At 62.4% G+C, this 112,940-nt stretch carries 109 protein-coding genes and 1 tRNA gene (1 of these 110 cut by a window edge); 52 read left to right on the top strand and 58 right to left on the bottom strand.

Annotated features, from left to right (window positions below; all coding sequences use genetic code 11):
- Nucleotides 1-21: 21 nt before the first annotated feature.
- Nucleotides 22-420 (top strand): DUF2306 domain-containing protein, encoded by a 399-nt coding sequence (locus So717_RS04090; RefSeq protein WP_159974947.1) that lies wholly within the window; start codon nucleotides 22-24, stop codon nucleotides 418-420.
- On the opposite strand, the gene msrP is transcribed toward So717_RS04090, so the two are convergent.
- Both msrP and So717_RS04100 read right to left on the bottom strand, forming a co-directional pair.
- Nucleotides 414-1,313, bottom strand: coding sequence for a protein-methionine-sulfoxide reductase catalytic subunit MsrP (msrP, locus tag So717_RS04095; protein WP_159974948.1), 900 nt, complete (start codon nucleotides 1,311-1,313; stop codon nucleotides 414-416). The two genes, So717_RS04090 and msrP, sit on opposite strands and share 7 nt — an antisense overlap.
- Before the next feature lie 111 nt (nucleotides 1,314-1,424).
- The gene (locus So717_RS04100; RefSeq protein WP_159974949.1) at nucleotides 1,425-2,075 is read right to left on the bottom strand and encodes an HAD family hydrolase; all 651 of its coding nucleotides are present in this window, start codon (nucleotides 2,073-2,075) and stop codon (nucleotides 1,425-1,427) included.
- A gap of 317 nt (nucleotides 2,076-2,392) precedes the next feature.
- Here So717_RS04100 and So717_RS04105 point away from each other — a divergent pair, with 317 nt between their 5' ends.
- Entirely contained in the window at nucleotides 2,393-2,884 is a 492-nt protein-coding gene (locus So717_RS04105; protein ID WP_159974950.1) for a fasciclin domain-containing protein, read from the top strand.
- Between the two features lie 61 nt (nucleotides 2,885-2,945).
- Here the strand turns inward: So717_RS04105 and clpB are convergent, their stop codons facing one another.
- Nucleotides 2,946-5,564 carry an ATP-dependent chaperone ClpB gene (gene clpB, locus So717_RS04110; protein ID WP_159974951.1) on the bottom strand — a complete coding sequence of 873 codons (2,619 nt, stop codon included), beginning with the start codon at nucleotides 5,562-5,564 and terminating at the stop codon, nucleotides 2,946-2,948.
- A 553-nt stretch (nucleotides 5,565-6,117) separates the two neighbouring features.
- On the opposite strand from clpB, the gene pyrF reads away from it, so the two are divergent.
- On the top strand, nucleotides 6,118-6,834 hold the full coding sequence (gene pyrF, locus So717_RS04115; RefSeq protein ID WP_159974952.1) for an orotidine-5'-phosphate decarboxylase: 717 nt from the start codon (nucleotides 6,118-6,120) through the stop codon (nucleotides 6,832-6,834).
- Nucleotides 6,835-7,064: 230 nt separating this feature from the next.
- Here the strand turns inward: pyrF and So717_RS04120 are convergent, their stop codons facing one another.
- Nucleotides 7,065-7,502, bottom strand: a complete 438-nt coding sequence (locus tag So717_RS04120; protein WP_238840666.1) for an NUDIX domain-containing protein — start codon at nucleotides 7,500-7,502, stop codon at nucleotides 7,065-7,067.
- 28 nt (nucleotides 7,503-7,530) lie between these two features.
- On the opposite strand from So717_RS04120, the gene So717_RS04125 reads away from it, so the two are divergent.
- Entirely contained in the window at nucleotides 7,531-8,784 is a 1,254-nt protein-coding gene (locus So717_RS04125; RefSeq protein WP_159974953.1) for a DNA polymerase IV, read from the top strand.
- Nucleotides 8,785-8,841: 57 nt separating this feature from the next.
- Here the strand turns inward: So717_RS04125 and So717_RS04130 are convergent, their stop codons facing one another.
- A complete protein-coding gene (locus So717_RS04130) occupies nucleotides 8,842-9,702 on the bottom strand; it encodes an N-formylglutamate amidohydrolase (RefSeq protein ID WP_159974954.1) in 861 nt (286 codons plus the stop codon).
- 146 nt (nucleotides 9,703-9,848) lie between these two features.
- Here So717_RS04130 and So717_RS04135 point away from each other — a divergent pair.
- The 3 genes from So717_RS04135 to So717_RS04145 all read left to right on the top strand — a co-directional run bounded on the left by So717_RS04135 (nucleotide 9,849) and on the right by So717_RS04145 (nucleotide 10,986).
- Nucleotides 9,849-9,923 (top strand) — tRNA-Val (locus So717_RS04135).
- An 84-nt stretch (nucleotides 9,924-10,007) separates the two neighbouring features.
- A complete protein-coding gene (ykgO, locus tag So717_RS04140; RefSeq protein WP_005850168.1) occupies nucleotides 10,008-10,133 on the top strand; it encodes a type B 50S ribosomal protein L36 in 126 nt (41 codons plus the stop codon).
- Between the two features lie 184 nt (nucleotides 10,134-10,317).
- On the top strand, nucleotides 10,318-10,986 hold the full coding sequence (locus So717_RS04145) for a L,D-transpeptidase (RefSeq protein WP_159974955.1): 669 nt from the start codon (nucleotides 10,318-10,320) through the stop codon (nucleotides 10,984-10,986).
- 458 nt (nucleotides 10,987-11,444) lie between these two features.
- On the opposite strand, the gene So717_RS22120 is transcribed toward So717_RS04145, so the two are convergent.
- The 3 genes from So717_RS22120 to So717_RS04160 all read right to left on the bottom strand — a co-directional run bounded on the left by So717_RS22120 (nucleotide 11,445) and on the right by So717_RS04160 (nucleotide 13,928).
- The gene (locus So717_RS22120; protein WP_202981891.1) at nucleotides 11,445-12,344 is read right to left on the bottom strand and encodes a VPLPA-CTERM sorting domain-containing protein; all 900 of its coding nucleotides are present in this window, start codon (nucleotides 12,342-12,344) and stop codon (nucleotides 11,445-11,447) included.
- Nucleotides 12,345-12,642: 298 nt separating this feature from the next.
- A complete protein-coding gene (locus tag So717_RS04155; protein ID WP_159974956.1) occupies nucleotides 12,643-13,419 on the bottom strand; it encodes an anti-sigma factor family protein in 777 nt (258 codons plus the stop codon).
- Nucleotides 13,416-13,928 (bottom strand): RNA polymerase sigma factor, encoded by a 513-nt coding sequence (locus So717_RS04160; RefSeq protein ID WP_238840668.1) that lies wholly within the window; start codon nucleotides 13,926-13,928, stop codon nucleotides 13,416-13,418. The genes So717_RS04155 and So717_RS04160 overlap by 4 nt, the downstream gene beginning before the upstream one ends.
- Nucleotides 13,929-14,240: 312 nt before the next feature.
- Between So717_RS04160 and So717_RS04165 the strand changes: the two genes are divergently transcribed.
- The 3 genes from So717_RS04165 (at nucleotide 14,241) to yghU (ending at nucleotide 17,251) form a co-directional block, all read left to right on the top strand.
- On the top strand, nucleotides 14,241-15,641 hold the full coding sequence (locus So717_RS04165; protein ID WP_159974957.1) for a selenium-binding protein SBP56-related protein: 1,401 nt from the start codon (nucleotides 14,241-14,243) through the stop codon (nucleotides 15,639-15,641).
- A gap of 4 nt (nucleotides 15,642-15,645) precedes the next feature.
- Nucleotides 15,646-16,305, top strand: coding sequence for a hypothetical protein (locus So717_RS04170; RefSeq protein ID WP_159974958.1), 660 nt, complete (start codon nucleotides 15,646-15,648; stop codon nucleotides 16,303-16,305).
- 76 nt (nucleotides 16,306-16,381) lie between these two features.
- Nucleotides 16,382-17,251, top strand: a complete 870-nt coding sequence (yghU, locus tag So717_RS04175; RefSeq protein WP_159974959.1) for a glutathione-dependent disulfide-bond oxidoreductase — start codon at nucleotides 16,382-16,384, stop codon at nucleotides 17,249-17,251.
- A 274-nt stretch (nucleotides 17,252-17,525) separates the two neighbouring features.
- Here the strand turns inward: yghU and So717_RS04180 are convergent, their stop codons facing one another.
- The 7 genes from So717_RS04180 to So717_RS04210 all read right to left on the bottom strand — a co-directional run bounded on the left by So717_RS04180 (nucleotide 17,526) and on the right by So717_RS04210 (nucleotide 25,032).
- Nucleotides 17,526-19,202, bottom strand: coding sequence for an ABC transporter permease (locus So717_RS04180; RefSeq protein ID WP_159974960.1), 1,677 nt, complete (start codon nucleotides 19,200-19,202; stop codon nucleotides 17,526-17,528).
- Nucleotides 19,203-19,222: 20 nt separating this feature from the next.
- Entirely contained in the window at nucleotides 19,223-20,074 is an 852-nt protein-coding gene (locus So717_RS04185; protein WP_159974961.1) for an alpha/beta fold hydrolase, read from the bottom strand.
- Nucleotides 20,071-21,270 (bottom strand): phenylacetate--CoA ligase family protein, encoded by a 1,200-nt coding sequence (locus tag So717_RS04190; protein ID WP_159974962.1) that lies wholly within the window; start codon nucleotides 21,268-21,270, stop codon nucleotides 20,071-20,073. The genes So717_RS04185 and So717_RS04190 overlap by 4 nt, the downstream gene beginning before the upstream one ends.
- Before the next feature lies 1 nt (nucleotide 21,271).
- A complete protein-coding gene (locus tag So717_RS04195; protein ID WP_159974963.1) occupies nucleotides 21,272-21,655 on the bottom strand; it encodes a cupin domain-containing protein in 384 nt (127 codons plus the stop codon).
- Nucleotides 21,656-21,667: 12 nt separating this feature from the next.
- Complete coding sequence (locus So717_RS04200; protein ID WP_159974964.1) at nucleotides 21,668-22,504, bottom strand: ABC transporter ATP-binding protein; 837 nt, start codon at nucleotides 22,502-22,504, stop codon at nucleotides 21,668-21,670.
- Between the two features lie 70 nt (nucleotides 22,505-22,574).
- The gene (locus So717_RS04205; protein WP_159974965.1) at nucleotides 22,575-23,858 is read right to left on the bottom strand and encodes an ABC transporter substrate-binding protein; all 1,284 of its coding nucleotides are present in this window, start codon (nucleotides 23,856-23,858) and stop codon (nucleotides 22,575-22,577) included.
- 97 nt (nucleotides 23,859-23,955) lie between these two features.
- A complete protein-coding gene (locus So717_RS04210) occupies nucleotides 23,956-25,032 on the bottom strand; it encodes a branched-chain amino acid ABC transporter permease (protein ID WP_159974966.1) in 1,077 nt (358 codons plus the stop codon).
- Between the two features lie 203 nt (nucleotides 25,033-25,235).
- Here So717_RS04210 and So717_RS04215 point away from each other — a divergent pair, with 203 nt between their 5' ends.
- The gene (locus tag So717_RS04215) at nucleotides 25,236-25,574 is read left to right on the top strand and encodes an SHOCT domain-containing protein (RefSeq protein WP_159974967.1); all 339 of its coding nucleotides are present in this window, start codon (nucleotides 25,236-25,238) and stop codon (nucleotides 25,572-25,574) included.
- Between the two features lie 6 nt (nucleotides 25,575-25,580).
- On the opposite strand, the gene So717_RS04220 is transcribed toward So717_RS04215, so the two are convergent.
- The 3 genes from So717_RS04220 to So717_RS04230 form a co-directional block, all read right to left on the bottom strand.
- Complete coding sequence (locus tag So717_RS04220) at nucleotides 25,581-26,570, bottom strand: branched-chain amino acid ABC transporter permease (protein WP_159974968.1); 990 nt, start codon at nucleotides 26,568-26,570, stop codon at nucleotides 25,581-25,583.
- The gene (locus So717_RS04225; RefSeq protein WP_159974969.1) at nucleotides 26,570-27,172 is read right to left on the bottom strand and encodes a hypothetical protein; all 603 of its coding nucleotides are present in this window, start codon (nucleotides 27,170-27,172) and stop codon (nucleotides 26,570-26,572) included. The genes So717_RS04220 and So717_RS04225 overlap by 1 nt, the downstream gene beginning before the upstream one ends.
- Nucleotides 27,173-27,486: 314 nt before the next feature.
- Nucleotides 27,487-28,305: an ABC transporter ATP-binding protein gene (locus So717_RS04230; RefSeq protein WP_159974970.1), complete on the bottom strand. Its 819-nt coding sequence runs from the start codon at nucleotides 28,303-28,305 to the stop codon at nucleotides 27,487-27,489.
- Nucleotides 28,306-28,393: 88 nt separating this feature from the next.
- Between So717_RS04230 and So717_RS04235 the strand changes: the two genes are divergently transcribed.
- Nucleotides 28,394-28,573: a hypothetical protein gene (locus So717_RS04235; protein ID WP_159974971.1), complete on the top strand. Its 180-nt coding sequence runs from the start codon at nucleotides 28,394-28,396 to the stop codon at nucleotides 28,571-28,573.
- A gap of 48 nt (nucleotides 28,574-28,621) precedes the next feature.
- Here the strand turns inward: So717_RS04235 and So717_RS04240 are convergent, their stop codons facing one another.
- On the bottom strand, nucleotides 28,622-29,002 hold the full coding sequence (locus tag So717_RS04240; protein WP_238840670.1) for a hypothetical protein: 381 nt from the start codon (nucleotides 29,000-29,002) through the stop codon (nucleotides 28,622-28,624).
- A complete protein-coding gene (locus tag So717_RS04245; protein WP_159974973.1) occupies nucleotides 28,999-30,969 on the bottom strand; it encodes an AMP-binding protein in 1,971 nt (656 codons plus the stop codon). Before So717_RS04245 ends, So717_RS04240 begins: the two co-directional genes overlap by 4 nt.
- A 227-nt stretch (nucleotides 30,970-31,196) precedes the next feature.
- Between So717_RS04245 and So717_RS04250 the strand changes: the two genes are divergently transcribed.
- A complete protein-coding gene (locus tag So717_RS04250) occupies nucleotides 31,197-33,110 on the top strand; it encodes a PAS-domain containing protein (RefSeq protein ID WP_159974974.1) in 1,914 nt (637 codons plus the stop codon).
- On the top strand, nucleotides 33,107-33,808 hold the full coding sequence (locus So717_RS04255; RefSeq protein WP_159974975.1) for a response regulator transcription factor: 702 nt from the start codon (nucleotides 33,107-33,109) through the stop codon (nucleotides 33,806-33,808). The genes So717_RS04250 and So717_RS04255 overlap by 4 nt, the downstream gene beginning before the upstream one ends.
- A 40-nt stretch (nucleotides 33,809-33,848) precedes the next feature.
- On the opposite strand, the gene So717_RS04260 is transcribed toward So717_RS04255, so the two are convergent.
- Together So717_RS04260 and fdhF are read right to left on the bottom strand one after the other, a co-directional pair.
- Nucleotides 33,849-35,048: a Zn-dependent hydrolase gene (locus tag So717_RS04260; RefSeq protein ID WP_159974976.1), complete on the bottom strand. Its 1,200-nt coding sequence runs from the start codon at nucleotides 35,046-35,048 to the stop codon at nucleotides 33,849-33,851.
- A gap of 52 nt (nucleotides 35,049-35,100) precedes the next feature.
- The gene (gene fdhF / locus So717_RS04265) at nucleotides 35,101-37,866 is read right to left on the bottom strand and encodes a formate dehydrogenase subunit alpha (RefSeq protein ID WP_159974977.1); all 2,766 of its coding nucleotides are present in this window, start codon (nucleotides 37,864-37,866) and stop codon (nucleotides 35,101-35,103) included.
- A gap of 198 nt (nucleotides 37,867-38,064) precedes the next feature.
- Between fdhF and So717_RS04270 the strand changes: the two genes are divergently transcribed.
- Genes So717_RS04270 through So717_RS04280 form a run of 3 tightly spaced genes read left to right on the top strand, consistent with a single transcriptional unit; the run spans nucleotide 38,065 to nucleotide 39,526 of the window.
- Nucleotides 38,065-38,718, top strand: a complete 654-nt coding sequence (locus tag So717_RS04270; RefSeq protein ID WP_159974978.1) for a histidine phosphatase family protein — start codon at nucleotides 38,065-38,067, stop codon at nucleotides 38,716-38,718.
- Between the two features lie 11 nt (nucleotides 38,719-38,729).
- Nucleotides 38,730-39,347, top strand: coding sequence for a glutathione S-transferase family protein (locus So717_RS04275; RefSeq protein ID WP_159974979.1), 618 nt, complete (start codon nucleotides 38,730-38,732; stop codon nucleotides 39,345-39,347).
- Nucleotides 39,347-39,526, top strand: coding sequence for a hypothetical protein (locus tag So717_RS04280; protein ID WP_159974980.1), 180 nt, complete (start codon nucleotides 39,347-39,349; stop codon nucleotides 39,524-39,526). Before So717_RS04275 ends, So717_RS04280 begins: the two co-directional genes overlap by 1 nt.
- 259 nt (nucleotides 39,527-39,785) lie before the next feature.
- Here So717_RS04280 and So717_RS04285 read toward each other — a convergent pair whose 3' ends face one another.
- The 5 genes from So717_RS04285 to So717_RS04305 are packed head-to-tail and all read right to left on the bottom strand — an operon-like array spanning nucleotide 39,786 to nucleotide 44,397.
- On the bottom strand, nucleotides 39,786-40,517 hold the full coding sequence (locus So717_RS04285; protein WP_159974981.1) for an SDR family NAD(P)-dependent oxidoreductase: 732 nt from the start codon (nucleotides 40,515-40,517) through the stop codon (nucleotides 39,786-39,788).
- On the bottom strand, nucleotides 40,514-41,077 hold the full coding sequence (locus So717_RS04290) for a DUF3833 domain-containing protein (RefSeq protein WP_159974982.1): 564 nt from the start codon (nucleotides 41,075-41,077) through the stop codon (nucleotides 40,514-40,516). Before So717_RS04290 ends, So717_RS04285 begins: the two co-directional genes overlap by 4 nt.
- Nucleotides 41,078-41,081: 4 nt before the next feature.
- Nucleotides 41,082-42,317: an MFS transporter gene (locus tag So717_RS04295; protein WP_159974983.1), complete on the bottom strand. Its 1,236-nt coding sequence runs from the start codon at nucleotides 42,315-42,317 to the stop codon at nucleotides 41,082-41,084.
- On the bottom strand, nucleotides 42,314-43,072 hold the full coding sequence (locus So717_RS04300) for a DUF1365 domain-containing protein (protein ID WP_159974984.1): 759 nt from the start codon (nucleotides 43,070-43,072) through the stop codon (nucleotides 42,314-42,316). Before So717_RS04300 ends, So717_RS04295 begins: the two co-directional genes overlap by 4 nt.
- Nucleotides 43,069-44,397 (bottom strand): NAD(P)/FAD-dependent oxidoreductase, encoded by a 1,329-nt coding sequence (locus So717_RS04305; protein WP_159974985.1) that lies wholly within the window; start codon nucleotides 44,395-44,397, stop codon nucleotides 43,069-43,071. Before So717_RS04305 ends, So717_RS04300 begins: the two co-directional genes overlap by 4 nt.
- A gap of 241 nt (nucleotides 44,398-44,638) precedes the next feature.
- Here So717_RS04305 and So717_RS04310 point away from each other — a divergent pair, with 241 nt between their 5' ends.
- Complete coding sequence (locus So717_RS04310) at nucleotides 44,639-45,163, top strand: sigma-70 family RNA polymerase sigma factor (protein WP_202981899.1); 525 nt, start codon at nucleotides 44,639-44,641, stop codon at nucleotides 45,161-45,163.
- Between the two features lie 5 nt (nucleotides 45,164-45,168).
- Complete coding sequence (locus So717_RS04315) at nucleotides 45,169-45,828, top strand: ChrR family anti-sigma-E factor (RefSeq protein ID WP_159974986.1); 660 nt, start codon at nucleotides 45,169-45,171, stop codon at nucleotides 45,826-45,828.
- Nucleotides 45,829-45,887: 59 nt separating this feature from the next.
- Here So717_RS04315 and So717_RS04320 read toward each other — a convergent pair whose 3' ends face one another.
- From So717_RS04320 to So717_RS04340, 5 genes are read right to left on the bottom strand one after another with little or no spacing between them, the layout of a single operon-like run.
- Nucleotides 45,888-46,982, bottom strand: coding sequence for a mandelate racemase/muconate lactonizing enzyme family protein (locus tag So717_RS04320; protein ID WP_159974987.1), 1,095 nt, complete (start codon nucleotides 46,980-46,982; stop codon nucleotides 45,888-45,890).
- Between the two features lie 4 nt (nucleotides 46,983-46,986).
- A complete protein-coding gene (locus So717_RS04325) occupies nucleotides 46,987-47,937 on the bottom strand; it encodes a 2-hydroxyacid dehydrogenase (RefSeq protein WP_159974988.1) in 951 nt (316 codons plus the stop codon).
- A complete protein-coding gene (locus So717_RS04330; RefSeq protein ID WP_159974989.1) occupies nucleotides 47,938-48,786 on the bottom strand; it encodes a fumarylacetoacetate hydrolase family protein in 849 nt (282 codons plus the stop codon).
- Nucleotides 48,787-48,838: 52 nt separating this feature from the next.
- On the bottom strand, nucleotides 48,839-50,650 hold the full coding sequence (locus tag So717_RS04335; protein ID WP_159974990.1) for an IlvD/Edd family dehydratase: 1,812 nt from the start codon (nucleotides 50,648-50,650) through the stop codon (nucleotides 48,839-48,841).
- Nucleotides 50,647-51,408: an SDR family oxidoreductase gene (locus So717_RS04340; RefSeq protein ID WP_159974991.1), complete on the bottom strand. Its 762-nt coding sequence runs from the start codon at nucleotides 51,406-51,408 to the stop codon at nucleotides 50,647-50,649. Before So717_RS04340 ends, So717_RS04335 begins: the two co-directional genes overlap by 4 nt.
- Before the next feature lie 198 nt (nucleotides 51,409-51,606).
- Between So717_RS04340 and So717_RS04345 the strand changes: the two genes are divergently transcribed.
- Both So717_RS04345 and denD read left to right on the top strand, forming a co-directional pair.
- On the top strand, nucleotides 51,607-52,494 hold the full coding sequence (locus So717_RS04345) for an NAD(P)-dependent oxidoreductase (RefSeq protein ID WP_159974992.1): 888 nt from the start codon (nucleotides 51,607-51,609) through the stop codon (nucleotides 52,492-52,494).
- The gene (gene denD / locus So717_RS04350; protein ID WP_159974993.1) at nucleotides 52,491-53,474 is read left to right on the top strand and encodes a D-erythronate dehydrogenase; all 984 of its coding nucleotides are present in this window, start codon (nucleotides 52,491-52,493) and stop codon (nucleotides 53,472-53,474) included. The genes So717_RS04345 and denD overlap by 4 nt, the downstream gene beginning before the upstream one ends.
- On the opposite strand, the gene So717_RS04355 is transcribed toward denD, so the two are convergent.
- Nucleotides 53,438-54,127, bottom strand: coding sequence for a GntR family transcriptional regulator (locus So717_RS04355; RefSeq protein ID WP_159974994.1), 690 nt, complete (start codon nucleotides 54,125-54,127; stop codon nucleotides 53,438-53,440). The genes denD and So717_RS04355 overlap by 37 nt on opposite strands.
- Nucleotides 54,128-54,317: 190 nt before the next feature.
- Between So717_RS04355 and So717_RS04360 the strand changes: the two genes are divergently transcribed.
- The 8 genes from So717_RS04360 to So717_RS04395 all read left to right on the top strand — a co-directional run bounded on the left by So717_RS04360 (nucleotide 54,318) and on the right by So717_RS04395 (nucleotide 63,255).
- A complete protein-coding gene (locus tag So717_RS04360; RefSeq protein WP_159974995.1) occupies nucleotides 54,318-55,340 on the top strand; it encodes a TRAP transporter substrate-binding protein in 1,023 nt (340 codons plus the stop codon).
- Nucleotides 55,341-55,430: 90 nt separating this feature from the next.
- Nucleotides 55,431-56,336 (top strand): TRAP transporter small permease subunit, encoded by a 906-nt coding sequence (locus tag So717_RS04365; protein WP_159974996.1) that lies wholly within the window; start codon nucleotides 55,431-55,433, stop codon nucleotides 56,334-56,336.
- Complete coding sequence (locus So717_RS04370) at nucleotides 56,336-57,961, top strand: TRAP transporter large permease (RefSeq protein WP_159974997.1); 1,626 nt, start codon at nucleotides 56,336-56,338, stop codon at nucleotides 57,959-57,961. Before So717_RS04365 ends, So717_RS04370 begins: the two co-directional genes overlap by 1 nt.
- Before the next feature lie 9 nt (nucleotides 57,962-57,970).
- Nucleotides 57,971-59,479 carry a UxaA family hydrolase gene (locus So717_RS04375; protein ID WP_159974998.1) on the top strand — a complete coding sequence of 503 codons (1,509 nt, stop codon included), beginning with the start codon at nucleotides 57,971-57,973 and terminating at the stop codon, nucleotides 59,477-59,479.
- Nucleotides 59,476-60,480, top strand: coding sequence for a Gfo/Idh/MocA family protein (locus tag So717_RS04380; RefSeq protein ID WP_159974999.1), 1,005 nt, complete (start codon nucleotides 59,476-59,478; stop codon nucleotides 60,478-60,480). The genes So717_RS04375 and So717_RS04380 overlap by 4 nt, the downstream gene beginning before the upstream one ends.
- Nucleotides 60,481-60,492: 12 nt before the next feature.
- Nucleotides 60,493-61,380, top strand: a complete 888-nt coding sequence (locus So717_RS04385) for an NAD(P)-dependent oxidoreductase (protein ID WP_159975000.1) — start codon at nucleotides 60,493-60,495, stop codon at nucleotides 61,378-61,380.
- A gap of 1 nt (nucleotide 61,381) precedes the next feature.
- Nucleotides 61,382-62,263, top strand: a complete 882-nt coding sequence (locus tag So717_RS04390; RefSeq protein WP_159975001.1) for a DMT family transporter — start codon at nucleotides 61,382-61,384, stop codon at nucleotides 62,261-62,263.
- A 29-nt stretch (nucleotides 62,264-62,292) separates the two neighbouring features.
- A complete protein-coding gene (locus tag So717_RS04395) occupies nucleotides 62,293-63,255 on the top strand; it encodes a sugar kinase (RefSeq protein WP_159975604.1) in 963 nt (320 codons plus the stop codon).
- On the opposite strand, the gene So717_RS04400 is transcribed toward So717_RS04395, so the two are convergent.
- Both So717_RS04400 and uxaC read right to left on the bottom strand, forming a co-directional pair.
- Nucleotides 63,242-64,453 (bottom strand): mannitol dehydrogenase family protein, encoded by a 1,212-nt coding sequence (locus So717_RS04400; protein ID WP_159975002.1) that lies wholly within the window; start codon nucleotides 64,451-64,453, stop codon nucleotides 63,242-63,244. The two genes, So717_RS04395 and So717_RS04400, sit on opposite strands and share 14 nt — an antisense overlap.
- Nucleotides 64,450-65,811, bottom strand: coding sequence for a glucuronate isomerase (gene uxaC / locus So717_RS04405; RefSeq protein ID WP_159975003.1), 1,362 nt, complete (start codon nucleotides 65,809-65,811; stop codon nucleotides 64,450-64,452). The genes So717_RS04400 and uxaC overlap by 4 nt, the downstream gene beginning before the upstream one ends.
- A gap of 68 nt (nucleotides 65,812-65,879) precedes the next feature.
- Here uxaC and So717_RS04410 point away from each other — a divergent pair, with 68 nt between their 5' ends.
- Genes So717_RS04410 through uxuA form a run of 4 tightly spaced genes read left to right on the top strand, consistent with a single transcriptional unit; the run spans nucleotide 65,880 to nucleotide 70,139 of the window.
- Nucleotides 65,880-66,914, top strand: a complete 1,035-nt coding sequence (locus So717_RS04410) for a Gfo/Idh/MocA family protein (RefSeq protein WP_159975004.1) — start codon at nucleotides 65,880-65,882, stop codon at nucleotides 66,912-66,914.
- Entirely contained in the window at nucleotides 66,911-67,915 is a 1,005-nt protein-coding gene (locus So717_RS04415) for a Gfo/Idh/MocA family protein (protein ID WP_159975005.1), read from the top strand. Before So717_RS04410 ends, So717_RS04415 begins: the two co-directional genes overlap by 4 nt.
- The gene (locus So717_RS04420) at nucleotides 67,912-68,964 is read left to right on the top strand and encodes a Gfo/Idh/MocA family protein (protein ID WP_159975006.1); all 1,053 of its coding nucleotides are present in this window, start codon (nucleotides 67,912-67,914) and stop codon (nucleotides 68,962-68,964) included. Before So717_RS04415 ends, So717_RS04420 begins: the two co-directional genes overlap by 4 nt.
- Entirely contained in the window at nucleotides 68,961-70,139 is a 1,179-nt protein-coding gene (uxuA, locus tag So717_RS04425) for a mannonate dehydratase (RefSeq protein WP_159975007.1), read from the top strand. The genes So717_RS04420 and uxuA overlap by 4 nt, the downstream gene beginning before the upstream one ends.
- Nucleotides 70,140-70,379: 240 nt before the next feature.
- Here uxuA and So717_RS04430 read toward each other — a convergent pair whose 3' ends face one another.
- From So717_RS04430 to puuE, 7 genes are all read right to left on the bottom strand, one after another.
- Nucleotides 70,380-71,615 (bottom strand): DNA recombination protein RmuC, encoded by a 1,236-nt coding sequence (locus tag So717_RS04430; protein ID WP_159975008.1) that lies wholly within the window; start codon nucleotides 71,613-71,615, stop codon nucleotides 70,380-70,382.
- Complete coding sequence (gene mutL / locus So717_RS04435; protein ID WP_159975009.1) at nucleotides 71,612-73,432, bottom strand: DNA mismatch repair endonuclease MutL; 1,821 nt, start codon at nucleotides 73,430-73,432, stop codon at nucleotides 71,612-71,614. The genes So717_RS04430 and mutL overlap by 4 nt, the downstream gene beginning before the upstream one ends.
- Nucleotides 73,433-73,566: 134 nt before the next feature.
- Nucleotides 73,567-74,790: a urate hydroxylase PuuD gene (locus So717_RS04440; protein ID WP_159975010.1), complete on the bottom strand. Its 1,224-nt coding sequence runs from the start codon at nucleotides 74,788-74,790 to the stop codon at nucleotides 73,567-73,569.
- A gap of 87 nt (nucleotides 74,791-74,877) precedes the next feature.
- Nucleotides 74,878-76,197, bottom strand: coding sequence for a uracil-xanthine permease family protein (locus tag So717_RS04445; RefSeq protein WP_159975011.1), 1,320 nt, complete (start codon nucleotides 76,195-76,197; stop codon nucleotides 74,878-74,880).
- Between the two features lie 47 nt (nucleotides 76,198-76,244).
- The gene (locus tag So717_RS04450; RefSeq protein ID WP_159975012.1) at nucleotides 76,245-76,730 is read right to left on the bottom strand and encodes an ureidoglycolate lyase; all 486 of its coding nucleotides are present in this window, start codon (nucleotides 76,728-76,730) and stop codon (nucleotides 76,245-76,247) included.
- Nucleotides 76,727-77,536, bottom strand: a complete 810-nt coding sequence (locus tag So717_RS04455; RefSeq protein WP_159975013.1) for a bifunctional allantoicase/(S)-ureidoglycine aminohydrolase — start codon at nucleotides 77,534-77,536, stop codon at nucleotides 76,727-76,729. Before So717_RS04455 ends, So717_RS04450 begins: the two co-directional genes overlap by 4 nt.
- Nucleotides 77,533-78,948, bottom strand: a complete 1,416-nt coding sequence (gene puuE / locus So717_RS04460; protein ID WP_159975014.1) for an allantoinase PuuE — start codon at nucleotides 78,946-78,948, stop codon at nucleotides 77,533-77,535. Before puuE ends, So717_RS04455 begins: the two co-directional genes overlap by 4 nt.
- Nucleotides 78,949-79,053: 105 nt before the next feature.
- Here puuE and uraH point away from each other — a divergent pair, with 105 nt between their 5' ends.
- The 3 genes from uraH (at nucleotide 79,054) to So717_RS04475 (ending at nucleotide 82,893) form a co-directional block, all read left to right on the top strand.
- Nucleotides 79,054-79,413, top strand: a complete 360-nt coding sequence (gene uraH / locus So717_RS04465; protein WP_159975015.1) for a hydroxyisourate hydrolase — start codon at nucleotides 79,054-79,056, stop codon at nucleotides 79,411-79,413.
- A 90-nt stretch (nucleotides 79,414-79,503) separates the two neighbouring features.
- A complete protein-coding gene (gene deoC / locus So717_RS04470; RefSeq protein ID WP_159975016.1) occupies nucleotides 79,504-80,508 on the top strand; it encodes a deoxyribose-phosphate aldolase in 1,005 nt (334 codons plus the stop codon).
- A gap of 42 nt (nucleotides 80,509-80,550) precedes the next feature.
- A complete protein-coding gene (locus tag So717_RS04475; protein WP_159975017.1) occupies nucleotides 80,551-82,893 on the top strand; it encodes an aldehyde dehydrogenase family protein in 2,343 nt (780 codons plus the stop codon).
- 84 nt (nucleotides 82,894-82,977) lie between these two features.
- Here So717_RS04475 and So717_RS04480 read toward each other — a convergent pair whose 3' ends face one another.
- The 7 genes from So717_RS04480 to So717_RS04510 all read right to left on the bottom strand — a co-directional run bounded on the left by So717_RS04480 (nucleotide 82,978) and on the right by So717_RS04510 (nucleotide 91,480).
- Nucleotides 82,978-84,297, bottom strand: a complete 1,320-nt coding sequence (locus So717_RS04480; protein WP_159975018.1) for a M16 family metallopeptidase — start codon at nucleotides 84,295-84,297, stop codon at nucleotides 82,978-82,980.
- Entirely contained in the window at nucleotides 84,294-85,628 is a 1,335-nt protein-coding gene (locus So717_RS04485) for a M16 family metallopeptidase (protein ID WP_159975019.1), read from the bottom strand. The genes So717_RS04480 and So717_RS04485 overlap by 4 nt, the downstream gene beginning before the upstream one ends.
- A 98-nt stretch (nucleotides 85,629-85,726) precedes the next feature.
- The gene (locus tag So717_RS04490) at nucleotides 85,727-86,224 is read right to left on the bottom strand and encodes a DUF3035 domain-containing protein (RefSeq protein WP_159975020.1); all 498 of its coding nucleotides are present in this window, start codon (nucleotides 86,222-86,224) and stop codon (nucleotides 85,727-85,729) included.
- A 50-nt stretch (nucleotides 86,225-86,274) separates the two neighbouring features.
- On the bottom strand, nucleotides 86,275-86,760 hold the full coding sequence (gene lspA, locus So717_RS04495) for a signal peptidase II (protein WP_159975021.1): 486 nt from the start codon (nucleotides 86,758-86,760) through the stop codon (nucleotides 86,275-86,277).
- Nucleotides 86,761-86,769: 9 nt separating this feature from the next.
- Nucleotides 86,770-88,356, bottom strand: coding sequence for a bifunctional phosphoribosylaminoimidazolecarboxamide formyltransferase/IMP cyclohydrolase (gene purH / locus So717_RS04500; RefSeq protein ID WP_159975022.1), 1,587 nt, complete (start codon nucleotides 88,354-88,356; stop codon nucleotides 86,770-86,772).
- Between the two features lie 12 nt (nucleotides 88,357-88,368).
- Nucleotides 88,369-90,120 (bottom strand): heparinase II/III family protein, encoded by a 1,752-nt coding sequence (locus So717_RS04505; protein ID WP_159975023.1) that lies wholly within the window; start codon nucleotides 90,118-90,120, stop codon nucleotides 88,369-88,371.
- Between the two features lie 88 nt (nucleotides 90,121-90,208).
- Nucleotides 90,209-91,480, bottom strand: a complete 1,272-nt coding sequence (locus So717_RS04510; protein WP_159975024.1) for an RsmB/NOP family class I SAM-dependent RNA methyltransferase — start codon at nucleotides 91,478-91,480, stop codon at nucleotides 90,209-90,211.
- Nucleotides 91,481-91,564: 84 nt separating this feature from the next.
- On the opposite strand from So717_RS04510, the gene So717_RS04515 reads away from it, so the two are divergent.
- Complete coding sequence (locus tag So717_RS04515) at nucleotides 91,565-91,759, top strand: DUF1674 domain-containing protein (RefSeq protein ID WP_159975025.1); 195 nt, start codon at nucleotides 91,565-91,567, stop codon at nucleotides 91,757-91,759.
- 71 nt (nucleotides 91,760-91,830) lie between these two features.
- Here So717_RS04515 and So717_RS04520 read toward each other — a convergent pair whose 3' ends face one another.
- Nucleotides 91,831-92,190 (bottom strand): dihydrodipicolinate reductase, encoded by a 360-nt coding sequence (locus So717_RS04520; RefSeq protein ID WP_238840675.1) that lies wholly within the window; start codon nucleotides 92,188-92,190, stop codon nucleotides 91,831-91,833.
- Nucleotides 92,191-92,270: 80 nt separating this feature from the next.
- Entirely contained in the window at nucleotides 92,271-93,089 is an 819-nt protein-coding gene (gene dapB, locus So717_RS04525; protein ID WP_159975026.1) for a 4-hydroxy-tetrahydrodipicolinate reductase, read from the bottom strand.
- 88 nt (nucleotides 93,090-93,177) lie between these two features.
- Here dapB and rbfA point away from each other — a divergent pair, with 88 nt between their 5' ends.
- The 13 genes from rbfA (at nucleotide 93,178) to So717_RS04590 (ending at nucleotide 103,992) form a co-directional block, all read left to right on the top strand.
- The gene (gene rbfA / locus So717_RS04530) at nucleotides 93,178-93,600 is read left to right on the top strand and encodes a 30S ribosome-binding factor RbfA (RefSeq protein ID WP_159975608.1); all 423 of its coding nucleotides are present in this window, start codon (nucleotides 93,178-93,180) and stop codon (nucleotides 93,598-93,600) included.
- Nucleotides 93,597-94,337: a phosphodiester glycosidase family protein gene (locus So717_RS04535; protein WP_159975027.1), complete on the top strand. Its 741-nt coding sequence runs from the start codon at nucleotides 93,597-93,599 to the stop codon at nucleotides 94,335-94,337. The genes rbfA and So717_RS04535 overlap by 4 nt, the downstream gene beginning before the upstream one ends.
- 108 nt (nucleotides 94,338-94,445) lie before the next feature.
- On the top strand, nucleotides 94,446-95,357 hold the full coding sequence (gene truB, locus So717_RS04540) for a tRNA pseudouridine(55) synthase TruB (RefSeq protein WP_159975028.1): 912 nt from the start codon (nucleotides 94,446-94,448) through the stop codon (nucleotides 95,355-95,357).
- A gap of 187 nt (nucleotides 95,358-95,544) precedes the next feature.
- A complete protein-coding gene (locus tag So717_RS04545; protein ID WP_159975029.1) occupies nucleotides 95,545-96,033 on the top strand; it encodes a hypothetical protein in 489 nt (162 codons plus the stop codon).
- A gap of 90 nt (nucleotides 96,034-96,123) precedes the next feature.
- Entirely contained in the window at nucleotides 96,124-96,645 is a 522-nt protein-coding gene (locus So717_RS04550) for a DUF1643 domain-containing protein (protein WP_159975030.1), read from the top strand.
- Nucleotides 96,646-96,727: 82 nt separating this feature from the next.
- On the top strand, nucleotides 96,728-97,405 hold the full coding sequence (locus So717_RS04555) for a hypothetical protein (RefSeq protein WP_159975031.1): 678 nt from the start codon (nucleotides 96,728-96,730) through the stop codon (nucleotides 97,403-97,405).
- A gap of 159 nt (nucleotides 97,406-97,564) precedes the next feature.
- Nucleotides 97,565-97,834 (top strand): 30S ribosomal protein S15, encoded by a 270-nt coding sequence (rpsO, locus tag So717_RS04560; protein WP_159975032.1) that lies wholly within the window; start codon nucleotides 97,565-97,567, stop codon nucleotides 97,832-97,834.
- Nucleotides 97,835-97,992: 158 nt separating this feature from the next.
- Entirely contained in the window at nucleotides 97,993-98,583 is a 591-nt protein-coding gene (locus So717_RS04565) for a LysE family translocator (RefSeq protein ID WP_159975033.1), read from the top strand.
- 62 nt (nucleotides 98,584-98,645) lie between these two features.
- Nucleotides 98,646-99,074 carry a potassium channel family protein gene (locus So717_RS04570; protein WP_159975034.1) on the top strand — a complete coding sequence of 143 codons (429 nt, stop codon included), beginning with the start codon at nucleotides 98,646-98,648 and terminating at the stop codon, nucleotides 99,072-99,074.
- A 249-nt stretch (nucleotides 99,075-99,323) separates the two neighbouring features.
- Entirely contained in the window at nucleotides 99,324-99,842 is a 519-nt protein-coding gene (locus tag So717_RS04575; protein WP_202981892.1) for an ASCH domain-containing protein, read from the top strand.
- Nucleotides 99,843-100,009: 167 nt separating this feature from the next.
- Nucleotides 100,010-102,148 (top strand): polyribonucleotide nucleotidyltransferase, encoded by a 2,139-nt coding sequence (gene pnp / locus So717_RS04580; RefSeq protein WP_159975035.1) that lies wholly within the window; start codon nucleotides 100,010-100,012, stop codon nucleotides 102,146-102,148.
- A 147-nt stretch (nucleotides 102,149-102,295) separates the two neighbouring features.
- Nucleotides 102,296-103,429: an SGNH/GDSL hydrolase family protein gene (locus So717_RS04585; protein ID WP_159975036.1), complete on the top strand. Its 1,134-nt coding sequence runs from the start codon at nucleotides 102,296-102,298 to the stop codon at nucleotides 103,427-103,429.
- Nucleotides 103,430-103,533: 104 nt separating this feature from the next.
- Nucleotides 103,534-103,992 (top strand): Lrp/AsnC family transcriptional regulator, encoded by a 459-nt coding sequence (locus So717_RS04590; RefSeq protein ID WP_159975037.1) that lies wholly within the window; start codon nucleotides 103,534-103,536, stop codon nucleotides 103,990-103,992.
- Nucleotides 103,993-104,119: 127 nt separating this feature from the next.
- Here So717_RS04590 and So717_RS04595 read toward each other — a convergent pair whose 3' ends face one another.
- A complete protein-coding gene (locus So717_RS04595; protein ID WP_159975038.1) occupies nucleotides 104,120-104,773 on the bottom strand; it encodes a peroxiredoxin in 654 nt (217 codons plus the stop codon).
- Nucleotides 104,774-104,910: 137 nt separating this feature from the next.
- On the opposite strand from So717_RS04595, the gene So717_RS04600 reads away from it, so the two are divergent.
- Nucleotides 104,911-106,338 carry an aldehyde dehydrogenase family protein gene (locus So717_RS04600; RefSeq protein WP_159975039.1) on the top strand — a complete coding sequence of 476 codons (1,428 nt, stop codon included), beginning with the start codon at nucleotides 104,911-104,913 and terminating at the stop codon, nucleotides 106,336-106,338.
- A 144-nt stretch (nucleotides 106,339-106,482) separates the two neighbouring features.
- Complete coding sequence (locus So717_RS04605; protein WP_159975040.1) at nucleotides 106,483-107,691, top strand: EAL domain-containing protein; 1,209 nt, start codon at nucleotides 106,483-106,485, stop codon at nucleotides 107,689-107,691.
- A gap of 164 nt (nucleotides 107,692-107,855) precedes the next feature.
- Here the strand turns inward: So717_RS04605 and So717_RS04610 are convergent, their stop codons facing one another.
- From So717_RS04610 to So717_RS04635, 6 genes are all read right to left on the bottom strand, one after another.
- On the bottom strand, nucleotides 107,856-108,281 hold the full coding sequence (locus So717_RS04610; RefSeq protein WP_159975041.1) for an SRPBCC family protein: 426 nt from the start codon (nucleotides 108,279-108,281) through the stop codon (nucleotides 107,856-107,858).
- Nucleotides 108,278-108,595, bottom strand: a complete 318-nt coding sequence (locus tag So717_RS04615; RefSeq protein ID WP_159975042.1) for an ArsR/SmtB family transcription factor — start codon at nucleotides 108,593-108,595, stop codon at nucleotides 108,278-108,280. The genes So717_RS04610 and So717_RS04615 overlap by 4 nt, the downstream gene beginning before the upstream one ends.
- Nucleotides 108,596-108,688: 93 nt before the next feature.
- Entirely contained in the window at nucleotides 108,689-109,336 is a 648-nt protein-coding gene (locus tag So717_RS04620; RefSeq protein ID WP_159975043.1) for an RluA family pseudouridine synthase, read from the bottom strand.
- Nucleotides 109,337-109,473: 137 nt separating this feature from the next.
- Nucleotides 109,474-111,918, bottom strand: coding sequence for a GcvT family protein (locus So717_RS04625; protein ID WP_159975044.1), 2,445 nt, complete (start codon nucleotides 111,916-111,918; stop codon nucleotides 109,474-109,476).
- Nucleotides 111,919-111,931: 13 nt separating this feature from the next.
- Nucleotides 111,932-112,822, bottom strand: coding sequence for a homocysteine S-methyltransferase family protein (locus So717_RS04630; protein WP_159975045.1), 891 nt, complete (start codon nucleotides 112,820-112,822; stop codon nucleotides 111,932-111,934).
- On the bottom strand, nucleotides 112,819-112,940 hold the 3' end of the coding sequence (locus So717_RS04635) for a GcvT family protein (RefSeq protein ID WP_159975046.1). It continues 2,329 nt past the right edge of the window; only the last 122 of its 2,451 coding nucleotides appear in the window; its start codon lies beyond the right edge, outside the window — the gene reads right to left on this strand; the stop codon is at nucleotides 112,819-112,821. Before So717_RS04635 ends, So717_RS04630 begins: the two co-directional genes overlap by 4 nt.

Below are 112,940 nucleotides of genomic sequence, written 5' to 3' on the forward strand. Positions count from 1 at the left end.
GTCACTTGCCGGATTGCGCATATGTCACTCACACCGCTCTTTCAGTCGAGCGTCATCATAGTCATCCATGCGCTCGGGGCCTTCGCCGCGTTGATGCTCGGCACCGTGCAACTGATGTTGCCCAAGGGCAGCGACACGCACCGGATCTGCGGCTACATCTGGGTCGGCCTGATGGCGTTGGTCGCCCTGTCCAGCTTCTGGATACATGACATCCGCCATTTCGGTCCCTTTAGCGCCATCCATCTTCTGTCGATCTATACGATCTTTGGCATAGCCTCCGGTATCCTGAACGCACGCCGCGGCAACATTATGGCACATAGGAAAACAATGCGTGAATTGTTCTGGATCGCGCTTGTCGGCGCCGGGGCCTTCACACTGCTGCCCGGGCGCGTCATGCATCAGGTGGTCTTCGGTCAGTAGAACCGGGTGAGATCCATACCTTCGTAAAGGCTGGCGACCTCCTCTTCGTACCCATTGAACTTGAGTGTCGGGATACGCTTGGAAAACAGCCCGCCGCCGATCTGACGTTCAGTCGCCTGGCTCCAACGTGGGTGATCCACCTCGGGGTTCACATTGGCATAGAATCCATACTCGTTCGCCTGCAAGGCCTGCCACGTGTTGATCGGCTGCTCATCAGTCAGTGTGATCTTCACAATCGATTTGATCGATTTGAACCCATACTTCCACGGCACCACCAGCCGGATCGGCGCACCATTCTGGTTCGGGATCGTGCGTCCGTAGATGCCGGTTGCCATGATCGTCAGCGGATGAAGGGCTTCGTCGAGACGCAGCCCTTCGACATACGGCCAGTCGATAAACCGGCTGGATTGTCCCCGCATCTCTTCCGGGCGGTAAAGTGTTTCAAAGCGCACGTATTTGGCCTGCTCCTGCACACCCGCCATGCCGAGCAGATCAGCAAGTTCAAACCCGTTCCACGGGATCACCATCGACCACGCCTCAACACAGCGGAAGCGGTAAATCCGCTCCTCCACCGTCATCTCAGCCATGATGTCCTCGAAGTCATACTCACCGGGGCGGTCGACGAGACCATCGATGGTCACGCTCCACGGCTCGGTCGTCAGCGCCGAAGCATAGGTGGCCGGGTCGCTCTTGCCTGTGCCGAACTCATAGAAATTATTGTACTCGGTGATGTCTTCCCAGGAGTTCGGTTCCAACACCTCTTCTGCCCGCGCGCCTGTGCCCGCCAGCGCAACACCGGCTGCGGCCCCCGCCATCAGTTGACGCCGGTTGAGAAACAGCGCCTCGGGTGTTGCGTCTTTGCGGGTGAGCGTATTGGTCCAACGATAGGCCATGGGACCCTCCTGAGCTTCGTGATCACCCGTGATGTAGGGGGTTCCGGTCCATGCGCCAAACCATTTCGAGTCACGAATGTGACAGGCGGTTGTAACCTTTTCCGATGCGCTTCAGAGGCCAAGCAGTCCGGGCAGCACCTGCATCCGGTCAAACACCGCCTCACAAAAAGGTGTCATCCGCGCCGGATCGGTATCGGCCACATAGCCGAAACACCGGATGCCCGCAGCTTGTGCGGCCCGCGCGCCGGTCGGGCTGTCTTCGATCACAACCGCCCGTTCCGGTGGCACTCCTGCCCGCGCGGCAGCTTGTAAGTAGAGGTCAGGTGCGGGTTTGGGGTTGGCCACATCCTCGCGGGAGTAGACCCGGCCTTGCAGGCGATCACTCAGGCCGGTGCGTCCGAGTGTGATCTCCATCTTCCGGTGCGGACCATTGGAGCCCACGGCATACGGAATAGATGCCTGATCCAGAGCGTCCAGCACACCCACAATCCCAGGGACGATCTCGACCTTTTCGGCCAGCACGACGAACATCTCTTCATAGATGCGACCCACCCAATCATCGGGAAGCTGCGCCCCCATGGCGCGCGCTTCCCGCATCACACCAGCCATGGTCCCGCCCACGAAAGTTCCCAGGATCTCCTGTAAGGACAGGTCCAACCCATGGCGGGCGAGATTGTCGCGGATCACCACATTGGTCAGCGGTTCGCTGTCCACCAGCACGCCGTCGCAATCGAAAATCACCAGATCAGGAGGGAGTGTCATGAGATGTGCCAGCTTGTTCTGCCCGCCCTTCTTGGCGCCATTTCAGGACGGAGGTCAATGCATCACCAACCTCGGCCCAAGGCCCGAGGTGACGGCACTCAGCGGCCACGCCGGTTCAAGTCCGGCAATCTGAGACAGTCGTATCAGGGCGTGCTCTGACATTATTGTTATTGGAAGTCTGGCACCCCCTGCGCTTAGCGCGCTGCGATTTTTGGTCAAACCACATCGGCGGGAATCCCCGGTGATCCAACCCGCTCCCCCCAGCGTCTCCCTCGCAGATGCCATGGTGGCATGCACCTTTCATAAAGGAGACATCTATGTTTCGTCGGAACTTTCTGAGCCTGACCGCAGGCTTTGCGTTGCTCGGCACAACGGCTTTTGCAGGCAGCTACGCCAAAGACATTGTGGACACCGCCGCAAATGCAGGCAGTTTCAGCACTCTGGTCGCGGCCGTCGAGGCCGCTGATCTGGTCGACACGCTGAAGGGGGACGGCCCGTTCACCGTCTTCGCGCCCACGGATGAGGCCTTTGCCGCATTGCCTGAGGGCACTGTTGAGTCGCTGCTGCTCCCCGAAAACAAGGATCAGTTGATCGCGATCCTCACCTATCACGTGGTGCCAGGTAAGGTGATGTCCGCCGACCTCAGCGACGGCATGAGCGCCACAACCGTGCAGGGCGGTGATCTGACCGTTGATCTGTCGGACGGTGTGAAGATCAACGAGGCCTCGGTCACCTCGGCGGATGTCGAAGCTTCCAATGGCGTGATCCATGTGGTCGACACCGTGATCCTGCCCGACGAGAACAGCTGAGCCAAATGAAAGGCCCGGCGGATTGCTCCGCCGGGCCTTACTCCATTGTTTGTGGTCCACGTCAGTGAACGACGGCGTCATCCGGCTTGGGCCGGTTCGAGGCGGCCACACGGTCCCCGATGATCAGCCCCTCGCTGCCCGCAGTCACTGTTACACTGTCGCCATCCTTCACATCTCCGGCCAGCAGCATCTCTGCCAAGGGATCTTGTAGCGCCCGCTGGATCACCCGCTTCAAGGGCCGCGCGCCGAACACGGGGTCATAGCCTTCATCGGCCAGCCATTTCCGCGCACCGGCGTCGAGATCGAGCATGATCTTGCGCCCCGCCAACCGCTTCAGCAGCCGGGCCATCTGGATATCAACGATGCCATCCATATTGTCGCGGTTCAGCCGGTCGAAGATGATGGTCTCGTCCAGCCGGTTCAGGAACTCGGGCCGGAAGTGCGCCCGCACCGCGTCCATCACATCGCGCCGCGCTTGCGAGGAATCCGCCCCCTCCGGCAGCTGGCTCAGCGCTTGCGATCCCAGGTTTGACGTCAGCACGATCAGCGTCTGCTTAAAGTCCACCGTGCGGCCCTGTCCATCGGTCAGCACCCCGTCATCGAGCACTTGCAGCAGCACGTTGAACACATCTGGGTGCGCCTTTTCGACCTCGTCGAACAGCACCACCTGATACGGACGTCTGCGGACCGCTTCGGTCAGCACGCCGCCCTCATCGTAGCCCACGTACCCGGGAGGGGCCCCGATCAGACGCGCAACCGCATGCTTTTCCATGAACTCGGACATGTCGATGCGCACCATCGCATTGTCATCGTCAAAGAGGAACTCGGCCACTGCCTTGGTCAGCTCGGTTTTGCCAACACCGGTCGGCCCGAGGAAGAGGAACGAGCCCAAAGGCCGGTTCTCGTCGTTCAGGCCAGCGCGCGCGCGCCGTACCGCATTGGCCACCGCGCCCACGGCGGCATTCTGGCCGATGACCCGCGCGTGCAACTGATCTTCCATGCGCAAGAGCTTGTCGCGCTCGCCTTCCAGCATCTTGCCGGCGGGAATGCCCGTCCAGCGCTCGACGACGCTCGCGATCTGATCCGGGCGCACCGCCTCTTCGACCAGCACGTCGCCTTCGTCGCGACCCTCGGCGGCCTCCAGCTGTTTCTCAAGTTGCGGGATCACGCCGTAGCTGAGCTCCCCGGCCTTCGCCAGATTGCCCTCGCGCTTGGCGATCTCCAGATCAGCGCGGGCCCGATCAAGCAACTCCTTGATGTCGCGCGCACCGGCCATCTTGTCTCGCTCGGCCTGCCATTGAGCTGTCAGTTCATCGCTGCGCTCCTGCAGTTCGGCGAGATCCTTCTCCAAGGTCTCCAGCCGGTCCTTGCTGGCCGCGTCATCTTCCAGTCGCAGCGCCTCGGCCTCGATCTGCTTCTGCAGAATCTCGCGATCCAAAGCGTCAAGTTCTTCGGGTTTGCTGTCCACTTCCATGCGCAAGCGGCTCGCCGCCTCGTCCACAAGGTCGATGGCTTTGTCCGGCAAAAAGCGGTCAGTAATATAGCGGTGGCTGAGTGTCGCCGCCGCGACCAAGGACGAGTCCGAAATCCGCACCCCATGGTGCAGCTCGTATTTCTCCTTGATGCCGCGCAGAATCGAGACGGTGTCCTCCACCGTCGGCTCCTGCACCATAACCGGCTGGAACCGCCGCGCCAGCGCCGCGTCCTTCTCCACATATTTGCGGTATTCATCGAGCGTGGTCGCACCAACACAGTGCAGCTCACCCCGTGCCAATGCGGGTTTGATCAGGTTGGCCGCGTCCATCGCGCCATCCGCCTTGCCCGCACCGACCAGCGTGTGCATCTCGTCGATGAAAAGGATAATCTCGCCTGCGGCCTCGGTCACTTCGGTCAGCACGGCCTTCAGGCGCTCCTCGAATTCGCCGCGATACTTTGCACCTGCGATCAGCGCACCCATGTCCAGCGCCAGAAGCTTCTTGTTCTTCAAGCTCTCGGGCACATCGCCATTCACGATGCGCAAGGCAAGCCCTTCGGCAATCGCCGTCTTACCGACACCGGGTTCCCCAATGAGCACCGGGTTGTTCTTGGTCCGGCGGCTGAGCACCTGCATCGCGCGGCGGATTTCCTCGTCGCGCCCGATGATCGGGTCGATCTTACCCGCCTCCGCCCGCTCGGTCAGATCCATCGCGTATTTCTTCAGCGCGTCGTAGCCGTCCTCAGCGCTGGCGCTGTCCGCTGTGCGGCCTTTTCGGATGTCATTGATGGCCCCATTCAGGGCCTGAGCGGTGACTCCGCCAGCATCCAAAGCCTCCTTAGCAGCTGATTTGACCATACAGAGCGCCATTAGAATACGCTCTACCGGCACGAAGCTGTCGCCTGCCTTCTTGGCCAAGGTCTCCGCCTCGGCCAGCACCTTCTGGGTTCCGTTGTCCAGATAGATCTGCGCGGCATCGCCGCTCACTTTCGGCGTCTTCGACAGTGCCGTCTCGACTCCTTCGACCACGCGCGCGGGCTGCCCGCCCGAAGCGGAAATCAGGTTGCTTGCCAGCCCCTGATCGTCATCCATCAGCGCTTTGAGGATATGTTCCGGCGCCAGCCTCTGGTGACTGTCCCGGGTTGCGATGGTCTGTGCGGCCTGAATGAAACCGCGCGACCGCTCCGTGAACTTGCTCAAGTCCATGGGTCTCTCCTTTATGTTAAGCGTCCCCTCGTGGCTGCGCCCGGCTCAGCGGCACGTCAGCGGTCAGGACCTCATTGCATTATCTGGGGCGCTGCTCGGCCTCCTTCAAGGCCGACCATGTCCCAAAATCAACCATAGGTGTAGCCCCCACCTCTTGCCGTGATGTGAATCAAACCGCCCCCATGGGAAAGCAGGCGCGCCTTTCCCCGTTAACACATGGCCCCAAAACGTCATCTCTCAGTTCAGACAACGGCACCGGATCGGCTTCGCCCCGTGTCCTGCCAGCTTTGTCGATGTGTAACGATTTGGCTTTGTGCGCCGTCCGCTGCGCGGCCCGACCTCACACACCACTTGCCGAGGCGGGCGGCGGGACGTGGATATGAAAGAGGCTGGGGGCGTCGATCCTTCCCCAGGTGTCGCCATGCAGACCCCATCCAGGACCACAAACACCTGCTCGAACCGGGCCCATGGCGCCGGGCATTTTTTTGTTACGCGCGTGGACAGACCCTCGCGGAATGCCTAAGGAACCTTCGGGCAAAAGAGAGAGCGCACAATGGCTGATGACAGGTTGATCGTGGCATTGGATGTGCCGCATGCAGTGGCAGGGGCAGAACTGGCACAAAAGCTGGGTGACGCGGTGAGCTTCTACAAGATCGGCCTGGGCATGCTCACCGGGGGCGGGCTGGCGCTGGCCAATGAGCTCAAGCAAGAACACGGCAAGCGCATCTTCCTCGACATGAAGCTCTTCGACATCGGCGCCACTATCGAGGCTGCCGTGCGCGGGTTGGCGCAATTTGATCTCGACTTTCTCACCGTGCACGGTGACCCTCACGTGGTGGCCGCTGCCAAGGAAGGCGCTGCGGGGTCCGAGATGAAAATCCTGGCCGTGACCATCCTCACCTCGCTCGACCGCACCGATCTCGACGCCTGCCAGATCCGCGCGGGCGACCTGCCTGAGCTGGTGACAACACGGGCCGCCCGCGCCTTCGAGGCCGGTGCCGATGGCGTGATCGCGTCCCCGCAGGAAGCCGCGCTGATCCGCGCCCTGCCCGAGGCCGAAGGCCGACTCATCGTGACCCCCGGCGTGCGCCCCATGGGCAGCGATCTGGGAGACCAAAAGCGAGTCGCCACCCCCGCAAATGCCGTCGCAGACGGCGCTGATCATATCGTTGTCGGGCGTCCGGTATGGCAATCGCCTAGTCCTAAGGCAGCTGCCGAAGCAATTCTGGCCGAGATGAACAGCCCACAAGCACTGCAGCCAAACCACTGATCTCAGACTACATTTCAAAGTTACCCACAAGCACCGTCACGTCAGACGACTCAAGACACTGTGTCTATCGCACAACAGACCACAGGATGTGGCCGCGCCAAGCCATTCCCGGTTAGGGGAATTCGCCTTTAGGTGGTAAGTTGACGTAAGGTGATACTCCCCAACGAACCGCGTCTTCCTGAGGTTCGTTACCTCCCCCCGCTCAGAACAGCGGGGGGTTTTTCTGTTAACTACAGCTCATCAAGACACAGACGAAGCCGGTCCTGGAAGTGCGCGATGACCTTGGGGTGATGCAAAAACTGTTTGGGCGTCATAACGGCCCACCCCTGCCCTTCATCGCCAAAGCGAATGTCGCGCAGCAGGTCGTCGTCGACATTCGCAGCGAAAAACCAAAACCCAAGCCCCCGGCGCTCGAACCGCCGCCCCCAGACCACATCGCGGGTCAGCAGCGCCAGACCGAGCTCCTCCCGCGTCTCACGCAGAACACACTCCAGGGGGTCTTCCGTCCCTTCGCGCCCACCGCCCGGCAGGTCCCAGCGAGCCGCATGGTCGATATCGGAACGATCATCTCGCAGCAAGGTGACCACATGACGCTCGGTCAAAAGCGCCAGCTTCGCCCCGTGGAAGGGCATGTTCATTTCCGGCGCCGTGGCGTAAGATCGGGACATGCTGCGATCATAACTGACCCTTGCGAAAATGCCCGCCCTTTGCCGTGATTGCCTGACAGAATTTAAGAGCGGTCGGCGCTGCCCCGCCTGCGCCAGCCCGCGCGTCGTGGCGCATGACGAGTTGAACACCCTCTCCATCGCCCATATGGATTGCGACGCCTTTTATGCCTCGGTGGAAAAGCGCGACAACCCCAGCCTCGAAGGCAAGCCGGTCATCATCGGCGGCGGGCGGCGCGGTGTGGTCTCAACTGCCTGCTATGTGGCGCGCATCCGCGGCGTGCGCTCGGCCATGCCGATGTTCCAGGCCCTGAAACTCTGCCCCGACGCGGTGATCATCAAACCCCGCATGCAGGCCTATGTGGATGCCTCTCGCGCCATCCGTGCGATGATGCAGGACCTGACCCCCGACATCGAACCCCTCTCGCTGGACGAGGCCTTCATGGATCTCTCCGGCACCGCGCGGTTGCACGGCCACCCGCCCGCAACCATGCTCGCCCAATTGGTCAAACGTATGCGCGGCGAGTTGGGCCTCACCGGCTCCATCGGCCTTAGCCACAACAAATTCTTGGCCAAAGTCGCCTCCGATCTCGACAAACCGCACGGCTTCTCAATCATCGGCAAGGCCGAAACCGTCAATTTCCTGCATGACAAACCTGTGCGCCTGATCTGGGGGGTCGGCGCCTCATCGCAAGCCGCACTCGACAAGGCAGGCATCCGCACCTTCGCCGACCTGTTGCGCTGGGATCAGACCGACCTGATCGCCCGCTTCGGCTCCATGGGGGACCGGCTGTGGCACCTGGCACGCGGCCAAGACCGCCGCCGCGTCTCCGCCCATGCGCCGATGAAATCGATCTCGAACGAAACCACCTTTCACGATGACACCTCCGACCCCGACCTGCTCGATGGCCACCTCTGGCGCATGGCCGAGAAAGTCTCGGACCGGGCCAAGGCCAAGGACCTCGCAGGGCGCGTAGTCACACTGAAACTCAAACGTGCCGATCACTCGCTGCTGTCCCGCAGGGTGAGCTTGCGCGACGCCACGCAGATGGCCGACACGATCTATCGCACCGCCCGTGACCTCTTCGATCAAGTGGGGGATGAAGGCCCCTACCGGTTGCTGGGCTGCGGCCTCTCCGATCTAACCAGCGCCGAAGGCGCGGACCGTTCAGGCGATCTGCTGGACCCCCAGGCCATCCGCCGCAGCAAGGCCGAACGCGCCACCGATGAAATCCGCGCCCGCTTCGGCGCAGACGCTATCCTGAAAGGCCGCGCTCTCCGCTAACGCGACCGTGCTTCATTTTTCCAGAAGTACTCTCGCCGAAGGCGAAATTAACCGGGGCTATTCGGCCGCCAGCGGCATCTGCTCCTGCCCGATCTGCGCAATCTCAGCAATAACACCCTGCAACGTCCGCTGCACATCAGCGAACCGCTCGCTGGGCTCGATCCGGCCTTCATCCATATAAATCGCGCGGTCAATCTCAACCTGCACCGCGTGCTGGCTCCGGGTCGGGCGGCCATAGGCCTGCGCCACGTAGGCCCCTGCAAAGGGTGCATTGCGCGTGACCGTGAATCCCGCTGAGATAAAGGCCGCTTCCACCCGATCAACAACCTCAGCGGCCGCAGCGGCACCAAACCGATCCCCCAGCACAATCTCGGGGCTGCGCGCGCCGGAGCGGGCCACACCCTGCACGGCCTCATGTGGCATGGAATGGCAATCAATGAGCACGGCCTGCCCGTGCCGCTGCACGGCATCATCCAGCAGGCCCTGCAGCATATTGTGATAGGGATGCCAGTAGGTGTTCAACCGCGTCGTTGCTTCAAGCATACTGATCTTGCCCCGATAGATCGCACGCCCATTGGCAACCACACGCGGAATCACACCCAGACCAGACGCGACCCGAGGGTTGTGTCCGCGCCGCCGCACACCGTCGATCAACGCAGGATCAAGCTCGTCGCAGCTGCGATTAAGATCGACAAAGGCCCTTGGCGCACCGGCCTTCAACAAGGGCGCGCCATACTGCGGCGCACAGTCGAAAAGCTGATCGACAAAGGCATCCTCGGAAGACCGGATCGTCAGTTCATCCAACACACTGCTGCGCAGCATTGCCCATGGGTAGTTCCGCCCACTGTGCGGGGAGGCAAACACCACGCAAGACCGCGGTGTCTCAGGATAACTGACTTCGAACGCTGACTCGGACATAGAACTACCTTTAAGGGCAAGCATAGCGCAGAAAAAGGGGAATCCAAAAGCTCTTGATCTTATCTGCGTTACCTTTTAAAGACCCGCTACCGGCGCGACCCCTCGCGCCCCATTTTATTTGGGGCCAGGGTATTTGAGCCGGTCGTGGGTGATTAGCTCAGCGGTAGAGCACTTCGTTGACATCGAAGGGGTCACTGGTTCGATCCCAGTATCGCCCACCACCTGAACACCCGGTCCGGCTTGCCGGACTGCCCGCAACCCCGGCGCTGGCACGCGCGCCGACAGAGAGACCAAAGGAGAGGACCATGAAGGTTCGCAATTCGCTCCGCTCGCTCAAGAATCGGCACCGTGACTGCCGTGTTGTGCGTCGCAAAGGCCGCGTCTACGTGATCAACAAGACACAACGCCGGTTCAAAGCCCGCCAAGGCTGAAACATCGACCAGAATTTTGAGAAAGCCGCTCCCCTGGGGCGGCTTTTTTGTTTTGTAAGAGGGACCCGTGATCTTGCACAATTGCGTGAGCAACAGCCTCTTAACCTCGAATCTCGCGTAAAGTTGGTGGAAACCATCCGGCGCTAGACAGCGTTGAGTGGGTAGTAATTGAGGATTGGGACCAATGTTAACGAGACGATACTTTATTCAGACCAGTACGGCGCTGTTTTCTGCAGCTCTTCCGGCCACGCTTGTGGCAAGCCAGGCGGAGGCGGCGCAGGGCAAATGGGCGACATGGGATGCACGGGTGACACCGGCGAATTATGACCCATCCACGTCCAACCCCTGGGGCCTGCATCCGCGCTTCCTGCCGACGCGGGTCGAGGCCAACGCAAGCCTGCAACCGGGTGATATTCACGTCGATGCCGTTGCGCGCTATCTCTACCATGTCGATGGCAACGGCACAGCCATGCGTTACGGCGTCGCCATCGCACGCGGCAACCTATACGAGCCGGGCGTCTATACGATCCGACGCAAGGCCAAGTGGCCGAAATGGACACCAACCGCTGCCATGATCAAGCGCGAGCCGCATGTCTACGAAGAATTCGCCGATGGCGTGCCCGGCGGGCCAACCAACCCGCTTGGGTCTCGCGCGCTCTATCTCTTTGAAGGCAATCGCGACACCTATCTGCGCATTCACGGCACACCGAGCCCGCGCTCGATCGGCGGGCGGGCCAGCTCTGGTTGCGTGCGTATGGTCATGGCGCATATCAACGGGCTCTACGACAATGTCTCAACCGGGGTCACAGCCCATCTTTACCCGGCAGAGACCTATGTCGCCGCCCGCAGCTGACGCATTGTAACAGGCGCCAAGCCCCGATCACTCAGACGGGGGCTTGGTGCAAATTGGGCTTCCGGCCTTGTTCCGCAACGGCAGCAGCGTGGTCTCAACCGGCCCCGAATGCCGATACCAATAGCAGCCATCTTCCTCTTTGATGCGCACCGATGACAGATCTTGATTCGGCGCGGCCATGGCAACAACCTCTTCAGGCAGGTTTCGGATCGGCGTCCCGGTCCCTGACTCCACACAAGCACCAAGCGTCAAGAGGGCGGCCATTGGCCAAATGATCTGAGTTTTCATCGTTGCGTCCACCAAAAGTGTTTCCGATTGCTGACCCATCGACAGATGGGCTGTCAACGCGCAACCTACGCAACTCTGATTTGAAAGTGGTTAATGACCGCGAGGTCACACCCGAACACGGGCCTCCGAGGGGGCACCGGCCTCCGATGGCGAAGGCCGGCCTTCCTGTCTTACGCGTTCCGCCCGCGACGGCGCAGTCCTGCCGCGCCAAGCAGCGCGGATCCGAGCAACCAGGCCCCAGCTGGCAATGGCACCGGTGCAGGGGTGGGTTCACCAAAGATGAAATCGTCCATCGCGACAACACTGCTGCCGCTGGTCGCTTCGTCGATCGGTATGAAACCGGCCTGCACAGTCGCACCGGCGATCACGGGCGAATCAAACAGAATGCCGAGGAACGACAAACCACCCGGCCCGCTGGCCTCCGCATTGAAGACAAAATCCGGCGTGTCCTGCGTGATATCCTGGCCTTCGGTGAAAAGTGCAATTGCAGCATCTGTGCTTGGCTCGGGGAGGCCGATGTCGATCTCACTCACGTTTGTGAAAACGATCCCAAGACCCATGCTGAACGCAGGGGAGACCTGATCAGCCGGATCAAAGAACAACACGTCGAACACGGTACCACCCGTGGGCGCAAAAAGCCGCTCGGGGCTGAAGACCGCCAGCTCATCCGGAAACCCGAACCGGACCGGTTCACCCGAGGCGTCGGTGCTGCTCAGCTGAAACCCTTCGGCGATCTGCTCCGGCGGCCCGGCAAGGGGGTTTACACTAGACCGAAACTCGATCCCCCGCGCCCGCGGTGCCGCACCAAAGTTGAAGAAATCGCCGGGAAATTCATTCGGGTCGGACACCGCATCCGGTGCCGCATCCCAGTTGATCTGTCTTCGGCCCCCTTTGAAGTTCTGCGGCTCATTGGGGTTGAGAGCCCCCAAAGCGGTGCGAAAGGCATCGACCTCCGCCTGAATGCTGGCCGCATTTGGCCCGGCTGCGGAAAAAACAACGGGAGCCGCCATGGCGAGGCCCGGGGCCAGAACGGCCACGGCCAAAACGGCGGGAAAACGCATTGAAAACATAAAACCTCCTGAGGAAATGCTGTGAGAAAATGGTGCCCGCATCAAAGGCGAGCTCTGGATCCAGGCAGATAGGAGGTCTGGCCAATGGGCCGCTTGAAACCGGACCAGCGAAAGCTGGTGCCCAATCACGTCCTCCCAAAAACACACCGGAGGCTCTCAAGACGGTCCCTGTCATGGCCAGGCTCCTACCTGCAAACGCAAGCACCTTGGGGTGTGCTTGCAGGAGGGTTACAGACGGGCAGACCGGATTATTCCCGCAATTCGCGAAAATTTTTGAAAAATTGAGAAGAAGTCGCCTTCAGACCTGGGTGGCCGCAGCTTCGGCGACAGCGCGCAGGTCACTGCGGTCATCATCACCGACGACCACAAAGTTCGCACCCGCGCCACCCCAAGCGACCATGTTGAACACACCGATGGTACGCTCTGCGAAGCCCGCGCGGGGTGTATCCGTTGCGATCAGGCAGAGGGCAACCACCCGGTCATCCTCGTCGAGATACATGAGCTGCGCCACCGGTTTGCCAGCCGCGACCAGTAACCGGGCCCCTTGAAACTCAAGCCCCTGCCCAGACAGATCGGGCACCGCGACAGCCGCACCGACCGTATTGCTCAGCCAGGTCTGAATATGCTCCGTTTCCGAGGCAGGCACCTCGACCAAATGCCGCTTTTGTGTCGCATAGATCGCGTGATACTCCGCAATGTCCTGCAGCCAGCCGGGGGCAGACGCGACGGCCGGAGCCCGCGATTGACCCGTCCAGTACCCGCCAGCAGCACCCACAAACAAGGCGAGCATGACGGCCAGAGCCGCGAGCCATGACCGCCCCGCAGCCGGTGCGACAGGAGCATTGGCCACCTCCGCTTCGGGCGCCTCCTGGATCGCGCGGGCCAGATCAAGCGGAACCGGAGCACGGATCATTTCATCGAATTCGTCACGCGCAACCTGATCCGCGCCCATCAGCGCCTCCAGCTCTGCCTGAAGCTCCGGGTCGCTCTGCAAGTGCTGCTCAATCGCTTCGGTTTCGGCCACCGACAGTTGCCCATCAAGAAAGGCGCTGAGCTTCTCGCTGTCCTGCGTCATTGCAAGCCTCCCCCGGTCTCGGCGATCTTCCGGGCAAGGGTCTTCCGTGCGCGGTACATCCGGCTCATCACTGTGCCCACGGGAACATCCAGCAATTCCGCCGCCTCGGCATAGCTATAGCCTTCGACCGAGACGACCAGCAATGTGGTCGCCAGGTCGGAGGGGAGCTGTTCGATCTTGCCCTGTAGCTGACGTGCGGCAACACGGGCCTCGCCGGTTTCGGTTGTCACAAGTTCAACGCTGTCCTCGGCGGGAATATGGCCGCTGCCCATCCGCACCTGCCGCTTGCGCACTTCGTTGATCCACAGGTTGCGGGTGATGCGAAAGAGCCATCGGTCCAGCGGTTGGGCCGGGTCCCAGAGACTGGCACGGCTGAGGGCGCGCAGGCAGGCGTCCTGTACCAGATCATCGGCTTCGGGCGCAGACCGAGTCAGGGTCTGCGCAAACCGCCGCAGTCGCGGCAGCAAGGCAATCATTTCGCGCTTCAGATCCGACACGTTCTGCCCCACGCACCACGCTCACCTTCAAAAGAGCGCCGCGGCAAGTATGGCGGCGCAAGCCCGTCCAGTGCAACCGGCTTTCGACAGGGCTTGCTGGGGCGGGTGAGGTAAGAGTTACGCGCGGTTTGGACGCATCAGCACAGGCTACGGCATTTTAATTATAACTATCTGAAATTAATCATTAATCAGGACGCGCTCAACCGAGTTGATCACAAGCTGAACACGCTCAACGTGAAAAATTAATTGTCTGACATTTGATTCTATGCCAGCCTTTCTGCGGGGGGCGCTGTGATGACATGCGTCCAACAGGGAGGAAAACAGATGAATCTAAGACCAGACCCAACATTTTATCCGACGCCTCAGATGGCCATGCAGGCCCCGGTTGAGACGCTCGCTTTCACATTGATGCTCAGCCCCGACGGCTCGCAGCCCGATGGCCTCGCCGTTGTGGATGTGGACCCGACATCCGACACCTATGGCCAGATCGTGCACAGTCTATTCATGCCGAACAAAGGCGACGAGTTTCATCACTTCGGCTGGAACGCCTGCTCGTCCGCGCTGTCACCGCTGACCGGCCACGCATTCCTCGAACGGCGCTATCTGATCATCCCCGGCATCCGGTCGAGCCGAATCTACGTGATCGACGTGAAGGAGCCGCTGAAGGCCAAGATCCACAAGATCATCGAACCGGAAGAGCTGTTTGAGAAGACCGGCTATTCCCGCCCGCACACCATCCACTGCGGCCCCGAGGGCATTTATGTCAGCACGCTGGGCGGCGGTGGCGAGGACGGCACAGATGGCCCTCCCGGCATCTTCATCATGGATTGCGAAACCTTCGAGATTCTGGGTCGCTACGAGATGGATCGCGGCGCGCAGGACAAGCACTATGATTTCTGGTGGAACCTGCCGCGCGACTATATGGTCAGCTCCGAATGGGGTCTGCCGCCGCAGTTCGAAAACGGCGTGGTGCCCGAAGATCTGCTCAGCAACAAATACGGCCATTCGATCCACTTCTGGGACCTGCGCGCGCGCAAGAACATCCAGACCATCGATCTGGGCGAGAACCACCAGATGGCGCTGGAGATCCGTCCTGCCCATGATCCGGCCAAAGAGTATGGCTTCTGCGGCGTGGTGGTGGACACCACCAACCTGCAAGGCGCGATCTTTACGTGGTGGCGCAAGGAGGATGGCACCTTCGAGGCCAAGAAGACGGTGACCATTGACCCTGTTCCCGCGGATGCCGATGACCTCCCGGACCTGCTGAAGGGCTTTGGCGCTGTGCCACCGCTGGTCACCGACATCGACCTCAGCCTCGATGACAAATACCTCTATGTCGCTTGCTGGGGGCTGGGCGAGATGCACCAATATGACGTCTCCGACCCGATGAATCCCAAGCTCGCGGGCAAAGTCGATCTGGGTGGGATTGTGGCCAAGCACAAGCACCCCAACGGCAAGGAATTCGGCTACGGTCCGCAGATGGTCGAGATCAGCCGCGACGGCAAGCGCGTCTACTGGACCAATTCGCTCTATTCGACCTGGGATGACCAATTCTACCCTGGTGATCGCGGCGCGGCGATGGTCTGTGCCGATGTGGGCGCAAACGGCGGGCTGACCCTGAACAAGGATTTCTGGGTCGAGTTCCCCGACGGCTACCGCAGCCACCAGATCAGGCTTGAGGGCGGCGACTGCTCGACTGACAGTTTCTGCTACCCCTCTGTCTAGCTGAATGGAGAGCATGAACACGGCGGCGTCCCTTTGGTCCGCCGTCGTGGTCTCCGGTCTCTATCACGGGGTCAATCCCGGCATGGGTTGGCCTCTAGCGGTCTCTGCCGCCCTGATGGCGCGCAAAACCGGCGATCTCTACAAGGCGCTGGCCGCCCTGGCGGCAGGGCACCTATTGGCGATGGCGGCGATCCTCTTTCCGTTCTCGGCCCTCATGGTACTGGTCGAATGGCAGGTGCAGATCCAGACGGGCGCCGCTCTGCTTGTCATTGCGCTCGGGTTCTATCTGCTGATCAACCGTCGCCACCCCCGGTTTCTTGCGCGCGTACCGCCCTCGCGCCTCGCGCTTTGGTCCTTTCTGGCGGCGATGGCCCATGGCGCAGGGCTCATGCTGGTGCCGATCTACCTCGGGATCTGCGGAACCCTGGAGACGGATTCCGGCCATGCAGCCGCCTATAGCCTCATGTGGAACAACGCCACCGCTGCCCTGGCCGTAGCCCTCGCGCATACTGGCGCGATGGTGCTGGCGGGCGGCGCGATCGCCGTCGGCGTCTACTACTGGCTCGGGCTGAGGTTTCTGCAGAAGAGCTGGTTCAACCTCGATCTGATCTGGGCGCTCAGCCTAATCATTGTCGGGCTTATCGCGCTCCTCACCGCACATTGATCCGTGGCCCCCTTGCCCTTGCTCTGCGCACCCTCCACGATGGGCAAACCGCAGATGCAACGAGGAACGCCGCAACATGAGCTCCACCGAATACACGCCGCCGAAAGTCTGGACCTGGGACGAGGACAGCGGCGGCACCTGGGCCAGTACCAACCGGCCCATCGCAGGTGCCACCCACGACAAGGAGCTGCCCGTCGGCAAGCACCCGTTGCAGCTCTACTCGCTGGCCACGCCTAACGGGCAGAAGGTGACCATCATGCTCGAAGAGCTGCTGGCGCTCGGGCATGATGGGGCGGAATACGATGCATGGTTGATCCGCATCGGCGAGGGGGAGCAGTTCGGAAGCGGCTTTGTCGAGATCAACCCGAACTCCAAGATCCCCGCGATGTTTGACAAAGACACGGGCCTGCGCGTCTTCGAGAGCGCTTCGATCCTGATGTATCTCGCCGAGAAGTTCGACAACACCTTTCTGCCCACCGAGCTGAAGGCCCGCACCGAATGCCTCAACTGGCTCTTCTGGCTGCAGGGCTCCGCGCCCTATCTCGGCGGCGGCTTCGGCCATTTCTACGCCTATGCGCCCTTCAAGCAGGAGTATCCGATCAACCGTTTTGCCATGGAGACCAAGCGGCAATTGGATGTGCTCGACCGGCATCTGGCCGATCACGAATACCTCGCGGGCGATACCTACACGATTGCCGATATGGTCACCTGGCCGTGGTACGGGCGCACCGCGCGGGGCGAGAGCTATGACGCGGGCGAGTTCCTTTCCGTGCATGAGTATACAAATGTGATCCGCTGGGAGAAGCAGATCGGCGCGCGCCCGGCGGTGCAGCGCGGTGTGATGGTGAACCGCACCAGCGGCCCGCTGGACGGGCAGTTGCACGAGCGCCACGACGCCAGCGACTTCGACACGAAGACCCAGGACAAGATCGGCGAAAAGGCCTGATCAAGTTAGGCATGCCTGAACCAGCTGTCCCGCCCGGCTGATAAGCCGGGCATCGGTCGTTGTTGTCCGTCGTCGCCAATGGTGCTCGGACCAGTGGCGCATCCATTGGCAACTCCGAGCGACAAGGGCGACACCTCCCCCGGAGGGCGATTTTGCGACCTCGAAAGCTGCAATACGTCAACTCTTCTGGTGATGAAGCGCGCAGCCCATTCGGGACAAACGCCCACCAGGTCGGGCGCTGCCCTCAGCGCCCAGGGGCGGCCCAAGGCCCGCCCTACCTGTGGCGGCTCCGGCCCACCTGGCGACAGATCAGGATCACGGGGAGGAGACCGATCGCCACGATCACCAGGCTCGGCACGGCCGCGCCCTCAAGGCGTTCGTCACTCGCCAGCCGGTAGGCCTGCACCGCCAGCGTGTCATAGTTGAAAGGCCGCATGATCAGCGTCGCAGGCAGCTCTTTCATCACATCCACAAAGACGATGAGCAGCGCCGTCAGCAGGCTCGGCGCCAGGATCGGCAGATGCACCCGGCGCAGCGTGCCCGTCGGCGTCTGCCCCAGCGACCGCGCCGCCGCATCCATGTTCGACGGCACCAGGGCTTGCCCGCCTTCATAGGCCCCCAGTGCGGCGGCCAGAAACCGCACCATATAGGCCGCCACCAGCAGCCAGATCGACCCGGTGATGAGCAGCCCCGTCGAGACATCGAACCGCGCCCGCATGACCGCATCGAGCGCATTGTCAAAAGCGGCAAAAGGCACCAGCAGCCCCACCGCAATCACACCGCCCGGCACCGCATAGCCCAGCCGCGCCACATAGCCCGCGCCATGCGACAGCCGCCCCGGGCTCAGCCGCTGGAAGAACCCCAGGGTGATCGCCGCCCCCACGGTGCAGACCGCCGCCACCGAGGCCAACGTCAGCGAGTTCCGGATGAACCCCAGATAGCGCGGGCTCAGCAAATCCTGCTCTGACCCAAGGCCCATGGAGAAGAGGATCACCACCGGCAGCACCGCACCCAGCAGAACCGGCACCCCGCAGAGCCCCGCCGCCAGCAGCGCCCGCAGCCCGGTGAGTTGCGCAGGCTCCATCCGTTGCTGCCGCCGCGACGGATCGTGGTACTTGGCGCCCCCCCGCTGCGCCCGCTCCAGCATCGCCAGCAGCAGCGCAAAGCTCAAAAGGCAGAGGGCAAGCTGCGCAGCCCCGGCCCGGTCGGCCAGCGAGAACCAGCTGGTGTAGATCCCCGTCGCAAAGGTCTGCACCCCGAAGTAAGCGACCGTGCCGAAATCGGCGATGGTCTCCATCACGGCCAGCAGCACCCCCGCCGCAATCGCCGGGCGCGCCAGCGGCAGACTGATCTTGAAGAAGGCCGACCAGGCACTGGCGCCAAGCGCCCTTGCGGCCAGAAAGGTCGTCGCACTCTGCTGCAGAAACGCCGCCCGGGCCAGCAGGTACACATAAGGGTAGAGCACAAGGATCAGCATCGCCGCCGCCCCGCCGGTCGAGCGGATTTCGGGGAACCAGTAGTCCCGCGGCCCCCAGCCCGTCACATCACGCAGCACCGTCTGCACGATTCCCGGATGGTCCAGCACATGGGTATAGGCATAGGCCAGCACATAGGCCGGAAAGGCCAGCGGCAGCACCAATGCGATCTCGAAGACCCGCACGCCGGGAAACCGCGTCATCGTGACCAGCCAGGCCGCGCCCACCCCCAGCGCGAAGGTGCCCGCCGAGACCAGCAGCACCAGCCAGAGCGTGGTTGCGGTGTAGCGGCCCAGCACTGTCGCGGCCAGATGGCTGATCGTCTCCGTCCCGCCGCTCAGCGCGGCAACCACCACCGCCACCATCGGCAAAGCGCAGATCAGGGCGACCAGCAGCGCCACGCCGCCAAGCGCGCGCAGCCCTTCGGCGGGGCGGCGGCGGCGGGCGGCGGCAGGCAGGCTCGGGGCATCTGTCATGCGGCCCTTTTTCGACAAATTCAGTCGGAAACACCAGAGGCACCAGCAGGTGCAGGCGGGTCCCCCTCGAAAATCTCACGCGCGATGTCGAAAACAGAGGGCTCAGTCAGAAACAGCATGTGCCCGTGGCCGGGGAACACCCGTACGTCCAGGCCGCCCTGAGCCTCGGCAAACCGGCGGGTCTGGGCTGTCGAAAAGACCGGATCGGCATCGCCGACCAGCAAAGTCACATGGCCCGGCACCGGCAGCCGCCTGCGCGGCCCGGCCCAGCGTTTCAGACCCGTGGCATGCGCGCGCAGAAGCCCGCCCTCGGGGTAGACCATGCGCGCCGCCCGCGCGGCGGTGAGTGTGCGGCTCGTCTCCCGCGTGTCGGAATGCGCCAGCACGCGGCGCCCGAAGAGCAGCACCCGGTAGTACTCCAGCCAGACCCGCCGCACCCCGACGGAGCGCACTCGCAAGGCCGCCCCCAGCACATCGCGCGTCGCCGCCAGCATCGTCCGCCATCCGCCCGCCCGCGGCAGGCCGGGGGCAATGGCCACGGTGCGCACCTTGGGCCCAAGCCGCGTCGCCGCCTCTATCACGATGGCCCCCCCTGTGGAGAAGCCCAGCAGGCAAACCTGCTTGCCTGCCTGCGCCCGGGCGAAGGCCGCGATCTCCTCTGCTGCCGCTTGGATATCCAGCGGCGGTGCCAGCGGGCGGCCATCGAGCCCCGGGAAAGGATAAAAGACCGGCGCCCAGCCGCCGTCGCGCCAGGCGCGCAGAGGATCGAAAATCTCAACACGGGTGAGCGCGCCCGGCGCGCAGATCACCAGCCGCCGCGCCTCGGCAACCTCATCGGCGTCATAGACCAGCTGCGGCGGAAGCTCAGTCACTCGTAGCTGCGCTGGTCCTCGATCACCACCCCGTCGCGCGGCAGGCTGCCGGGTGGAACCACCTCAACCGCAGCTTTCAGCTTCAGCACGTCGATCACACTGCGCGAGAACAGCTCAGCCGAGCCGCCCGCCGCTTCCAGCTGGACCGTCATCACATCCTGCGCCCCCTCGCGCCGTGCAATCACCCGCGCGCGTGCAATCTCCTCGTGCCGCGCAACCAGCGTCGCCACCTGTTCGGGGCGCACAAACATGCCCTTGATCTTGGTGGTCTGGTCGGCGCGGCCCATCCAGCCCTTGATGCGCATATTCGTCCGCCCACAGGGGCTCTGCCCCGGCATGAAAGCGCTCAGATCCCCGGTCGCAAAGCGGATGAGCGGATAATCCGGGTTCAGCGTGGTCACCACCACCTCGCCCACCTCGCCTTCGGCCACCGGATCGCCGGTGCCGGGTGTGACAATCTCCACGATCACCCCCTCATCGAGGATCATCCCCTCCATCGCCGGGCTCTCATAGGCGATATTGCCCAGATCAGCCGTCGCATAGCATTGCAGGCAGGCGATTCCGCGGTCCGCATACTCCGCCCGCATCGCCGGGAAGAGCGCACCGCCCCCCACGGCGGCCTTGGTGATACCCAGACGCACCCCCATCGCCTCCGCCTTGTCGAGGATCACCTTCAGGTAATCCGGCGTGCCCGCATAGGCCGTCGTGCCCACGGCCGCGGCGGCCTGCACCTGCAGCTCCGTCTGCCCCGTGCCCGCAGGCAGCACCTGCGCGCCCACGGCCCGCGCGCCGCTCTCAAAGATCATGCCCGCCGGTGTCAGGTGATAGCCAAAGCAGTTCTGCACCACATCATCCGCACCAATCCCCGCCGCATGCAGAAACCGCCCCATGCGCCACCAATCGTGGCTCACCCCGCCGGGCTCATAGATCGGCCCGGGCGACTGAAACACATGCGCCACGTTGGCCACGGGGATGCCCCCAAAGGGCGGCTTGTCCGCCTGCCATGCCGCCAAATCGGACTTCCGCAGCACCGGCAGTTTTACCAAATCCTCCAGCCCCGCAACCGTCACATCGCTTGGAAGGCAATTGCCCTCCGCCGCCCGCACCCGCGCCACCTGTGCGACCAGCGCCGCGCTCTGCGCCGCAACGCGCGCATCGGCACTGCGCACCTCCAGATCGTCGTAAAACCCGCTCATCTCACTCCGCCGCCACGGTGAAAGGCGCATCGGCCCGCACAATATGGGTGGTGACAATCTCCATCGGCGCGTCGCCCACGTTCTTCACCCCGCCATGCACCTGACCTTCGGGAAAGAACATCGGCGTGCCAGCAGCGAACGCCACCTCTTTGCCGTTGGGCAAAAGCGCCAAGCCACCCACGACGATCACCGCATGCTCGTCGCCCGGATGGGTGTGCAGCGGAATGCGCCCACCCGGCATTAGCTTCAGTTCCGAGACAACAACCTTCATGCCATCATCCCCACTCAACGGCTGCGTGTTCAGCACCTCGCGCTGCACCAGCTCTTCCGCCCAGACCGGCGCCGCCAACAGCAGCGCCGCCAGAGCCATACCCAGCTTTCTCATGACATCCCCCTCTCAGGACAGCCAGCGCTTGCGCCGGCGATAGCTGCGCACGTCGCGGAAGGATTTGCGCCCCTCCTCCGACATGCCCAGATAAAACTCCTTCACATCCGGGTTCTCCCGCAGCTCCGCCGCAGGCCCGTCCATCACCACACGGCCCGACTCCAGAATATAGCCGTAATGCGCAAAGCGCAGCGCCACATTGGTGTTCTGCTCGGCCAGCAGGATCGTGACCCCCTGCTCTTCGTTGATCGACTTCACGATCTCGAAAATCTGCTCCACCAACTGCGGCGCCAGACCCATCGACGGCTCATCCAGCAACACCGTCTCCGGCTTCGACATCAGCGCGCGCCCGATGGCGCACATCTGCTGCTCGCCGCCCGAGGTATAGCCCGCCTGAGACCTCCGCCGCTCCTTCAGCCGAGGGAAATAGTTGTAAACCATCTCCAGATCCGCCTGGATCGCCGCATTGCCATCCTTGCGGGTGTACGCCCCGGTGAGCAGGTTCTCCTCGACGGTCAGATGCTCAAAGCAATGCCGCCCCTCCATCACCTGCACCACCCCGCGCTTCACTGTCTCCGCCGGGTCCGCATGATGAATGGCCTCACCATGATACTTGATCGAGCCCTTGGTGACCTCGCCGCGCTCCGAGGCCAGGAGCCCTGAGATTGCCTTCAGCGTCGTGGTCTTGCCCGCCCCATTGCCGCCCAAGAGCGCGGTGATCCCGCCCTTCGGCACGGTCAGGCTCACCCCCTTCAGCACCAGGATCACGTGGTTATAGATCACCTCGATGTTGTTCACATCGAGCACGGTCTCCGCCGCCACCTGTGCCTGAGGCTCTGCGTCCAGCATGGGCTTCACCCTTCCAGAAATACTCAAAATCCCCCGGCGGCAGCCCGCGCCGCCGCCGGGGCGAACCGCATCAGTTGCAGTTGCTCGCGATATTGTTCTCCGCCTTATAGGCTGCGGAATCCTCATCAATGAGCGGCTGGATAATCTCCATATCCGTCGGCGCGAAATCGGCGATCTGCACGAACTCACCGGCTGCCGCATCCCACTGGGTCACAGCCACAAGCCCGTCACCACCGTGGTTCTGACAGCTCACCGAAAACTCCGGCCCGAAGCCCGGCACGCCATTGGCCGCCATGATGCCTTCGGTGATCACCAGGTTCTCCATGCCGTCCCGCATCATACCGGAGGTGATGTCAGCCTCCCCATGCATCTCCTGCGCCACCTTCACCGCTTCCGCCGCCAGCATCGCCGCATAGAGCCCGCGGTTGTAAGGCACGGTGCCCAGCTGATCGCCCGCCCCCGCTGCCTTGCCCGCGTCAACCACATATTGCTTCAGATCATCGTAAAGCGGGAAGTCATCACCCACGGCAGACATGGACAGCGCCTTGTAGCCATTGGCCTTGTCGCCCGCCGGCTTCACGTCGATCTCGGCCCCCGACCACCAGATGCCGATGAAATTCTCCATCGGGAAGCGGATGTTCGCCGCCTCCTGGATCGCCACCTGGTTCATCACGCCCCAGCCGTACATGATCACATTGTCCGGCCGCTCGCGACGTATCTGCAGCCATTGCGATTTCTGCTCCTGCCCAGGGTGATCCACGGCCAGCAAAACCAGCTCGAACCCGTGCTTCTCCGAGAGCTTCTCCAGCGTGCGGATCGGCTCCTTGCCGTAGGCGGAGTTGTGATAGACCAGCGCGATTTTCTTGCCCGAGATATCGCCGCCGTTCACGTCCAGAATGTGGTTCACCGCCGCCGAGGCGCCGTTCCAGTAGTTGGCCGGATAGTTGAACACATGGCTGAACACATCGCCGTTGGCCGCTGAAGTCCGGCCATAGCCCATCGAGTGGATAGGGATGTCATCCGCCGTCGCTTTCGGGATCAGCTGATAAGTGATCCCGGTCGAGAGCGGCTGATAGACCAGCGCGCCTTCGCCCTTGGTGCTCTCATAGCACTCCACCCCCTTCTCGGTGTTGTAGCCCGTCTCGCACTCCACCACGCGGGTCATGACCCCGCCAATACCGCCATCGCGTTCGTTGAGCAGCGTGAAGTAATCCGCATAGCCGTCGGCAAAGGGGATGCCCCCCGCCGCGTATGGTCCGGTGCGATAGCTTAAGGATGGAAAGACAAGATCCGCCATCACGGGGCTTGCCGCCATCAGGCCCGCCACGGCCCATGTACCCAGTTTGTAGTTCATCGGTGATACCTCCCTTGGTTTTTTGTCCGATGTGCCGGTGGCCCGGCGCTCTTTTCGACTAGGGGTGGCCTGAAAGCCCACCCCACCTGTCAGCTGCTCAGTGCGGGAACGGCCACAGCCGCAGCTTCTCCTTGGCCACCCGCCAAAGCTGCGCCAGCCCATGCGGTTCCGCGATGAGGAAGACGACGATCAGCCCGCCGACGATCACGAGGTTGAGATGCGCCACGATATCCGTGGGCCAGCCCAGCCAATCGACCCCGATGATCTTCAGGAGCACCGGCAGCAGCACCAGGAACGCCGCCCCCGCGAAACTGCCGAAGATCGAGCCCAGACCGCCGATGATGATCATGAAGAGCACCAGGAACGACTTGGTGATGCCAAAGGCTTCACCCACCTCCACAGCCCCCAGATAGACCGCAAAGAACAGCGCCCCCGAGATGCCCACGAAGAAGGAACTCACCGCGAAGGCCGTGAGCTTTGCGCGCAGCGGGTTCACCCCGATGATCTCGGCGGCGATGTCCATGTCGCGGATGGCCATCCACTGCCGCCCCACCGCCCCGCGGGTGAGGTTGCGCGCGACCACGGCCGAGAAGATCGTGAAGATCAGGCAGAACATATAGGTCGCCCAGGCCTCCGTATTGGGCCCGGTGATCAGGATCCCAAACACATCCCGCTCCGGCGCGTTGATCTGCCCGGACGCCGAATAGTTGTAAAACCAGCTCACCTTGTTGAAGAGCCACACCAGAAAGAACTGCGCGGCCAGCGTCGCCACAGCCAGATAGAACCCCTTGATCCGCAAGGACGGAAGGCCGAAAAGCACGCCCACCATCGCCGTGATCCCGCCCGCCAGCAGCACGTGAATGAACATGCTGACCTCGGGAAACCCGGTCATCAGCTTGTAGCAGGCATAGGCCCCCACGGCCATGAACCCGCCCGTCCCCAGGCTCACCTGCCCGCAGTATCCCACCAGAATGTTCAGCCCGATCGCCGCAATCGCATAGATCAGAAAGGGCATGAAGATCGAATTGACCCAGTAGTCATTGATCACAAACGGGATGATCACCACCGCCACGAACAGCACCGCATAATACCGCCACCGGTCGAACTTGATCGGAAAGGTCTGGCTGTCCTGCGGATATGTGGTGCTGAAATCTCCAGCTTCGCGATAAAACATCTGGTTACCTTCCCCCGACACTGTCTGGGCTTTCACCCTTCCCAAAATACTCCGGGGGGGTACGGGCCGTCAGGCGCGCAGGGGGGCGGAGCCCCCCACCCAAAGCAAGACCCGCGTTAACCGCGTCACATTCTTTCACAATGTTTCCCAATTTTGCCCCATTTGCGCTGTCACTTCGAACCATGGGGGCTGGAGTGGGATCGATGACGGCCATCTTGAAAGACTTACGCGAGCTGGATGCCCGTTTGGCGCGGGGCGACATCAATGACGTTGAGTACACGGCACAGCGCGCTGCCCTGATCGACAGCGTCGACGTGGTGGAGACGGAGTTCGTCCCAGTCGACATCCCGGAGCGGCCACGCGATCGAGAGCTGTCCAGCACCATGACCTGGGGCTTCGGGCTTGTGCTCTGTCTTGGCATCATCGGTGTCTGCCTCTGCTTTGCCCTGCTGTTCTTCGGGGACATAAATCTCGCGCTCACGCTCGGCGTCACGATCCTCGCTGCGCTTACAGTCGCGCTGTTTCGAAGCCTAGAGGAGTAAGACGCCCTAAACACGCTCGATAATCCTCTCTCCGAAAAGACCCTGCGGCCGGAACACCAGGAAGAGCAGTGCCAGCATATAAGCAAACCAGTTCTCGGTGGCACCGCCCAAGAAGGGTTGACCAATCCAGAATTCGAATAGCTTCTCCCCCACTCCAATGATCAACCCGCCGACAATCGCGCCGGGGATCGAGGTAAAGCCCCCCAACATCAGCACCGGCAGCGCCTTCAACGCGATAAGACTAAGCGAGAACTGCACCCCCGACTTCGCGCCCCACATGATGCCCGCCACCAAAGCAACGAAACCAGCGAGCGACCACACCAGTATCCAGATGAAATTCAGCGACACGCCGACGGACAATGCCGCCTGATGGTCATCCGCCACCGCCCGCATCGCGCGGCCCTGTTTTGTGTACTGCGCGAAGGCCACCAAGGCGGCGACCAGCGCGATGGCCACTATGCTGGCAATGATGTCCAGATTGTCGATGAATAGACCATAGCCGAACCAGCCAAAGGTCACCTCGTCGATGGTTTCGTTGATGCCCTGAGGCAGGCCAACCTCAAGCGTCTTGATGTCGGAACCCCACATCAAGTCGCCCACCCCTTCGAGGAAATACGCGAGCCCAATGGTGGCCATGAAGAGGATGATCGGCTCCTGCCCCACGAGGTAGCGGAAAATGAACCGCTGGACCATCCAGGCGAGCAGGATCATCACCCCTACGGTCATGACAATCGCCAGCAGCGCCGGCAACTCCCAGCCAAAATAATGTATCTCTGTGCCGAAAATCGCATTGATCAGATGGGCAAACGGCACCTGCCCATTCATGATCCCGTAAAGGGTCATGGCCGCAAACAGCGCCATGACCCCTTGCGCAAAGTTGAAGATGCCGCTGGCCTTGTAGATCAGCACGAAGCCCAAGGCGACGAGCGCATAGAGCACCCCCGCCATGAGCCCGTTCAGAAATACCTCGATGGTAAAGGCCAGCTGTTCCGGCATCAGTTTGCTCCTTGCCCCAGCAGAAGCCGCGTGTGCTCGCGCTCCGGCTGATACGAGACTTTGAGACGGGTCAGCCCCACCTCGCTCAGGTTCCAGTTCAAGGTGATCTCCGTCACCCGCCCGTCCTCACGGGGGGCGGCCAGGAAAACGGCCGCATAGGCACGCGGCATCTCCCGCTTCGAGACCGGCTCGAACGGGGCCGTGGCCGCAAACTGCGCCCCTTCCCCCTCGCGCCAATCGCGGTAGGCAAGCAGCAGGTCCGAATACTGCATGCCTGTCATCAACAGCTCACACGACGGGTAGTCATCGCCATAGACCACAGCGACCTGCGGGTTTGGCGTGGTCAGATACCCCAGCGTAACCTGCGTGAGCTCGCTCGCCGCGAACCGCGCCTTCGCCCCACTGGGAATTTCGCGCAAAGTGGACCGGTCCAGCGAGGCCGGATCCTCCAGATAGGCTGCGCAATAGGAATGGTAAAGATCGCAGGTTTCCTGCAAGCCCGGTGTCGGCGCGCCGCAGAACGTCGGTGCCGCCTCGGCCTCCGTGCCCGTGAACACGATACTTCCAAGGGCGAAAGCGCCCCCTAACAACCACTTACTCATATATGTACCCTCCAAACGGTATCCATTGTCCGTCTGCTCTCTGACACCGGCGAAACCGTGCCGATGATTGCTCAAGGACAGGACCGCCGGCAGACAAAGCGGGTTCTTGCCCATCTTGCCTTGGTACCATGGAAACAATCCGCCGATGACTGTGGGATTGTTCAAAAAATATAACAGAAAGAGAAGGTTCGTGAGGGTATGGTTGGGGTGCACAAAGGGCGCGCACCCGGCGCGAAATGCACCAGAAACTGCACAAAACCGCAGCAAAAGGCCTCCACGGGACTGCAGGCCAGCCGCAGAGATGCCCCGGGATTTTAGTCATGGGCGACCCCCAGATAGGCGTCGATCACCGCCTGATTTCCGCGCACCTCATCCGGCGTCCCGTCCCCGATCTTCTTGCCGTAGTCCATCACGACCACTCGGTCGCTCAGGTCCATCACCACGCCCATGTCGTGCTCAATGAGCGCGATGGTCGTACCGAACTCATCATTCACGTCGAGAATAAAGCGGCTCATGTCCTCTTTCTCCTCGACATTCATGCCCGCCATCGGCTCATCGAGCAGCAAGAGCGACGGCTCCGCCGCCAGCGCCCGCGCCAGCTCCACCCGCTTCTTCAACCCATAGGGCAGCCGCGACACCGGCGTCTTGCGGATCGCCTGAATCTCCAGAAAATCAATAATCTTTTCAGCGACTTCCCGGTTCTCCGTCTCTTCCTTCTCGGACTTTCCCAGCCACAGCGCCTGTGAAAACAGCCCCGTCTTCATCTTGGTCAGCCGCCCGGTCATCACATTATCGAGCACCGACATGCCCTCAAAGAGCGCAATATTCTGAAACGTCCGCGCAATCCCCTGCTGCGCCACCTGATAGGGCTTCATCGGCGGGCGTGGCGCGCCCTTGTAGAACACCTGTCCCTCCTGCGGCACATAGAAGCCCGAGATGACATTCAGCATCGAGGATTTGCCCGCCCCATTCGGCCCGATGATCGCCCGGATCTCCCCCTCGCGGATGTCAAAGGAGATATCCTTGATGGCCTCAACGCCGCCAAACCGCAGGGTGATATTGCTCATCTCCATGACGACGCCACCAATCTTGCGGCCGTCCTCTGTGGTGTACCCTTCGGTTTGGTCAAGCATATCTTACCCCCACCGCACGACGGCTCCGCGATGTATTAACCATTTTCGGCCTATGGTCGCTGCGGGAGCAGCGAAAAGGACTGTCACCATGCACAGCGATTGGGAACGTACCTGCCTTATGTCGATGGCCGCCAAACGCAAACGCCGCGGCCTCAGCCGCGCCGAAGCCATCCGCGACATCGACGCCACGCTGCACGGCTTTTCCACCCGGTTTCACATCAGCCGCGCCGTCAGCGCCGCGTACAATGATCAGGCTACAATTATCTGACCGCAAAAAGGCGGACACGGTGGAAGCAACATCGATCTGATTAGTCACTCAGCTGGCCTCCCCAGACGCAAACCAGTAGGTATTGAGCAGGCCAAAAGCAATATATCCCAAAAGTGGCGCGCTTCCCACCACAGCGAACCGGAGTGATTGCCGCTCTTCTGCTTCGTCTGTTTCGAATATACCAAACGGCCGAAAGCCCTCCGGACGACGGATTGCGTCGCGCGCCATCATCAGCCCCAGAAACACGCAAAAAATCACAAAAGGCGAGGAGACCGGTGCGTGAAGCCAAAGGAGCGAACCACCGAATAAGATACTTAGGCCAATAGATTTCCATAAACCGATGCGTAGTATCTGGCTGTCGATATAGGTGTGCACGGCAGCCAAGAAACCCAGCACGCGCCATGCAACGTAAGACGTCGACCACATCATTCCGCCGCCATCTTCTGAGCGGCCGCCCGCACAGCGGCTGACCGCACTTCCAACGTCGCCGAGATCGACCCCTTGCGCCCATCCTCATAAGTCACTTCCGTGACCGTGCTGACCGACGATGACCTGTCATAGAGCGCTGCGATGATATCGGCGTATTTCTCCTCAATGATCCGGCGGCGTACCTTCCGTGTCCGGGTCAACTCGCCATCATCTGCATCCAACTCCTTGTGCAACACCACAAAGCGGTACACCTGGCAGCCCGAGAGCATTTCGTCCTGCGCCACGGAGGCATTCACCTCCTCCACATGGGCCTGAATGGTGTCCATCACCTGCGGGTGCCGCGCGAGCTCCTGATACGACGCATAGCCGATGTTGTTCCGCTCGGCCCAATTGCCCACTGCCGCCAGGTCGATGTTGATGAAGGCCGTGCACTCATCCCGCCCGTTCCCGAAGACCACCGCCTCCAGAATATTGGGGAAGAACTTCAGCTTGTTCTCCACATACTTCGGCGCAAAGAGCGCACCTGACGCCATCTGCCCCACATCCTTCGCGCGGTCGATGATGCGCAGATGCCCGGTGTCCTCCTCGACAAAGCCCGCATCGCCCGTGGCCACCCAGCCCTCCGCATCCTTGGTGTCGGCCGTGCTTTCCGCGTTTTTATAATACTCAACGAAGACCCCCGGCGAGCGATAAAACACTTCGCCATTCTCCGCGATCTTCAGCTCCACACCAGGGCAACACACGCCCACCGTATCGCTGCGCACCTCGCCATCCGGCTGCGCGGTGATGAACACCGTGGCCTCCGTCTGACCGTAGAGCTGCTTGAGATTGATCCCCAACGAGCGATAGAAATCAAAGATTTCCGGGCCAATCGCCTCGCCCGCCGTATAGCCCACGCGGACCCGGCTGAACCCAAGCGTGTTCTTCAGCGGCCCAAAAATAAAGAGCTCGCCGAGGTTGTATTTGAACCGGTCCCACTGGCTGACGGGTTGCCCATCCAGAATGGCCGACCCTACCTTGCGGGCCTGCGCCATGCAGACGTCAAAGAGCCACTTCTTGAAACGACCCGCGTCCTCCATGCGGATCATCACATTGGTCAGCTGCGTCTCGAACACCCTCGGCGGCGCGAAATAATAGGTCGGACCGATCTCGCGCAGGTCCACATGCATCGTGTCTGCGCTCTCTGGGCAATTGGTGCAAAACCCTGTCCACATCGCCTGCCCGACCGAGAAAATGAAATCGCCGACCCAGGCCATCGGCAAATAGGCAAGGATATCATCGCTTTGCCGCAGATCATCAAACTCGGAGGACGACTTCGAGGTCTCGATCACATTGCTATTGCTCAGCACCACGCCCTTGGGCTTGCCCGTGGTGCCGGAGGTGTAGAGCATCACGCAGGTGCTGTCGTAGTCCAACCGCGCCTGCCGCGCGTCAAGCTGGCCCAAAAGCTCATCGCGCTTGGCGCGCCCAACATCCTGAATGTGGCTGTATTGATGCAAGCGAGAATGGTCATATTTCCGCAAGCCCCGGGGATCGAGATAGATCATCTGCTCGAAATTCGGCAGCTCCGCCTGCACTTCGATAACCTTGTCCACCTGCTCCTGATCGCCAGCGATGACAAAGCGTGCGCCGCAGTGGCCCAGCACATAGGCCATCTCTTCCGCCACCGCGTCCTGATAGAGCGGTACAGGTACGGCGCCGCACATTTCCACTGCGACCATCGACCAATAGAGATAGGGCCGATTGCGCCCGATGATCGCAACGAAATCCCCTTCTGCCACGCCCAGATCAAGCATCCCCAGCGCCAGCGCTTCGATCTCGTCGCGCGTCTCGGCCCAGGTCCAGCTTTGCCAGATGCCATACTCTTTCTCGCGATACGCAGGCGCGTTCGCAAACTCGTTGGCATTGCGGTGCAGCAGCGCCGGAACGGACTGTGGTCCGTCAGCGCCTTTCGGGCGTTCAGTCAACTCATGTCCTCCCAGACCTTGCCTTTTCGAGACAAGTGCCACGTTCTCGCGGTCGTATCGTTAACAATGTGCGTTTTAGGCTCGGCGTCAACTTTTTCGTCATGATTTCTCAATCCTTACGAATTGTTACAGCAGTCCCTTGACCACCTCGCCCACCACAATCGGATTTTCCCCGCGCCATTCCGTGATAGGATCGCGCGGCGCAGCATCCGGAGACAGGAGCAGGTTTGGCCCTCACAGAGACCAGAACACAGGAATTGACCGCCGCAGGCCTCAACTTGATTGGCCAAGCTCTCACGATCTACGATTCCGCTCTGCGACTGGCGGTCTGCAACGGCCCGTTCCAGCGCATGTTCGACCTGCCCGATGCGCTGGTCACCCCTGGTGCGACCTTCGAGGACACGATCCGCCATCTGGTGAACCGCGGCGAATACGGGGATGTGCCTGACATCGAGACCTTCATCGCTGAGCGGGTCGAACAGGCCCGCGCGTTTGAGCCGCACTACATGGAGCGCACCCGCTCCAACGGCCGGATCATCAGTGTTGAGGGCGCGCCGCTGCCTCAGGGCGGCTGGGTCACCGTCTACACCGACATCACGCGCACCAAGCGGCAAGAAGCGCTGCTGCAAAGCCGCTCTGAAGAGCTGTCCGACCAGCTCAACAGCTACGCCGAGGAGCTCTCCAGCACCAACCGCGCGCTTGCCGCGATGAACGCGGCGCTTCAGGAAGCCAAGCGCGAACTGACCGAGATCGAGGCGCGCACCCGGCTGACCACGGAAATGATGCCCGCGCATATCGCGCATGTAGACGCGTCGGGCCACTACACCTATTCGAACAGACAACTCAGCACCGTGATCCCCGGCCGTCCCTCCGACATCTTCGGGATGCACATCAGCGACGCGCTTGGCGCCTCCGCCTATGACCGGATCGCGCCGCATCTGAGCACCGCCTACGGCGGCCAGCCCTCGGTCTTCGAGTTCACCGATGACGCCAGCGCCCGGCGGATCCGGGTCGCTTTCACACCAGACACGCGGGGTGGTGTCTACATCCTCTCCATGGATGTTACCGCCGAGATGCAGGCGCGCGTCGCTCTGCAACAGACCCGGCGCCGCGCACTCGCTGCGCAGATGACCAGTGGGCTCACCCACGATTTCTCGAACCTGCTGACCATCATCCTTGGGCTGCAGTCCAAGCTTTTGCGCCAAGACGGTCTCGCCCCCGATGTGATTGCAATGGCCGAGGGCACCCTCACCGCGGCCCGACGGGGCGGCACGCTGCTGAGCAGTATCGCGGGCATGACCGCCGAGCGCGCCCTGCGGCCCAAGGCCACAAACCTGCAACACCTGATGGAGAACCTGCGTACCTTGGCCGACCACACGCTGCCCGAAGGCGTCACGCTGACCATCGACAGCGCAGCCCCCGAGCGGACCGTGATGCTCGATGCGGGCATGGCCACCGACAGCCTGTTGAACCTGATCCTGAACGCTCGCGATGCCTGTGGGGCCACCGGCCAGATCCGCGTCACCCAACGCATCGTGCACGACACCTGGATCGAATGGCGAGTGACCGACACCGGCCCCGGCTTCTCCGAACGCGCGCTCAGCCACGGGTTCGACCCGTTCTTCACCACCAAAGGCGCAGAAGGCTCCGGCCTCGGCCTGCCCATGGTCTACGACATGACGAAGCTGGCGGGCGGTGATCTGCGGCTGGACAACTGCGAGACTGGCGCGCGTGTGGTGCTGCGCCTGCCCTACCGCCCCGCCGTGGACGCCGCGCAAGCCCTGGTGCTGCTGGTGGAGGACCGCGACGACCTGCGCGCGCTCTACCGCGAGATGCTGACCGGTCTGAACCACGCGGTGATCGAAGCGGTCAGCGCCGATGAGGCCAGCGCCCTGATGGCAGACCTGCCTGAGATTTCGCTGGTGCTCTCCGACGTCCAGCTCGCGGGCGAGGCCACTGGCATCGATCTCGCGACGCGGCTAGCGGGCACTGTACCCCTGGTGCTGATGACCTCGCTGCCCCCTGACGATCCGCTGTTCCAGACCGCGCAGAAGACCGCACCGCTGCTGCAAAAACCCTTCACGGCGGAAGATGTCAGCGCCGTTCTGGGCCAGCCGACGACCGAGACCATCGCCTCATGACCGCGCCTCTTGTCACCATCCTCGACGATGAACCGGCGATCCGCACCATGCTCACCGACGCACTGGAGGACGCGGGCTTCCGCACCCTTAGCTTCGGTCGCGCGCAGGCCTTCACCGCCGCCCTTGCACAGCACCAGCCCGATGTCTGCCTTGTGGATCTCTCGCTGCCGGATACAGACGGTCTGACGCTGGTGCACAAGCTGGCGCTCGAGCAAGGGGCCATCGTGATCATCATATCCGGGCGAGCTCTGGTGCAAGACAAGGTCACTGGACTGGAACTTGGGGCAGACGATTACATCATCAAACCTTTCGACCCGGCCGAGGTTGTCGCCCGCATCCGTGCCCGCCTGCGCACCTCCAAACCCGCGCCCACAACGGGGCAGACCGCCCGGTTTGCGAGCTGGCAGGTGCTTTTCGATCAATACGTGCTGGAAGACGACGCGGGGCAGCAAACACCCTTTTCGCACGCCGAGGGCGAAGTCCTACGCCTGTTCCTCGAAAACCCCAAACGCCTGATCAGCCGCGCGCAGATGCAGGACCATTTGGGCGGTGCAGCCAGCGAAAGCTTTGACCGCGCGATGGATGTGCGCATCTCCCGCCTGCGCACCAAGCTGCGCGAGGACCCGAAGAACCCACAGCTGATCAAAACGATCTACGGCGCAGGCTACATTTTTCTCGGTGACGTCACCTGGCAATAGGCGCTCGAAACAGACAGGTAGGGCGGGCTTTCAGGCCGCCCTAGGCCAGAGAGCGCACGGCCTCCGCCAGTACCTTCAACCCAACCACCAGATCTGCCTCATCGGTATCTTCTTCGAACGTGTGGCTCACCCCACCAATCGACGGCACAAACAACATCGCCACCGGCATCAGCCGCGACACATTCGTCGCATCGTGCAAGGCGCCCGACGGCATCTTGCGCCAGGTCTCCGGCGCGTGCACCCGCGCGGCCCGACCCAACGCATCCTGAAGATGCGCATCCATGTGCACCGGCTCCAACCCCAGCATCGGCCCGTAAGACAGCTGCATGCCCCTTTGCGCCGCCACATCCTGGGCCGTCTCGCGAATGATTGCCTCCATGCGCACCAACCGGTCCGCATCCGCGTCACGCCACTGCATCGAAAACACCGCCCGCCCAGGCACAATCGACGACGCATTTGGGTGCAGGCTCACATGCCCAATCGTCCAGACCGTCTGTGGGGTCACCACGTTGCGCAGCCGCTCCTCCAACAGGCTGTTGAAGGCCGAAACCGCCTGAAACGCATCTCTGCGCAGATGCATCGGCGTGGTGCCCGCGTGGTTCTGCTGGCCCTCGAAGGTGATCTTCATATCGCGAATGCCGACGATATCCGTCACCACGCCGATCTGCTCGCCTGTCGTATCCAGCGTCGGCCCCTGCTCGATATGCATCTCGATGAACCCGGTGAACTGCCCCGGATCGACCTCGCCTGTCACCATCCCCGCCATCGCAGCACGGGCGTCCGCCAGCGTCACTCCGACGTGGTCCTTCAGCCCGTCGGCCTTCTCGATGGGCAAAAGCCCCGACCAGACGGTCGAGCCGGTCGTCACACCGAACCGCCCCTCCTCATCCTGAAACGACACCACGGAGACCGGCGGGCCACCCGCCGCCCTAGACGCCCGCGCCACCTCCAACGCCGCAATCACACCCAACGCACCATCGAGCCATCCTCCCTCCGGCTGGCTGTCGCTGTGCGACCCCAGAAGCAACGACGGGCCCTCGGCCAGGCCAAAGACGTTCCCCATCGGATCGACCTCGACCCGCAACCCGGTGTCGCGCATCCGCTCGGCCAGCCATTGCCGCGCCGCGATGTCCGCCTCCGAATAGGCCGGGCGCACCACGCCCTTGCCCACGCCCGCAGCCCCAAAGCTGCGCAGCTCATGCAAATCTGCCAGAAACCGCTCCGGATCGACCACGCGCACCCTCCTTTGCCTCTTGGCAAGAGCCTACGCCCTGCCGCGGACAAAGAGAAGATCACTCCGCCGCCACTGCGCCCTCTGCCTTCTCAACACGCACGGCAGAGAACTTGAACTCGGGGATCTTGCCGAAGGGGTCGATGGCCGGGTTGGTCAGGATATTCGCCGCCGCCTCAACATAGGCGAAGGGCACAAAGACCATATCCGGCGCCACTGCGCGATCTTCCCGCGCCATGATCGAGATACTGCCGCGTTTCGTGGTCAGCAGCACATGCTCCCCCGGCGCCACGCCAAGCTTGCGCAGCGTCGAGGGGTGCAGCGAGCAGTTCGCCTCGGGCTCCAACCCGTCCAGCACCGCCGAGCGTCGGGTCATGGAGCCGGTATGCCAGTGCTCCAACTGCCGCCCCGTGGTCAGGATCATCGGATAGTCTTCATCCGGCACGTCGTCAGGCGCAATCACGCTGGCAGGCGTGAACCGCGCCCGCCCCTCGGGCCGCGGGAAACCCTCGCCAAACACAATCGCCTGACCGGGGTCCTCGGGGCTCAGCGACGGGTAGGTGACCGCGTTCTCACCCACCAGACGGTCCCAGGTGATGTTGTCGAGGGACGCCATGTTCTGCTTCATCTCGGCAAAAACATCTGCAGGGCTTTCATAGTCCCAAGGCAACCCTAGCCGCTTGGCCAGTTCCACCTCGATCCACCAGTCCTCGCGCGCGTCACCTGGCGGCGGCACGGCGGGGCGGCCCATCTGCACTTGCCGGTTGGTGTTGGTCACGGTCCCGGTCTTCTCAGCAAAAGCACTCGCAGGCAGGATCACATCCGCATAGTTCGCCGTCTCGGTCAGGAAAATATCCTGCACCACCAGATGGTCGAGCTTAGCGAGCGCCGAGCGTGCATGCTCCACATCCGGGTCGGACATCGCCGGGTTTTCGCCCAGCACATACATGCCCTTGATCTTGTCCTCATGCACCGCGTCCATGATCTCGGTGACCGTGAGCCCGCGCTCATTCGAGAAATCCGCCGTGCCCCAAACCTTGGTGAAGGCCGAGCGCACGCCGTCGTCGGTCACCGGCTGATAGTCCGGCAAGAACATCGGGATCAGCCCCGCATCGGAGGCCCCCTGCACGTTGTTCTGGCCGCGCAGCGGGTGCAGACCGGACCCCGGGCGACCCACCTGCCCGGTCATCAGCGCGAGGCTGATCAGACAGCGCGAATTGTCCGTCCCGTGGATGTGCTGGCTGACGCCCATCCCCCAGAAGATCATCGCCGCTTTGGCCCCCGCAAAGGTCCGCGCCACATCGCGCAGCACCTCTGGCTCAATGCCGCAAATCGGCGCCATCGCCTCAGGCGAGAAGTCGGCCAGATGCGCCTTCTCCGCCTCCCAGTTCTCCGTATAGGCGTCGATATACTGCTGATCGTAGAGGCCCTCCTCCACAATCGTGTGCATGATCGCGTTGAGCATCGACACATCCGCGCCGGGCCGGAACTGCAGCATGTGGCTGGCGAAGCGCTTGAGCGCCTGCCCACGCGGGTCCATCACAATAAGCTTGCCGCCGCGCTTGGTGAACTGCTTGAAGAAGGTGGCGGCCACGGGGTGGTTCTCGATCGGGTTGCAACCAATGGCAATCGCCACATCCGCATTCTCGATCTCGTTGAAGGTGGCGGTCACAGCGCCCGAGCCCACATTCTCCATCAGCGCCGCGACCGAGGACGCATGACAAAGCCGCGTGCAGTGATCCACATTGTTATGCCCAAAGCCCTGCCGGATCATCTTCTGGAACAGATAGGCCTCTTCATTGGTGCACTTGGCCGAGCCAAAGCCCGCAATCTCACGTCCGCGCCCCTTCATGCCGGCAGCGGCAAAATCCAGCGCCTCCTCCCAGGAGGCCTCGCGGAAATGCGTGGACCAACTGCCGGGATCCACATTCAACCCCTTGGCGGGCGCATCCGCGCGGCGGATGAGCGGTTTGGTCAGCCGATGCGGGTGATGGATATAGTCAAACCCGAACCGCCCCTTGACGCAAAGCCGCCCCTCATTGGCCGGACCATTGATGCCCTCGACATATTTGACCTTACCGTCCTTGACCTTGAGCGAAACCTGACACCCTACTCCACAGAAGGGGCAGATGCTTTCGACCTCCTCGTCGAAATCCGCGCTGTCCCCCACCTGGTTCTCATCGACCACTGTCGAAGGCATCAGCGCCCCGGTCGGGCAGGCCTGCACACATTCGCCACAAGCCACGCAGGTGCTCTCGCCCATCGGGTCCGCCATATCAAAGGTCGGGTAGGCATCATGCCCCCGCCCCGCCATGCCGATCACATCGTTGACCTGCACCTCACGGCACGCCCGCACGCAGAGCCCGCACTGAATACAGGCATCCAGGTTCACCGACATCGCCACATGGCTGTCATCGAGCAGCGGAATCCGCCCCTCTTCCAGCTTCGGAAAGCGGCTCTCGGCGACACCATTCAACTCTGCCATCTCCCACAGATGGCTCGATTGGTCATGCGCGACCGCATGCTCCGGCTGATCGGCCAGCAACATCTCGACCACCATCTTCCGCGCACTTTCGGCTCGCGCGGAGTTGGTCGTAACCACCATCCCCTCAGACGGCTCGCGAATACAGGAGGCGGCCAGCGTCCGCTCGCCCTCGATCTCCACCATACAGGCGCGACAATTCCCATCGGGGCGATACCCCGGTGCCGGTTTGTGACACAGATGCGGGATCACCAGACCGCGACCATTGGCCACTTCCCAGATGGTCAGGCCCGCCTCGGCCTCAACCTGCTGACCGTCCAGTGTAAACGTGATCTTGCCGCTCATCGCACCGTCTCCCGAAAAACTCCGGCAAATATAGTCGTAACATGCAATGCGCCCTATCCCCAATCCCGACGCCTCACACCGGATTCACGCCACGAAGGTTTCCGATAAGAGGCAGCTGTCTCTTCATTGTTCCACAAATATGCCCGCCGGAGGCGCCCGCCCTTTCCACCGCACCACCGCTCGCCTAAGAAGACACCCATGTCCCACATCACTCTCATACGTCACGGCCAGGCCAACTCCGGCGCGCAGGACGAAGCAAGCTACGACAAGCTCAGCAGCCTCGGACACCAGCAATCCGCCTGGCTCGGCGCGCATCTGCGCGAGCGCGGCCAGCACCATGCGCGGCTCTACACCGGCACACTGAAACGGCACATAGAGACCGCCGCCGCCATGAACACCGGGATGGAGCCAACCCGCGACGCCCGCCTCAACGAGTTGGAATACCTGACCCTCGCCCGCGCGCTTGAACGGGAACACGGTATCCCTTTTCCCAATGACAACGCCAGTTTCGCCACACACCTGCCGCAGGTCTTCCAATACTGGCAGGACGACAAAATCGACGGTGCGCCCGAGCGGTTCGCCGATTTCGAATCCCGCGTCAGTGCGGTCCTGGCCGAAATCGCGGGGGGCGATGGCCCGGCACTCGTCGTCACTTCCGGCGGGCTCATCTCCATGGCCATGCGTCAGCTGCTGCGGCTCGACATCACGGCCATGGCGCAGATGGCGCTGGCGATCTACAACACCTCACAACACCGGCTCTTTCCCATCGGAGGCACGCTGTCCCCAACGATGTTCAACGCCATCCCGCACCTCGAAGACCCGGACCGGCACTACGCCCAAACTCACGTGTGAAAGGACCCGCCATGCGCCTGCACTACGCTCCCCGCACCATTTCGATTGCCGTGGCCATCACACTGGAAGAGGCGGGTCTGACCTACGAAGCAGTGCCGGTCGATTTCAGCACTGGCGCCCAAAAAGGCGCGGCCTATCTCGCTCTTAATCCCAAGGGCCGCGTGCCAACGCTGGAGATTGACAGCGGCGAAGTGCTGACCGAAACAGGCGCGCTGCTCGACTATATCGCCGCTCTGGCGCCTGCGGCCAATCTCGTCCCAAAAGAACCGATGCGTGCCGCCCAGATGCGCAGCGTTATGTATTTCCTCGCCTCCACCATGCATGTGAACCACGCCCATATGCGGCGCGGCGCCCGATGGGCCACGCATCAGTCCAGCTTCGAAGACATGATTGCCAAAACGCCGGAAAACATGGCGGAAAACGCCCGCTATTTTGTCAGTGATTGCCTGCAGGGCGACTACGTGCTGAGCGATCAATTCTCTCTCGCTGACCCATACGCCTACATGCTCTGCAGCTGGCTGGAGCGCGACAAGGTGCCCCTCACCGACTTCCCTGAGATCGCCGCCTATCTCGACCGGATGAACGCCCGACCCTCCCTGCAGGCTGTCCGCGCCAAAGGCATGCTCTGATGCCCCACCTGTGGCTGCGGACCGAGCAACGTGACACTGAAACCCGCACTGGCCTGACGCCCAAGGACGCCTCGGCGCTGATCTCCGCAGGCGTAACCATCAGCGTCGAAGTCATCCCCGACAGCGCCTGTACGGAAACCGGTGTGCCATTGTCCCGAGCCACAGCAGACCTGATGTAACGCGCGGCGCCCTCATCTTCGGCCTGAAAGAGCGGCCCGACGACGACACACCACGACCCCATCACCACATTATGCTTGGCCATGCCTTCAAGGGCCAGCCCGCAGGCCTGCGCCTGCTGCTGCGGCCCAAGGCTGGCTGTGGCGCATTGCTCGACCCGTGCGGCACAAACCTTCCGCGATCACCTCGCTCTGCTCCGACCGCCGCCCCTTCACCCTTGTTAAAATACTCCCGCCGGAGGCAGATCCAACCGCCTGCAGCTTAGGAAAAGATCCGGAAATAGAGCCAATCAGGCAGCAGCTGGCTGCCCCGGAACACCAGCGAAAAGAGACGCGGGAAGCTCACCTTGAACTTGCTGCCACACATCTGCTGAAACATATGCTCCGCCGCCTCTTCAGGCGTCATCAGGAACGGCATCTTGAAGTCGTTCTTATCGGTGAGCTGGGTCTTGACGAAGCCCGGGTTCGCCACCTGCACCTCAACTTCGGTATGACGCAGGTCGGCATACATGCATTCCGCCAGTGACATCGCTCCAGCCTTGGACGCGGTATACCCGATTGACCCCGGCAGCCCGCGAAACCCGCTCAAGGACCCGGTGATCACGATGTGGCCCGCATCGCGCCGCACCATGCCCGGCACCACCGCACCCATCACCCGCACAAGCCCGGTGAAGTTGATATCCGCCATGGCCGTGGCCTGCCCGGCGTTCCACTCCTGCGCTCCAAACGGCCAGTAGACGCCGGCCAGAAACACAACCCCATCGACCATACCCACAGCCTCGACGGCCTGCTTCACGCTCTCGTCATCCGCCACATCCACCGTCTGGTAACTGCCCTCGGACGGCAGCTCCGCAACCAGCGCCTGCAGCTTGTCCTCCGACCGTGCCGAGACGATCACATGCGCGCCCGCCGCACTCAGCCGCCGCGCCAGCGCCGCCCCCAGCCCGTCACCCGCGCCAACGAGCCAGTACCGCTTGCCCTGCCAGTCTCTCATGCGGCATCCTTCGGCCGCATCGTCGCCACCAGCTCCGCCACCTTGATCCCGAACTTGCGAAACTGCGAGCGGTTCATGATCGTGCCATTGGGCGTCAGATACATCCAGTCCACGGTGTCGAGCACATGCCCGCCCGCCCCCTCAGGCAGGCGAATGCGGTAGGTCAGCGAGACGGTCGGCCCGGTCTGCCGCCCGGATCCTTCGCCAACCACGTCCTCCGCAGTGGCCCTGATCGCGCCGCCGTCGCTCAGATGCAGATGCCACTCCCGCTGCTGGGTGCTGCCATCGTCATAGACAAAGTGCTCTTTCATCGAGCCGGTATCGCCGTCCCAGGCGCAGTGAAAATCCGCGACAAAGCGGCTGCTGACCCGACCGGTTGGGCCATAGATCACGCCTTCGCAGACAATCGGCCCGTTGAGATGCTTGCGGATGTCGAAGTCCGGCGTGCGGTCTTCATAATCCTCGGGTTTTTGCGCGGTGAACCCCATCATGCGCTTGACCGTCCACAATAGTAGCAGGGCCAGCACCGCTCCGATCAGAACATAAATCCAGGGCGTCATCGCCTCACACCTCGCTCAGGTCAGTGACAGCCAAAAGCGCGATGGCCGCAAGTTTCAGAACACAAGGCACACCTGCGTAGAGCATGGCCAACAGCGCGAGCGCCTCGGGCGTGTTCTCGGATGCGCTGCCGCTTTGAAAACCCGCACGCTCCAGCAGCGGCAGCAAGGTCACCGCCGCGAGCGCCAGCGTCAGCTTGGACACAAAGGACCAGAGGCCAAAGCCTTCCGCGGCTGAAGGTGAAATCCGTGCCATCCGGTTGGCAAAAGTAGCCGGTAAAAGAGTCAGATCCGCGCCCAAGGTGATACCCGAGCCCACGCAGATGACTGCGAAGAGCAACCAGTCACCAGGCCCGAGGGTCAGCGTCAGACCAAAGGCGCAGATCGCCAGAACCATCGCGAAGATCAGCACATCCTTGGGCCCAAACCGCTCGGCCATAGCACCCCAAAACGGGGCGGCCACAGCAGCCGATAGAAAGAAGATCAGCAACAGCGGGCCTTCAAACCCTGGCGCATCCAACTTGCTTTCCACAAAGAACAAAAACAGCGTAGAGCTCACCGCCACCGGGGCTGCATTGACCAGCGCAATCAGCAAAAGCCGCCGCGCGAGCTTGTCCTGCAGCACCACGGCAAATCCGGTCGACGCGGCCAGACCAGCCGTGCTCCACTCGCTGCGCATCGCATAGGCCGCCACAACGGCCAGCGCCGCAAATCCCAGCGCGAACCAGGCAAAGGGCGCATCAAATGCGGCAGCCAGAGCCACGGGCGCCACCGCCGCAACGCAGACCCCCAGTAATGCGCCGCTTTCGCGCCAGCGCGCCAACCGGTAGTGGCCCTGCCCGGACATGGCGGTGCCTTTCATGACGCCCTGGGCATAGAAGTTGATGGTCAGGAAGCTGAAGGCCGAAAAGACCAGCGTCAGCGTCAGACCAAACCAGACCAGCGGCGGCAACAGCGGCGGGATCGCAAACAGCGCGACCATCGCCACCCCAATCACCGTACAGCCAATGGCCACCGCCAGCGCACGCTGATCGCGCAGCGTCTCCGCCAGCTTGCCCAGCAGCGGATCTTGTACGACGTCAAGCAACCGCAACCCAAACAGCACCGCACCTAGAGCCGCCAGCGACACGCCATATTCATCCACATAGAACTTGGGGGCGTGAATATAGATCGGCAGACCCGCCGCCGCGAGCAAGGCGGCAAAGAGCGAATAGGCTGGCAGGCGTTCGGCGGTTTGCGTCACCGCGACACCTCTTTCTTCGGCGGTAGCGGACGTGCACGGTAGCGCGCCCCTTTCCACCAGAGCTTCAGCGCCTGCCAGTGGATCAGGCCGAGCACGCGCCGCGCGCCCAGCGGGCGCAACAGGGCTGATCGCAGAATCGCGCGGTTGGTCAGCGGGCGGCGCTGACCGGTGAGCGTGGCGATCAGCCCGCCGCCGCTGCGCGCATAGTCGATCCATATGCCGATCCGGTCCGCAGAGATATCGAAACGGAACTTGTACCCGCCCTCCACCGGCTGAAACGGCGAAACGTGGAAAATCTTCGTCGCCGTCAACGTGTCGGTGGGGCCGATGGGCCGCAGATCGGCGTGATGGCACAGATAGCTGTGCCGGTCGCCGAAGGTGTTGCTGACCTCGGCGATCACCGTGATCAACGCGCAATCTGCCCGGCGGCAGAGCCAGAAGCTCACCGGGTTGAACACATGGCCCAGCATGCGCGGCTGCGCCAGCAGTTCGATCTGCGTCACGCCGGTGATCTGGTGCTGCTCAAGCACGTCGCGCACCCAGGGCGCGCCGCGACCGGCTTTGGGTGGCCCGCCGTGATCCACATCATGCAGCGAGGTCAGCGCCGCACCATTGCGCGCAAAAAGCCGTGGGCCACGCACCTCGGCCTCCGCATCCAGCAGGATGTAATCTACCGAATAGCGAAAGGCGTTCTCAACCGATCCCTTGCGACCGTGATAGGTTTGGCCCGCGATATGATCGACGCGGGCTGTCATTCGGCGGCCACACGGTCCTGCTTTACCGCCCGCAGGCTGCGCACCACGTCAACCGCGCTTGACAGCCCGTCCTCGTGGAAACCGTTTTTCATCCACGCCCCGCAATACCATGTGTTCCCCGCCCCATTGAACGCCTGCACCTCCTTCTGCGCCTCTAGTGCGGCCAGATCATAGACGGGGTGGCGCAGGGTCACCGTGTCATAGATCAACTCCTCGCGGATCTGCCGCTTGGTGTTGAGCGTCACAAAATGCAGATCATGCATCGGAATGGGCTGCAGCGAATTCATCCAGTATGTCAGGTCGATCCGGTCGGACCGGGCGCCCTTGTCTTCGGTGTAGACCCAGCTTGCCCAGGTCTTGCGCGACTTCGGCATCACGCTGGTGTCGGCGTGCAGCACGATATCATTGGGTTGGTAGCAGATGGCACCCAGAGCGCGGGTCTCCTGCGGGGTCGGATCTCCGAGCAACGCCAGGCTGTCGTCGGAGTGTGTGGCAAAGATGACGTGATCGAATGCCTCTGGCACGCCGCCCCATGGGCGCACGGTCACCTGGCCGGGCGCGCGCGTGACCGACTGCACCGCCGCGCCGAGGCGGATGTCGGTGCCGTGCTCCTTGAGCGCTGCCTCAAGCCTTGTCACGTACTGCTGCGAGCCACCTTCGACTGTGTACCATTGATGCTGGCCGTGCACACCCAGCAGAGCGTGGTTCTTGAAGAACTGGATCATCGCGTGGGCCGGGAACTCCATGATCTGGTTCACTGGCGTCGACCAGATTGCCCCCGAGAACGGCAGCAGGAAATGATCCCGGAAGGCGTCTCCGGTGCCAAGCACCTTTAGAAACGCACCGAGGCTCAGGCTGCGGTCTTGCGCGACGGTTTCCGCCCGCTTGGTGAACTTCAGAATGTCCCGGACCATCCCGAGGAATTGTGGGCTGATCGCATTCCGACGCTGAGCAAAAAGCGCATCCAGCGAGGTCAGCGCGTATTCCAGCCGCCCCCCATCAATGGAGGCGCCAAAGCTCATGTTCGATTTTGTGATTGGCACATTCAACTGTTGGAACAGCGCCGACATGTAGGGGTAATTCGCGTGGTTGAAAACAATGAAGCCCGTATCCACAGGCTGATTGCCGTCTTTGCCGGCCATCACGGTGCGCGCATGCCCGCCAAGTCGTGGCTCCGCTTCGAACAGCGAGACCTGATACTCCTTGCTCAGCATGAAGGCGGCGCCCATGCCGGAAATACCGCCGCCGATCACGGCAATCCTTTGCGATTTTCGGGGTGTGCTGGACGGTCCGAAGGTGCTGGTCGTCAGGGTATCGAAGGGCATGAGCGGTCGTCCAATCTTCACGTGCTATTGTTCTCTATACGCGGCGCCCTTCAAAATGGATGCCTTGCAGCAAAAACAAAGTTTTTTTGATCTGGCTGTGCACCTGCGGCGTAACTTGATCATGTTGGTGGGTCTTAATAGTGACATAAAACCCGATCCTGCTGTCGTTCAGGCGGCAGGGGGGGCTTTGGTGAGGAAGGCTGGACAAAAACACGTGAGTGGTACGACCGGGTCAACACGGATGCTTTGGGTGGAGCACATCACCCGCGTCCGGGATGAAAAAGATACGCAGGCGTTTGCCGAACTCTTTGCCCATTTCGCCCCGCGGGTGAAGGGCTTTCTGATGAAGTCGGGCGCTGATGCCTCGTTGGCCGAAGAGTGCGCACAGGACGTGATGGCAGCGCTTTGGCACAAGGCGCATCAGTTCGATCCGGCGCGCGCATCTGTTGCGACGTGGATCTTCACGATCGCGCGCAACCGCCGAATAGACATCATGCGCCGTCAGCGCAGGCCAGAACCAGAGGACCTCGGCTGGGGTCCCGAAGAAGAACCGGATCAGGCAGATGTCCTGACCCTGCAACAGGAGACAGAAGCGCTCGGTGCGGCTTTAGCGGATCTGCCGCAGGCACAGCGAGAGTTGATAGAAAAGGCGTATTTCGGGGATCTGACCCACAGCGAAATCGCCGCAGAAACCGGTCTGCCACTTGGCACGATCAAATCGCGAATACGGTTGGCGCTGGACCGTTTGCGCCATGCAATGAAGTGAATGACATGGGTAACGAGATCAAACATCACCTGAACGACGCCATTCTGATGGCCTATGCTGCGGGCAGCTTGCCTGAAGCCTTCAATCTGATGGTCGCCTCCCATCTGTCGCTCTGCGACGGGTGTAGGACGCGGGCCGAGAGCTTTGATGTTCTGGGCGGCGAAGTGCTGGAGCAGATGGACGGGGGCAATGCAATCGACCTGCGTGCCGACAGTCTGGAGACCACATTGGCGCTGATCGCCGGTGGTCCGGTGGCTGAGCCTGAGAGGAAGATGACATCCTGCCCGATCCTGCCCAGCCCCTTGTGCGACTACGTTGGCGGCAGCCTGGAACACGTGCGCTGGACACCGGTGGGGATGGGTGTGAAGCAGGCGATCCTGCCGACCTCCAAGGATGCCTCTGCCCGCTTGCTGTTCATTCCGGCAGGCACTGCCATGCCGGATCACGGGCATCAGGGGACCGAGATGACCATGGTGCTGAAAGGGGCCTTTCAGGACGAGGATGACTATTTTGCCCGTGGGGATGTGGAGATCGCCGACAGCGACCTGCATCACACGCCGGTGGCCGACATTCATGAGGATTGTATTTGTCTGGCCGTGACAGACGCGCCGCTGCAGTTCGACCGGCTGATCCCCAAGATTGCGCAGCGGTTTCTGCGGATCTGACCCTCTGGCGGTTTGTCAGCGGCGGATTTGCATATTTATGGAACAATGAAACGGGGGCGTCAGAGGGCGACCTCGTGGGGCATCAATTGCGGCCAGTCGAAGACAACACCCGTGCCCGGTGCGTCGGGTGCGACGGCACGGTGGTTTTCGATCACCAGGGGGCGTGTTGTGTAGCGGTCAATCGGGAAGCTGTGCACTTCGATCCAGCCCGCGTGCTCCTGTGCGGAGACGAGGCTCACGTGCAGCTCCTGCATGCCGTGGCTGCAGACCGGGACGTCGGCCTCGCGCGCCAGGTCTGAGGCCCGAAGCCAACCGGTGATGCCGCCGCAGTTCGAGGCGTCCGGTTGGAGAAAGCCGAGGTTGCCCTGCGCCAGCGCCATCTCGAAGTCGTGGATAGTGTGCAGGTTCTCGCCTTGGGCTGTGGCCATGCCGGTGGCCTTTGTGATCTCGGCATAGCCTGCGTAATTGTCCGGGAGGATCGGCTCCTCGAACCAGAGGATGTTCTGGTCCTTCACTGCATGGGCCAGCGAGATCGCCTGTGGCACGGTCATCGAGTAGTTTGCGTCGATCATGAAGGCGGCGTCCGGCCCGATCTGTTGGCGCACGGCGCGGATGCGCTCGACATCCTCGGCTTCCGTCGGCTGGCCGATCTTAATCTTCACGCCGTTCAACCCCGCATCAAGGTAGCTTTGCACGTGGGTCAGCAGTTTCGGCAGGGGATAGGCGAGATCGATACCACCGCCATAGGCTTTGCAGGTTCTACCCGCGCCACCGGCCATCTGCCAAAGCGGCCGGCCCTTGGCCTGACCGCGCAGGTCCCAAAGAGCAATGTCCACCGCTGAAATGGCAAAGCTGAGGATGCCGCCGCGCCCGACGTAATGCATGTGCCACTGCATCGCCTCGTAGAGCGCTTCCACATCCTCGGCATCCTGACCCATCAGAAACGGCGCCAGATCATGGGTGATCATGGCCGCTGTGGCATGACCACCGCGACCGCCATTGTAGGTGTACCCGATGCCCTCGCGCCCGTCCTCCAGCGTCACCGTTGCCGTGATCAGGTGGAAGTGGCTGTGGGACCCATGCTTGGCATCCACCAGCACCTCATCCAGCGGCACGCTAAAGAGCCGCGCCGTGACAGAAGCAATCCGGGTCACGGGCTCACATATCCGCGCATTCCGGCACAGCGGAGATCACTGTGCCGTCCTTGAGATGCTGCAGCAGGTTGTCGACAGTCAGCGCGCCCATGGCGTCGCGCGTCTCATGCGTGGCCGAGCCCACATGCGGCAGCAACACAACGTTGGACAGCTTGCGCAGCGCCTCGGGCACATGCGGCTCCGCCTCGAAAACATCGAGACCGGCCCAACCCAGACGCCCCTCTTCCAACGCCGCGATCATCGCCGCCTCATCGACAACAGACCCGCGGCTCACGTTGATCAGCGTGCCTCGCGGCCCAAGCGCGTTCATCACCTCAGCGTTGACGATCTTGTTGGTCGACGGCCCACCGGGCGTGATGCAGATCAGCGTATCGACATCCTTCGCCATCTCCGTCAGATCACCGTAGTACTTGTAGTCCACGTCCTTCGGGCTGCGCGAGTGATAGACAATGGTCGTGCCCCAGGGCGCCAGCTTGTCCGCAATCGCTTGACCAATCCGGCCCAGACCCAGAATGCCCACGGTCTGATTGTCCGCCGAACGGGTGAGCGCAGAGTTGCCTTCCGCCTCCCAACGCCCGGACCGCACATAAGCATCGTCACGCAGGATCTCACGATAGCAGGCCAGCATGAGCAGCACCGCCGTCGTCGCCACCTCGGCATTCAGCACATTCGGCGTATGGGTCACAACAACGCCCTTGGCCTTCGCAGCATTCACGTCGATGGCGTCGTAGCCCACGCCATAACAGCTGATCGCCTTCAGGTTCGGCATCGCCGACATATACTCGGGCTTCACCCCATCATGCCCGTTGGTGGCCACATGGGTGATCGTGCGGCCGTTCTCGGCCAGCCAAGCCTGCGGGTCGTCCATGTCATTCGCCTTATGCACGGTGAAGGCCGCCTCCAGCCGCTCCAGCATCACATCGGTGGCGCCACCGATCAAAAACAACTCCGCCATTTACGCATCCTCCGTCACGGTTTGTCGCTGGTGCCCCAGCCCTTCGATGGTCAACTCCATCACGTCGCCTTTCTTCAAGTACACAGGCTCCGGCTTGATCCCCATGCCGACGCCCGGCGGGGTGCCTGTGGTAATCACATCGCCCGGATGCAGGGTCATCAGCGACGACAGATGCTCGATGATTTCCGCCACCGTGAAAATCATGGTCGAGGTGTTCCCCGTCTGCATTCGCTTGCCGTTCACGTCGAGGCTCATGGCCAGGCTCTGCGGGTCCGGCACCTCATCGCGCGTCACCAGCCACGGGCCGGTCGGCCCGAAGGTGTCGCAGGACTTGCCCTTGGTCCACTGCCCGGTCAGCTGGGTCTGGAAATGCCGCTCGCTCACGTCGTTCACAACGCAATAGCCCGCCACATGGTCCAGCGCATTCTCTTTGCTCACGTATTTCGCGGTGGTGCCGATCACCACGCCCAGCTCGACCTCCCAATCCGTATGGGTCGACCCACGCGGCATGCTGACATCATCATTCGGACCCACGACCGCCGAGTTAGCCTTAAAAAACAAGATCGGATGCTCGGGGATCGCCGCCCCGGTCTCTGCCGCATGGTCGGAATAGTTCAGCCCGATGCAGAGAAACTTGCCGATGTTGCCCACACAAGCGCCAATGCGCGGCGCGCCCTCGACCACCGGCAGGCTGGCAGGGTCAATTGCGCGCAGCTTGTCCAGCCCCGCATCCGACAACACATCGTCCGCAATATCCATCACATGCGCCGACAGGTCCCGCAGGGCTCCATCGCCATCCAGCATGCCAGGCTTCTCTGCGCCCGGTTCCCCATATCTCACCAGTTTCACGTTTCTTGATCCTTCTCAGTTGGCAGGTACGGTGGGCTTCAGGCCACCGCTCCTAATGGTTGTCACGCGGCATGAAGCGGCGTGAGATATCCTGATACTTGTCGGCATCCTCCAGGATCATGCCCTGATCAAAGCGGCCCACCTTCTCGCGGAAAAGCTGTTGCCAGGGCGATTGGCTTTCCGGCGCGTCATAGCCGCCTGCCGCCTCAAAGGCTCGCGCCCGCTCTACCAGCTCATCCAGCGGCACCAGCATGTCGGCGGTGCATTTGTTCAGATCAATCCGCACCCGGTCGCCGTTTTGCAGCAGGGCCAACCCACCGCCTGCCGCCGCCTCTGGCGAAGCATTCAGGATCGACGGAGAGCCAGAGGTGCCCGATTGCCGCCCGTCCCCCACACAAGGCAAAGCCTCAACACCCTTTTTCAGCAGATATGACGGGGGCCGCATGTTCACGACCTCGGCCCCGCCGGGATAGCCCTTTGGCCCCGCACCCCGCATGAACAAAACGCAATCTTCGTCGATGTTCTCCGCGGGGTCATCGATGCGGTGGTGGAAATCCTCCGGCCCGTCGAAGACCACGGCACGGCCCTCAAAGGCGTTCATGTCGTCCGGGTTCGACAGATACTTGGCTCGGAAACTCTCGCTGATCACGCTGGTCTTCATGATCGCGCTGTCAAAGAGATTGCCCGTCAGGTTGATAAAGCCCGCCTGCGCCTTCAACGGCTCAGACACCGGCTTGATCACCTTGGTGTCTTCGCTGCGCAGATGCCCGCAGTTCTCGCCCATGGTCTTGCCATTGGCGGTGATCACCTCCGGATGCGGCAGCAGCCCGCCCGCGATCAGCTCACCGACAACAGCGGGCACCCCGCCCGCATGCTGATAATCCTCGCCCAAGTACTCCCCCGCCGGCTGCAGGTTCACCAGCAGCGGCACATCGTGCCCATGCTTCTGCCAGTCATTGTTGTCCAGCGGTACACCCAGATGCCGCGCAATCCCGTTCAGGTGAATGGGCGCGTTGGTCGACCCGCCAATGGCAGAGTTGATCACGATGGCGTTCGCAAACGCCTCCCGCGTCATAATCTGCGAAGGACGCAGATCCTCCCAAACCATGTCAACAATCCGCCGTCCGGTCTCATAGCTGATCTGCCCGCGCTCTCGGTAGGGCGCAGGGATCGCCGCAGACCCCGGCAATTGCATTCCCAAAGCTTCGGCCAGCGAATTCATCGTCGTGGCCGTGCCCATGGTATTGCAATAGCCAACCGACGGGGCCGAAGAGGCCACAAGCTCCATGAACCCGTCATCGTCGATCTCGCCCGCGGCCAGCATCTCGCGCGCCTTCCAGACGATTGTGCCGGACCCCGTCCGCTCACCCCGGAACCACCCGTTCAGCATCGGCCCCACCGACAGCGCGACGGCGGGAATATTCACCGTCGCCGCCGCCATCAGCAGCGCGGGCGTGGTCTTGTCGCAGCCAATATTCAGCACAACACCATCCAGCGGATAGCCAAAGAGCGTCTCGACCAGCGACAGATAGGCGAGGTTCCGGTCCAGCATCGCCGTGGGCCGCTTGCCCGTCTCCTGAATGGGGTGCACGGGCACCTCGATACAGGTGCCCCCGGCGGCGATGATCCCGTCGCGCACCCGCTTGGCCAGCTCAATGTGATGCCGGTTGCAGGGGCTGAGATCACTGCCCGTCTGCGCGATCCCGATGATCGGCTTGCCCGCCTGCAGCTCCTGACGCGTCAGCCCATAGTTCAGATAGCGCTCCAGATAGAGCGCGGTCATCTCCGGGTTGTCCGGGTTCATGAACCACTTGCGTGACCGCAGGTCTTCGATACCGATTTTCTTGGTTCCAGACTCTGTCATTGCCCTGACCAGCCTCCGTCAATGATATGGGGGTGCCCCGTTGTGAACGCGCTCTCGTCGCTCGCCAGATAGACGACCAGCGCCGCAATCTCTTCCGCCGTGGCGACGCGCCCCATGGGTTGCCGCGACACAAACTGTTCCATCGCCTTGTCCTTGCTGCCGAGCTGCGCCCCCAAAGCGTCGACCCGGTCATGCCAGCTTGGGCTTTCCACCGTGCCGGGGCAGATCGCGTTGCAGCGGATGCCTTTCGACACATAATCCACCGCCACCGATTTCGTCAGCCCGATCACCGCCGCCTTCGTGGTGCCATAGATGAAGCGGTTCGGCGCGCCAATCACCGAAGAGCAGGCTGACGACATGTTGATGATGGACCCCGCGCCACGCTCCAACATGCCCGGAAGCGCCGCGCGGATCGTCCGCAGCATCGAGCGCACGTTCAGATCAAAGGCAAAGTCCCATTCGTCATCCGTGGCATCAAGAACGGTCCCATGATGAACAAAGCCCGCGCAATTGAACAACACGTCCGGCTGCGCCCGCGCAACACCTGCGGAAACGCTCTCATCGCTGCGCGCATCAAGTTCGAAAATTTCGATATTTTCGTGATTCGCATCCCGAATCGTGGAAAGCGCATCGACGTCAATGTCCGTTGCGAAGACCTTTGCACCCTCTGCGGCCAGGGCCAGCGCACTTGCGCGCCCGATCCCCTGACCAGCGGCCGTCACCAGCGCACGCTTACCCTCAAGTCTCTGACCTGTCATAATATTTCCTCCCCCATCTTGTGCGCAACCTGCCCTCCTCGATAGGCAGTTTACCCGTGGCCGCAACACAAATTTTGCCGTCTTCATCAAAAAACCACCGGACGGGCTGGTCCAATGGCTGCTTTTCGTTAGCGTATGACAAAGAGGCCGACTTGGCCACTGCTTTGAAAAACACCAGACGGGGGGACATCCATCACCATGACCACATCACGCAAAATCACGCTGATCGGAACGGGGCTGATGGGAGTCCCCATGAGCCGGAACCTGCTCAAGGCCGGGCACGAACTGACGGTCTGGAACCGTACCCTCGCCCGGGCTGAACCGCTGGCCAAAGACGGAGCGACCGTGGCCCCAGATGCGATGACCGCCATTCAAGGCGCCGAATTCGTCATCACCATGCTGTCGGACGGTTTTGCCTCCGGCGCGATGATCGAAGAGACGCTTGCGGCCAAGGCCCTTGCCCCCGGGGCGATCTGGATCGACATGTCCAGCGCCAAACCGGAACATGCCCGCGCCCAGGCAAAACTGCTGGAAAGCTTAGGCTTCGGCCATCTCGACGCGCCTGTCTCCGGCGGCACCAAAGGCGCGGAAAGCGCAAGCCTGGCCATCATGGTGGGCGGCAAACCCGAAACCTTCGAGGCCGCGCGCATGGTTTTCGAGGCGATGGGGCGCCCAGTGCATGTCGGCCCGTCAGGAGCGGGGCAACTGTCCAAGCTCGCCAACCAGACCATCGTTGCCGTGACCATAAGTGCCGTGGCCGAGGCCATGCTGCTCGCCGAACAGGGCGGGGCGGACCCGGCGGCGGTGCGCGCGGCGCTCAAGGGCGGGTTCGCGGACAGCATCATATTGCAGCAACACGGTGAGCGGATGACGGAGGGCAATTTCGTGCCCGGGGGGCTCACCAAATTCCAGGTCAAGGATCTGAACAACACGCTGGATGAAGCTGCAAGCCATGGGCTGACCCTGCCAGCAACGGAAAGCGTGCGCGACCGCTTCCAGCACTTCATCGATGCAATGGACGGGGCTGAGAAAGACCACTCCGGCCTCTATCTCGAACTCAAGGCGCGCAATGGGTTGCCCACATGACGAAGGTCCTCATCTTGGGCGGAGGCGGTATGGTGGGCCAAAAGCTCGCCGCCCGCCTGATCGCCCAAGGGTTGACCGACCATCGCGATCTGGACATCACGCTCTTTGACGTGAGCTTCCCGGCTGACGCGGTGCAAGGCCCCTCGCGGCAAACGGGCAATCTGGCCGACCCGGCCACCGCCAAGGCACTCGCTGCCAGCCGCCCGGACATTGTGTTCCATCTTGCCGCGATCGTCTCCGGCGACGCGGAGCAGAATTTCTCGAAAGGTTGGGACATCAACATGATGTCCATGTGGCACCTGCTGGAGGCCTTTCGGGCAGAGCATGACGCCTCGGGCGGCAGCTATCGTTCGCGCATCGTGTTCACCTCTTCCATCGCGGTCTTCGGCGGGCCTTTCCCGGAGAAGATCGGTGATGAGTTCCTGTCTGCGCCGCAAACAAGCTATGGCGCGCAGAAAGCGGCCTGCGAGCTGATGTTGACTGATTTCAGCCGCAAGGGGTTTGTCGACGGGCTGTCGCTGCGCCTGCCGACGATCTGCGTGCGGCCTGGCAGGCCGAACCTTGCCGCCTCCTCTTTTTTCTCCGGGATCATCCGCGAGCCGCTGAACGGGCAGGAAGCGATCCTGCCGGTGGCGGATACGGTACGGCACTGGCACGCCTCACCCAAATCGGCGGCGGGTTTCCTTGTGCATGCGGCCACGCTGGACGCCAACCGGCTGGAGGGGCGTCGCGCTCTGAACCTGCCGGGGCTAAGCTGCACCGTCGCTGAACAAATCGAAGCCCTGCGCCGCGCCGCCGGACAACAGGCCGTGGATCTGATCAAGCCCGTCCCTGACGAGGCCATCATAACCATGGTCGCGGGCTGGCCGCGCAACTTTGACCCCGCCCGCGCCATGGCCCTCGGCTTCCGCGCCGAAAGCACCTTTGATGAGATCATCGAGACCTATATCGCGGAGGATTTGCCCAAAACCTCGGGCTGAGCCTTGCGTGGGACCGGTCGCGTCAGATTGCGGGCCAGATGGTCATTCACGCAGACGCGCATCAGGTCCTCATTGCGTTGCAAGGCGGCATCCAGAATCGCCTGATGCTCGCGAATATTCTCCGGAAAGTAGCCGTAATTCGTCTCTGCCGAGACGAGTTGCTGGCGGAACTGTTCGTAAATTACCGCGTGCGTACGCTTGAGCAATGCAGAGCCGCATGCATCGATGAGGGTCTCGTGAAACTCCTGTTCGGCGCGGCTCCAGAGGCCCAGCAGGGGAATCAGATCGCCCGAACTGCGCACACGGGTTTCGATGTGAGACAACTTGTGGTGGGCCGCTGTCAGCCGCGACTCCCACTCCACGCCCCCCATGCGGATCGACAGGCAAGCGCCCTCCGTCTCCAGCAAAATGCGCATATGAGTCAGGTCGTGCTGACGTTCAACTGACTGATAAGGAGAGCGGAATCCGCGTTGCTCCTGAAAATCAACGAGGCCCACGGTGGACAGGCGGAACAGCACTTCACGCACGGTGCTGGCAGAGCAATTGTAATCATGGCGTAGCTTTTCCGCCCGCAGTTTGTTACCATATCCAAACTCACCGGTGATCAGCCGATGGCGCATATCATCAAAGATATCGGCGTCGTGTCCGCTCATGTGAGACCTCCCAATCCACCACAAGCGTTACGTGTAAAAATTCGAAAATCAAAGAAAATATCGAAATTCTGGAAAAATAAAATATTTTCTTGCTTGCCGCACCGTCCTCAGCCTAACGTCCTTGCAGCGTAAGTACGACCGGGGCGCAGAGCCCTGACCAAATTGTGCGCTCAACGTCTGGGAGGACAACATGAAACTTATCAAGAAGGCGGCGACCGCTGCCGCTATGGCAGCGCTGGCTGCGTCGACTGCGTTCACCGCGTCGGCCGACACCACCAAGCTGCGCATCCAAACTCACTACGCTCCTGAAACGGTCTCCGGCAAACTCGCCGCGCAATACATGCAAGACATTCAGGACATGTCCAATGGCGAGATCGAGGTGGAGATGTTCTATTCCTCCTCCGTCGTCAAATCGGTTGAGACATTTGATGCAGCATCGACCGGCATTCTCGACTGTGACATGACCGGCGGCGGCTATCAAACCGGCAAGAACTCCGCCTTCCAGTTCGTGGGCGACATCATGGGTGGCTACGACACGCCTTACCAACAGCTGAGCTGGCTGTATTTCGGTGGCGGCAAGGAAGCTGCGGCCCCGCTTTACAACAAATACGGCATGGAGCTGATCGGTTGGTGGGTTTACGGGCAGGAAAGCTTTGCCTCCTCCAAGCCCATCGCATCTGTGGAAGACTTCAAAGACTGGAAGTTCCGCTCACCCCCCGGCATGCAGACCATCATCTTCGAAAAGCTGGGCGCCTCGCCCATCGTGATGGACTTCACCGAGATCTTCACCGCGCTTGAGACCGGCATCATCGACGGGGCCGACGCCTCCGGTCTCGCCAACAACGTGGGCCTAGGTCTCTATGACATCGTCAAGCACGCCAACTTCCCCGGCTTCCACTCAATGCCGTCGGACCACCTGGCCTGCAACAAGGCGGTCTTTGACGCGATGCCCGCGCATCACCAGAAGATCATGAAGGTGGCGATGGAAGCGCTGGCGCTGCGCACGGCCCTGACGTTCGAGAAGAAGAACGCCGAAGCCGCCGCGCAGCTGCGTGAGCAGGGCGTGACCCTGTCGCAGTGGTCCACAGAGGAACTGAACAAGTTCCGTGCCGCAGCACAGTCCGCCTGGGCTGAGTTTGCCGACACACCGGAAGCCAAGGCGCTGGTCGAGTCGCACCTGGCCTACCTCGATCAGCTGGGTCTCAAGCAGTAAGCTGACCTGACGCACGACCCCGCCCGATCTGGGCGGGGTCTTTTTTGTCCCGGGCCGGGGCATCAGAAAACGGCCCCGTGGGGAGACATCATGCAGGAAAAATCCGGAAGCCTGATTGAATGGCTGGTGCCGCTGGCCTTCATCTTTTGCGCAGGCTGGGTTACCTGGCACATGCCGGCCTTCACCCTGACCTGGGCCAAGCCCGAAGACCCCTCGCAATATGACAAGCTTTCCGCGCTGTTTGCCCGCGCGGATATCACCCCCAACATGACGGGCCTCTTTGGAGGCTATGCCGATGCGGGTGACTGGCTAGCGCTGATCCTGATCCCGATCCTGGCCTGGATCGGCATGCGCACCGTACGCCGCGCGCCTATGGAGTTCGAAAGCTGGCGTGCGATTGACCGCCTGGCCGTGTTCATCGGGCGCGTGACCATGATGCTGGTCGTGGTGCTCTGCAGCGTGATGATTTACGAGGTCATCTTGCGCTATGTCTTTGAGCGCCCGACGCTTTGGGCCAATGAGCTGTCGCTCTGGCTCGCAGGCTTTGTGTTCCTCTGCGCCGGACTTTATGCCATGCAACAGCGCAGCCATATTCGCATCTTCCTGCTCTACGACATGCTGCCGCGCGCGCTGCAACGCACCTGCGACTGCATCTCGACCGCGATGATCGTGATCTTTGCCTTCTTCCTGTTCTATGGCGGCTATGGCGAGGCCTTCGACAAGTTCTACCGGTGGGAGACCTTCGGCACCGTCTTTGACCCGCCCATTCCCGCCACGCTGAAACCCATGGTGCTGGTTGTGGTGGCACTCGTGGCGGTGCAGGCAATCATCAACCTCATTTCCGATTGGCACGCCGAGCCGGTGATTCACACCGCTGCCGACGACATTGACCAGGACGAGCTTGAAAAGCTCAAAGCCGCCGTGGGCAGTGACGGCACCGCTGGGCTCGACGTGACGCGCGGCGCCATCCAATCCAACACATACAAGGCAGACTGATGGATATCGGAACGATCTCACTGGTCCTCATGCTGGGCCTCATTTTGCTGCTCGCCATCGGCATGCCGCTGGGCTTTGCCTCGGCCATCCTCGCGGTTGGCGTGCTGGTCATGAAGTTCGAGCCGCAGCTTCTGACCGCGCCTTGGACCTTTGGCGACGGCATCCTGACCGGGCGTCCCGGCTCCGGCCCACTCAATATTCTCGCGCAACGAATATACGGGCTCTTAACGGACTATGTCCTCATATCGATCCCGCTGTTCATCTTCATGGCGGCGCTGTTGGAACGCTCCGGCATTGCGAAGGATATGTATTCCTCGCTGAATGTCTGGCTCAACCGCACGCGCGGCGGCATCGCCATTGTGACCTCCATCATGGCGGTGATCATGGCCGCGATGTCCGGCATCATCGGCGGCGAAGTCGTTCTGCTGGGCCTGATCGCCCTGCCGCAGATGCTGCGGCTGGGGTACAACCAGAACCTCGCCATCGGCACAATCTGCGCCTCCGGCTCCCTCGGCACCATGATCCCGCCGTCGATTGTCTTGATCATCTATGGGCTGATCACCGAGACCTCGATCAAGGCGCTTTTCACAGCATCCTTCCTGCCCGGGTTCATGCTGGCCAGCTTCATCATCATCTATATCATCATCCGCACCCAGCTGCGCCCCGAAGACGCGCCCCTGCCGGAACCGATTGAAGGCGAACCTTACGGCATGGAAAAGGCCAAGCTCTTCGGCGCGTTCCTTTGTGTGCTGGTGGCTGGCTTCTCGACCGTGCTTTTCCTGCGGGCTGCTTTCTTTGAATTCAGCGGTCAGAACGCAAGCAACACCGGTGAAGCCTTCGCCTATGGCACCGCTGACTGGCTGCCTTGGTTCGGCGGCGCAGTTGTTCTTGCCTTCATTCTAATGTTTGGCGTGCTGGGCCGCGCCCGCACCGCGCTTGGCTGGCAGCTCGGGAAGGGTCTTGTTGCCCCCATCGTGGTCATCGGCGTTGTTATGGGCTCGATCTACGGCGGCATTACCGGCATCACCGAAGCCGCGGGCATGGGCGCGCTCGCCGTGCTCATCATCGCCATCTTCCGCGGCGAGGCGTCGTTTGAACTGGTCTGGGACAGCCTGATGCGCACGCTGAAATCCACAGGAACGATCATCTGGGTGACCATCGGCGCCACCGCCCTGGCGGGTGCCTACACCATCGCAGGCGGGCCCACTTACGTGGCCGATTTCATAGTCGGCTCCGAGCTGCCCACCATGGGCATCATCCTGATGATGATGCTGATCCTCTTGTTCATGGGCGCCTTCATGGATTGGGTCGGTATCGTGCTGCTGATCATCCCGGTCTTCCTGCCCATCGTCCAACGCCTGCCCATCGAGGAGATCGGTCTTTTCGGCGAGTTGAACCCGCGCCACGTGGCGATCTGGTTCGGCGTGGTCTTCTGTATGAACATGCAGGTGAGCTTCCTGTCGCCGCCCTTTGGGCCTGCCGCCTTTTACCTGAAATCCGTGGCGCCACCGCACATCAGCTTGACAGACATCTTCAAAGGGTTTCTGCCCTTTATCGGGATCCAGCTCTGCGCGCTCTCCGTGCTGCTGATCTGGCCACCCATCGTCACGCTTCTCTTACCGTAAGGACATCCCATGGACACCGTCCGCCTCGACCCTTCGGACAATGTGGTCACCGCCACCCGGGCACTTGAGGTTGGTGTCGCGGTAGAGGGGGTGCAGACCTGCGCGCTCATCCCCTCCGGCCACAAGATCGCCACACAGGCGATTGCGAAAGGTGCAGCCATCCGCAAGTACGCGCAAGTCATCGGCTATGCGGGTGACGACATCGCGCCCGGCGATCACGTGCACACCCAGAACGTCGAATTCCGGAATACGGATGCGGAGTATGACTTCTCAACCGATCTGCGCCCCGTAACCCCGGTGCCCGAGGAGCAGCGCGACAGCTTCATGGGCTACCGCCGCGAGGGCGGCCAGGTGGGCACGCGCAACTACGTGGCGATTGTCACATCCGTCAATTGCTCCGCCACCGCCGCGCGCATGATCGCCGCGCATTTCACGCCGGAGGTGCTCAGCCACTACCCCAACGTCGATGGCGTTGTGGCTTTCGTGCACGGCACGGGCTGCGGCATGGCGGGGGATGGCGACGGGTTCGAGGCGCTGCAGCGGGTCATGTGGGGCTATGCGCGCCACCCCAACCACGCCGCCGTGCTTATGGTGGGGTTAGGCTGCGAGATGAACCAGATCGACTGGCTGCTCGACGCCTATGGCCTCAAGCAAGGCCCGACCTTCCAGGTCATGAACATCCAGAACGTGGCTGGCCTGCGCCGCACCATCGACCTCGGCATCCAGAAAATCGAAGCGATGCTGCCCATCGCCAATGCGGCCACGCGCACCCCATGCCCGGCCTCTGAACTCAAAGTCGCCTTGCAGTGCGGCGGCTCCGACGCCTGGTCGGGTATCACCGCGAACCCCGCTCTGGGCTACGCCTGCGACCTGCTCGCCGCCCAGGGCGGCACCGGCGTGCTGGCCGAGACGCCCGAAATCTACGGCGCAGAACACCTGCTCACCCGCCGCGCGACCGACCGCGCCACCGGCGACAAGCTGGTCGGCCTGATCAAATGGTGGGAGGACTACACCGCCCGCAACAAGGGTTCGATGGACAACAACCCCTCCCCCGGAAACAAGGCGGGCGGGCTCACCACCATCCTCGAAAAGTCGCTTGGTGCCGCGGCCAAGGGGGGCACCTCGCCTCTTATGGGCGTCTACAAATACGCCGAACCGGTCACGGCGCGCGGTTTCACCTTTATGGACAGCCCCGGCTATGACCCGGCCTCCGTCACCGGGCAGATCGCGGGGGGCTGCAATCTGGTGTGCTTCACCACCGGGCGCGGCTCGGCATTTGGCTCCAAACCTGCCCCCACCATAAAGGTGGCCACAAACTCCGCCATGGCCAAGCGCATGACCGAGGATATGGACATTGACGCAGGCACCATCCTGACCGAAGGCACCACCGTCGAGGAGAAAGGCCGCGAGATCTATGAGACCTTCCTGCGTGTGGCCTCCGGCGAGATGAGCAAATCCGAAGCGCAGGGCTTGGGCGACTATGAATTTGTGCCCTGGCAAATCGGGGCGGTGATGTGAGCCGCATTCTCGTCGTTGGCGGCGGGCTCATCGGCATCCGCCATCTGAAGGCTGTGGCCGCAAACGCGCGCTGCACGCTTGTTGGGCTGGTCGACCCAGACACCAATATCACGGTGGACTGCCCACGCTTTGCCGATATGAGCGAGGTGCCGGACCCGGTGGATGGCGTGATCCTCGCCACGCCCACGCATCTGCATGCCGAGCACGGGCGCTACGCCGCCTGGCGCGGCTGGCCCATGCTCATCGAAAAGCCGGTGACCGAAGACCTCACCCAGGCCCGCGGCTTGCACAAGGCGATCAAGGCGGCCAAGGTCGCATCGCTCGTCGGCCACCACCGCCGCTACCACGCCCCCGTGCAGCAGCTGAAATCGCTGCTGGCCAATGGCGCCATCGGCCAGCCCGTCACCGCCAGCCTGATCTGGGCCATGCGCAAACCCGATGCCTATTTCAAGGACAACTGGCGCAGCGCACATGGCACCCCGGTGTTGCTGAACCTCGTGCATGACATCGACCTGCTGCGCTTCACTCTGGGCGAGATCACCGGCGCGGCGGCCCTGCGCGGGCGCGGCCAGCGCGGCGAGACCCGCGTCGAAAGCGGCGCCGTGGCCCTGTCGTTCGAGAGCGGCGCCACGGGCACCATCAGCTTTGCCGACACGGCGCCCTCCCCCTGGGGGTTTGAGGCAGGCACGGGCGAAAACCCCAACGTCGGCACGACAGGGCAGGATATGCTCTGGATCACCGGCACCCGCGGGGCGATCAGCTTCCCCTCCATGACCCTCTGGTCCGGTCAGGACTGGTCGCGCCCCGCCGAGCAAGTGCCTTTCACCCGCGCCGAAAACGCGAAACCGCCGCTCGACGCCCAGCTCGACCACTTCCTCGACGTGATCCAAGGCGCCACACCGCTCATAGACGTGGCAGATGCCACCCGCACCCTCGATATCGCGCTGCAGATTGAAGACCAACTGCAACAGCGCACCCCAGCCCCTACCGTACATTCATAAAGGAGACCTGAGATGGCACAGCAAACAATCGGATTCATCGGGCTCGGGCTCATGGGCTCTGCCATGGTCGACCGGCTGATCGACAAGGGTTACGCGATGACCATCACCGCCAACCGCTCGCGCCCGCGCATCGACGCTGCCGTGGCGCGCGGAGCCACCGAGGTCGCCACCGCCCGCGACGTGGCCGCGGCCAGCGACATCGTGATGCTCTGCATGGACACCAGCGACAGTGTGGAGTCGCGCATGCGCGGACCCGATGGCGTGATCGCGGGCCTGAAACCGGGTGCCGTGGTGATCGACTTCGGCACCTCGCTGCCCGGCAGCACGCGAACCCTGGGCGATGAGGTCGCCGCCGCCGGAGGCACCTATATGGACGCGCCGCTGGGCCGCACGCCGACCCATGCCAAAGACGGGCTGCTGAACATCATGGCCGCAGGTGAAAAATCCGCCTTCGACAAAGTCAAACCCGTGCTAGACGATCTGGGCGAAAACGTCTTCCACCTCGGCGCGCTTGGGTCGGGTCATACCATCAAGTTGATGAACAACTTTTTCGGCATGACTGTCGCCAATGCCATGGCCGAGGCCTTCGCCATGGCCGATGTGGCGGGCATCGACCGCCAACAGCTTTACGATGTGATGGCGGCAGGCCCGCTGCATTCCGGCATGATGGATTTTGTCTCGGGCTACGGGCTCAGGGGCGACCCGAACCAGCTCGCCTTCGCGATCAAGAACGCCGCCAAGGACGTGGGCTACTACGCGAAAATGGCCGAAGACGCGGGCGTGGACAGCATCATGTCCAAATGCGCGCTGGGAGCGCTACGCGAGGCGACCGAGACGGGCCATGGCGAGAACATGGTCAGCCAGATGATCGACTTCTACGCGCAGAAAATGAAGCCCTAGCATGGCCGTCACCGCCGGTCTGGTCGAGGACCGTCCGCATTTCGGCATCAGCCTCATGCTCTGCGCATGGCTGCTGTTCTCTTTTGTGGACACCAGCGCCAAATGGCTGGCGCTGATCGGCTTTCCGGCGTTTCAACTGGCCTTCATGCGATACTTCGGCCATTTCGTGATCTCGCTTGGGATGATCGCCCGTGGCGGGCTTAGCCGCGAGCGGTTGCAAACGGGCCACCCGTGGCAGGTGAGCAGCCGCGCGCTGCTGCTGATCACCGCGACCGTGTCGAACTTCTATGCCCTGAACTTCCTGCCGCTGACCGTCACCTCTGCGATCATGTTCTCCAGCCCGGTGATCGTCTGTTTCCTGTCACAGCACTTTCTGAATGAGAAGATCGGTCCTTGGCGCTGGTTCGCGATCCTGCTGGGCTTTGCCGGGGTCCTGGTGGTGATCCGACCCTTCGGGGCGGAGTTTCACTGGGCCATGCTGCTGGCGCTTTTCAACGCGCTCAGCCTCGCGCTCTATTCGATCATGACGCGCAAGCTCGCGGGCGTCGTGGCGACCGAGACGATGCAGTTCCACATGGGCGCGCTCGGCACCGCCCTGCTCCTGCCACTGGCGGTCTGGAGCTGGCAGGCACCCGCTGACACGCTGCAATGGGCCTTGCTGATCAGCCTCGGGGTTTTCGGCTGGGCCGGACATCAACTCTTGACCAACGCGCACCGGTTTGGCTCAGCCAATACTCTTATGCCCTTCACCTATTCGTTCATGATCTACCTGACGATCATGAGCTATCTGGTCTTTGATCACCTGCCCGACTATTGGACTGTCATCGGCGCGCTGATCATCGTGGTCTCGGGCCTCATCATCTGGAAAAGGGAACAGCGATGACCCTCCGCGTGGCCTGTATAGGCGAAGCCATGATCGAACTTTCACTGCAAGGCGAGGCGGCCAAGGTCGGCGTGGCGGGCGACACGCTGAACACCGCGATTTATCTGAAGCGCTGTGCAACTGCGGGCCTATCTCGCGCATCCGAGATATCCCGCTCGGCGGGGCCCGCCGGGCAGCGCGACCCCCACGGACGGGCGCTGCCCTCAGCACAAGAGACAACCGTCGCGGAAGCGCCATCAAGCGACCTGCAGGTCGACTATGTCACCTGCCTTGGGGATGACCCCTTCTCCGGCCAGATCCGCGACTTCATCGCGGCACAAGGCATCGGCACAGACGCCATCCGCACCATCCCCGGCAAATCCCCCGGCCTCTACGCCATCACGACCACCGAGGATGGAGAACGTTCTTTCACCTATTGGCGCAGCGCCGCCGCCGCGCGCGATGTGTTCCAGACCGGTGACGGCTATGACTTTTCGGTGCTGGAAAGCTACGACGTGCTCTACCTCTCCGGCATCTCGCTGGCGATCCTGCCGCAGCCCGTGCGCCTGGCGCTGATCGACTGGTTGAAAGACGCATCCCAAACCCTCGTCTACGACAGCAACTACCGCCCCCGCCTCTGGGAGGATCAGGCCACCGCGCAACAGATCACCCGCGCCATGTGGGCCCGCGCCGACATCGCGCTCCCGTCCATCGACGACGAGATGGCGCTCTTTGATGAAACCGAAGCGCAGGTTACCGCCCGCGCCCAGAGCCTGCCCGGCACCGGCGCGCTGAAACGCGGGCCGACGGGCCCGCTCTCGCTCGGCGATCCGGTGGCGCAGAGCTACCCGCCCGCAGAAAACGTCATCGACACCACCGCCGCGGGCGACAGCTTCAACGGCGGCTACCTCGCCGCCCTGCTCACCGGCGAGCCGCAGGCCGCCGCGCTGATGGCCGGCCACGCCTGCGCCGCCCGCGTGGTCCAGCACCGAGGTGCAATCATTCCAGAATGACGCCCGCCAGGTTCTGCGCGCCGATCAGCGCAAGTAGCTGTTCATCCGACCCACCGGACGTCACGATGTCCATGATGATTTCAGCCTTCGGATCCTGCAGCTTGCGCCCCGCCGCCACTTCGGCCCGGCAGAAGCCGATCCACGCCCGCACCCCTGCCACCAAGGCAGGTGCATCACCGCCCAAGGCGCGCAGGCTGTCGATTATCCGGTAAGGCAGCTTCTGCGTCCCATCCATCGCGATCTGGCGCAGGCTGTGGCCCATATGCGGGTTGTCGAACCGCGCGGTCAAAGCATCGACGTATGCCGGCGCAATCTGCTGCATCTCGGGCGACAAGGTCCGGGCGGCCTCCCCCATCAGCGCGCGGGTCTGGGCGCGCAACGTGGCATCTGCCATAGCGTCGTGCACAAACTCATGCCCCGCGAGCGTGCCCGCGTAGGCCAGCATCGAATGCGCGCCGTTGAGCATCCGCAGCTTGCGCATCTCATGAGGGGCGACGTGCTTTGTGAACACAACATCGGGCCAATCGGGGCGCGGCCCGGCGAAATGATCCTCGATCACCCATTCCCGGAAGGGTTCTGTCGGCACCACCATCGGATCACCCGTCTCGGCGCGCAGGACGTCGGTGGTGGCCGGGGTGATCCGGTCCACCATACTGTTGGGAAAACGCGCCTGAACCTTGCGCATGTCCAGCCGCGCCTCTGCCGCAAAGGTCACGACAGCGGCCTTCAGCACATCGCCGTTATTCGCGCGGTTGTCACAGCTCATCACCGTGACTGGTGTCTCCCGTACCGCCAAACCCCGGGCGAGAAATCCGATCACTGTCTGTGGCCCCTCACCCGCGAGGTCCTGCGCGATCAAAGGATCATCGAGGTCGAGCAGATTGTCTGGCGTGAGATGATACCCTTTCTCGGTCACCGACACCGAGATAATATGCACGTTTGCATCCGCGATCTGAGCCAGCACCGCGCCAGGCGCCTCCGGTGCCACCAGCACATCATCAAGCACGTCGATCTGTTTGACCCCCCGCCCCTGGATCGCGAGGCCATAGCCGTAGCCTTGCGCACGCAGCCCATCGCGAACCGTGGGTGACCGCAGGCTCACGCCCGTGACCTGCCAGCCGCCGGCATCCTGTGTGTAGTCAACCAAATGTGCCCGGGCGAAGTTACCCAAACCGATGTGGAGAATCCGTGGGGTCATGGCCTGAGCCTATAGGCGTCACGCGCCAGATCAACCGCAAGCAAGGGCGCCAGATCTCTGGCATCGTTCAAATCGAACACCCCTCTTGTCACCTGCTCACTAAGGTGCAGCGCAACGCCGCGCCGCCACAGATCGTGCCGCGCGGGGATCGATAAAAACGCGCGCGTATCATCATTGAACCCGGCGAGGTTCCAGTACCCTGCCGTCTCCACCACCTGATCGAAGTACCGCGCGATGCCTGCTGCGCTGTCGTGAAACCACCAAGGTGGCCCGATGCGCAGGCACGGCCAGTGGCCGGCCATGGGCGCCAGCTCACGCGCGTAAGTCGTTTCGTCTAAGGTGAAGAGGATCAGCCGGAATCCCGGCGCATTGCCAACACGGCCCAACAGCGGCTCCAGCCCACGCACCCAGTCCACCGCTATGGGAATGTCGGCCCCCTTGTCACGGCCAAAGCGTTGGAACACATCCACGTTGGTGTTGCGCCTGCTGCCGCCATGCAGTTGCATGACCAGCCCGTCTTCGACAGACATCTGCGCCATCTCGATCAGCATGTGGCCATAGAAGGCGCGCGCCTCCGCCTCGGTCGCGCTGCCCTGTCGCAGCTTTTGATAAAGCGCCTCGGGATCGTCCAGCCAGACCGTCTCGATCACCTCAATGGCGTGGTCCGTCGCTGTCGCCCCAAGTGCTTTGAAAAAGGCCCTGCGCGCCCGCAAAGCCGCGAGATACCCGGTGAAACTGCCCACATCCTCTCCGGTCAACTGACCAATCGCGTCGACATTGCTGTCAAACCCCTCATGCCTGGGGTCGAGCACCGGGTCAGGCCGGAAGGTCGGGATCACGCGGCCAGCCCAGTCGCCCTCGGCCACCACGCGATGATGGGCCAGATCATCGAGGGCACCGTCGGTCGTGGCCAGCACCTCAATCCCGAAGCGATCAAAAAGCGCACGGGGACGGAAGGCAGGCTCCGCCAGACGCTCCGCGATCTGGTCATAGACGGCATCCGCGGTTTCTGCCGACAGGGGGGCCTCAACCCCCAGCGTCTGCGTCAGCACGTAAGAGATCCAGAACCGCGACGGCGTGCCCAAAAACAGATGCCAGTGCTGCGCGAACAGCCGGAAAACCTCTCGCGGATCCGCACCACGTCCGGCCTCGGGCACACCAAGCGCCTCCAGTGGCACACCTTGGGAATAGAGCATCCTAAACACATAATGATCGGGCACCACCAGCAAGGTGGCAGGGTCCGGGAAAGCTTCATTTTGGGCGAACCACGCAGGCTCGCAATGCCCATGCGGCGAGACGATGGGCAGGTCGCGGATCGCCTCATAGAGCGCGCCCGCCGTCCCGGTCAGCTGATGCATAATCCCCCCGATGTTTGCCATGGCCTTCCCCGGCCTTTGGTGCAAATGTGCCCGAAACGGGAGGAGATATGAAGACGGTATTGATAGGCCTCGGCATGGTTGCGGGCAACCATCTGGCCGCCATCCGGGATGCAGAGGGGATTGCGCTCGCCGGTGTCATGGGCCGCGACGCCACGCGCACGCAGCTCTTTGCTGAAAAAGCGACACAGGAGATGGGATATTTGGTGCCCGCTCGCGGCTCGATCACGGAGATCGCAGAGGATGCGGCCATTGATTTTGTCGTCATTGCCACTCCGCCCGACGCCCGGCAGGACTTGGTCACGGTGTTGAGCGCAGCTGGTAAACCCATCCTGATGGAAAAGCCCATTGAACGGACGCTAGCCGCCGCCGAGGCCATCGTGACGACCTGCGAGAACGCCGGTGTTTCGCTAGGCCTCGTGCTGCAGCATCGGGCGCGCGCAGCGTCCCAGAAGCTGAAACAGCTTCTGGACGGGCGCGCGTTGGGGCAGATCGCCACCGTCGAGATTCGTGTCCCCTGGTGGCGCGATCAGGCGTATTACGCGGCACCCGGGCGCGGCACCTATGCCCGGGATGGCGGCGGCGTGATGATTAACCAGGCGATCCATACGCTGGACCTTGCGCTTTGGCTATTGGGCCCAATCCGCCGGGTGCAGGCGATGATGCGCACGACACCGCTGCACCGGATGGAAGCCGAGGATTGGGCAGGCGCCCTCTTTGAGTTGGAAAACGGCGCCTGCGGCAGCCTGATGGCCACGACCGCCGCCTATCCCGGCGAGGCGGAGAGCCTGAGCATCCAAGGGTCCAAGGCGGCCGCGCATCTTGCGTCCGGTGTGCTGACCATGACCCATCTGGATGGGCGGGTCGAGACCTTTGGCGCGGAAGCGAGCACCGGCGGTGGCGCGGACCCGATGGCCTTCACCCACGCCTGGCATCAGGCTGTGCTGGAAGACTTTGCCGCCAGCCTGACCACTGGCACACCCCCGCTGGCCTCGGACCAAAGCGCACTGGAGGCGCACCGCGTCATCGACGCTATGGAGCGTGCCAGCCGCAGCGGACACATCACGGAGATCTCCCGATCATGAGCTTGCCCTTCGTCGCCCTTGGCCTCGACCACCGCCATATCTACGGCATGACAGAAAACATGCTGAACACAGGTGCGACCTGCCTTGGATATTGGACGGACGGCACGCCTGAGACGCTGCCCGGCTTTGTGAAGCGCTTTCCCGATCTGCACCGCTTTGAAACGCTCGACGCGGCGCTGGACGCGGGCGCCGCGCTGGCGCTGATCTCTGCCATCCCCGCCGACCGCGCCGATCTGGCGGTGCGCGCCATGCGGCAGGGTATGGACGTCATGACCGACAAGCCCGGCTGCACAACGCATGCCCAGCTGGATGAGATCAAGGCTTGCGTGGCCGAGATGGGGCGCATCTGGTCGATCAATTTCTCGGAACGGTTCGAGGTGCCCGCCGTGACCCGCGCCACGGAACTGGTTGAGGCCGGTGCCATTGGCCGCGTTGTGCATACGGCAGGCCTCGGGCCACATCGGCTGAACCGCGCGACCCGACCGGATTGGTTCTTTCAACGCGAAAGATACGGCGGCATCCTCACGGATATCGGCTCGCATCAGATTGACCAGTTTCTGCATTTCACCGGCGCGGAGACGGCCCAGATCAGCCATGCGATGGTTGCCAACTATGCCAATCCGAACGATCCGGGCCTGCAGGATTTTGGCGAGATCAGCCTGCGCGGCGCCGACGCTTCAGGCACGATCCGCGTCGACTGGTACACGCCCGATGCGCTGCCCACCTGGGGCGACGGGCGACTGACGCTGCTGGGGACCGAGGGCACCATCGAGCTGCGCAAATACGTGGATGTGGGCGGGGCGGAGGGCACCGATCACCTGATCCTCGTGAACGGCACCACCTGTGAGAAAATCGATGCACGCGACGCGGGGCTGCCCTATTTCGAGCGGCTATCAGACGACATCGCGCACCGAACCGAAACCGCCATGACGCAGGCCCACTGTTTCACGGTGATGGAACTGGCGCTGGAGGCGCAGGCCAAGGCGGAGGCGCGGGGATGATCCGTGTCGCGATCCTGGGTGCAGGTATCGGCGCAGAGCATCTTGATGCCTATCGCCGTCTGACCGACCACTTCACCGTCGCGATGATCGTGGATCAGGATACGGGCCGTGCCGAGGCTCTGCGCGCGAGTGACGACTTCACTGTCACGGCGGATATTGCCACGGCACTCGACGACCCGGGAATTGACCTCATCGACATCTGCCTGCCGCCGCACTTGCACGTACCCGTCACACTGCAGGCCCTGGCCGCAGGCAAAGACGTGATCTGCGAAAAACCGCTGGCGACCTCAATGGCGGATGTGGATCGGATCAAAGAGGCCGCGCAGGCCGCGAAACGCAAAGTCTACCCGGTCTTCCAGTACCGCTGGGGGCCGTCGCTGGCGCAGCTGCGCGCGCTTATTGCCGCTGGTCTTGCTGGCCAACCGCAGACGGCAGCCGTTGAAACCCACTGGTCGCGGGGAGCGGATTACTACGCCGTGCCGTGGCGCGGGACGTGGGCGGGCGAGCAGGGCGGCGCGGTCCTGGGTCATGCGATCCACAATCACGATTTGCTGACGCATTTGATGGGTCCCGTCGCCGCTCTGTCGGCCTTCACCACCACCCGGGTGAACCTGATCGAGACAGAGGATTGTGCGGCCATCAGCTTCGAGATGGCGAACGGTGCACTGGCGACAAGCAGCATCACGCTGGGCGCGGCCTCGGATGAAACGCGGCTGCGGCTTGTCTTCGAGCATCTGACCGCGACCTCAGGCACAGCACCCTATGCGCCGGGGGCTGACCCTTGGACCTTCACCGCGCGGGACCCTTCCCAGCAGGCCGCAATCGACGCAGTTTTGGCGCAGGCAACCGCAGAGCCCGTCGGCTTCGAAGGCTTCCTGACGGCCATTGCGCAGGATCAAGTCAGTCGCCCCAACAGCGCCGTCACGCTCGAGGAGGGCGCGGCCTCGGTTGCGCTGGTCACGGCGATTTACCACGCGGCGCGCACCGGCACGCGTGTCACCCTGCCGATCACGCCCGATCACCCGCTTTACAAAGGATGGCAGCCATGAAGCAATGCTGGCGCTGGTTTGGCCCGCAGGACACCGTCGCCCTGTCGGACCTGCATATGGTGGACGTTGAGGGCATCGTCACCGCTCTGCATCATATTGCGCCGGGGCAGGTCTGGACGGATGCGGAGATCTCCAAGCGACAAGAGAGGCTTGCCGCAGCAGGGTTCGCTTGGGACGTGGTGGAGAGCCTGCCCGTATCGGAGATGATCAAGACTCAAAGCAGAGAGGCAGCGCAGCATGTCGCGGCTTACAAAGAGAGCCTTGAGGCGCTCGCGCGGCATGGCATTGAAACCGTGTGTTACAATTTCATGCCGATCCTCGATTGGACGCGCACAACCCTGCGGGCGCCACAGCCGCATGGCGGCACGGCGATGCTGTTTGAGCTGCTGGCTTTCAGCGTGTTCGACCTGCACATCCTCGCCCGTGCGGGTGCGGAGGAGGACTACACGGAGGCGCAGCAGGCCGCTGCCAGGGCGCGCTTTGACGAGATGTCCGATGCAGAGCGCCTGGCCCTCAAGAACAATATCGTGGCCGGGCTGCCCGGGGCCAATGACACCTGGACGGTCGAGGATGTGCGCGCGCAGCTCGCCAGCTATGCCGACATCACGCCGACGCAGTTGCGCCAGAACCTGATTGATTTCCTGTCAGAGGTCGTGCCCGTGGCGGAGCGGCTTGGGCTGCGTCTGTGTTGCCATCCTGATGATCCTCCGTTTGGCCTTTTGGGTCTGCCACGTGTGATGTCGAGCACGGACGACTATGCCGCCGTGCTGGAGGCGGTCGACAGCCCGGCCAGTGGTGCAACGCTCTGCACTGGCTCGCTTGGCGTGCGGGCCGATTTCGATGCGCCGGGGTTTGTAGAGCGGCTGGGTGACCGGATTCATTTCGTGCACCTGCGCAACACCAAGCGGCTGAGTGACGACCCGCAGCGCCCGGATTTCTTTGAGGCGGCGCATCTTGAGGGGGATACCGACATGGTCGGCACGATCCGCGCGCTACTGTCCGAGGAACAGCGGCGCAAGGCGGCGGGCCGTGCCGACTGGCAGATCCCCATGCGCCCGGACCATGGGCAGGAGCTGCTGCATGACCGAACTGCGGACAGCATGCCGGGTTATCCGCTGATTGGGCGGATGCGGGGGTTGGCGGAGCTGCGCGGGATCATGGTGGCGTTGGGTTAGAAGACAGGGGGAAGCGCCCTCCCTCCCATCGAGGGAGATCGGGCGCAGCCCGGCGATGCCCGGCCCACATCTCGCAAAGCTGGAGCTCGATGGGTGACGGTGGTGCCATCTTCGCCGAAATCTGATCTATTCCCACTGGTGACAGCGGATCAGTATCAGAATTGCCAAGCGTTCTGTTCGTATCAACGACACGCTTCATGGTGGCTTCCGGAACGAGAATGCTCTGCACTCGGAATGTCTTTACGGCTTTGCACGGCTGAGTGTCATTGCCGCTTCTTCTTCTGGTGAAAGCTCCGCAAAGTCGAAACTGTCGAGCCGCGCCGCCCGTTTGCCGGCGCGTTCAGCCGCCGTGCCGATCCCGTCGAGATCCTCGCGCGCTTGCCGGAAGTGCGTATCGAGCTTGCCAACCCGTGTCACCACAAGCTCCACATCCCGGTGCAACTGCTTCAGCGTCTTCCGGATGGCACCCGCCTGCTCGCGCATGCGCGCATCTTTGAGGATCGCGCGCATGGTGTTGAGTGTCGCCATACAAGTGGTCGGCGACACGATCCAGACCCGCGCGTCAAAGCCCTTGCGCACCAGATCAGGGAAGTTCGCGTGCAGCTCAGCATAGACCGCTTCGGACGGCAGAAACATCAGCGCGCCATCCGCTGTTTCGCCGTCGAGAATATACTTCTCGGCAATGTCGGTGATGTGCTTGGTCACCGCCATTTTCATCTTGGCCACCGCCTCTTTCAGCGCCTGATCACTGTCAGCCACCCGCAGCGCCTCGTAAGCTTCAAGCGGAAATTTGCTGTCAATGACAATAGGCCCCGGCGGGTTGGGCAGGTGGATCAGGCAGTCGGCACGCTTCCCGTTGCTCAAAGTCGGTTGCCAGGAATAGCTGTCGGAGGGCAGCGCCTTGGACAGGATATCGCGCAGCTGGATCTCGCCGAAGGCCCCGCGGGTCTGCTTGTTGCTGAGGATATCTTGCAGTGACAGGACATCACCCGACAGCTTGGTGATGTTGTCCTGCGCCTTGTCGATCACCGCAAGCCGTTCCTGTAGCTGCGTCAGGCTTGTGGTGGTCTGCTTTGAAGACCCATGTAGCGTTTCCTTCATACGCTCTTGCATCTCGGCCAACGCGCGGGCCGAGCGCAGGGCATTGTCGGCCAGCCGGTCCTGCATCTGCTGTTGCACCGTGGCCAGACGTGCTTCCACCGTCTGGATGACCTGCGCCTGGGTCGTGCTCTGCGTGTCTGACACCATCTGCAGCCCGCCCCGCAGCTGCTCCTGGCCTTGCCCAAGCTGCTGTACGTGCTGGCCCAACGCGCCCACCTGCTGGACCAGAGGCGCGGTCAGCGCGGCACTGCGCCCCGCCGCGCGCAGCGAGAGGATCAGGAGCAAAACAATCAGCAGGATCAGCCCGCCCGCAACCAGCCCGGCCATCACCAGCGGATCGGTCAACGCATAGGTTTGTTCGGCAATTTCAATCATGTGCGTCCAAACAGACGTTCGATATCGCTGAGCTTCAGCTCCACATAGGTGGGTCGCCCATGGTTGCATTGGCCGGAGTGCGGTGTCTCCTCCATCTCGCGCAGAAGCGCATTCATTTCCTCCGCCCGCATGCGCCGCCCGGAACGGATGGAGCCATGACAGGCCACCCGGCTGAGGATCGCTTCAACCCGGGCCTGCACCATGTTGGAGCTGTTCTGATCCGCCAGCTCATCGAGAATGTCGAGGATCATCGCGCGCGCGTCGACGGTCCCGAGTATGGCCGGGGTCTCCCGCACCGCAACCGCGCCGCCACCAAATGGTTCAATGGTCAAACCAAAACCTTCCAGTTCATCCGCAATACCCATCAAACGGGCACGGTCTCCCTCTGAAAGCTCCACAATCTCAGGGATGAGTAGCGCTTGCCGGGCCACTCCAGCCTCGGCCATCTGACGTTTCAGCTTTTCATAAACGAGGCGTTCGTGGGCCGCGTGCTGATCGACAATCACCATGCCGGTGGCGGTTTGCGCGATGATGTAGTTCTCATGCACCTGGCCACGCGCTGTGCCCAGAGGGTAGTCTGGCGCCTCATCGGGTGTGGCGGCCTCTGCTTCAACGGGCTCATCGATACGCCCCCAGACGGGTGCTGTTTCGGCGAAGCAGGGCGTGGAGGGCCGCGGAACAGGCCGGTCCATCTGGTAGATCCGCGCAGTCGCGGGTTCCGGCGTCATCGCGCCGAGCGTGGCGGCGGCCACGGTGGTCGATGCAAGATGCCCCGCCTCGGCCAGCGCATGCCGAAGCGCGGAGACGATCAGGCCACGTGCAATCCCAGGATCGCGGAACCGCACTTCGGACTTGGCCGGATGCACATTCACGTCGACCAGTGTCGGGTCGCAGTCGAGGAAGAGCGCCGCAGCGGGGTGGCGATCCCGGCTGAGAAAGTCGAAATAGGCCCCACGCAGCGCGCCCACGAGCAACTTGTCCCGCACCGGACGGCCATTCACGAAGAGATACTGCGCGACAGCAGAGCCGCGCGAGTATGTGGGCAGCGCGGCGAAGCCAGTGAGGTGCAGGCCCTCCCGCTTCGCATCAATCGGCAGGGCGTTTTCGGCAAACTCGCGCCCCAGAACGCGGGCCAATCGCCCGTGCAGCGCGCCAAAAAGATCGCCCTGCTCCGCATCGGCCCGGAACACCTCGCGCCCCTCCTCACCACCGGAGACATCACGCAGGGCGAACTGCACAAACGGCTCCGCCATGGCCAGACGTTTGACAACATCGGAGATAGCTTGCGCTTCCGCCCGGTCGGTACGGAGGAACTTCAGCCGCGCAGGTGTGGCGTAGAAGAGATCGCGCAGGGTCACGATGGTTCCGGTGTTCAGCGCGGCGGGCTTCGGCGTGCTGATCTTCCCGCCTGCAACGGTGACTTCCACGCCCGGAGCATGGCCCGCACGGCTTGCGATGGTCAGGCGACCGACGGCGCCGAGCGAGGGCAGCGCCTCGCCACGGAAGCCGAAGGTGTGGATGTTGAGCAGGTCGCTGCCATCGATCTTCGAGGTCGCGTGGCGCGAGAGCGCGAGCGGTAGGTCCGGCTCCGTCATGCCGCAACCATCGTCTTGAACACGGATCAGCGTTTTGCCGCCATCGGCATAGTCAACGGTGATCCGCCGCGCGCCGGCATCGAGCGCGTTCTCGATCAGTTCCTTCACGGCAGAGGCCGGGCGTTCCACCACTTCGCCTGCAGCGATGCGGTTCACGGCGGCCTCGTCCAATTGCCGGATGACGGGGCGTTGATCGCTCATATTGGGGTCGAGAGAAACCATATCGCAACTTGTAGCACGCACCGCGCCGATTCTGAAACCGGATTTCACCGCAAAGGTGGCCTGAAAGCCCACCTCACCTGCCGGTCATGGACGTTTGTTCAGGCAGGTTGGGTGGGCTTTCAGGCCACCCTTGGTCAACGGCCCGTTGCGGCGTGGTACCACCTGACGATCTGATCGCGCTCTGCCTCTTCCATGTAAGACAAGTTAGCAGGCGGCATCGCATGGCTCGCCCCGGACTGCAGATAGATGGCCCGAGCCTGCCCGGCGATCTGATGTTCGGTTTCCAGCCGCACACCCTTGGGCGCCCAGAGCAGCCCCTCCCACACCGGTTCTTCAGCATGACACATGGAGCAACGTCCCAAAACGATGTCATGCACCTCCTCGAACCCTGGGGCTTCGGCAAAGCGGAGCGCAGCGCCCTGTGCGGTCTCCTGTGCATCTGCGCGGAACATCGGCGCGGTGGAGAGCCACATGATCCCGATGAAGAGCAATACAGTGACCGCCCAGGTCCAGTGCGGATGGCCTTGCCGCGCGTGCATAGAATTGAAGTAATGGCGGATGCTGACGCCCATCAGGAACACCAGGCTCGCGATGATCCAGGTGTATTCTGTCGCGAAGGCCAGCGGGTAGTGATTGCTCAGCATCAGGAAGATCACCGGCAGGGTCAGGTAATTATTGTGGGTGCTGCGCTGCTTGGCGATCTTGCCGTATCTGGCATCCGGTGTGCGGCCTGCAATCAAGTCGGCCACAACGATCTTCTGGTTGGGGATGATGATCATGAAGACATTGGCGCTCATGATCGTAGCGGTGAAGGCCCCGAGGTGCAGCATCGCAGCGCGGCCCGAGAACACGGACGAATAAAAATATGACATCATCACCAGCACGCCGAAGAGCGCCAGCATCAGCACCGTCTGGTCTGCGTCGACAAAGACGCGGCAGAGGGTATTGTAGACCAGCCACCCGAAGGCCAGTGAGGCCAGCGACAGGCCGATGCCCTGCCAGGCGGCCAGATCGGCAACGGCGGGGTCGAGCAGGTAGAACTCCGCCCCCAGATAGTAGACGAGCACCAACAGGATGAAGCCGCTGATCCACGTCCAGTAGCTTTGCCATTTGTGCCAGATCAGCCCGTCGGGCATGTTTTCGGGCGCCACCAGATACTTCTGGATGTGGTAGAACCCACCGCCGTGCACCTGCCACTCCTCGCCATCCGCGCCGCTGGCGAGGTTGCGGTCGCGGTGCAGGCCCAGATCCAGCGCGATGAAGTAGAAGGACGAGCCGATCCAGGCGATGCCTGTGATCACATGTAGCCAGCGCACCGCGAATTCGATCCAAGCTCCAATAGCGGCGAGGTCGTACATGCGTTGGGTCCTTTGCTGTCACGCCCGCGCTTACTGATCCGTCGGACGCCTCCGGCGGGAGTATTTGCCGAAGAATGAAAGCAGGCGTCAGATCTCGTCGGGCAGCGCGAGGTTGAGGATGATGGCCACAAGTGCTGTGGGTGCAACGGCAGAGGTGGCCAGCGTGTTCACCACGCCAGGCAAATATTGCACCGCTGTGGGCACCAGGTTCAACCCCAGACCAGCGGCCAGCGACACGGCGATGATCACCATGTTGCGGCGGTTCATCTCCACCTCGCTCAGCACGTTGAGGCCCGCGGCAGCCACCATCCCGAACATCACAATCACGCCGCCGCCCAGCACCGGCAGGGGCATGGAAGCGATGACGGCCCCAATCTTGGGCAGCAGACCGCAGAGGATCAGAACCAATGCTCCGATGGTGACCACGTGGCGGCTCATTATGCCGGTCATACCAACGATGCCGACGTTCTGGCTGAACGATGTGTTGGGCAGCCCGCCGAAGACTCCCGCGATGGCGGTGCCGAGGCCGTCGGCATAGGTGGCGCCTGAGATCTCTGCATCGGTCGCTTCGCGGCTTGCGCCCGCCTTGGTGGTGGCGGACGCGTCGCCGACCGTCTCAATCGCCGAGACGATGGAGACCAGCGTGACCGCGATCACCGCGCCGAGGGAGAACTCGAACCCATAGGGCAGCGGCGTGATCGACGTGATCCAGCTGGCATTGGCCACGGGCGCGAAGTTGACCATGCCCAGCACCAGCGCCAGCAGGTAGCCGACAATCAGCCCCACAAGGATGGCCGCATTCGACAGCGTGCCATTGGTGAAGAACTTGAGGATCAACGCGACGATCACCACGCTCAGCGCCACGGACCAGTGCATGAGGGAGCCGAAGCTCTCGGCTTCCATCTGGAACTTGGCAGCGCCGCCAGCCGCGTATTTGATGGCGACGGGGATGAGATAGAGACCAATGGCGAGGATCACGAGGCCCGTGACCAGAGGCGGGAACAACCAGCGCAGGTGCTTGATGAAGGCGCCCAGCACGAAATGCACACAGCCCCCGATGATACAGGCCGACAATGCGACACCGAGACCTTGGGTCGCTGCAACACCGGCCAGCACGCCCACAAAGGCAAAGCTGGTGCCTTGCATGATCGGCAAACGTGCGCCTACGGGGCCGAGGCCAATGGTCTGGAGCAGGGTTGCCACACCGGCAAAAAGCATCGCCATCTGGATCAGATAGACCTGCTCGGGCCCGCCGAAGGCCAACCCGGCGGCGCCCGCGACGATGATCGACGGCGTCACGTTGGAGGCAAACATGGCCAGCACATGCTGCAATCCCAGCGGCACGGCCTGCACCAGAGGGGGTGTTTCATCCGGGTCGCTGTAAAACCCCGTGCGCGTGTCAGTCATGGTCCTATCCCTGGAATTAATGAGCCGCTCTTCGGCGGCCTTTGAATTTATGAAACCACCAGATAGGGCGGATCAAGCGAAACCTCGCGCAGATTGGGTGTTTCGCCAATTCGGTCCACAACTGCGAAAATACCGGGCGCAGCGAGCGGGGTGAGCACCCCGTGCCAGGTGCCGCGATGCAGGTTGATGCCCTGATAGGGTGCCGCCAGGAAGGCCTGCGGAAGCCCGGGCTCGCCATCGTCATCGGGCGCGACGGTTACGAGAAAGGGCGCGGGTGTCATGGGGATGAAGGCCTGGCTGCCCTCCGGGTGTTGCTCCAGCAAATCGAGGGTGTAGGGCAGGCTGCGGGCCTCTGCGTTGAAGAGGCTCAGGCCCGCCCGGCCCTCTGGGCCGAAGTCCATCTGCGCCCGGTCGTGATAGCGCCCGCAAAGTCCCGCGTTGATCATTTTATCCGGCGCGCCGCTGCACTCAAGCACATCGCCAAAGAGCGCAAATGCCTGCGCTGTCAGGGGCTGGGCGACAATCGTCTTCACAGCGGCATATGACGGTTCACGTCTTTGTAGAGCAGATAGCGGAAAGGCTCATCCCCGGTCGCGATGCAGGCCTGCGGGCAGAAGGCGCGCAGCCAGAGGAAATCACCCGGGCCGACGCTGACCCAATCCTTGTTGAGCAGATATTCTGCTGTGCCCTGCAACACGTAAAGCCCGTGCTCCATCACATGGGTTTCAGCGAAGGGAATGCGCCCGCCCGGCTCGAAATTCACGATGTTCACGTGGAAATCATAGCTGAGGTCAAAGGGGTCAAAGAACCGCTGCGTAGCCCATGTGCCGTTGCAGCCGGGCATCGAGGCCTTCTCGACATCACTTTCATGGGTGATCAGCGCGTCGGGCACCTTCAGCCCCGGCGACGGCTGGAACTTCTTGCGGATCCAGTGAAACTGGCAGGGCTCCTCACGCACGTTGTAGATCGTCCAGACCGCACTGGGCGGCAGGTAGACATAGCTGCCGGGGATCAGATCGAAGGTGTCATGGCCCAGTGTCAGCCGGGCCTGGCCTTTGGCGATGAAGATCACGGCCTGCGCGTCCTTATCGGGCTCAGGCTCGGCGCTGCCACCTTCCTCGGCGAGCTCGACCGCGTAGTAGGAGAACGTCTCGGCAAAGCCACTCAGGGGGCGGGCCAGCACCCAGAAGCGGGCGTTCTGCCAGCCGGGCAGAAAGCTGGTGACGATATCGCGCTGCGTGATGGCCGGGATGACAGCATAAGCCTCAGTAAAGATCGCCGTGCTTTCGGGGTTTTGCGACTGGTCCGGCAGGCCACCCGGCGGGAAGGCGTAGCTCACAACAGCGCCTCCAGCCGGAGTTCGGCAATGCGTTCCACCTGACGGCAGGCTTCGGCGAATTCCATGTCTGTCTCGTGGTCGAGTCGCCGCTCGAAGGCGCGCAGGATGCCCGCCTTGTCGTGGTCCTTGACCGCGATGATGAAGGGAAAGCCGTGCTTTTTGGTGTAGGCCGCGTTCAGCTTCTCAAAGGCCTTGCGCTCTTTGTCCGTCAGCGCATCGAGGCCGGCGCTGGCCTGCTCTTCGGTGCTCTCTTCGGTCAGCTGTTGTGCTGCCGCCAGCTTACCCGCAAGGTCGGGGTGCGCGCGCAGCACCCCCATCCGCTCCTCAATACTGGCGCTGCGGAACATGCGCGCAAGGGCAGAATGCAACCCCACCGCCGTGTCATGTGCAGGGCCCAGCTCCAAGTCATAGGCGCGTTCGGCAATCCACTCCGAATGCTCGAAGATGCCGCCAAATTTCTCCAGAAAGTCAGCCTTCTTCATGGCTGAGGGCCGTGCCGCGCCGCGCGTGGGCGGGTGCTCTTTCCGCCAATGTTCTGCAATCTCGATCCGGCGCGCGCACCAGACGCCCTCAAATCCCTGGATGTAGTCGATGAACCGCCTGAGCGCCTGTGCGCGACCCGGCCGCCCGACAAGACGACAGTGCAGCCCGACCGACATCATCTTGGCGGCGCCGTCCGCCCCTTCGGCGTAAAGCGCATCGAACGTATCGCGCAGATAGGCAAAGAACTGATCGCCTGAATTGAATCCCTGCGGCGTGGCAAACCGCATGTCATTGCAATCGAGCGTGTAGGGAATGATCAACTGGTTGCGCCGTCCGATCTTGGCCCAGTAAGGCAGATCGTCATCGTAGGTGTCGGAGATGTACTCGAACTGCCCCGTCTTTGCGGCCAGCGCCACGGTGTTCTCCGAACAGCGCCCGGTGTACCAGCCGCGCGGGCTTTCGCCGGTGACCTCACCGTGCAGGCGGATCGCCTCCATCATGTCGGCCATTTCGTCTGCCTCGGAATGGTCCTTGTAGTCGATCCACTTCAGCCCGTGGCTGGCGATCTCCCAGCCTGCGTCCTGCATGGCGCGTACCTGCTCGGGCGCGCGGGCCAGCGCCGAAGCGACGCCGTAAACGGTCACTGGAATGCCCGCGCCCGTGAAAAGCCGGTGCAGCCGCCAGAACCCCGCGCGCGCGCCGTAGTCATAGATCGATTCCATGTTCCAGTGTCGCTGCCCGGGCCAGGGCTGGGCGCCCACGATCTCGGACAGAAACGCCTCCGACGCCTCATCCCCATGCAGCAGGCAATTCTCGCCCCCTTCCTCGTAGTTCAGCACAAACTGCACGGCAATCCGCGCACCACCCGGCCACTGCGCATCCGGCGGCGTTGGTCCGTAGCCTGAGAAATCACGGGGGTAGCGTTTCACGAAGGGTCTCCTTTCTGAGCCGCGCTATTCAATACCCGGTTCAGGACGCGTTGCAATTCGTATCTGAGCCGGGCAGGCTGCTGCAAACCGATAGAGGAGCGCGCCATGGCCGAGGGATATCTGACCACCCATGTTCTGGACACGGCGCGCGGCTGTCCTGCGGCGGGAATCGAGATCACGTTGTACCGGATCACCGACGTTGGGCCGGTGAGGATTGCGGGTGCGGTGACCAACGCGGATGGGCGCACTGATGCACCGATCCTCGGCGAGGAGGCTTTCGAGACAGGCATCTATGAATTGGTGTTCGACGCGGGGCCTTATCTGACGGCCAGCGGTGTTACCCCGGGGGAGCCTCGGTTCCTCGACAGCATCCCGATCCGCTTCGGGATGTCGGAGGCGGACAGCCACTATCATGTGCCGCTGCTGCTCTCACCCTTTGGATATTCCACATACCGCGGCAGTTGATCAGATTTTGCACGTGACGCGGCGGAGGTCGTCTTGCCAAGGTGCGCGACCCGTGCGATTTTGCACCTCTGACCGACCCGGAGGATCGCGATGCTCAGCCCAACCAACCAGACCGTCACCACGGAGGCCAGCCATCAGCTGCCGCAGGTCACAGAACCCCGCAATCCGGGGATGACGCTGGACATGGAGTGGGTGCGCGCGGTGCAAGCGAACACCTCGGCCATCGAACGGCGCGCGGCCACCTTGCCTGCACGGCGTTCGGTCAAGAAGGCGCATCAGGCGGCATGGCTGTTGCGCGCGGTCACTTGCATTGATCTGACCACATTGTCCGGTGACGACACGGAAAACCGCGTTGGGCGCCTCTGCGCCAAGGCGCGCCAACCGATTGCGCAAAGCCTGCTCGACGCCATGGAGATGGGGCCAATCACCACCGGCGCGGTCTGCGTCTACCACGAGATGATTCCGGCCGCCGTGCGCGCGCTGGAAGGCTCGAGCATACCAGTGGCGGCGGTCAGCACGGGCTTTCCGGCGGGCTTGTCGCCGCTTCATCTGCGCATCGCGGAGATTGAGGAGAGTGTTGCCGCAGGGGCCGCTGAGATCGACATCGTGATTTCGCGCCGCCATGTGCTCTCGGGCAACTGGCAAGCGCTTTATGACGAGATGCGCGCTTTCCGGGCGGCCTGCGGCGAGGCGCATGTGAAGGCGATCCTTGCAACGGGCGAGTTGGGCTCGCTGCGCAATGTAGCAAGGGCCTCGCTGATCTGCATGATGGCAGGGGCGGATTTCATTAAGACCTCAACCGGTAAAGAGAGTGTGAATGCGACGCTGCCGGTGTCGCTCGTGATGATCCGCGCCATCCGAGACTACCATGCCCGCACCGGCTATCGCGTGGGCTACAAGCCCGCAGGCGGGATTTCGAAAGCCAAGGATGCGATCACCTATCTGGCGCTGATGAAGGAAGAGCTGGGCGACCGCTGGTTACAACCCGACCTCTTCCGCTTTGGCGCGTCCTCGCTGCTGAACGACATCGAGCGGCAGTTGGAGCATCATGTGACAGGCCATTATTCCGCCAGCTATCGCCACCCGACGAGTTGAGTTAAAGCGTCGGGATTTGAGTATTTTTGGAAGGGTGAAGACATGACCGTAAAAGAAGTCTTCGAAACAATGACCTACGGCCCGGCCCCTGAGAGTGCATCCGAGGCCCTGGCCTGGATTGCCGCGCGTGGTGGGGTCTTTGGCCAATTCATCGATGGGCGCTTCACCGAACCCGGACAAGGTTTTGAGAGCCGCAACCCGGCCACCGGCGAAGTTTTGGCGACGCTGACGCAAGGCAGCCAGACGGACGTCGACGCTGCGGTCAAAGCCGCTCGCGCAGCGCAGAGCGGATGGGAGCGACTGGGCGGTGCTGGACGCGCGCGTTATCTTTATGCTCTGGCGCGGCTTCTGCAGAAGCACAGCCGCCTCTTTGCGGTGCTGGAGACGTTGGACAACGGCAAGCCGATCCGCGAGAGCCGCGACATAGACGTGCCTTTGGCGCAGCGGCATTTCTACTTCCATGCGGGCATGGCCCAGCTGATGGAGGACGAGTTACCGGACCGCGCCGCGCTTGGTGTTTGCGGGCAAGTCATTCCCTGGAACTTCCCGCTGCTGATGCTGGCCTGGAAGATTGCCCCTGCGCTGGCCATGGGGAACACGGTGGTGCTGAAACCCGCAGAATATACCTCGCTCACCGCCCTGCTCTTTGCCGAGATCTGTCAGCAGGCGGGGTTGCCCAAGGGCGTGGTGAACATCGTGACCGGCGATGGCGCCGTGGGCGAGATGGTTGTGGCCGCCGAGGTCGACAAGGTGGCCTTCACCGGCTCCACCGCTGTGGGGCGCCGCATCCGCGAGGCCACGGCAGGCTCGGGCAAGACGCTGACATTGGAGCTGGGCGGCAAGTCGCCCTACATCGTCTTCGACAACGCGGATCTGGATTCAGCCGTCGAAGGGCTGGTGGATGCGATCTGGTTCAACCAGGGCCAGGTCTGCTGCGCGGGCTCCCGCCTGCTCGTGCATGAACCGGTGGCCGACCTTTTCTATGGCAAGCTGCGCGCCCGCATGGACAAGCTGCGTATCGGAGACCCGCTGGACAAAAGCATCGACGTCGGCGCCATTGTCGACCCGGCACAGCTGCGCACGATAACCGATCTGGTCTCCGCCAACACGGCAGGCGACAAACATGTGGCCAGCACTGCGCTGCCTACCCAAGGCGTGTTCTACCCGCCCACGCTGATCACCGGCCTCAACCCAGCCGATACGCTCATGCAGGAGGAGATCTTCGGCCCCGTGCTTGTCTCCACCACCTTCCGCACGCCTGAGGAGGCGGTTGCGCTTGCCAACAACACCCGCTACGGGCTTGCCGCCACGGTCTGGAGCGAAAACATCAACCTCGCGCTTGATATCGCGCCCAAGCTGGCCTGCGGCATCGTCTGGGTGAATGGCACCAACCTGATGGATGCGGCCGCAGGGTTCGGCGGCAAACGCGAAAGCGGCTTTGGCCGCGAAGGCGGCTGGGAGGGGCTTGCCGCCTACACCCGCCCGAAGGGCACACCAAAGGCGCTAAAGGACATCAAACCCAACACCGGCGCTGGCGCCCCGGCAGACCCCATAGACCGCACCGCCAAACTCTATATCGGCGGCAAGCAGGCGCGCCCTGACAGTGGCTACTCCGCGCCCGTCTGGGGCAAATCCGGCGCGCTGCTGGGTCACGTCTCGCTGGCCAACCGCAAAGACCTGCGCAACGCCGTGGAGGCCGCACAAGCAGCCAAGGCCTGGTCCAAAACCACCGGGCACCTGCGGGCGCAGATCCTCTATTACATCGGCGAAAACCTCTCGGCCCGCGCGGATGAATTCGCCCATCGCCTCAACGACATGCAAGGCGGCGAGCGAGGGGCAAAAGAGGTGGAGACCGCGATCAACCGCCTCTTCACCTACGCCGCCTGGGCCGACAAATATGACGGCCAAGTGCACGGCGTCCCCATCCGAGGCGTGGCCATCGCAATGAAAGAACCCGTGGGCGTGATCGGCGCGATCTGCCCCAATGACGCGCCACTCCTGGGCTTGATCTCCTGCATGGCGCCCGCCATCTCCATGGGCAACCGCGTGATCCTGAACGCATCCGAGCCCTTCCCGCTCGCCGCCACGGATTTCATCCAGGTTCTGGAAACCTCCGACGTGCCTCCGGGCGTGGTCAACATCCTCACCGGCACACACAGCGAAATCGCACCACATATGGCAGGCCATATGGACATCGACGCGGTCTGGAGTTTTGGCGCGGCCCCCCTCTGCGACGTCGTCGAAAGAGCAAGCGCCTCAAACCTCAAACGCACCTGGGTGAACAATGGCCTGGCCCGGGACTGGCTTGGCGCCGCCGGTCAGGGACGCGACTTCCTTGCCGCCGCGACAGAGGTCAAGAACATCTGGATACCCTACGGAGAATAAGGCCAGCATCACGCGGCAACACTCGGCCCGTCCAAGGCCGAGGACATGACGTGGCGCGTCAGCGCCTCCGTTCAGGACCAGCCCCTAGTTCGCCGGCGTGTTTTCGAGACCAGCGGGCTGGCCCACAACGACAAAGTGCAACCCGTCCGGATCCAGCAACTCGCCCGCCACGCGTTTGACGTCGTCAAGGGTGACCGCCTCGACCCGCTCATTCCGCGTGGCGATGTAGTCAATCGGCAGACCTAGCATCTGCATGCCCACCATGATTCGTGCAATCGGCCCATTGCCATCAAACCGCAGCGGATAGGCACCTGTCATGTAAGTCTTGGCATCATCCAATTCAGCCTGAGTGACCCCTTCAGAGGCCGCCTTGGCCCATTCCGCGCGGATCACCTCAATGGCCTCCGCAATCCGGTCATTGGCCGAGCTGACGGAGCCCAGATACACCTCTGCCAGATCCTTCGGCACCAGATAAGAATAGACACCATAGGTCAGCCCACGCTTCTCGCGCACCTCATCCATCAGGCGGCTCTCGAACCCGCCACCCCCGAGGATCTGGTTCAACACGATTGCGGTGAAGTAGTCCGGATCGTCCTGCGCAATGCCCGAATGCCCGAACATGGCCACGGATTGCGGCGTCTCAAAGGGCACCACGGTCAACCCGCCGGGGATCGTCACCTCCGCCCGTTCGGGCATCGGCGCGCCCTCGGCTGGCAAATCCGCCAAGAGCTCATCCATCAGCGCAGCCAGCTGATCCGGCGTGATATCTCCCACAGCGCCAATGTAGATCCGGTCACGCGCCAGAATAGCCTCATGCGCAGCCAATAGATCCTCGCGGGTCAACGCCGCCACGCTCTCTTCGGTCCCATCCGATGAGGACCCATAGGGATGCTCGCCAAAGGCAATCTGATCAAAGGTGCGGCCCGCAATATCGTTGGGGTCCTTCGCATCCGAGCGGATGCCGGAGAGCACCTGCGCTCGCACACGCTCAATGGCTTCTGGATCGAACCGAGGCTGCTGCAGCACCGCGCGCAAAAGCGCCACCGATGCCGCCTTGTTCTCGGTCAGAAATCGCGCGGAGATGGACAGCGAATCGTCGTTGATATCGAAGTCAAAACTCGTCGCCAAAGCCTCGGTTGCCCGCGCAAAGTCGCGCGCATCCATGTCACCCGCGCCCTCTTCCAGCAACCACGTCATCAGGCTGGTCGACCCACGCTTGCCGGGCGCGTCCAGCGAGGCCCCGCCGCGGAAGCGCAGCTCCAGCGCCACAAAGGGGATCGAATGGTCTTCGACCAGCCAAGCGGTCAGACCGGCCTCCGACGTCACCTCCTGGATCTCCACCTCGGCCTGCGCAGGCAGCGCCAGCCCCAACACCACACAGATCGTCAGGAAAAAGCGGGTCATTGGGTCACCTCCTCACGCATCAGCCAGCCAGTGACCGAGGCGCGGCGGTCAAACACATCGCGCGCGGCCTGCATGATATCCTCAGCGGTCACGGCATCCAGCACATCGGGCCAGGCCTGCACATCCTCAACCGTCAGCCCGGAGGCCAGCGCCTGCCCATAGCGGTTGGCAATCCGGTCCACGTCATCCCGGGCATAAATCTGATCCGCCCGGATCTGCATCTTGATCCGCTCCAACTGCGCGGGGTCCACCCCGTCGATCATGAACTGGGCGAGCGCCGCATCCATGGCATCCTCAGCCTCCTGCAGGCTGACGTTGGGCTGGGGCACGACAACAACATTGAAGGTCGTATCATCCAAGGACACCCCGCGATAAAAGGCGGCCGAATAGGTGGCGACCTGCGTGTCGAACTGCAGCGCATCCGTCAGATACGACGTCGTCCCACCCCCCAGAATTTCCGCCAGGAACGTCAGCGCCGCCGCTGTCCCCTGTGCGCCGGGGTCCCGCTCCGGCGCCAAATACGACCGCCGCACATAGGGTTGCGCCACCCGCGCGTCGCGGTAGATCAAGCGCCGCTCGGCGGTCTGCGGTGGCTCTTCGGTCCGAATGCGTTCGGGCAGATCCGGGTTCGCTGGAATCACGCCATAGTAGGTTTCCGCCAGAGCGCGGACCTCCTCGGGCGTCACGTCCCCCGACACCACAAGGATCGCATTGTTGGGCGCATAGTAGGTCTCATAAAACCCCAGCGCATCCTGCATATCCAGCGTCTCCATCTCGTGCATCCAGCCGATGATGGGCACAGCATAGCGGTGGTTGAGATATTGGGCTGCCGACATCTGTTCGCCAAAAAGCGCGTTTGGGTTGTTCTCGGTGCGCTGGTTGCGCTCTTCTATGATCACGTCGCGCTCGGTCGCGATATTCTCTTCGGTCAGGCGAATGTTGCGCATGCGGTCGCTTTCCATGCGCATCATCAGCTCCAGCCGGTCGGCCGCGACACGCTGGAAATAGGCGGTGTAGTCGTAAGAGGTAAACGCGTTGTCGCGCCCGCCGTTGCGCGCCACTGTGGCTGACAGTTCTCCGGCCTCCAGTGTTTCGGTGGCCTTGAAGAGCAGATGTTCCAAGAAATGCGCCACACCAGATGATCCTTTGGGTTCATCCGCCGATCCGGCGCGGTACCAGACCATATGCTGCACCACCGGCGCGCGGTGATCTTCGACCACAACAACCTGCATGCCGTTCTCAAGCGCGAAGGTGGTGACAGCTTCGTCTGTCGCGGAGGCCAGCCCGGGCAAAAGCGCAAGACAGGCAGCAAGCAGAGGCAATCGGATCATGGGGCATCCCTTCACGGTCAGACAGATCGGTCTCGCCAAGAGATACGCCCCGCGCCCTCCGGTTCAAGTCATGCTGTCACGAATGTGAGGTCAGCGCGTCAATTCGGAGGGTAGCTCGGCGTTCTGGCGCCTGCGCGCCGCCACCGTTCCGCGGTCTTGTTCGCGTCAAGCCGTTCTCTGCTATAGGCCTCCAGATATCGATCTTCCCGAAAAAGGCGGATCTGCGAGAACCGAGCCTGACGTTTTCGGAACCGTTCATCTTCTGCCGCAAGATCTGCGCGAATATCAGGTGCCACACCAAACCGGCTGGCCGCCGTCACCAGCGCGCCGTCAGAGGCCGGGATACCCGCTGCATCCGACGTGCGCCCGCCAAGGGCCACGACCGCATCACCAAGCGGGTCATTGTCGGTCAGATTGCTCTGCCCCGGCGTCGGCGTTGGCAGCGCGGACAGGTCATCCGGGGTCTGCAAGGGGGCTTTGGGCTCGATAATGAACTCATCCGGCCCGCGCGAATTGGACTGCAGATCGCGCAGTCCGGTATTGACGCAGGCGCCGACACAAGCGGTGATCAGAGCGAGGGCCACGATGCGGCGCATGGAAGTCTCCTTGTGAACACCCTGTTCTTACGCCAGCCCGGCAGGGAATGTCACTGGCCTTTTTTGGACCTGTCCTTGGGGTCCGGCGCCAGAAACACCAGCAAGATCGCTCCGCCAAAGATGAACACATCCGCGATGTTGAAGACAAAGGGGTTGTCGATGCCGCAGCACGACATGTTCAGGAAATCCAGAACATACCCATAGAGCAGCCGATCCAGCACATTGGCGAGCGCCCCGCCAATCAGCAGCCCGGCCCCCACCTGCGGCCACAGGCCCAACTGCTGCCGCCGCACCCAGATCAGCACCGCCGCGCAGATCACCACCGCCAGCCCGATCAGCACCCAGCGGCTGGCGTCGGACCCGTCGCTGAACAGGCCAAAGTTAATCCCCCGGTTCTCGCCATAGCGAAAGTTCAGCAGCGGCGGCAACACATCAATGGCCTGAACGCGCCAGAGCTCCATCTGATGAATCACCAGATATTTGCTCAACTGGTCTACGATAAAGGCCACAACAGCAGCCGAGGCCAAAGCGCGCATTGCGTCCCCCTAGTGCCGGAAGTGGCGCATGGAGGTGAAGACCATCGCCAGCCCGGCCTCATCCGCCGCAGCGATCACCTCGTCATCGCGCATGGAGCCGCCGGGCTGAATGAGCGCCGTGGCCCCTGCCTCAGCGGCGGTGATCAGCCCGTCGGCGAAGGGAAAGAACGCATCAGACGCAACAACCGACCCTTGGGTCAGCGGCGCGGGCAGACCCATCGCCTCTGCCATGTCCTGCGCCTTGCGCGCGGCAATCCGCGTGCTGTCAACCCGGCTCATCTGCCCCGCACCCACGCCCACGGTCGCCCCATCCTTCACATAGATGATCGCGTTGGATTTCACGTGTTTCGCCACGGTCCAGGCAAAGAGCAAGTCGGCCATCTCCAGCTCTGTCGGCTGCCGCTTGGTCACAACCTTGAGGTCATCCGCACTGACGTGCCCCACATCCTTGTCCTGCACCAGATACCCGCCCGAGACTTGCCGCACGGCAAGCCCCACAGCGCGCGGATCGGCAAGCCCATCTGTGGTTAGCAACCGCAGGTTCTTCTTCTGGCCGAAAATATCCATAGCGCCAGCATCTGCCCCAGGCGCAATCACCACTTCGGTGAAAATCCCGGTGATCTCCTGCGCCGTCTCCGCATCAAGCGGCTGGTTCAGCGCAATGATCCCGCCAAAGGCCGAGGTCCGGTCACAATCAAAGGCGCGGCTATAGGCCTCTTTCAGCGTCGCTCCCCGCGCCACGCCGCAGGGGTTGGCATGTTTGATGATCGCACAGGCCGGGCTGTTGGCAGGGTCAAATTCGCTGACCAATTCAAAAGCGGCATCCGTGTCGTTTATATTGTTATAGCTCAGCTCTTTGCCCTGGTGCTGGGTCGCCGTCGCCACACCCGCGCCGCCGGAGCCATCCGTATAGAACGCCGCCTGCTGATGTGGGTTCTCACCATAGCGCAGACTCTGCGCCAGGGTTCCACCAAATGTCCGCCGCCGGGGTGTCTCGCCGACCTGCGCGGCCATCCACGTGCTAACAGCCGTGTCATAGGCTGCCGTGCGCGCGTATGCCGTCTGCGCCAAACGCTGGCGCAGCGCATAGGCGGTTTGCCCGTCGTTGGCCTCCAGCTCCGCCAGCACCGCGTCATAGTCTTCGACATCCACCACCACGGTCACAAACCCGTGGTTCTTCGCTGCCGAGCGGATCATCGCAGGCCCGCCGATATCGATGTTCTCGATCACCTCGGCATATTCGGCCCCTTTGGCCACCGTTTCCTCGAACGGGTAGAGGTTCACCACCACCAGATCAATCGCCCCGATCCCATGGGTCTCCATCGCCGCCACATGGTCAGCATTGTCACGCAGCGCCAGTAGACCCCCATGCACAACCGGATGCAGCGTCTTCACCCGCCCATCCATCATCTCGGGAAATCCGGTAACCTCTGCCACATCGCGCACCTCAAGCCCCGCCGCGCGCAGCACCTTGGCCGTGCCACCGGTCGACAGCAGCTCCACCCCTCTGGCTGCCAGCGCGGTGCCAAACTCAACCAACCCGGTCTTATCGGATACGGAAAGCAGCGCGCGGCGCAGCGGGGCAATATCGGTCATGGGCAGGGTCCTTCAGGGCTCGTCTGTCAAACTGTCCGTGTCCAGGGTCAGGTCCCGCACTCCCACGGCAGTTTCCTGCGCCTTAGAGAGAGACCAGCGAACACGCGTGGCGTATGACATAGCCCGGCCCGAAAGCACAATCTGATTTGCCTCGCGCGGCTTCAGCCGCCCGGTGTCCAGATAGACCGAGGGCTGCAGCGTCAGCTTTTGCGTGTTGTCGTGCCGAAAGACCCAGATCTCGCCGCTCTTGAGCGCAATTGAGACGGCAGCACCGCCCAGATCAATCGTCGCATCCACGTCCGGATGCAGATGAAACCGGATGTCAAAGGCGATGCCCTGCAACTGCGTGGCATTCATGGCCAGATCAAACCGCTTCTTCTCCGCATCATTGAGCGCCAGCAACATGTCCTCTCCGGCCAATGCGCGGCCATCGAAGGTCATCTCCAGCGTGCGGGCGTGGGTGAGCCCATGCGTCGGGGCGAACCCATCGTGCCCGCCCTGAAACCGCAAGCCGTCACTGACACGGCCGAACTCGATGGGCACCTTTGTGGGCCCTTCGATCAGCTCTTCCCGCCCGGTCGACGGATCGGCATCGCCCAACCGCGCGCTGGAGTAGCCGTCCAACGCCAGGGTCGAATGCGACGGCGTCGCGCGCCCGGCCCGGCGCCAATCCGCCCCAAAAGATCGCCCCGAGCCACAATTGACCACCAAGGGCCGCCGCCCCGATGTCAGTTCAAACGCCAGCGTGGAGGCATGCGCGTTGTAGGAGGCGCGACCCTTCGGCGGTTTGCTGGCATCGACAACCACATTGGTCCGCCCCGCAGAGAGGCGCGCAAACCCCATCGACAGCCCCTCCGGCTGGCCGCGTTTGACATTGGCCTGTGCCAGCGCCTGGTCGAGCCACCCCTCCGGCCCGCGCCCGCCCCCGTGAAACCGCGCCAGCCCGCCATCGCCATGCCGCAAGGCACGCAGGGTTGGCGCAATGCGCTCGATGGCGTGAAGGTGGTCGTCACTCGCTCCGCGGCCCGCATCGGACAGCGCCGCTGCCGCCCAGGACAGCAGGGTGAAGACCTCCAGCAGCTCCTCCGGGTTACGCGTCGGCAGGCCGCCCTGCGCATCGATCTGAGTGCGGCATTCCAGAGCCAGCCCCTTCACAGCCGGATCTGCCATCGCCTCCATGCCCTCCAGGGCAAGGCTCGCGTAGATCAACCCGGTCAGCGCCTCGAACCGCGGCACACCGCTGACGGCGCCATGCCAGCGCCGCGCCAGGAAATGCGTCTGCTGGTTGAGCGAGCGATAGAAAAGATCGCTGTCCGGCGCATCATTGCCCTGCAACATGAAAAGCGCGTGGTTGATCCAGCGAATGAGCCGCCGCCCGGTCAGGTCAGGCGTCCAGCCGGGGCCGCGCCCGCGCCCGTAGCGCTCCATCCAACCCCAGACCCAGCGTTGTGCTGTGGCCCGCGCCGCGCGGTCTCCCACAGCCGCCAGATCGTCCAGCCAGGCAAATCCGTGCAACTCGTGCTCGTAAGCGGCGTCGGGCACCGGCAGGTCCCACAGGTCGGCCTGCGCATGCTCCAGCAGATGACCGGCAAAGAGGAAGTTGCCTGCCACCAACTGCCGCCCCCGGGCGAAACTGCCGATGGTGCGCGGCTCGGGCGCTGAGACAAAGCCCACCGCCTGCGCCCGCATGCGCCCTGCGCGCATGGCATGCCACCGGTTCATGAGACGGGCTTTGCGAGCGGCAAAACTTCGGGTTTCGGACATGGACTACCTGCCTGCTGGACGCTCTGGCGGCGCGTTGTCCGATTCTACCCCGAGTGGCGAATCAAGTCATCGACTATCTTTTGGTATGTCAGTCGGACTTGCGCAGGCAGGCGATGTAGAAGCCGTCCATGCCCCCGAGATCAGCCCAATAGTCCGGCCGCAGGCGCAAGCCACCCTCCTCCGACCGCCAGGCGGGGTCGATCCCGGGGCGTTCCAGCGCAGCCGCATCCACCTGCATGTCGCCATGGCGCGCCAGTGCTTCCTCCACCTGCACCTCACCCTCATCCGGCAGGAGCGAGCAGGTGCAGAACACCATCCGCCCACCCGGCTTCAGCAGGGACCACGCGTGGTCGATGAACTCTGCCTGCATTTGGATCAATGCGTCAAATTCCGAGCCATCCTTGGCAAAGGGCAAATCCGGGTGCCGCCGGATCGTGCCTGTCGCCGAGCAGGGCGCATCCAGCAAGATCGCGTCATAGTACCCCTCGTGCCGCCGCGCATCCTGCACCACCAGCTTGGCCTGCAGCCCCGTGCGCGCCAGATTCTCCGCCACTCGCGCCATACGCCCGTCGGAATCATCGACCGCAGTCACCTCTGCGTCCGCTGCCGCAAGCTGCATGGTCTTGCCCCCGGGGGCGGCACAGAGGTCCAACACCTGTTCGCCCTGCTGTGGCGCCAGCACCTGCACCGGCAGTGCAGCAGCCGCATCCTGCACCCACCACTCCCCGCTGTCATAGCCCGCCATGGCCGACACTTGCCCCGCATCTTCCACGCGCACCGATCCCGTTGGCAGCAAAATCCCCCCGGTCATCTCAGCCACCGCCGCCGGGTCCGTCTTCGCCGTCAGATCCAGCGGCGCGCCCGCGAAATGCGCGGCCTCCATGGCGGCGATGGCCTCACCGCCCCAGGCCTGCGCCAAAGGCCCACGCAACCACTTCGGCAGGCGCGGCGCGCGCAGCGTGGCCCAGGCCTCCGGCCCCTCCTCCGCCACCTTGCGCAGCACCGCATTGGTCAGGCCCTTCAGATGCCCCAACCGCTTGTGCCGCGACACCAGCTGCACCATCGCGTTCACCACACCATGTGCGGCGGCGCCATGGCACAGCTCGACCGTCCCCACACGCAAGGCGTTGCGCACGGTCAGCGGCGGATATTTCTTCAGATGCTTCTGCAGCAGGCGATCGGCCCGCTCCAACCCGCGCAATGTGTCTGTGGCCAGCCGCTGCGCCCGCGCGCGGTCCTCCGGCGTCAGACGGTCAAGCGCCCCTGCGCCGACAAGCTCCGACATCAGCCGCCCCTCGCCCAGGATCTGGTCAAGCAGGTAAACCGCGCTTCTGCGCGCGGGAACGCCAGTGTCGGACATTGTGTGAGGCTCCGTTCAATGCTGGCGGGTTGTCTGCGCCAATCTCCGACGTATATCAAGCGCAGAGCGATGAAAGACCCGATCATGACCGACGACACAGCGCCCGAAAATCCTCCCCGCACGCTGCCCGCCGCAGCCCAACGCGCCTTGGCCGAAGCGGCGGAGCGCCGCCGCAAGGCCGCAGAACTCGATCTGCCGCCAGAGCTTGGTGGTCGGGATGGTCCGGAACCCGTACGTTATGGCGATTGGGAGAAGAAGGGCCTTGCCATCGACTTCTAGCCAACCCGCCTGTGAGCTGCGTATAAAATATGGCGTACGCGCGCAGCGCGTTCCTTCGGATCAGGGGCCAGTTATCTCAGCCGGAACTCTGCCGAGTCGCCGCTCCCCCGGTCAGAGGTGAAGCGAATGCGGTTCTGATGCGCCCGCACCTCCTGGCAATTGTAGCCAAGCGGATCACCCCCCCAAAACAGATCACGGCAAAAATACCCATCCTGCCAGGTCCAATTGCCGGTCACGGCCCAGGCCGCACCCATGCCGGAAATCTCACCCTCACGCGACACTTCCAGCCGCACGAAGGGGCGACGCAACTCTTTACCCTGAATGAGTGAGATGAACTCTTCCTGGCTGTCGACCTTGGCAAACTCCGCAGCAGCTGTGCTCGCCCCAAACAGCGCGAGACCTGCCAAAACACTTGTCACTGTGCGCATCATCTACGATCTCCCTCGATGCTGTGATAGAGATACGCAGCACCGCGGAGTTTGGTTTTCCGAAATCGTGGTTAACCGGCGATTTACTGCTCAGCGAGCCCCAGAACATCCAGCATGTCATAGGCGCCTGGCGCCTTGCCCTGGGTCCAAAGGGCGGCTTTCAGGGCACCCCGGGCAAAAACCGACCGGTCCGAGGCCACATGGCGCAACGTGATCCGTTCCCCCAAAGCGGCGAACATCACATCATGCTCTCCCACGATATCGCCGCCCCGGATCGCCGCAAAGCCGATCCGGCCTCGCTCCCGCGCACCGGTGATCCCGTCGCGCGCCCTATCCGAGACATCCTCCAGCGCCACACCCCGCCCCTCTGCCGCCGCCTCGCCCAGCATCAGCGCGGTGCCCGAGGGCGCATCGACCTTCCGATTGTGATGCGCCTCGACGATCTCAATGTCATAGTCCTCGTCGAGCGCAGCGGCGACGCGTTTCGTCACTTGCACCAAGAGGTTCACACCCAGGCTCATGTTCCCGGCCCGCACGATAACGGTCTGCTGCGCGGGCCCCTCCAGCTGCGCGATCTCCTCTTCGGTCATCCCCGTGGTTCCAATGACATGCGCCACTCCCGCCTTAGCCGCCGCAGCAGCAAAGGCGATTGTGGCCGCTGGCACGGTGAAGTCGATCACCACATCGGCTTTCGCAAACACAGCCGGGGCAGTGTCGCTGACAATAACGCCGGTCTCGGCCCCGCCCATAGCGACCCCGAGATCGCGCCCGATCCAACCATGCCCGCTGCGTTCCAGCGCGCCGCTCAGCACCACCCGGTCCGAGGCGGCAATGGTCTCGACCAGCATCTGGCCCATCCGCCCCGACACACCCGTCACGACGACCTTGATCTTTTCACCCATGCCGCTCTCTCCACGCAAAACCTCGGCCCCCTGCTTATCGCGCCACCCCGCGCTTGGCAAAGCCCCTGCGACCGCTTAGATGAACCTTATGGGCAAGAACAAGTTTCACGACGGGCCAGGGCCGTCGCAGCGGCAACTGCGGGTGGGCGAGCTTATTCGCCGCGCGCTCTCGGACGTGCTGGCGCGCGGTGATGTGCACGACCCGGACCTCAATCGCATGTCGATCACCGTGGGCGAGGTGCGCACCTCTCCCGATCTCAAGATCGCCACGGCCTATGTGCTGCCTTTGGGCGGGGAAGGGCAGGAGGAGGTGGTTGCACTGCTGGCGCGCAACAAGGGCGAGCTGCGCCGCATCATCGGCAAGAAGCTCGCACTGAAATTCGCGCCCGATCTGCGTTTTCAACTGGACGAAACCTTCGACCGGATGGACGAGACCCGCGAGATGCTGGGCCGCGAAGAGGTCCGCCGCGACACCCGGAAAACCGACGCGGAGGAGCGCGGGGCCGAATGAACCACACGGCTGTCATGGCAGCAGGGCTGACGCTGGTGGCGCAGACCGCCACTGCCGTCGACTGCCGGACCGATGCCTTTGAGGATGTCCGCTATACCATTTGCGAGGTGGATGCGACCACCGAGGCGCTGGAGTTGTTTCTCTATGATGACACCGGCGCGCCCTTGGGCCAGTTTTCCAATATCAACAGGGCACTCGCGCCCGAGAACCGCCAGTTGATCTTTGCGATGAACGCCGGGATGTATCATGACGACCGGGCGCCCGTGGGTCACTACGTGGAGGACGGGCAGGAGATTATGCGCATCGTCGAGAGCGCAGGCCCCGGCAACTTTGGCCTTCTGCCCAACGGCGTTTTCTGCCTGCGCGACGGACGGGCTGATGTGTTCGAGACCTCAGCTTTTGTTGCCGCCTCCCCTGCCTGCAACGATGCCACGCAATCCGGCCCCATGCTGGTGATCGACGGGGCGCTGCACCCGCGATTTCTTGAAGACGGCACCTCAAAATTCATCCGCAACGGGGTTGGCACCTCCGAAGACGGCCAGCGCGTGGTCTTTGCCATCTCGGACGAGCCGGTGAATTTCCATGATTTCGGGCGGCTTTTTCGCGATCACCTTGACCTGCCCAACGCGCTCTACTTCGATGGCAAAATCTCGCGGCTCTATGCGCCGGAGCTGGGGCGTAGCGATTTCGGGTTCAGCCTCGGCCCCATCGTTGGGGTGGTCGCACCGTTGGAGTAGAGTTTCATGCCTCCGGCGGGGATATTTTCTGCCAGAAGAAGGCCACGCCCTCTGGCTGTCAGCGGGTCAAGCCGCTATGAGAGCCGCTCTCAGATCACGCGAGGCACAATGGGACGCAAACGTCAGGGCAGAGATATTTCCGGATGGCTCGTGGTGGACAAGCCCGCCGGGCCGACCTCGACTGCTATTGTGAACAAGGTTCGCTGGGCTCTGAATGCGAAAAAAGCCGGTCACGCAGGCACACTGGACCCGGAAGCCACGGGTGTTCTGGCCATTGCCCTCGGTGAGGCGACCAAGACGGTGCCCTATGTGACCGATGCGCTGAAAGCCTATGAGTTCACCGTGCGGCTTGGCCAGGCCACCAACACCGACGATGCCGAAGGTGAGGTGATTGCAGAAAGCGACGCGCGACCGGATGAGACACAGATCAAGGCTGCACTCAGCGCCTTCATCGGCGATATCCAACAGGTGCCGCCGCAATTCTCAGCCGTAAAGATCGACGGCCAGCGGGCCTACAAACGGGCGCGTGATGGGGAGACAATGGAGATCGCGGCGCGTCCTCTCTATGTAGAGAGCCTTTTGCTGATCGACATGCCCGATGCGGATCACGTCACGCTTGAGTTGACCTGCGGCAAGGGCGGCTATGTCCGCTCCATCGCACGGGATCTGGGGCAGGCGCTGCGGTGCTATGGCCACGTGAGAGAGCTGCGCCGCATCTGGTCCGGCCCGTTCGAGGCGGCAGATGGGCTGAGCCTGGAGCAGATCGAAGAGATGGCGCGCACCCCCGCGCTGGACGATCACCTGCGCCCTGTCGAGATGGCGCTTGCCGATCTTCCCGAAGTCAAAGCCACCGCCGAGGGCGCAGCCCGCCTGCGCAACGGCAACCCCGGCATGGTCCTTGCCAGTGACGTGGACTACGGCGAAGAGGCCTGGGCCTCACATGACGGGCAGGCCCTGGCGATTGGCAGATACAAATCGGGCGAGCTGCACCCCAGCCGTGTGTTGAATATTCGGAACTGATAAGTTCCCAATATTACAATCTGTTGCAAACCTCTCATCGATGTCAGCGAAAACGTGGGGTTATTACAAGCAATGTTACGAAAGATGCGTGGCGGATAAGCCTTGTGTGAGGTCCCTGCACGGGCTGGCATATGCAGCCCATATTCAGGTCAGACGACGCACATCGATCCAACCTGGAGACCTTCACATGAAACGCACCCTTCTCACAGTCCTCACCGCCGGCGCCTTCGCCACCATCGCCTTTGATACATTCGGCCAGGCACTCAGCCCGCTGTTTGGCTACGCGAAGCTGGCCCCCGTCGGCCTGGCTGGTGCGACGTTAAAATCGGTGTTCGGCGCCGCGCCCTCAGGTGCCGCCTATCTGTTGCACACGGTCACCGGTCTTCTGTTCTACGTCATTGGCTACTACGCCATCGCCCGGCCCGCGCAGCGCGCAGTGCTGCCACAGCTGCACTGGGGCGTGACGGCGGTGGTTTACGGTATCGCGCTCTGGGCCTTCGCACTTTACGGCATGGCGCATCTGGTTGCGGGCATGAAACCCTTCCTCGGCTTTAGCGGCATCACCTGGGTGGCACTCTGGGGCCATGTGGTCTACGCCGTCGTTGCCGCTGCAGTACTGGAGCTGCGGGGCGAAGTGCTCGACCTGCCGCAAAGGCGCGCAGTCACACTGGGCTGATGCCCTCGGGACAAACCTGGCGAAGGCCGCTCTTTGGGCGGCCTTGTTGCTGTTGCTTGCCCAGACTCAACCGCGCTGGCATGAAGTGCCATGCAAAGCCGCACCCATACCGCAAGTGGCACGATGTCCACCGCCGTCTATTCGGACTGTGAGGCTTACCGCTACAGCCTCTCACGGGTGTGGGACGCGGCAGGTCCGCGCGTGAACTTTGTGATGCTCAACCCGTCTAAAGCGGATGAGCTGCGCAACGATCCAACAGTTGAGCGCTGTGAACGGAGGGCGCGCAAACTCGGGTTCGGCGCCTTCGAGGTGACCAACATCTTTGCCTGGCGGGAAACGGACCCGAAAGCGCTGCGAAAAGCCGCCAAACCGATCGGCGACGACAATGACAGCGCGCTGATCGAGGCCGCCCGGTCGGCCGGCACCATCATTGCGGCCTGGGGCGTGCATGGCGCGCATCTGGGCCGGGGTGAAACGGTTGAGCAGCTGCTGCGCAGCCACGGATGCGTGCTGCATCACCTTGGCCTCTCAAAAGGCGGCCATCCCCGGCATCCGCTCTATCTGCCTTACGTCAGAACGCCCGTGCTCTGGCCCTGCGCCGCCGCAGATTAACCGGTTGGTCAAGTTTTACTTCTAGATCTTCTGGGGCAAATTTACGTGCCATCTGTCGTGCCCATACGAAAGGAACTGAGCAGTGAACGATATGCTGTGGTTGGCCGGGCTGGTCGGCATTGCGGGTGCAGGTGCGGCGGCCTTTGCAGGCCTCAGCACGGACACAGCCGACGACGAGGAGACCACCGCAGAGGGCAGACCCCTACACAGCGACCAAGCCAGCCTGCTGGATCAGATCAAGGGTTACAGCACCACAGACGGGCTTTTCAAAGCAGGTGTACCCGCATCTTTCGGCGCACAGCCTCATGCGCCCACCAGCGCTGGATGGGGCGATGATGTGCTTAATGAGATCATGTCGGAGATTGCAGCAGAGGACGATCCTGTGAAGGCCCCCCCCGACGCCCACACAACAGTGCCGGAGGAGGGTTCCGAATACGGCTCGACCCCATCCAGCGCGATGGAGGTCAAGCCCAGTGTGTATCAGGCGCTCAACCACTGGATCGCAGAGCGCAGCGGCGCCGATAGACTGGACTATGAGGCAAGCACCGACGGCCTCATGCTGATCTGGGACGACAGCGATGCAGGCGCGACCGAACCCGAGGTGACTGTCGCCACAGACCCTGAGAATCCGGCGGTCATGCAGATCGCGATGAACGGCGAGACGGTTGCGCAAGTCCACGGGGATGCATCGCTGAGCGCGTCCGACCTGACGCTGATCCCGCTCAGCTCTGCGGTGGAGGTCGGGCTCGAAACGGTCTGACAACCTGTCGATCCGTTTCAAGGATTGCTATTTCTCGGGCACGCGCCTATATCCGCGCATCTCCGCAGGGAATCTCTCTGTGCGGATCACTCCATAGGCCTGTGCTGGACGACATCCCGGCCTGCGCCTTGACCGAAACTTTTGAAACAGGAGCCCCCGATGTCGATCACTGCTGAAGACAAAGCCCGCGTCATGAAGGATTATGCAACCAAGGACGGCGACACCGGTTCGCCCGAGGTGCAGGTTGCCATCCTCTCCTCGCGCATCGCGACGCTGACCGAGCACTTCAAGACCCACAAGAAAGACAACCATGGCCGCCGTGGTTTGTTGAAGATGGTGGCCACGCGCCGCAAACTTCTCGACTACGTCAAAGGCAAGGATGAGGCCCGCTACCAGGACCTGATCAAACGCCTGGGCCTCCGTCGCTAATTCGCGTAGCGAATTGGCGACGCGTGCAGACAGAGCGAAAGACATAGCCTTTTGCGGAGTCTGACACCCGGTCGCAATGATGTACCCGAAACCGCGCCCCATCCGGCGCGGTTTTTTCACGCCTTGCCCACCGCAACGGCACCTGATTGAGTGCGCCCATGCTCACCTTCGCCGCCGCCGTTTTCTTCCTGATGATGACACCCGGCCCCGGCGTGCTCTCGACCGCAGGCGTCGGCGCCGCCTTTGGCGCACGTGTCGCCACACGCTATGTTCTCGGCCTCTTCATCGGCACCAATCTGGTCTGCATCGCCATCGTCTCGGGCGTGACCGCCGCGATCCTGGCTGATGACCGCCTGCGCACGCTCCTGTTCTTCGCCTCGATCGCCTATCTCACCTACCTCGCCCTGCGCATCGCCTTTGCGGGCAGCAAGGTCGCCTTTATCGAGCGCGCCCGACCGCCCGGCATCACCGGCGGCATCCTGCTGCAGGCGATCAATCCCAAAGCCTATGCGGTCAACACCGCGCTCTTCACCGGCTTCGGCTTCTGGCCGCAGAGCTTTGCAGTCGAGATGGCGCTGAAATTCCTGATCGTGAACGCGATCTGGATCCCGATCCACTTCAGCTGGCTCTGGCTCGGCATCGCCGTGCAGCGGATGAACCTGGCGCGGCGCACCCAGCGCGTGATCAACATCGCCATGGCCGCGTCGATGATGATCGTTGTCCTGCTCGCAGCCCTCTCGCAGGTGTGACGCGCGTTGGACAAGCCCGCGGCACATGCGTAAACCGGTTCAAAGCTCAACCGGATCACACCATGCCTGTCCTTCTCCAGATCGTGTTTGGCAGCACCGTTCTGCTCATCTGCGCGCTGCTGCACATTCTCAGCGTCGCGCGGCTGATCCGGCATCTGCAGACCAATGATCACTTCCATGCGGAGCGGACCACCCGGCACCAGCTGCTGACTGTCTGCGTCCTGTTCCTGCTGCTGCTTCTGTCGCACACGATCCAGATCTATATCAGCGCCTTTTCCCTTTGGATCATCGGCGCTTTTCCGGGCTATGAGGCAGCGATCTACTACTCGCTCGTGACCTATACGACCGTGGGCTACGGCGATGTGGTGCTGGAACCCGGCTACCGCATCGCAGGCGCGATGATCTCGGTCACAGGGATCCTGATGTTCGGCATGACCACGGCCTTTGTTGTCGGGCTCTTTGGCCGCATTCTGGGTGAGAAAGATTTGTAACCGAACTCCCGGCCACTGCGGATCATTGACTTGTAGGCTACGGCAGAGATGTCCCGCTCGGCTGATAGGCCGGGCATCGCCGGACCTCCCCCCGGAGGGCGATTTGGACGTCGAGGCCAGTAAGAGGTTTGGTCTGTTGGGGCTGTCGTACACAGCGTCGCTGTCACAAACGCCCTCCAGGTCGGGCGACGCCCTCGGCGCCTGCGGTCAGAAGTCGACTAAGACTCGCCCCACCCTATCTCAACCGCCATGGACGACCTTCCCCGCCTCGCCCTCTCTGTCCGCCAGCCCTCCGCCTGGGCGATCCTCCACGGCGGCAAAATCATCGAGAACCGCAGCCTCGGTGCGATCCGCGCAGGTCGCATGACCCCCGGCCCGATCTGCATCCACGCCGCCACCGGTATGAAGGAAGACGAGTACCGCTACCTGCACTGGCGCTTTGCCCAGCACGGCACCAACTGCCCGCGCCCTGAAGCGCTCATCCGCGGCGCGATCATCGGCACCGTGGACGTGGTCGAGATCGTCACCGAGAGTGACAGCCCGTGGTTCGGAGGCGAAGCGGGCCTTTTGCTCGAAAACCCAAATCCCATCGACCCGATCCCCGCCATCGGCGCGCTCGGCTATTTTGAATGGGCGCGCGGAGGAAAGATCGCCCCACCCAAGCCCTGGATGACCCGTTTTGGCAGAGGCGCAGAAAATGTAACCAGTGACCTTTTTCCAGATGCTCCGCCGACCTACAAAATCCCGCCGAAAAAGCCCTGGAGCTAGGGGTTAACGTCACGGAATGCGTCCCTTTCCAATACCTCAAATCTCGTGTACGTACGCGCAATCTGAAAGCCGGCGCCCGGACCTCAGCGCCGCCAAAAGAAGATATCGAGGTCAGGGGGAATACGCCCCCTATGCAAATGGCCAGTGGGCCAACTTGAGGAACCTAGATGTTCAACGAAACGAAAAAGTCGATGCAGTGGGGCGAGGAAACGCTCACACTGGAAACCGGAAAAGTGGCCCGCCAGGCGGATGGGTCGGTGATTGCGACGCTGGGCGAGACCAGTGTGATGGCGAACGTCACCTTCGCCAAGAAACAAAAACCCGGTCAGGATTTCTTTCCGCTGACCGTGCACTATCAAGAGAAATACTATGCCGCCGGTAAGGTACCGGGCGGCTTCTTCAAGCGCGAGGCGCGCCCGACCGAGAAAGAGACGCTGACCGCGCGTCTGATCGACCGTCCGATCCGTCCGCTGTTTGTCCCCGGCTTCAAGAACGAAGTGCTGGTGATGTGCACCGTGCTCTCCCACGATTTGGTCAATGACCCCGACATGGTGGCGATGATCGCGGCCTCAGCGGCGCTGACCATCTCTGGCGCGCCCTTCATGGGGCCAATTGGCGGCTGCCGCGTGGGCTTTGAGGATGGCGACTACATCCTGAACCCGACCGTCGACGACATGCAGGACCTGCGCCTGAACCCCGAGCAGCGCCTCGATCTGGTGGTTGCGGGCACCAAGGATGCTGTCATGATGGTCGAATCCGAAGCCTACGAGCTGTCGGAAGAGGAAATGCTGGGGGCTGTGAAATTCGCCCATGAAAACATCCAGCCGGTGATCGACCTGATCATTTCGCTGGCCGAAGACGCCGCGAAAGAGCCGTTTGACTTCCAGCCTGCGGATTACTCCGAGCTCTCAGCGGCCATCGCAGCCGCCGGTGAAGCGGACATGCGCGCTGCCTTCGCGATATCTGACAAGCAGGAGCGCACCACTGCCGTGGCGGCCGCCCGTGAGAAAATCATGGAAGCGCTCACGGAAGAGCAAACCGAAGACCCCAACCTCGGCTCCGCAATGAAAGGCCTTGAGGCCTCCATCCTGCGCGGCGACGTGGTGAAAACCGGCAAGCGGATCGACGGTCGGAAAACCGACGAGATCCGCGACATCGTCTGCGAAACTGGCCTGCTGCCGCGGACACACGGCTCCGCGCTCTTCACCCGTGGTGAGACGCAGGGTCTGGTTGTGACCACGCTGGGCACCGGCGATGATGAGCAATTCATCGACGCGCTGCATGGCAACTTCAAATCCAACTTCCTGCTGCACTACAACTTCCCGCCCTATTCGGTCGGCGAAGCGGGTCGCGTGGGCCCTCCTGGACGCCGCGAAATCGGCCACGGCAAGCTTGCCTGGCGCGCGCTGCAAGCGGTTCTGCCCGCAGCGACCGATTTTCCCTACACCGTGCGCGTGGTCTCTGAGATCACCGAATCGAACGGCTCCTCCTCCATGGCCTCCGTCTGTGGCGGCTCGCTGTCGATGATGGACGCGGGTGTGCCGCTGAAATCGGCAGTCGCCGGTGTGGCCATGGGTCTAATCCTGGAAGACGACGGTTCCTATGCGATCCTGTCGGACATTCTGGGCGATGAGGATCACCTCGGCGACATGGACTTCAAGGTCGCAGGCACCGAAAACGGCATCACCTCGCTGCAGATGGACATCAAGGTCGCAGGCATCACGCCCGAGATCATGGAAAAGGCTCTCGCGCAGGCGAAAGACGGCCGGATGCACATCCTCGGTGAGATGGCCAAGGCGATCACCGGCGCGGCGGAATTCTCCGAACACGCGCCGCGCATCGAGACCATGCAGATCCCCACCGACAAGATCCGCGAAGTCATCGGATCGGGCGGCAAGGTCATCCGCGAGATCGTGGAAGTCTCAGGCGCCAAGGTCGACATCAACGACGAAGGCACCATCAAGATCGCCTCGCCCAACGGCGAAGCCATCAAAAAGGCCTACGACATGATCCACTCAATCGTGGCTGAGCCGGAAGAAGGCATGGTCTATACCGGAACGGTCGTGAAAATCGTCGACTTCGGCGCCTTCGTGAACTTCTTTGGCAAGCGCGACGGTTTGGTGCACGTCAGCCAGATCGAAAACCGCCGCCTGAACCACCCTTCCGATGTGCTGAAGGAAGGTCAGGAAGTGAAGGTCAAGCTGCTTGGCTTTGATGATCGCGGCAAGGTCCGCCTGTCGATGAAAGTCGTCGATCAGGAGACCGGCGAAGAGATCAAGAAAGAAGCCGAACCCGCCGACGAATAAGCGGCGCAAAGCTTTAGATATTAGGCCCCGGTGACCCCACCGGGGCCTTTTTTGTGACGCAGCGTAGCGGGAGATTTCCGTTGGGTCAGCGTAGGTGGGAAGCAAATCAGTGTTACTGTCGCGCCGATTCGGGTGTGGGAGGCCTCCATGAAGAAACAAATCTTGTCAGCTGCGCTTGCGTGCAGCCTCGCCACCGGCGCAGGGGCCGGTGTTCTGGACTTCACAAGCTACTACGCCGTCGGTGACAGCCTGTCTGACGACGGCAAGCTCGGCCAACTCGCGCCACCCAGTGTTGGCGGGCGCTTTTCCAACGGCCCGGTCTGGACAGAGATCATCGCCAATGTCTTCAAAGCGGCCCGCAAAGAGACTGTGAACTTCGCTCTGGGGGGTGCAACAGCGGGCGATATGAACACCACGGACTATGGCAATGGTGGGACCACACCGCCCGAACAGCTTGCGGTACTCAACAGCCTCTCCACCTTCCAAAACCAGGCGGCAAGCCTCGCGGCTACGGTCACAAAGACTGGGAGCAATCCACTGATCTCGGTCCTGTTTGGGGCCAATGATTTCTTCCAGCAACTCGGAACCCCCAGTTTCGACGCCACCCGCACGGCCAATGAGGTCATTGATGGCATCCGAAGCGTGGCCAAGGCCGGCCCGCAGTTTGACGACTTCCTCGTCTCCAACCTGCCGGACATCAGCCGCACGCCCGCCTTCAATGCAGAGCTTGTGGTTGCACAGGCGCGCCTCGCCGCGCTCTTGGCCGACCCTGCGACTGACCCGACGGAGCTCGCGGCAACGCAGGCCACGGTCGCTGCGCTTAGCACACGCGCAGCGCAGGTTTTGGGGGCCACACTTCTGTTCAATGCGACCCTTGAGGCCGGATTGCAGGTGCTCGAAACGGTTGATGGTCTGACAATCACGCGCGTTGACCAGTTTGCCTTCTTCAACGATCTGATCAACCGAGCCGGTACGCTGGGCATTGTCGATACGATCTTTCCCTGCACACCCCGCCTGCAGGAGCTCCAGCTTGACGGAAACTGCTCTTTTGTCGGCTTTGATCCCGGCGGGCAGCCGATCTTCAACCCGGCGCTGGCGGACAACCGGCTCTTTGCCGACGGGGTACATCCAAATCGCATTGCTCAGGCCGAATTCGCGCAGGCCGCGCTCGCGCAAATTGAAGACCGGCTGCCAGCCGCTGTTCCACTGCCAGCGGGCCTGCCCCTCATGTTGGCCGGTTTGGGCGCCTTTGGCATGATCGCGCGCCGACGCCGCGCCTGAGCCAACGGCTCACGGACGATGTCCGATCCCCGGCCCACGCTGGGGGTTTTTCTTTTCGCAAGCCTGCTTAGATATAAAAGGATGTGTCTATTACTCGGAGCACTATGAATTTTTCACAAGCAGATCAGAGGCTTTTGCGGGAAATTCAGCGCGATGCAAGCCTGTCGCTGGCGCAATTGGCGGAGCGTTGCGGCATGGCACAAAGTACCGTCTGGCGACGCATACAGGAGTTTGAACGTGCTGGGCTCATCACCGCACGGGTTGCACTGCTGGACCCGGCCCTGGTCAGCTGCAAACTCTGCGTTCTTGCAGCCATCACCCTGCGCGATCATGCGGAGCAAACAGTCGCGGGATTTGCCCAGCTGATCGAAGGGCATCCGGAGATTGTGGAATGCTATGCCACCTCTGGCGGTGCAGACTATCAGTTGAAGATCCGGGTCGAAGATGTGGAGGCCTATGAGCGCTTCATGACCCATACACTTTTGCGAAACGAGATTGTCAGCGGCGTGCAGTCCAGCTTCGTGCTGAAGGAGCTGAAATCGACCACGGAGCTGCCGATCTGACGTGGCGCTGGAGCGCTGCTGCCTACCACGCCTTTTACGAGCTGAACTGAGAGGCCGGGCATGACCCGACCTCCCACGGGCAGGCGATAACCTCAGATCAAAAAGCGGAGGCCGCCGCCCAATGAGTCTACTCCGGCGCCTTCGTCGTCCGGAGATAGGGCAGCACGGTGGTGAACTCTCCGAATTTCGCCTTGGCATCTTCATTGGACACCGTCGGCGGGATGATCACATCATCGCCCACATTCCAGTTCGCAGGCGTTGCCACACCCTTGCCAGTGCTGGTCTGCAACCCATCAAGCGCACGCAGCACCTCGGCGAAGTTGCGGCCTACGGTCATTGGGTAGGTCATGCTCAGTTTCAACTGCTTGTCCGGCCCGATGATAAAGACAGAGCGTACGGTCGCGCTGTCTGCCGGTGTGCGCCCGTCGGGCAGGTAGGCTTCGGCAGGCAGCATGTCGAAGGCTTTCGACACCTCCAGCCCGATATCCGCGATGATCGGGAAGCCCGCTTTGGCGCCCGCCACCTTCTCGATGTCGCCTTTCCACTTCTTGTGATCCTCGACACCATCGACCGAGACGCCGATCACCTTGGTTCCGCGCTTTTCCCATTCGTCGGCCAGTTGCGCCACAGCCCCGAATTCGGTGGTGCAGACGGGCGTGAAATCCTTGGGGTGCGAGAACAGAATGGCCCAGCTGTCGCCGATCCAGTCATGCAGTTGAAGGGGCCCGTGGTCCGTTTCGACGGTCAGGTTCGGAATAGTGTCGTTGATGCGCAAGCCCATGAGGTCCTCCGGTGCAATGCTATGGTGACTCGTGAGGTCAACTTAATCACATCGGGGCGGGGTTTCATCCCCTCTCTTGCGGACCCATCTTGGCAGTGACAGACTGCGCCCAAGCCCGGACACGAAGGACAAATCCCATGCTGGAAAAACGCGATTTCTACATCAACGGTCAGTGGGTTGCGCCCGCCACATCCAACGACTTTGCGGTGATCGACCCGTCGACCGAAGAACAATGCGCGGTGATCTCGCTGGGCGCTCAAGCCGACACCGACGCTGCTGTCGGCGCCGCTCGCGCAGCCTTCGACAGCTGGTCGCAGACCTCCAAAGAGGAACGTGCGGCCCTCATTCGCAAATTGCTCGACATCTACAATGCCCGCGCCGAGGAAATGGCGCAGGCCATGTCCATGGAGATGGGGGCACCTATCGATCTCAGCCGCGCGCAGCAGGTGGGTGCAGGCGCCTGGCATCTGGAAGGCTTTCTGAAAGCCTTTGAAGATTTCAGCTTTGAACGTGACCATACGGCGACCGAAAAGACCCTTCTGGAACCCATCGGCGTCTGCGCCCTGATCACGCCCTGGAACTGGCCGATGAACCAGATCGTGCTCAAGGCGGTTCCGGCGCTGGCCACTGGCTGCACCATGGTGCTGAAACCGTCGGAGATTGCGCCGCTGTCGGGGCTGCTCTTTGCGGAATTCGTGCATGAGGCGGGTTTCCCGCCAGGTGTCTTCAACCTCGTAAACGGCGACGGCGCAGGCGTGGGCAGCCAGCTCTCTGCCCATCCAGAGGTTGATATGGTCAGCTTCACCGGCTCCACCCGCGCGGGCATCGCCATCTCCAAGGCCGCCGCTGACACTCTGAAGCGCGTGAGCCTGGAACTTGGCGGCAAGGGCGCCAACATCATCTTCGACGATGCGCACCCCAAAGCCGCCAAGGCGGGCGCAATCCGCTGTTTCCGCAACACCGGCCAGTCCTGTAACGCGCCCACACGGATGCTTGTGCACAGGTCTCGCTATGACGAGGCCGTCGAAATGGCAGCGGAAACCGCCACGGCGACCCATGTGGGCCCGGCGTCGGAAGAAGGCCGCCACATCGGCCCGCTGGTCTCCAAAGCGCAGTTCGACAAGGTGCAGGCGCTGATCGAGACCGGCATGGGTGAAGCCCGCCTCGTCGCCGGGGGTCTGGGCCGCCCCGATGGGCTGAACCGCGGGTTCTACGCAAAGCCCACCGTCTTTGCCGATGTGACCAACGACATGACCATCGCGCGCGAAGAGATATTTGGCCCGGTGCTGTCGATCATCCCCTTTGAGACCGAAGAGGAGGCCGTGCGGATCGCCAATGACACGCCTTACGGACTGACCAACTACATTCAGACGGAGGATGATGAGAAACGCCGCCGCGTCGCGCGCCGTCTGCGCTCTGGCATGGTCGAGACGAATGGTCAGGGGTTTGCCCAAGGCTCGCCCTTTGGCGGCTACAAGCAATCCGGCAATGGCCGTGAAGGCGGCAGCTATGGTCTGGAGGAGTTCCTGGAGGTCAAAGCTGTGTCAGGCTGGGCCGCAGAATAGCGCCGGAGTTCGACGGCCTGCGCGATCGCAAACAAGTTGCCTAAAGTTGGGCGCAAATACTCCCGCCAGAAACATCCATTTGCAAGGTTTCTGTCCGACGGTACGGGTTCTGCCTGCTCTGTAGCCACTCTGTGGATCACTTGAATGCCGTCTGTGTTGGAACTTCGTCTGTCACCGGGAGATATCCTATACCGGGAAGGGGATGACAATGAGTTCGCCTATGTGATCGAGACGGGCGCAGTTGTTCTGTATAGAACCGAGGCAGGCCAGCGGGTCTATGTTGAAAAGCGTGGTGCGGGGTCGATCATCGGCGAGCTGTCCATTCTGACAAGCCAGCCGCGCGCCGTCACAGTTGAGGCCGTTGCCCCCACAACCGTATACAGGATTTCTGCGGATCGTATCCGCCGACGCTTTGAGGAGATAGACCCGATCCTGCGCGCCTGTATCGACACCTCGATCAACTTCGCGTCGACCTTCACGCAGCAGAAGGCGAGATCAGCCGCCGACGCGCCTGTTGCCGCAAGCACCTTGCGCGATGCGGGCAAACTGATTGAAGAGTTCAGGCTGGAAACCGACATTCTGCGGGGGCTCGACCGGGAGGAGTTCTCCCTTCTGTTTCAGCCGATTGTGGAGCTGTCTGACAGTCGCATTGTCGGATGCGAGGCCTTGATGCGATGGCGCCACCCGGTCCTCGACAACGTCTCGCCGGAGCATTTTATCCGCATTGCCGAGAAAACAGGATCCATCAAGCAGTTGACCGAGTTTGCCATCATTGATGGTTGCGCCACGCTGAAACGCCTCAAGGCGCTTGACGCCTGCCCGGAGGGGTTTTTCCTGTCGATCAATGTCTCCGGGAAAGACATCGGGCGGCGGGGCTTTATCGACTTCCTCGGCTTCACTTTGGAGGCAAACGATCTGTCACCCGAGGATGTGAAGCTTGAGATCACTGAAACCGCGCTCATCCCCGATGTGGCTATCGCGGATAAGAACCTCAAGCAGTTACATGACCTTGGATGCGGGATCTCCATCGACGACTTTGGAACCGGGCATTCCAACTTCGCCTACCTCAAGTCGCTGCCGCTCACCTCGCTCAAGATCGATCGGGCGTTCGCGGGTGACGCGCATAGCAACCCGGTGTCACAAAGCATCGTGAAGCTGCTGATCAAGCTTGGCAAAGATCTTGACGTCGATATCATCGCGGAAGGGGTGGAAACATCCGATGATGTTGCAACGCTGCGCAGCCTCGGGTGCCGGTTTGCCCAAGGGTATTATTATCATAAGCCAATCCCCGAGAGTGAGCTGGCTTCGGTGATCTCCGATCCTGGTGCCCGGTTAAACCTGGCGTCCGCCTGAGCTGCGCATCGCTAGCGCTGGTCAACTGAACAGTCCAGACACCACCAGCCGACCCCCGCGTGCAGCCTTTGCGATTGGGATCCAGCGCAGGTGATGAAACCACCGCCCGGCTGGCCTGCCCGGCGGTGGTTCATGTCTTCGGTTCAGATGTGCAGGCCGACCTTTTATGCAGGCACCGGCTCATGCAACACGGCACGCATCTGGCCAAGATGCTCGTCCCAGCCCTTGTCGAGCGAGAGCACCACGCCAAACCCCTCTGCGGTTGCAGGCAAGCCCGAATGCTCCAGCGACAGTTGCGTACCACCTGTGACTTCGCTCAATGTCCACTTCACGAGGCTCACCGCATCGCCCATCGGCTTCACCGAAAAGGTATGTTCGAGGTATTCCGGTGGGCGCGCCACCTTGACCTCGCCCCAGATCAGCAGATCTCCACTGGTGGCGCCATGCATTTCCAGCCTCTGACCTTCGGTTAGTGCTTGCTTGGGAGGATGAAACCATTTGGCCAGATGTTCCGGCTCCGTCAGGAAGGCCCAGACCTCGGCGCGGGTGGCTTTCAAGAAGATCGTCTTACGCAATACGGGAGCTGTCATTTTCTGTCCTTTTCAATTTCAGTTTTGAGTGTGGCAAGGCGGTCGTCCCAGAAGATGTCGAAGTATTTCAACCAGTCCATCACGGGGTCTATGCCTTGGGGGTTGAGCGCATTGATGCGCTCCCGCCCGCTGGTGCGGGTGGTGATCAGCCCGCCATCGCTGAGCACGGTCAGGTGCTTTTTAACGGCGGCGCGGGTCATATCGAAGTTTTCAGCGACCTCGGCGATGGTGAGGTCGCAGTCGCGCAACATCACCAGGATGTCGCGGCGTGTCGGGTCCGCAAGTGCGCGGAAGGTGGATTGAACCTGGGGCATAAGCGCTCCTAAAGTGATACCTTATGGTATCTCTTTTATGATACTAAATAGTATCACGTCAAGGCTTTATGTTTCGCGCCCGAAATCGCCCGATCAGAACGGTGGGTTGGTCCTTATTTTCATGGAGCGGCCGCCCTGCGGATGCTTGAACCGCAGCTCCTGACTGTGCAGCATCAGGCGCGGAAAGTCGCGGGCCGCGCCTGTGGCATAGAAGGGGTCGCCCAGAATCGGGTGTCCCAGTGCCATCATATGCACCCGCAGCTGGTGGCTTCGCCCGGTCTTGGGCTGCAACCGCACGCGGGCAGTCTCGCCTTCATCCTTCAGCACCCGCCAGTCTGTTTGAGCGGGCTTTCCGGTCTCGTGATCGACTTTTTGTAGCGGTCGATTGGGCCAGTCTACAATCAGCGGCAGATCGACAGTGCCGGTTTTCTGGGCCGGCACGCCCCAGACCCGCGCCACATAAGTCTTCTGGGTCATGCGTTTTTCGAACTGCAGGCCAAGATGACGCTGCGCATGCCGCGTGAGCGCGAAGATCATCACGCCGGAGGTGTCCCGGTCGAGCCGATGCACCAGCAACGCATCGGGGAAGGCGGCTTGTATCCGCGACAGCAAGCAGTCTGCCAGCTCAGGCCCTTTGCCCGGCACCGACAGAAGCCCCGCGGGCTTGTCCACAAGCAGGACCTCCGCATCTTCGTGCAGGATCACCAGCGGGTCCTGAGGCGGGGAATAGACGACACTCATGTCGCCTGCTCGCAGATGAAGCGAGTACGTGCAACCCTAAGCGCCCCTGGCGGAGGCGGCGGCCTGAAGCCCGCCGAACCTGCCAACCACACCGGTATGGTCCAGCAGGTGCGGTGGGCTTTCAGGCCACCGCTGTCTCAGGCTTTCACGCGCTCGGATTTGGGATCGTACATCGGCTTAAGCGACGCCTCTGCCTTGACCCGCGTGCCCGCCACGTCGATCTCATAGGTGGAGGCCAGCACTTCTGCTGCCGTCTCGCCTGCGCAGGGCACATAGCCCAGCCCCATCGCACCGCCGAGCGTGTGACCGTACGCGCCGGACGCCAGGTAGCCCACGATCTCACCATCCCGCAGCACTGGCTCATTGTGATAGAGCAGCGGTTCCGGATCGGTCAGCTTGAACTGCAGCAGGCGGTTCTTAAGCCCCTCGTCCTTCTTGCGCAGCACCGCGTCACGGCCGATGAAGTCCGGCTTGTCGGTCTTCACAGCAAAACCAAGGCCCGCCTCCAACACGTGATCCTCGCAGGTGATGTCGTGCCCGAAGTGGCGGAAGCCTTTCTCCATCCGGCAACTGTCCATCATATGCATTCCGCAAAGCTTGAGGTTGAGATCCGCGCCCGCCTCGATCAACGTCTCGCAGACATGCGCGGCCATCTCGGAGGAAACATAGACCTCCCACCCGAGCTCACCCACATAAGTCACCCGGTGCACCCGCGCGAGTCCCATGCCGATCTCGATCTCCTGCGCGGTGCCGAAGGGGTTCACTTCGTTGGAGAAATCATTGGGCGAGACCAGGTTGAGCAGCGCGCGCGAGTTCGGCCCCATGACCGCCAGCACAGCTTCGCCTGCGGTCACATTGGTGATCACCACGTTGAAGTCACCCACATGGCGGCGCAGCCAAGTCTCATCGGCCAGGCGCGTCGCGGCCGGTGTCACCACAAGATAGGCCGTCTCGGACACGCGCGTGACGGTGACGTCCGCCTCAATCCCACCTGTCGGGTTCAGGAACTGGGTGTAGACGATCTTGCCCACCGGCACGTCATATTGCCCGCCGCCGACGTAGTTCATGAAGGCCGTCGCATCCTTGCCTTCGACCCGGATCTTCCCGAAGGAGGACATGTCATACATGCCCACATTGTTGCGGATCGCGGTGTGTTCTTCGGCAATGTTGTTGAAGAAGCTCTGCCGCTTCCAGCTGTACTCGTACTCCGGCGTCTGGGTCGGCTTGGCGATCCAGTTGGGGCGCTCCCAGCCTGCAAATTCGCCCATAACCGCGCCGCGATCCAGGAACTGCCAATAGACGGGCGAGCGGCGGATACCCCGCGCGGTCTCCTTCTGGCGGAAGGGGAAATGATCCTGATAGAGCAGGCCCAGCGTCTCCTTGGAGCGTTCGAAGAGATAGGTCTTGTTGCCTTGGAAGGTTTCCATTCGGGAAATGTCGACGTCGCCCAGGTCAAACGGCTTCTCGCCACCTTCCATCCACTGTGCCAGCGCCATTCCTGCACCACCCGCAGACTGAATGCCGATGGAGTTGAAACCTGCCGCCACCCAGAAGTTATCCAGCTCTGGCGCGAGGCCCAGATGATAGGAATCATCCGGTGTGAAGCTTTCAGGACCGTTGAAGAAGGTGTGGATGCCTGCTTCGGCCAGCATGGGCAAACGTTCAACGGCAGCCTCCAGGATCGGTTCGAAGTGGTCAAAATCCTCGGGCAGTTGGTCGAACTCAAAATCCGCCGGGATGCCTTCCATCCCCCAGGGCTTGGCGTTCGGCTCAAAGGCGCCCAGCAGCATCTTGCCCGCATCCTCCTTATAATACGCGCATTCGTCCGGCACCCGCAGCACCGGCAGTTGCTTCAACCCCTCAATGGCCTCGGTCACGATATAGAAGTGCTCGCAGGCGTGCAGCGGCACGTTCACGCCCGCCATGCGGCCCACCTCATGGGCCCACATGCCACCACAGTTCACGACCATATCAGCCGTGATATGGCCACTTTCGCCACCCTGCTCCCAGTCGACACCGGTCACGCGGCGACCTTCCTTCACGATGCGGGTGGCTTTGGTACGCTCGATAATCTGCGCGCCGCGTTGCCGTGCACCCTTGGCCAGCGCTAGCGCGATGTTCGCCGGATCACCCTGACCATCCTTGTCGAGGTAGACCGCCCCGGTAACCCCCTTGATATTCAGATGCTCATAGCGTGTCTTTACCTCGGAGGGCGAGATTTCCTCGACCTCCACACCAAAGGCCCGCGCCATGGCCGCTTGGCGGTAGATCTCTTCGCGCCGCTCTTCGGTCAGCGCAACGGTGATCGAGCCACAGCGCTTGAAGCCCGTGGCCACGCCGGTTTCTTCTTCAAGGCTGCCATAAAGCTCCTGAGAATACTTCGCCAGCTTGGTTGTGTTCTTCGTCGCGCGCAGCTGGGCGATCAGGCCAGCCGCGTGCCATGTGGTGCCGGAGGTCAGCTGCTTGCGCTCCAGCAGGACCACATCCTTCCATCCCAGTTTGGTCAGGTGATAGGCGACGGAGCAGCCAATCACCCCTCCCCCGATGATGACAACGCGCGCGTTAGACGGTGGCAGAGCCATGAGCAGTGTTCCTTCAAACGATGGTATGACCGACGGCTTCAAGCCGCCGAGCGAGTTCAGCGATATGGGCGGGGCTGACTTCACAGCATCCGCCGACGATAGTTGCACCAAGGCCAATCCATTGCAGGACATAGCCAGCATAAGCACGCGGCCCCATGTCCCGCCGGGCGGTCAGCGCCTCAACGGTTGGTTTGGCCTTGAGGAAATCTTCGGTGATCATCTCAAACGCATTGGCATAGCCGCCAAAAGGCTTGCCCAGCGGTGCGATGATCGGCAGCGCCTGGGTGACAGCTTCGGGAGCTGAGCAGTTGATCAGCACCGCATCTGCCCCGGCCGCCACCTCCAGCGCATCGGCAAGCGGTTCGTCCGAGCGGAGCTTTGTGCCATCGGTGTCGGACACGGTCAGCGACAGCCAGACTGGCAAATCTGTCGTGCGGGCACCGACCAAGGCATCCCGCGCATGGGCGACGGACGCGCAGGTCTCCAGAATGAGAACGTCGCACTCTGGCGCGAGCGCCTGCGCCACTTCGGCAAAAAGCGGCACCGCCACCTCCGCCTCCGGGTGCAGATCAGGGCGATAACTTGCACGGAGCGGGCCGATCCCTCCCGCGATACGGCCCGCTCCGTGTGCCGCGCGTGCGGCTTTGGCCTCTGCAAGTGCTGCTGCATGCAGGGCCTCAAAACGCCCCTCCAGAGGCGTGTCTTCCAGACGGTCGCGATGGATCGCGTAGGTGTTGGTCGTCGCAATAGTCGCGCCTGCGGCAAAGAAATCCGCATGCACGCCCTGCACCATGCCGGGGTGATCCGACATCACCTGCGTCGACCACAAAGGCGTCGGCTGATCCCCAGCGCGGTGGATCAGCTCCTGCCCCATGCCTCCGTCCAGAAGCGTGATTTGTGTCACGCACGGATCCTTTCGTTCTCGGGATCCCACAGCGGCTGGTCGGGTTGCACGGTCGCCTTGCAGCGCTTGCCGTAGATCTCGACCTCGATCTCTGTGCCAGGCTCCGTCAGATCCTTGC

It is taken from the genome of Roseobacter cerasinus (assembly GCF_009811755.1).
Taxonomy (GTDB): Bacteria; Pseudomonadota; Alphaproteobacteria; order Rhodobacterales; family Rhodobacteraceae; genus Roseobacter; species Roseobacter cerasinus.

What these genes read in the sequence shown, in the direction of transcription:
- ykgO (WP_005850168.1), top strand. Translation starts at nt 10,008, where the DNA reads ATGAAGGTTCGCAATTCGCTCCGCTCGCTCAAGAATCGGCACCGTGAC.
- So717_RS04545 (WP_159975029.1), top strand. Translation starts at nt 95,545, where the DNA reads ATGAAACGCACCCTTCTCACAGTCCTCACCGCCGGCGCCTTCGCCACC.
- purH (WP_159975022.1), bottom strand. Translation starts at nt 88,356, where the DNA reads ATGACCGATATTGCCCCGCTGCGCCGCGCGCTGCTTTCCGTATCCGAT.
- So717_RS04290 (WP_159974982.1), bottom strand. Translation starts at nt 41,077, where the DNA reads ATGACGCCCTGGATTTATGTTCTGATCGGAGCGGTGCTGGCCCTGCTA.
- fdhF (WP_159974977.1), bottom strand. Translation starts at nt 37,866, where the DNA reads ATGAGCGGCAAGATCACGTTTACACTGGACGGTCAGCAGGTTGAGGCC.
- lspA (WP_159975021.1), bottom strand. Translation starts at nt 86,760, where the DNA reads ATGCGCGCTTTGGCCTCGGCTGCTGTTGTGGCCTTTATCGTAGACCAG.
- So717_RS04365 (WP_159974996.1), top strand. Translation starts at nt 55,431, where the DNA reads ATGCAGGAAAAATCCGGAAGCCTGATTGAATGGCTGGTGCCGCTGGCC.
- So717_RS04625 (WP_159975044.1), bottom strand. Translation starts at nt 111,918, where the DNA reads ATGGCTCTGCCACCGTCTAACGCGCGCGTTGTCATCATCGGGGGAGGG.
- So717_RS04490 (WP_159975020.1), bottom strand. Translation starts at nt 86,224, where the DNA reads ATGCGCCGCATCGTGGCCCTCGCTCTGATCACCGCTTGTGTCGGCGCC.
- So717_RS04485 (WP_159975019.1), bottom strand. Translation starts at nt 85,628, where the DNA reads ATGATCCGATTGCCTCTGCTTGCTGCCTGTCTTGCGCTTTTGCCCGGG.
- So717_RS04390 (WP_159975001.1), top strand. Translation starts at nt 61,382, where the DNA reads ATGGCCGTCACCGCCGGTCTGGTCGAGGACCGTCCGCATTTCGGCATC.
- pnp (WP_159975035.1), top strand. Translation starts at nt 100,010, where the DNA reads ATGTTCAACGAAACGAAAAAGTCGATGCAGTGGGGCGAGGAAACGCTC.
- So717_RS04505 (WP_159975023.1), bottom strand. Translation starts at nt 90,120, where the DNA reads ATGTCCGAAACCCGAAGTTTTGCCGCTCGCAAAGCCCGTCTCATGAAC.
- So717_RS04570 (WP_159975034.1), top strand. Translation starts at nt 98,646, where the DNA reads ATGCCTGTCCTTCTCCAGATCGTGTTTGGCAGCACCGTTCTGCTCATC.
- So717_RS04340 (WP_159974991.1), bottom strand. Translation starts at nt 51,408, where the DNA reads ATGACAGGTCAGAGACTTGAGGGTAAGCGTGCGCTGGTGACGGCCGCT.
- So717_RS04355 (WP_159974994.1), bottom strand. Translation starts at nt 54,127, where the DNA reads ATGAGCGGACACGACGCCGATATCTTTGATGATATGCGCCATCGGCTG.
- So717_RS04230 (WP_159974970.1), bottom strand. Translation starts at nt 28,305, where the DNA reads ATGCTTGACCAAACCGAAGGGTACACCACAGAGGACGGCCGCAAGATT.
- So717_RS04475 (WP_159975017.1), top strand. Translation starts at nt 80,551, where the DNA reads ATGACCGTAAAAGAAGTCTTCGAAACAATGACCTACGGCCCGGCCCCT.
- So717_RS04575 (WP_202981892.1), top strand. Translation starts at nt 99,324, where the DNA reads ATGGACGACCTTCCCCGCCTCGCCCTCTCTGTCCGCCAGCCCTCCGCC.
- So717_RS04535 (WP_159975027.1), top strand. Translation starts at nt 93,597, where the DNA reads ATGAACCACACGGCTGTCATGGCAGCAGGGCTGACGCTGGTGGCGCAG.
- So717_RS04345 (WP_159974992.1), top strand. Translation starts at nt 51,607, where the DNA reads ATGACCACATCACGCAAAATCACGCTGATCGGAACGGGGCTGATGGGA.
- So717_RS04195 (WP_159974963.1), bottom strand. Translation starts at nt 21,655, where the DNA reads ATGAGAAAGCTGGGTATGGCTCTGGCGGCGCTGCTGTTGGCGGCGCCG.
- So717_RS04180 (WP_159974960.1), bottom strand. Translation starts at nt 19,202, where the DNA reads ATGACAGATGCCCCGAGCCTGCCTGCCGCCGCCCGCCGCCGCCGCCCC.
- uxaC (WP_159975003.1), bottom strand. Translation starts at nt 65,811, where the DNA reads ATGCATCAGCTGACCGGGACGGCGGGCGCGCTCTATGAGGCGATCCGC.
- So717_RS04510 (WP_159975024.1), bottom strand. Translation starts at nt 91,480, where the DNA reads ATGTCCGACACTGGCGTTCCCGCGCGCAGAAGCGCGGTTTACCTGCTT.
- mutL (WP_159975009.1), bottom strand. Translation starts at nt 73,432, where the DNA reads ATGGTTTCTCTCGACCCCAATATGAGCGATCAACGCCCCGTCATCCGG.
- msrP (WP_159974948.1), bottom strand. Translation starts at nt 1,313, where the DNA reads ATGGCCTATCGTTGGACCAATACGCTCACCCGCAAAGACGCAACACCC.
- uxuA (WP_159975007.1), top strand. Translation starts at nt 68,961, where the DNA reads ATGAAGCAATGCTGGCGCTGGTTTGGCCCGCAGGACACCGTCGCCCTG.
- So717_RS04225 (WP_159974969.1), bottom strand. Translation starts at nt 27,172, where the DNA reads ATGAGTAAGTGGTTGTTAGGGGGCGCTTTCGCCCTTGGAAGTATCGTG.
- So717_RS04585 (WP_159975036.1), top strand. Translation starts at nt 102,296, where the DNA reads ATGAAGAAACAAATCTTGTCAGCTGCGCTTGCGTGCAGCCTCGCCACC.
- denD (WP_159974993.1), top strand. Translation starts at nt 52,491, where the DNA reads ATGACGAAGGTCCTCATCTTGGGCGGAGGCGGTATGGTGGGCCAAAAG.
- So717_RS04090 (WP_159974947.1), top strand. Translation starts at nt 22, where the DNA reads ATGTCACTCACACCGCTCTTTCAGTCGAGCGTCATCATAGTCATCCAT.
- So717_RS04430 (WP_159975008.1), bottom strand. Translation starts at nt 71,615, where the DNA reads ATGATTGAAATTGCCGAACAAACCTATGCGTTGACCGATCCGCTGGTG.
- So717_RS04400 (WP_159975002.1), bottom strand. Translation starts at nt 64,453, where the DNA reads ATGACCCCACGGATTCTCCACATCGGTTTGGGTAACTTCGCCCGGGCA.
- So717_RS04240 (WP_238840670.1), bottom strand. Translation starts at nt 29,002, where the DNA reads ATGATGTGGTCGACGTCTTACGTTGCATGGCGCGTGCTGGGTTTCTTG.
- So717_RS04170 (WP_159974958.1), top strand. Translation starts at nt 15,646, where the DNA reads ATGGAGAGCATGAACACGGCGGCGTCCCTTTGGTCCGCCGTCGTGGTC.
- So717_RS04285 (WP_159974981.1), bottom strand. Translation starts at nt 40,517, where the DNA reads ATGAGAGACTGGCAGGGCAAGCGGTACTGGCTCGTTGGCGCGGGTGAC.
- deoC (WP_159975016.1), top strand. Translation starts at nt 79,504, where the DNA reads ATGCTCAGCCCAACCAACCAGACCGTCACCACGGAGGCCAGCCATCAG.
- So717_RS04280 (WP_159974980.1), top strand. Translation starts at nt 39,347, where the DNA reads ATGCCCCACCTGTGGCTGCGGACCGAGCAACGTGACACTGAAACCCGC.
- rbfA (WP_159975608.1), top strand. Translation starts at nt 93,178, where the DNA reads ATGGGCAAGAACAAGTTTCACGACGGGCCAGGGCCGTCGCAGCGGCAA.
- rpsO (WP_159975032.1), top strand. Translation starts at nt 97,565, where the DNA reads ATGTCGATCACTGCTGAAGACAAAGCCCGCGTCATGAAGGATTATGCA.
- So717_RS04610 (WP_159975041.1), bottom strand. Translation starts at nt 108,281, where the DNA reads ATGACAGCTCCCGTATTGCGTAAGACGATCTTCTTGAAAGCCACCCGC.
- So717_RS04315 (WP_159974986.1), top strand. Translation starts at nt 45,169, where the DNA reads ATGGGTAACGAGATCAAACATCACCTGAACGACGCCATTCTGATGGCC.
- So717_RS04590 (WP_159975037.1), top strand. Translation starts at nt 103,534, where the DNA reads ATGAATTTTTCACAAGCAGATCAGAGGCTTTTGCGGGAAATTCAGCGC.
- So717_RS04205 (WP_159974965.1), bottom strand. Translation starts at nt 23,858, where the DNA reads ATGAACTACAAACTGGGTACATGGGCCGTGGCGGGCCTGATGGCGGCA.
- So717_RS04335 (WP_159974990.1), bottom strand. Translation starts at nt 50,650, where the DNA reads ATGACAGAGTCTGGAACCAAGAAAATCGGTATCGAAGACCTGCGGTCA.
- So717_RS04165 (WP_159974957.1), top strand. Translation starts at nt 14,241, where the DNA reads ATGAATCTAAGACCAGACCCAACATTTTATCCGACGCCTCAGATGGCC.
- So717_RS04520 (WP_238840675.1), bottom strand. Translation starts at nt 92,190, where the DNA reads ATGATGCGCACAGTGACAAGTGTTTTGGCAGGTCTCGCGCTGTTTGGG.
- So717_RS04235 (WP_159974971.1), top strand. Translation starts at nt 28,394, where the DNA reads ATGCACAGCGATTGGGAACGTACCTGCCTTATGTCGATGGCCGCCAAA.
- So717_RS04515 (WP_159975025.1), top strand. Translation starts at nt 91,565, where the DNA reads ATGACCGACGACACAGCGCCCGAAAATCCTCCCCGCACGCTGCCCGCC.
- So717_RS04440 (WP_159975010.1), bottom strand. Translation starts at nt 74,790, where the DNA reads ATGTACGACCTCGCCGCTATTGGAGCTTGGATCGAATTCGCGGTGCGC.
- So717_RS04270 (WP_159974978.1), top strand. Translation starts at nt 38,065, where the DNA reads ATGTCCCACATCACTCTCATACGTCACGGCCAGGCCAACTCCGGCGCG.
- So717_RS04360 (WP_159974995.1), top strand. Translation starts at nt 54,318, where the DNA reads ATGAAACTTATCAAGAAGGCGGCGACCGCTGCCGCTATGGCAGCGCTG.
- So717_RS04275 (WP_159974979.1), top strand. Translation starts at nt 38,730, where the DNA reads ATGCGCCTGCACTACGCTCCCCGCACCATTTCGATTGCCGTGGCCATC.
- So717_RS04305 (WP_159974985.1), bottom strand. Translation starts at nt 44,397, where the DNA reads ATGCCCTTCGATACCCTGACGACCAGCACCTTCGGACCGTCCAGCACA.
- So717_RS04620 (WP_159975043.1), bottom strand. Translation starts at nt 109,336, where the DNA reads ATGAGTGTCGTCTATTCCCCGCCTCAGGACCCGCTGGTGATCCTGCAC.
- pyrF (WP_159974952.1), top strand. Translation starts at nt 6,118, where the DNA reads ATGGCTGATGACAGGTTGATCGTGGCATTGGATGTGCCGCATGCAGTG.
- So717_RS04100 (WP_159974949.1), bottom strand. Translation starts at nt 2,075, where the DNA reads ATGACACTCCCTCCTGATCTGGTGATTTTCGATTGCGACGGCGTGCTG.
- So717_RS04410 (WP_159975004.1), top strand. Translation starts at nt 65,880, where the DNA reads ATGAAGACGGTATTGATAGGCCTCGGCATGGTTGCGGGCAACCATCTG.
- So717_RS04255 (WP_159974975.1), top strand. Translation starts at nt 33,107, where the DNA reads ATGACCGCGCCTCTTGTCACCATCCTCGACGATGAACCGGCGATCCGC.
- So717_RS04155 (WP_159974956.1), bottom strand. Translation starts at nt 13,419, where the DNA reads ATGACGCAGGACAGCGAGAAGCTCAGCGCCTTTCTTGATGGGCAACTG.
- So717_RS04145 (WP_159974955.1), top strand. Translation starts at nt 10,318, where the DNA reads ATGTTAACGAGACGATACTTTATTCAGACCAGTACGGCGCTGTTTTCT.
- So717_RS04375 (WP_159974998.1), top strand. Translation starts at nt 57,971, where the DNA reads ATGGACACCGTCCGCCTCGACCCTTCGGACAATGTGGTCACCGCCACC.
- So717_RS04615 (WP_159975042.1), bottom strand. Translation starts at nt 108,595, where the DNA reads ATGCCCCAGGTTCAATCCACCTTCCGCGCACTTGCGGACCCGACACGC.
- So717_RS04325 (WP_159974988.1), bottom strand. Translation starts at nt 47,937, where the DNA reads ATGGCGGAGTTGTTTTTGATCGGTGGCGCCACCGATGTGATGCTGGAG.
- So717_RS04130 (WP_159974954.1), bottom strand. Translation starts at nt 9,702, where the DNA reads ATGTCCGAGTCAGCGTTCGAAGTCAGTTATCCTGAGACACCGCGGTCT.
- So717_RS22120 (WP_202981891.1), bottom strand. Translation starts at nt 12,344, where the DNA reads ATGTTTTCAATGCGTTTTCCCGCCGTTTTGGCCGTGGCCGTTCTGGCC.
- So717_RS04190 (WP_159974962.1), bottom strand. Translation starts at nt 21,270, where the DNA reads ATGAGCGGGTTTTACGACGATCTGGAGGTGCGCAGTGCCGATGCGCGC.
- So717_RS04220 (WP_159974968.1), bottom strand. Translation starts at nt 26,570, where the DNA reads ATGCCGGAACAGCTGGCCTTTACCATCGAGGTATTTCTGAACGGGCTC.
- So717_RS04480 (WP_159975018.1), bottom strand. Translation starts at nt 84,297, where the DNA reads ATGACCCGCTTTTTCCTGACGATCTGTGTGGTGTTGGGGCTGGCGCTG.
- uraH (WP_159975015.1), top strand. Translation starts at nt 79,054, where the DNA reads ATGGCCGAGGGATATCTGACCACCCATGTTCTGGACACGGCGCGCGGC.
- So717_RS04395 (WP_159975604.1), top strand. Translation starts at nt 62,293, where the DNA reads ATGATCGAACTTTCACTGCAAGGCGAGGCGGCCAAGGTCGGCGTGGCG.
- So717_RS04600 (WP_159975039.1), top strand. Translation starts at nt 104,911, where the DNA reads ATGCTGGAAAAACGCGATTTCTACATCAACGGTCAGTGGGTTGCGCCC.
- yghU (WP_159974959.1), top strand. Translation starts at nt 16,382, where the DNA reads ATGAGCTCCACCGAATACACGCCGCCGAAAGTCTGGACCTGGGACGAG.
- So717_RS04105 (WP_159974950.1), top strand. Translation starts at nt 2,393, where the DNA reads ATGTTTCGTCGGAACTTTCTGAGCCTGACCGCAGGCTTTGCGTTGCTC.
- So717_RS04385 (WP_159975000.1), top strand. Translation starts at nt 60,493, where the DNA reads ATGGCACAGCAAACAATCGGATTCATCGGGCTCGGGCTCATGGGCTCT.
- So717_RS04300 (WP_159974984.1), bottom strand. Translation starts at nt 43,072, where the DNA reads ATGACAGCCCGCGTCGATCATATCGCGGGCCAAACCTATCACGGTCGC.
- So717_RS04215 (WP_159974967.1), top strand. Translation starts at nt 25,236, where the DNA reads ATGACGGCCATCTTGAAAGACTTACGCGAGCTGGATGCCCGTTTGGCG.
- So717_RS04595 (WP_159975038.1), bottom strand. Translation starts at nt 104,773, where the DNA reads ATGGGCTTGCGCATCAACGACACTATTCCGAACCTGACCGTCGAAACG.
- So717_RS04605 (WP_159975040.1), top strand. Translation starts at nt 106,483, where the DNA reads ATGCCGTCTGTGTTGGAACTTCGTCTGTCACCGGGAGATATCCTATAC.
- dapB (WP_159975026.1), bottom strand. Translation starts at nt 93,089, where the DNA reads ATGGGTGAAAAGATCAAGGTCGTCGTGACGGGTGTGTCGGGGCGGATG.
- So717_RS04210 (WP_159974966.1), bottom strand. Translation starts at nt 25,032, where the DNA reads ATGTTTTATCGCGAAGCTGGAGATTTCAGCACCACATATCCGCAGGAC.
- clpB (WP_159974951.1), bottom strand. Translation starts at nt 5,564, where the DNA reads ATGGACTTGAGCAAGTTCACGGAGCGGTCGCGCGGTTTCATTCAGGCC.
- So717_RS04370 (WP_159974997.1), top strand. Translation starts at nt 56,336, where the DNA reads ATGGATATCGGAACGATCTCACTGGTCCTCATGCTGGGCCTCATTTTG.
- So717_RS04125 (WP_159974953.1), top strand. Translation starts at nt 7,531, where the DNA reads ATGCCCGCCCTTTGCCGTGATTGCCTGACAGAATTTAAGAGCGGTCGG.
- So717_RS04550 (WP_159975030.1), top strand. Translation starts at nt 96,124, where the DNA reads ATGCAAAGCCGCACCCATACCGCAAGTGGCACGATGTCCACCGCCGTC.
- So717_RS04445 (WP_159975011.1), bottom strand. Translation starts at nt 76,197, where the DNA reads ATGACTGACACGCGCACGGGGTTTTACAGCGACCCGGATGAAACACCC.
- So717_RS04420 (WP_159975006.1), top strand. Translation starts at nt 67,912, where the DNA reads ATGATCCGTGTCGCGATCCTGGGTGCAGGTATCGGCGCAGAGCATCTT.
- So717_RS04310 (WP_202981899.1), top strand. Translation starts at nt 44,639, where the DNA reads ATGCTTTGGGTGGAGCACATCACCCGCGTCCGGGATGAAAAAGATACG.
- So717_RS04200 (WP_159974964.1), bottom strand. Translation starts at nt 22,504, where the DNA reads ATGCTGGACGCAGAGCCTCAGGCACAGGTGGCGGCGGAGACCGTGCTC.
- So717_RS04415 (WP_159975005.1), top strand. Translation starts at nt 66,911, where the DNA reads ATGAGCTTGCCCTTCGTCGCCCTTGGCCTCGACCACCGCCATATCTAC.
- truB (WP_159975028.1), top strand. Translation starts at nt 94,446, where the DNA reads ATGGGACGCAAACGTCAGGGCAGAGATATTTCCGGATGGCTCGTGGTG.
- So717_RS04565 (WP_159975033.1), top strand. Translation starts at nt 97,993, where the DNA reads ATGCTCACCTTCGCCGCCGCCGTTTTCTTCCTGATGATGACACCCGGC.
- So717_RS04120 (WP_238840666.1), bottom strand. Translation starts at nt 7,502, where the DNA reads ATGTCCCGATCTTACGCCACGGCGCCGGAAATGAACATGCCCTTCCAC.